This is a genomic window from Desulfitobacterium sp. PCE1 (genome assembly GCF_000384015.1).
GTDB lineage: Bacteria > Bacillota > Desulfitobacteriia > Desulfitobacteriales > Desulfitobacteriaceae > Desulfitobacterium > Desulfitobacterium dehalogenans.
The window spans coordinates 3258459-3373801 of record NZ_KB913023.1 but is presented as its reverse complement, the minus strand read 5'-3'; the positions used below and the strand labels follow the sequence as shown (position 1 = coordinate 3373801).

The 115343-nt window shown below is 47.9% G+C and carries 104 protein-coding genes, 2 riboswitches and 1 other annotated feature (2 of these 107 cut by a window edge); of the genes, 99 read left to right on the top strand and 5 right to left on the bottom strand.

From position 1 onward, the window contains the following. The 72 genes from murD to DESPCE1_RS0116495 all read left to right on the top strand — a co-directional run. Positions 1–1251, top strand: partial view of a UDP-N-acetylmuramoyl-L-alanine--D-glutamate ligase gene (murD, locus tag DESPCE1_RS0116875; protein ID WP_014795209.1) — the 3' portion only. The gene continues 114 nt to the left of window position 1, outside the view; the window shows 1251 of its 1365 coding nt (coding positions 115–1365); its start codon lies beyond the left edge, outside the window; the stop codon is at positions 1249–1251. 23 nt (positions 1252–1274) lie between these two features. Further along, positions 1275–2369: a stage V sporulation protein E gene (gene spoVE, locus DESPCE1_RS0116870; protein WP_014795208.1), complete on the top strand. Its 1095-nt coding sequence runs from the start codon at positions 1275–1277 to the stop codon at positions 2367–2369. A 1276-nt stretch (positions 2370–3645) separates the two neighbouring features. Beyond that, on the top strand, positions 3646–4755 hold the full coding sequence (murG, locus tag DESPCE1_RS0116865) for an undecaprenyldiphospho-muramoylpentapeptide beta-N-acetylglucosaminyltransferase (protein ID WP_019851104.1): 1110 nt from the start codon (positions 3646–3648) through the stop codon (positions 4753–4755). Between the two features lie 72 nt (positions 4756–4827). Beyond that, entirely contained in the window at positions 4828–5652 is an 825-nt protein-coding gene (locus tag DESPCE1_RS0116860; RefSeq protein WP_014795206.1) for a hypothetical protein, read from the top strand. After that, the gene (gene murB / locus DESPCE1_RS0116855; protein ID WP_014795205.1) at positions 5582–6448 is read left to right on the top strand and encodes a UDP-N-acetylmuramate dehydrogenase; all 867 of its coding nucleotides are present in this window, start codon (positions 5582–5584) and stop codon (positions 6446–6448) included. Before DESPCE1_RS0116860 ends, murB begins: the two co-directional genes overlap by 71 nt. A 16-nt stretch (positions 6449–6464) precedes the next feature. Further along, positions 6465–7724 (top strand): UDP-N-acetylglucosamine 1-carboxyvinyltransferase, encoded by a 1260-nt coding sequence (gene murA, locus DESPCE1_RS0116850; protein ID WP_019851102.1) that lies wholly within the window; start codon positions 6465–6467, stop codon positions 7722–7724. An 83-nt stretch (positions 7725–7807) separates the two neighbouring features. Next, on the top strand, positions 7808–8533 hold the full coding sequence (locus DESPCE1_RS0116845; RefSeq protein WP_014795203.1) for a cell division protein FtsQ/DivIB: 726 nt from the start codon (positions 7808–7810) through the stop codon (positions 8531–8533). An 18-nt stretch (positions 8534–8551) separates the two neighbouring features. Next, positions 8552–8881 carry a small basic family protein gene (locus DESPCE1_RS0116840; protein ID WP_014795202.1) on the top strand — a complete coding sequence of 110 codons (330 nt, stop codon included), beginning with the start codon at positions 8552–8554 and terminating at the stop codon, positions 8879–8881. A 208-nt stretch (positions 8882–9089) separates the two neighbouring features. Then, positions 9090–10151, top strand: a complete 1062-nt coding sequence (gene ftsZ / locus DESPCE1_RS0116835; protein ID WP_014795201.1) for a cell division protein FtsZ — start codon at positions 9090–9092, stop codon at positions 10149–10151. Between the two features lie 463 nt (positions 10152–10614). Beyond that, positions 10615–10803, top strand: a complete 189-nt coding sequence (locus DESPCE1_RS23060; protein WP_156831330.1) for a hypothetical protein — start codon at positions 10615–10617, stop codon at positions 10801–10803. A 303-nt stretch (positions 10804–11106) separates the two neighbouring features. Next, the gene (locus DESPCE1_RS0116825; RefSeq protein WP_014795199.1) at positions 11107–11880 is read left to right on the top strand and encodes a type II toxin-antitoxin system Phd/YefM family antitoxin; all 774 of its coding nucleotides are present in this window, start codon (positions 11107–11109) and stop codon (positions 11878–11880) included. 406 nt (positions 11881–12286) lie between these two features. Further along, positions 12287–13876, top strand: a complete 1590-nt coding sequence (locus tag DESPCE1_RS0116820) for a sensor histidine kinase (protein ID WP_019851101.1) — start codon at positions 12287–12289, stop codon at positions 13874–13876. 46 nt (positions 13877–13922) lie between these two features. Next, positions 13923–14618, top strand: coding sequence for a response regulator (locus tag DESPCE1_RS0116815; protein ID WP_019851100.1), 696 nt, complete (start codon positions 13923–13925; stop codon positions 14616–14618). Between the two features lie 128 nt (positions 14619–14746). Further along, the gene (locus DESPCE1_RS0116810) at positions 14747–15781 is read left to right on the top strand and encodes a DctP family TRAP transporter solute-binding subunit (RefSeq protein WP_019851099.1); all 1035 of its coding nucleotides are present in this window, start codon (positions 14747–14749) and stop codon (positions 15779–15781) included. Positions 15782–15911: 130 nt separating this feature from the next. Continuing rightward, positions 15912–17138, top strand: a complete 1227-nt coding sequence (locus tag DESPCE1_RS0116805; protein ID WP_014795195.1) for an ABC transporter substrate-binding protein — start codon at positions 15912–15914, stop codon at positions 17136–17138. A gap of 111 nt (positions 17139–17249) precedes the next feature. Beyond that, positions 17250–18125, top strand: a complete 876-nt coding sequence (locus DESPCE1_RS0116800; protein WP_014795194.1) for a branched-chain amino acid ABC transporter permease — start codon at positions 17250–17252, stop codon at positions 18123–18125. A 7-nt stretch (positions 18126–18132) separates the two neighbouring features. Continuing rightward, positions 18133–19095, top strand: a complete 963-nt coding sequence (locus DESPCE1_RS0116795; protein WP_014795193.1) for a branched-chain amino acid ABC transporter permease — start codon at positions 18133–18135, stop codon at positions 19093–19095. After that, positions 19082–19801: an ABC transporter ATP-binding protein gene (locus DESPCE1_RS0116790; protein ID WP_014795192.1), complete on the top strand. Its 720-nt coding sequence runs from the start codon at positions 19082–19084 to the stop codon at positions 19799–19801. Before DESPCE1_RS0116795 ends, DESPCE1_RS0116790 begins: the two co-directional genes overlap by 14 nt. After that, positions 19794–20498, top strand: a complete 705-nt coding sequence (locus DESPCE1_RS0116785; protein ID WP_014795191.1) for an ABC transporter ATP-binding protein — start codon at positions 19794–19796, stop codon at positions 20496–20498. The genes DESPCE1_RS0116790 and DESPCE1_RS0116785 overlap by 8 nt, the downstream gene beginning before the upstream one ends. A 330-nt stretch (positions 20499–20828) precedes the next feature. Further along, a complete protein-coding gene (locus DESPCE1_RS0116780; RefSeq protein WP_028305611.1) occupies positions 20829–21731 on the top strand; it encodes a sigma-E processing peptidase SpoIIGA in 903 nt (300 codons plus the stop codon). Beyond that, the gene (gene sigE / locus DESPCE1_RS0116775) at positions 21731–22459 is read left to right on the top strand and encodes an RNA polymerase sporulation sigma factor SigE (RefSeq protein ID WP_014795189.1); all 729 of its coding nucleotides are present in this window, start codon (positions 21731–21733) and stop codon (positions 22457–22459) included. Before DESPCE1_RS0116780 ends, sigE begins: the two co-directional genes overlap by 1 nt. A 125-nt stretch (positions 22460–22584) precedes the next feature. After that, positions 22585–23358 (top strand): RNA polymerase sporulation sigma factor SigG, encoded by a 774-nt coding sequence (gene sigG, locus DESPCE1_RS0116770; protein ID WP_014795188.1) that lies wholly within the window; start codon positions 22585–22587, stop codon positions 23356–23358. A 188-nt stretch (positions 23359–23546) separates the two neighbouring features. Continuing rightward, entirely contained in the window at positions 23547–23819 is a 273-nt protein-coding gene (locus tag DESPCE1_RS0116765) for a YlmC/YmxH family sporulation protein (protein WP_005811353.1), read from the top strand. Between the two features lie 154 nt (positions 23820–23973). Further along, positions 23974–24792 (top strand): peptidoglycan editing factor PgeF, encoded by an 819-nt coding sequence (gene pgeF / locus DESPCE1_RS0116755; protein ID WP_014795186.1) that lies wholly within the window; start codon positions 23974–23976, stop codon positions 24790–24792. Positions 24793–24794: 2 nt separating this feature from the next. Beyond that, positions 24795–25478, top strand: coding sequence for a response regulator (locus DESPCE1_RS0116750; RefSeq protein ID WP_014795185.1), 684 nt, complete (start codon positions 24795–24797; stop codon positions 25476–25478). A 3-nt stretch (positions 25479–25481) separates the two neighbouring features. Continuing rightward, positions 25482–26885 carry a cell wall metabolism sensor histidine kinase WalK gene (locus tag DESPCE1_RS0116745; RefSeq protein ID WP_014795184.1) on the top strand — a complete coding sequence of 468 codons (1404 nt, stop codon included), beginning with the start codon at positions 25482–25484 and terminating at the stop codon, positions 26883–26885. Continuing rightward, the gene (locus DESPCE1_RS0116740; protein WP_014795183.1) at positions 26854–27840 is read left to right on the top strand and encodes an HlyD family efflux transporter periplasmic adaptor subunit; all 987 of its coding nucleotides are present in this window, start codon (positions 26854–26856) and stop codon (positions 27838–27840) included. Before DESPCE1_RS0116745 ends, DESPCE1_RS0116740 begins: the two co-directional genes overlap by 32 nt. A gap of 69 nt (positions 27841–27909) precedes the next feature. After that, on the top strand, positions 27910–28629 hold the full coding sequence (locus DESPCE1_RS0116735) for a YggS family pyridoxal phosphate-dependent enzyme (RefSeq protein ID WP_014795182.1): 720 nt from the start codon (positions 27910–27912) through the stop codon (positions 28627–28629). A 3-nt stretch (positions 28630–28632) separates the two neighbouring features. Then, the gene (locus DESPCE1_RS0116730; protein WP_014795181.1) at positions 28633–29082 is read left to right on the top strand and encodes a cell division protein SepF; all 450 of its coding nucleotides are present in this window, start codon (positions 28633–28635) and stop codon (positions 29080–29082) included. Positions 29083–29085: 3 nt separating this feature from the next. Continuing rightward, entirely contained in the window at positions 29086–29373 is a 288-nt protein-coding gene (locus tag DESPCE1_RS0116725) for a YggT family protein (protein WP_019851096.1), read from the top strand. A gap of 13 nt (positions 29374–29386) precedes the next feature. Then, the gene (locus DESPCE1_RS0116720) at positions 29387–30184 is read left to right on the top strand and encodes an RNA-binding protein (protein ID WP_014795179.1); all 798 of its coding nucleotides are present in this window, start codon (positions 29387–29389) and stop codon (positions 30182–30184) included. A gap of 13 nt (positions 30185–30197) precedes the next feature. After that, a complete protein-coding gene (locus tag DESPCE1_RS0116715) occupies positions 30198–30656 on the top strand; it encodes a DivIVA domain-containing protein (RefSeq protein ID WP_014795178.1) in 459 nt (152 codons plus the stop codon). Positions 30657–30803: 147 nt separating this feature from the next. Continuing rightward, positions 30804–31271 (top strand): hypothetical protein, encoded by a 468-nt coding sequence (locus DESPCE1_RS0116710; protein ID WP_014795177.1) that lies wholly within the window; start codon positions 30804–30806, stop codon positions 31269–31271. A 66-nt stretch (positions 31272–31337) separates the two neighbouring features. Beyond that, positions 31338–31546, top strand: a binding site (T-box leader). A gap of 160 nt (positions 31547–31706) precedes the next feature. Then, entirely contained in the window at positions 31707–34475 is a 2769-nt protein-coding gene (gene ileS, locus DESPCE1_RS0116700) for an isoleucine--tRNA ligase (RefSeq protein WP_014795176.1), read from the top strand. A gap of 301 nt (positions 34476–34776) precedes the next feature. Further along, a complete protein-coding gene (locus DESPCE1_RS0116695) occupies positions 34777–35634 on the top strand; it encodes a sugar diacid recognition domain-containing protein (RefSeq protein ID WP_014795175.1) in 858 nt (285 codons plus the stop codon). A 106-nt stretch (positions 35635–35740) separates the two neighbouring features. Further along, positions 35741–35848: riboswitch (glycine riboswitch) on the top strand. Between the two features lie 214 nt (positions 35849–36062). Beyond that, positions 36063–37154 (top strand): glycine cleavage system aminomethyltransferase GcvT, encoded by a 1092-nt coding sequence (gcvT, locus tag DESPCE1_RS0116685; protein WP_014795174.1) that lies wholly within the window; start codon positions 36063–36065, stop codon positions 37152–37154. 93 nt (positions 37155–37247) lie between these two features. Next, the gene (gene gcvH, locus DESPCE1_RS0116680) at positions 37248–37634 is read left to right on the top strand and encodes a glycine cleavage system protein GcvH (protein WP_014795173.1); all 387 of its coding nucleotides are present in this window, start codon (positions 37248–37250) and stop codon (positions 37632–37634) included. Next, positions 37635–38975 carry an aminomethyl-transferring glycine dehydrogenase subunit GcvPA gene (gcvPA, locus tag DESPCE1_RS0116675; RefSeq protein ID WP_014795172.1) on the top strand — a complete coding sequence of 447 codons (1341 nt, stop codon included), beginning with the start codon at positions 37635–37637 and terminating at the stop codon, positions 38973–38975. It abuts the gene before it with no gap. After that, a complete protein-coding gene (gene gcvPB / locus DESPCE1_RS0116670; protein WP_014795171.1) occupies positions 38972–40435 on the top strand; it encodes an aminomethyl-transferring glycine dehydrogenase subunit GcvPB in 1464 nt (487 codons plus the stop codon). Before gcvPA ends, gcvPB begins: the two co-directional genes overlap by 4 nt. Positions 40436–40779: 344 nt before the next feature. Then, positions 40780–50091: a DNRLRE domain-containing protein gene (locus DESPCE1_RS0116665; protein ID WP_019851093.1), complete on the top strand. Its 9312-nt coding sequence runs from the start codon at positions 40780–40782 to the stop codon at positions 50089–50091. Positions 50092–50096: 5 nt separating this feature from the next. Next, positions 50097–50519 carry a hypothetical protein gene (locus tag DESPCE1_RS0116660; RefSeq protein ID WP_014795164.1) on the top strand — a complete coding sequence of 141 codons (423 nt, stop codon included), beginning with the start codon at positions 50097–50099 and terminating at the stop codon, positions 50517–50519. Positions 50520–51450: 931 nt separating this feature from the next. Then, entirely contained in the window at positions 51451–52221 is a 771-nt protein-coding gene (locus tag DESPCE1_RS23875) for a transposase (protein WP_345787848.1), read from the top strand. Continuing rightward, positions 52218–52538 carry a transposase gene (locus tag DESPCE1_RS23870; RefSeq protein ID WP_345787847.1) on the top strand — a complete coding sequence of 107 codons (321 nt, stop codon included), beginning with the start codon at positions 52218–52220 and terminating at the stop codon, positions 52536–52538. Before DESPCE1_RS23875 ends, DESPCE1_RS23870 begins: the two co-directional genes overlap by 4 nt. Positions 52539–52769: 231 nt before the next feature. Beyond that, a complete protein-coding gene (locus DESPCE1_RS24215; RefSeq protein ID WP_158309877.1) occupies positions 52770–53036 on the top strand; it encodes a TNT domain-containing protein in 267 nt (88 codons plus the stop codon). A gap of 1 nt (position 53037) precedes the next feature. Beyond that, positions 53038–53271 carry a hypothetical protein gene (locus DESPCE1_RS0116645; RefSeq protein ID WP_014795163.1) on the top strand — a complete coding sequence of 78 codons (234 nt, stop codon included), beginning with the start codon at positions 53038–53040 and terminating at the stop codon, positions 53269–53271. Positions 53272–53619: 348 nt separating this feature from the next. Continuing rightward, a complete protein-coding gene (pduL, locus tag DESPCE1_RS0116635) occupies positions 53620–54198 on the top strand; it encodes a phosphate propanoyltransferase (protein WP_014795162.1) in 579 nt (192 codons plus the stop codon). Positions 54199–54437: 239 nt separating this feature from the next. After that, the gene (locus DESPCE1_RS0116630; protein WP_014795161.1) at positions 54438–55682 is read left to right on the top strand and encodes an NAD(P)/FAD-dependent oxidoreductase; all 1245 of its coding nucleotides are present in this window, start codon (positions 54438–54440) and stop codon (positions 55680–55682) included. Positions 55683–55701: 19 nt separating this feature from the next. Continuing rightward, positions 55702–56343, top strand: a complete 642-nt coding sequence (locus tag DESPCE1_RS0116625) for a hypothetical protein (protein WP_019851089.1) — start codon at positions 55702–55704, stop codon at positions 56341–56343. A 135-nt stretch (positions 56344–56478) separates the two neighbouring features. After that, positions 56479–57402 (top strand): 1,4-dihydroxy-2-naphthoate polyprenyltransferase, encoded by a 924-nt coding sequence (locus tag DESPCE1_RS0116620; RefSeq protein WP_019851088.1) that lies wholly within the window; start codon positions 56479–56481, stop codon positions 57400–57402. Positions 57403–57563: 161 nt separating this feature from the next. Continuing rightward, positions 57564–58412: a sugar phosphate isomerase/epimerase gene (locus DESPCE1_RS0116615; protein WP_014795158.1), complete on the top strand. Its 849-nt coding sequence runs from the start codon at positions 57564–57566 to the stop codon at positions 58410–58412. Positions 58413–58454: 42 nt separating this feature from the next. Next, positions 58455–59291, top strand: a complete 837-nt coding sequence (locus DESPCE1_RS0116610; protein WP_019851087.1) for a pirin family protein — start codon at positions 58455–58457, stop codon at positions 59289–59291. 201 nt (positions 59292–59492) lie between these two features. After that, positions 59493–59870, top strand: coding sequence for a DUF5665 domain-containing protein (locus tag DESPCE1_RS0116605; RefSeq protein WP_014795156.1), 378 nt, complete (start codon positions 59493–59495; stop codon positions 59868–59870). A gap of 18 nt (positions 59871–59888) precedes the next feature. Then, complete coding sequence (locus DESPCE1_RS0116600) at positions 59889–60557, top strand: TraR/DksA C4-type zinc finger protein (RefSeq protein ID WP_019851086.1); 669 nt, start codon at positions 59889–59891, stop codon at positions 60555–60557. A gap of 78 nt (positions 60558–60635) precedes the next feature. After that, positions 60636–61091, top strand: coding sequence for a signal peptidase II (gene lspA, locus DESPCE1_RS0116595; RefSeq protein WP_019851085.1), 456 nt, complete (start codon positions 60636–60638; stop codon positions 61089–61091). Between the two features lie 33 nt (positions 61092–61124). Further along, complete coding sequence (locus DESPCE1_RS0116590) at positions 61125–62126, top strand: RluA family pseudouridine synthase (protein ID WP_028305610.1); 1002 nt, start codon at positions 61125–61127, stop codon at positions 62124–62126. Between the two features lie 336 nt (positions 62127–62462). Continuing rightward, positions 62463–63014 (top strand): bifunctional pyr operon transcriptional regulator/uracil phosphoribosyltransferase PyrR, encoded by a 552-nt coding sequence (gene pyrR / locus DESPCE1_RS0116585; RefSeq protein ID WP_014795152.1) that lies wholly within the window; start codon positions 62463–62465, stop codon positions 63012–63014. Between the two features lie 211 nt (positions 63015–63225). Beyond that, positions 63226–64164, top strand: a complete 939-nt coding sequence (locus DESPCE1_RS0116580) for an aspartate carbamoyltransferase catalytic subunit (RefSeq protein WP_014795151.1) — start codon at positions 63226–63228, stop codon at positions 64162–64164. Beyond that, on the top strand, positions 64151–65455 hold the full coding sequence (locus DESPCE1_RS0116575; protein ID WP_019851083.1) for a dihydroorotase: 1305 nt from the start codon (positions 64151–64153) through the stop codon (positions 65453–65455). Before DESPCE1_RS0116580 ends, DESPCE1_RS0116575 begins: the two co-directional genes overlap by 14 nt. Positions 65456–65486: 31 nt before the next feature. Then, a complete protein-coding gene (gene carA, locus DESPCE1_RS0116570) occupies positions 65487–66578 on the top strand; it encodes a glutamine-hydrolyzing carbamoyl-phosphate synthase small subunit (RefSeq protein WP_019851082.1) in 1092 nt (363 codons plus the stop codon). A 37-nt stretch (positions 66579–66615) separates the two neighbouring features. Then, positions 66616–69792 carry a carbamoyl-phosphate synthase large subunit gene (gene carB, locus DESPCE1_RS0116565; RefSeq protein WP_019851081.1) on the top strand — a complete coding sequence of 1059 codons (3177 nt, stop codon included), beginning with the start codon at positions 66616–66618 and terminating at the stop codon, positions 69790–69792. Positions 69793–70416: 624 nt separating this feature from the next. Further along, the gene (locus DESPCE1_RS0116555) at positions 70417–71238 is read left to right on the top strand and encodes a dihydroorotate dehydrogenase electron transfer subunit (RefSeq protein WP_019851079.1); all 822 of its coding nucleotides are present in this window, start codon (positions 70417–70419) and stop codon (positions 71236–71238) included. Next, a complete protein-coding gene (locus DESPCE1_RS0116550; RefSeq protein ID WP_019851078.1) occupies positions 71225–72154 on the top strand; it encodes a dihydroorotate dehydrogenase in 930 nt (309 codons plus the stop codon). The genes DESPCE1_RS0116555 and DESPCE1_RS0116550 overlap by 14 nt, the downstream gene beginning before the upstream one ends. Positions 72155–72227: 73 nt before the next feature. Continuing rightward, a complete protein-coding gene (gene pyrF / locus DESPCE1_RS0116545; RefSeq protein WP_028305608.1) occupies positions 72228–72956 on the top strand; it encodes an orotidine-5'-phosphate decarboxylase in 729 nt (242 codons plus the stop codon). A 51-nt stretch (positions 72957–73007) separates the two neighbouring features. Then, entirely contained in the window at positions 73008–73613 is a 606-nt protein-coding gene (gene pyrE, locus DESPCE1_RS0116540; RefSeq protein WP_019851076.1) for an orotate phosphoribosyltransferase, read from the top strand. Positions 73614–73824: 211 nt separating this feature from the next. Beyond that, the gene (gene cas6, locus DESPCE1_RS0116535; RefSeq protein WP_019851075.1) at positions 73825–74565 is read left to right on the top strand and encodes a CRISPR-associated endoribonuclease Cas6; all 741 of its coding nucleotides are present in this window, start codon (positions 73825–73827) and stop codon (positions 74563–74565) included. Between the two features lie 430 nt (positions 74566–74995). Then, positions 74996–75499 carry an NUDIX hydrolase gene (locus DESPCE1_RS0116530; RefSeq protein WP_014795142.1) on the top strand — a complete coding sequence of 168 codons (504 nt, stop codon included), beginning with the start codon at positions 74996–74998 and terminating at the stop codon, positions 75497–75499. A gap of 282 nt (positions 75500–75781) precedes the next feature. Then, positions 75782–76072, top strand: a complete 291-nt coding sequence (locus DESPCE1_RS0116525; RefSeq protein WP_014795141.1) for a nucleotidyltransferase family protein — start codon at positions 75782–75784, stop codon at positions 76070–76072. Continuing rightward, the gene (locus tag DESPCE1_RS21975; protein WP_014795140.1) at positions 76069–76323 is read left to right on the top strand and encodes a DUF86 domain-containing protein; all 255 of its coding nucleotides are present in this window, start codon (positions 76069–76071) and stop codon (positions 76321–76323) included. Before DESPCE1_RS0116525 ends, DESPCE1_RS21975 begins: the two co-directional genes overlap by 4 nt. A 678-nt stretch (positions 76324–77001) precedes the next feature. Next, a complete protein-coding gene (locus DESPCE1_RS0116510; RefSeq protein WP_014795138.1) occupies positions 77002–77727 on the top strand; it encodes a DUF3658 domain-containing protein in 726 nt (241 codons plus the stop codon). A 1357-nt stretch (positions 77728–79084) separates the two neighbouring features. Beyond that, the gene (locus tag DESPCE1_RS0116505) at positions 79085–79594 is read left to right on the top strand and encodes a GyrI-like domain-containing protein (protein WP_019851074.1); all 510 of its coding nucleotides are present in this window, start codon (positions 79085–79087) and stop codon (positions 79592–79594) included. A gap of 134 nt (positions 79595–79728) precedes the next feature. Then, entirely contained in the window at positions 79729–80643 is a 915-nt protein-coding gene (locus tag DESPCE1_RS0116500) for a GNAT family N-acetyltransferase (RefSeq protein WP_014795136.1), read from the top strand. 32 nt (positions 80644–80675) lie between these two features. Beyond that, positions 80676–81122 (top strand): aminoacyl-tRNA deacylase, encoded by a 447-nt coding sequence (locus DESPCE1_RS0116495; protein WP_014795135.1) that lies wholly within the window; start codon positions 80676–80678, stop codon positions 81120–81122. A gap of 144 nt (positions 81123–81266) precedes the next feature. Here DESPCE1_RS0116495 and DESPCE1_RS0116490 read toward each other — a convergent pair whose 3' ends face one another. Then, positions 81267–81752, bottom strand: coding sequence for a DUF2127 domain-containing protein (locus tag DESPCE1_RS0116490; protein ID WP_019851073.1), 486 nt, complete (start codon positions 81750–81752; stop codon positions 81267–81269). A 246-nt stretch (positions 81753–81998) separates the two neighbouring features. Between DESPCE1_RS0116490 and DESPCE1_RS0116485 the strand changes: the two genes are divergently transcribed. Then, the gene (locus DESPCE1_RS0116485; protein ID WP_014795134.1) at positions 81999–82589 is read left to right on the top strand and encodes a TetR/AcrR family transcriptional regulator; all 591 of its coding nucleotides are present in this window, start codon (positions 81999–82001) and stop codon (positions 82587–82589) included. Between the two features lie 117 nt (positions 82590–82706). Continuing rightward, a complete protein-coding gene (locus DESPCE1_RS0116480; protein ID WP_014795133.1) occupies positions 82707–82961 on the top strand; it encodes a zinc ribbon domain-containing protein in 255 nt (84 codons plus the stop codon). Positions 82962–83302: 341 nt separating this feature from the next. On the opposite strand, the gene DESPCE1_RS0116475 is transcribed toward DESPCE1_RS0116480, so the two are convergent. Further along, positions 83303–84157: a MerR family transcriptional regulator gene (locus DESPCE1_RS0116475; protein WP_014795132.1), complete on the bottom strand. Its 855-nt coding sequence runs from the start codon at positions 84155–84157 to the stop codon at positions 83303–83305. A 102-nt stretch (positions 84158–84259) separates the two neighbouring features. Here DESPCE1_RS0116475 and DESPCE1_RS0116470 point away from each other — a divergent pair, with 102 nt between their 5' ends. Then, a complete protein-coding gene (locus tag DESPCE1_RS0116470) occupies positions 84260–85987 on the top strand; it encodes an FAD-binding protein (RefSeq protein WP_014795131.1) in 1728 nt (575 codons plus the stop codon). A 105-nt stretch (positions 85988–86092) separates the two neighbouring features. On the opposite strand, the gene DESPCE1_RS23410 is transcribed toward DESPCE1_RS0116470, so the two are convergent. Continuing rightward, entirely contained in the window at positions 86093–86263 is a 171-nt protein-coding gene (locus tag DESPCE1_RS23410) for a hypothetical protein (RefSeq protein WP_014795130.1), read from the bottom strand. A gap of 104 nt (positions 86264–86367) precedes the next feature. Between DESPCE1_RS23410 and DESPCE1_RS0116460 the strand changes: the two genes are divergently transcribed. The 4 genes from DESPCE1_RS0116460 (at position 86368) to DESPCE1_RS0116445 (ending at position 91228) form a co-directional block, all read left to right on the top strand. After that, positions 86368–86601: a helix-turn-helix domain-containing protein gene (locus DESPCE1_RS0116460; RefSeq protein ID WP_014795129.1), complete on the top strand. Its 234-nt coding sequence runs from the start codon at positions 86368–86370 to the stop codon at positions 86599–86601. 354 nt (positions 86602–86955) lie between these two features. Next, positions 86956–89004, top strand: coding sequence for a UvrD-helicase domain-containing protein (locus DESPCE1_RS0116455; protein ID WP_014795128.1), 2049 nt, complete (start codon positions 86956–86958; stop codon positions 89002–89004). Between the two features lie 248 nt (positions 89005–89252). After that, positions 89253–90164 (top strand): hypothetical protein, encoded by a 912-nt coding sequence (locus DESPCE1_RS0116450; protein WP_172637627.1) that lies wholly within the window; start codon positions 89253–89255, stop codon positions 90162–90164. A gap of 32 nt (positions 90165–90196) precedes the next feature. Continuing rightward, a complete protein-coding gene (locus tag DESPCE1_RS0116445; protein WP_014795126.1) occupies positions 90197–91228 on the top strand; it encodes a peptidase U32 family protein in 1032 nt (343 codons plus the stop codon). A gap of 118 nt (positions 91229–91346) precedes the next feature. Here DESPCE1_RS0116445 and DESPCE1_RS0116440 read toward each other — a convergent pair whose 3' ends face one another. Beyond that, positions 91347–91871 carry a hypothetical protein gene (locus DESPCE1_RS0116440; RefSeq protein WP_014795125.1) on the bottom strand — a complete coding sequence of 175 codons (525 nt, stop codon included), beginning with the start codon at positions 91869–91871 and terminating at the stop codon, positions 91347–91349. Positions 91872–92188: 317 nt separating this feature from the next. Here DESPCE1_RS0116440 and DESPCE1_RS0116435 point away from each other — a divergent pair, with 317 nt between their 5' ends. The 4 genes from DESPCE1_RS0116435 (at position 92189) to DESPCE1_RS0116420 (ending at position 98566) form a co-directional block, all read left to right on the top strand. Continuing rightward, positions 92189–94828: a YhgE/Pip domain-containing protein gene (locus DESPCE1_RS0116435; RefSeq protein WP_014795124.1), complete on the top strand. Its 2640-nt coding sequence runs from the start codon at positions 92189–92191 to the stop codon at positions 94826–94828. Positions 94829–94840: 12 nt separating this feature from the next. Further along, positions 94841–97060, top strand: a complete 2220-nt coding sequence (locus tag DESPCE1_RS0116430) for a YhgE/Pip domain-containing protein (protein WP_019851071.1) — start codon at positions 94841–94843, stop codon at positions 97058–97060. Positions 97061–97215: 155 nt separating this feature from the next. Then, positions 97216–97851 (top strand): cytochrome c3 family protein, encoded by a 636-nt coding sequence (locus tag DESPCE1_RS0116425; RefSeq protein ID WP_014795122.1) that lies wholly within the window; start codon positions 97216–97218, stop codon positions 97849–97851. 4 nt (positions 97852–97855) lie between these two features. Next, a complete protein-coding gene (locus DESPCE1_RS0116420; RefSeq protein ID WP_014795121.1) occupies positions 97856–98566 on the top strand; it encodes a formate dehydrogenase subunit gamma in 711 nt (236 codons plus the stop codon). A 196-nt stretch (positions 98567–98762) separates the two neighbouring features. Here DESPCE1_RS0116420 and DESPCE1_RS0116410 read toward each other — a convergent pair whose 3' ends face one another. Continuing rightward, on the bottom strand, positions 98763–100676 hold the full coding sequence (locus tag DESPCE1_RS0116410) for an NFACT family protein (RefSeq protein ID WP_019851070.1): 1914 nt from the start codon (positions 100674–100676) through the stop codon (positions 98763–98765). A 139-nt stretch (positions 100677–100815) separates the two neighbouring features. Between DESPCE1_RS0116410 and DESPCE1_RS0116405 the strand changes: the two genes are divergently transcribed. From DESPCE1_RS0116405 to DESPCE1_RS0116320, 16 genes are all read left to right on the top strand, one after another. Continuing rightward, complete coding sequence (locus tag DESPCE1_RS0116405; RefSeq protein ID WP_014795118.1) at positions 100816–103557, top strand: calcium-transporting P-type ATPase, PMR1-type; 2742 nt, start codon at positions 100816–100818, stop codon at positions 103555–103557. Positions 103558–103811: 254 nt separating this feature from the next. Further along, a complete protein-coding gene (locus DESPCE1_RS0116400; RefSeq protein WP_014795117.1) occupies positions 103812–104966 on the top strand; it encodes a double-cubane-cluster-containing anaerobic reductase in 1155 nt (384 codons plus the stop codon). Further along, entirely contained in the window at positions 104963–105760 is a 798-nt protein-coding gene (locus tag DESPCE1_RS0116395; protein ID WP_014795116.1) for an acyl-CoA dehydratase activase, read from the top strand. Before DESPCE1_RS0116400 ends, DESPCE1_RS0116395 begins: the two co-directional genes overlap by 4 nt. Next, complete coding sequence (locus DESPCE1_RS0116390) at positions 105757–106893, top strand: aminotransferase class V-fold PLP-dependent enzyme (protein WP_248283098.1); 1137 nt, start codon at positions 105757–105759, stop codon at positions 106891–106893. Before DESPCE1_RS0116395 ends, DESPCE1_RS0116390 begins: the two co-directional genes overlap by 4 nt. Further along, complete coding sequence (locus DESPCE1_RS0116385; RefSeq protein WP_014795114.1) at positions 106886–107158, top strand: DUF3343 domain-containing protein; 273 nt, start codon at positions 106886–106888, stop codon at positions 107156–107158. The genes DESPCE1_RS0116390 and DESPCE1_RS0116385 overlap by 8 nt, the downstream gene beginning before the upstream one ends. A 253-nt stretch (positions 107159–107411) precedes the next feature. Then, positions 107412–107609: a hypothetical protein gene (locus DESPCE1_RS0116380; RefSeq protein WP_014795113.1), complete on the top strand. Its 198-nt coding sequence runs from the start codon at positions 107412–107414 to the stop codon at positions 107607–107609. 43 nt (positions 107610–107652) lie between these two features. After that, the gene (dapF, locus tag DESPCE1_RS0116375) at positions 107653–108504 is read left to right on the top strand and encodes a diaminopimelate epimerase (RefSeq protein WP_019851069.1); all 852 of its coding nucleotides are present in this window, start codon (positions 107653–107655) and stop codon (positions 108502–108504) included. A 238-nt stretch (positions 108505–108742) separates the two neighbouring features. Continuing rightward, entirely contained in the window at positions 108743–109624 is an 882-nt protein-coding gene (locus DESPCE1_RS0116370; RefSeq protein ID WP_014795111.1) for a YicC/YloC family endoribonuclease, read from the top strand. Between the two features lie 15 nt (positions 109625–109639). Further along, positions 109640–109915, top strand: coding sequence for an extracellular matrix/biofilm regulator RemA (gene remA / locus DESPCE1_RS0116365; protein ID WP_005811866.1), 276 nt, complete (start codon positions 109640–109642; stop codon positions 109913–109915). 11 nt (positions 109916–109926) lie between these two features. Then, entirely contained in the window at positions 109927–110529 is a 603-nt protein-coding gene (gene gmk, locus DESPCE1_RS0116360; RefSeq protein ID WP_014795110.1) for a guanylate kinase, read from the top strand. 2 nt (positions 110530–110531) lie between these two features. Then, complete coding sequence (gene rpoZ, locus DESPCE1_RS0116355; RefSeq protein WP_014795109.1) at positions 110532–110738, top strand: DNA-directed RNA polymerase subunit omega; 207 nt, start codon at positions 110532–110534, stop codon at positions 110736–110738. After that, on the top strand, positions 110738–111940 hold the full coding sequence (coaBC, locus tag DESPCE1_RS0116350) for a bifunctional phosphopantothenoylcysteine decarboxylase/phosphopantothenate--cysteine ligase CoaBC (protein ID WP_014795108.1): 1203 nt from the start codon (positions 110738–110740) through the stop codon (positions 111938–111940). The genes rpoZ and coaBC overlap by 1 nt, the downstream gene beginning before the upstream one ends. A 5-nt stretch (positions 111941–111945) precedes the next feature. Beyond that, positions 111946–113136 (top strand): methionine adenosyltransferase, encoded by a 1191-nt coding sequence (gene metK, locus DESPCE1_RS0116345; protein ID WP_014795107.1) that lies wholly within the window; start codon positions 111946–111948, stop codon positions 113134–113136. A gap of 308 nt (positions 113137–113444) precedes the next feature. Further along, positions 113445–113627, top strand: a riboswitch (cobalamin riboswitch). Positions 113628–113736: 109 nt separating this feature from the next. Continuing rightward, the gene (locus DESPCE1_RS0116330) at positions 113737–114510 is read left to right on the top strand and encodes an AIR synthase related protein (protein WP_014795105.1); all 774 of its coding nucleotides are present in this window, start codon (positions 113737–113739) and stop codon (positions 114508–114510) included. A 63-nt stretch (positions 114511–114573) separates the two neighbouring features. Beyond that, complete coding sequence (locus tag DESPCE1_RS0116325; protein WP_014795104.1) at positions 114574–115086, top strand: ECF transporter S component; 513 nt, start codon at positions 114574–114576, stop codon at positions 115084–115086. Positions 115087–115098: 12 nt separating this feature from the next. Then, a protein-coding gene (locus DESPCE1_RS0116320; RefSeq protein WP_014795103.1) for an ABC transporter ATP-binding protein crosses the window boundary here: on the top strand, positions 115099–115343 show its 5' portion. It continues 1534 nt past the right edge of the window; 245 of the gene's 1779 nt are visible here — the first part of the coding sequence; its start codon is at positions 115099–115101; its stop codon lies beyond the right edge, outside the window.

Below are 115343 nucleotides of genomic sequence, written 5' to 3'. Positions count from 1 at the left end.
CCGGGCCAACTCAGCGGCATCTCAGAATTGGGCTTGCAGGATGGACAACTTGTTTTGGGTCATATCCCTCAATGGCATGAAGTAGAAGCTGAAGTGATTGTCCTCTCACCAGGAGTGTCCCCAAAACTTCCTTTTATTCAAGAAGGGATTGCTCAAGGTGCTTTGATTTGGAGTGAAGTGGAGCTTGCCCTGAGGGATCACCCGGCTTTCAAGATCGGGGTGACGGGAACCAATGGGAAAACCACCACCACGACATTGATTGGAGAACTGGCCAAACGGACTGGAAAACCCACTCTGGTCGCCGGCAATATCGGTGTTGCCTTAAGCGATCAGGTAGAGGAACTAGGTGAGGAAGGTATTATTGTTGCTGAACTTTCCAGTTTTCAGTTGGAACTGGTGGACAGTCTGCGTATGAACGTGGGGATTCTCCTCAATGTTACCCCTGACCATTTGGATCGCCATGGAACCTTAGAGAATTATCTGGCAGCCAAAACCCGGATATTTGAGAATCAGAGACAATCAGATTGTGCCATTTTAAATTGGGATGATGACAAGGTTCGTGAACTGGCTCCTCATTTAAAAGCCAGGGTGGTCTTCTTTAGTCCCACTTCCCTTTTGGAAGAGGGATATGGAGTTCGAGGGGATGAGATCGTTCTCGCCGAAGGGGGGGGAATCACTCCCATCATCAGTCGGGGTGAACTTCAGTTAAGGGGTAATCATAATTTGGAAAATATTATGGCTTCTATCGCTGCTGTAAGGGAGCTGGGACTTTCTTGGGAGGAAATCTCTGAAGGTTTACGGGAGTTTAAAGGGGTTGAGCACCGCCAGGAAGTGGTAGGGACCTATGAGGGGATACTTTTTATTAACGACTCGAAAGGAACCAATCCTGACGCAGCGGAGAAGGCCTTATATGCCTTTGAGGAACCGATCATTCTCATTGCCGGGGGTAAAAACAAAGGCCTGGATTTCCATGATTTTATGAGAACGGTTAAGAAACAGGTGAAAAGCCTTGTACTTGTCGGATCGGCGGCGGTAGAGATGGAGGAAGCGGCCAAAGATGTAGGAATTCAGGATTACATACGGGCTAAGACCTTTGAAGAGGCTGTGGAGCTTGCTATTGCTGAAGGGGAGCCTGGGGATGTGGTTCTCCTCTCGCCGGCTTGTACAAGTTGGGATATGTTTAAGAGTTATGAAGAAAGAGGGGAATTCTTTAAGGAGTTAGTGCGTAGGCATTATAGGGAACCCATTTAAATTTTCAAAGGGGGAACTAGACAATGCCAAGACGCCGTCGCCCTGATCTGGTCTTACTCGGAGCAATCCTGGCGCTCCTTACGATAGGAATCGTAATGGTGTACAGTTCCAGCGCCGTTAAAGGATATGTGATGTATGACGATCCCTATCACTTTCTGAAAATGGAGGTGATGTGGGTTGTCTTCGGATTAGTGGCGATGGTTCTGGCCATGAACCTGGATTTGAACCTTTTGCGCCGCTGGGCAAAGCCTGCCCTTCTTATCGCCATTGTCTTATTGATTATGGTTAAAATTCCCGGGATCGGGCGTAGAGTAAATGGTGCTGACCGCTGGATTGGTCTTGGACCTTTATCCATTCAGCCTTCTGAAGTGATTAAACTGGCCATGGTTTTGGTCATGGCCAGCATATTAGCCATTGATCCTCATAAGATTAAGTCCTTTCGGCGTGGTCTACTTCCCGTGTTGGGGCTTTTAGGCCTTGTAGCGGGGCTGATTATGCTCCAGCCTGATTTGGGAACAACCCTTGTTATCGCCGGGACGACTTTCTTTATGCTCATTGCCGCAGGTGCCAGAGCAAGCCATATTATTGCTTTAGGATGCTCTGGTGTGGGTTTGGTTGTTGCCGCTATTGCAGCGGAACCCTATCGGATGAATCGCATCTTCGCCTTTCTGGATCCTTGGGTGGACCCCTCGGGAAAGGGATATCAAACGATTCAGGCCTTGCTCGCTCTGGGGCCGGGTGGGCTTTTTGGCTTAGGTCTTGGGCAAAGCAAGCAGAAATTTCTCTATCTCCCGGAGAATCACACGGATTTTATCTTCGCTATGATCGGGGAGGAACTGGGCTTTGTAGGAGCCACCATCGTGATTCTGCTTTTTTTTCTACTGGCCTGGCGAGGCTTCCGAGTGGCTATGGGGGCGCCGGATGCCTTCACTGGCTTTCTGGCGGTGGGGCTTACGGGGATGGTGTGCATACAGGCTATGATTAATATGGGTGTTGTCAGCGGAGTGCTTCCTGTTACGGGAATAACCCTACCCTTCCTGAGCTATGGAGGGACGTCCCTGGTCTTTACCATGCTGGGGGTGGGGGTGCTTTTGAATATTTCGCGGGAGTCGCGGTAGGGTCGCTTTGGGCAGGTTTGCAGAGTTTGTGCAAGAGGAGCTTCGCAGGAAGTTGTGCAAGAGAGTTGCGTTACAGACGCTCAGTAATTACGTTCGCAGAGCAAACTAAGGGCTAAGCTGCTTTCCGCAAGTGGCGGGATGCCGCCCTAAATCGCTCCTGCTCAATAGGGCGCGGGTCACGTCCGTGTGACCCGTCCTGCTGTCTGGGGTGCAGTTTAGCCCAAGTTTGCTGACTGCTCCCGTAAAAACCTCGCTTACTGTAATCGCAACTCGCTTCGCAGGATAAGGTGGCTGGGGAGTGGGGTCTTGCTGGGTAGGGCTTCGCTGGAAGTTGTGCAAGGGAGTTGCGTTACAGACGCTCGGGGTTACGGTCGCAGAGCAAACCAAGGGCTCAACTGCTTTTTGCATGTAGCGGGATGCCCGCCTAAATCGCTCCTGCTCTGTAGGCGGCGGGTCACGTCCCTGTGACCCGTCCCGCAGTCTGGGGTGCAGTTCAGCCCAAGTTTGCTGACTGCTCCCGTAAAAACCTCGCTTACTGTAATCGCAACTCGCTTCGCAGGATAAGGTGGCTGGGAGTGGGTCTTGCTGGGTAGGGCTTCGCAAGAAATTGTGCAAGGGAGTTGCGTTACAGACGCTCGGGGGTTACGGTCGCAGAGCAAACCAAGGGCTCAACTGCTTTTTGCATGTAGCGGGATGCCCGCCTAAATCGCTCCTGCTCTGTAGGCGGCGGGTCACGTCCCTGTGACCCGTCCCGCAGTCTGGGGTGTAGTTCAGCCCAAGTTTGCTGACTGCTCCCGTAAAAACCTCGCTTACCGTAATCGCAACTCGCTTCGCAGATGAGACCGGCTGGGGAGAGTCTCAAGAAGCACGCCTACACATATACTTATAAGTGAGACCCAAGGATTTTGCTAGACACAGGGAACGCCTTCAAAGCAAGCGGAAACCAATCTTCGCGAAAAGACTGCAGCGGAGTCGGGTTGGAAACAGGACGTTTCCAACCAGCCATTGAGAACAAGTGCGAAAGCAGTGCTTTCGAGGAGCGAATTGGCTGGGCACCCGACGGAGCGGAGGTCTTGAGCGATTAGATTGGTCCGCGCAGCTTATAGAGTGACCGCGTAAAGCAAAATCCTGGAGACCATCACTTCAAAGCAATGCCTGAAAAACGAAAGAAATGCCTGAAATACGAAAGTAATACCCAAAACAGGCTAATAAAACACCGCGAAAAACACTTAAGCAATCCAGATAAACTCACCAAAGACGAAGGGAGCTGAATTCCATGCGCGTGATTGTAACAGGTGGAGGAACGGGGGGCCATATCTATCCGGCTCTTGCCATCGCCAAGGGGATTCTCGCCCACCAACCGGATGCTGAAATTCTTTACATAGGTACTCGGGAAGGGATGGAAGCGCGCCTGGTTCCTGAAGCCGGGATTGAATTTGCAGGGGTTTCCGGACAAGGGCTCCCCCGCAAACTCAGCCTGGAGACCCTCAAGGTCGGGGGAAAGAGCTTCAAAGCTCTGTGGGAGACCAAACAAATTCTCAAAAAGTTCAAACCGGATCTTGTGGTAGGAACGGGGGGATATGTATCGGGGCCGGTGGTTTTGACAGCGGCCTTATTTGGGATTCCGACATTGCTTCATGAGCAGAACGCCCTTCCAGGAATTACCAACAAGATTCTTACCCGTTTTGTGCGTAAAGTCATGGTAACCTTTCCGGAGAGCATTGCTCATTTTGGCGTAGGCCAGAAGTTGATTTTGACGGGCTTGCCGGTTCGTCCTGAGATAGGGAGACTATCCCGGAAGAAGGGGGCGGAATGTTTAGGATTGCGCTCTGATTGTTTGACTCTCCTTGTAACAGGGGGAAGCCGGGGTGCCCGCAGTATCAATCAAGCCATGCCTACAGTGCTTAAGCATTTGGCAGGCAGAAGAGATGTCCAAGTAATTTGGGCCACCGGCAAGGCTACCTATCAGGAAACCCTGGAGAGTTTAAAGGCCCAGGGGATTCAGTGGCAAAGAGAAAATTGGCGGGTGCTTGAATACCTGAAAGATATGCCTGAAGCGTTGGCTTGTGCCGATCTGTTTGTGGGGCGAGCCGGTGCAACGACCTTAGCTGAGATCATGGTGGCGGGTAAACCGGGGCTTCTTATACCTTATCCTTTTGCAGCTGAAAACCATCAGGAGTTTAATGCCCGGGCTTTAGAGAAAGAGGGCGCCGCCCGTGTTATTCTGGATAAAGATTTAACCGGTGATAAGCTCTGGGCGTTGGTAAAAGAACTTACTGAAAAGCCTGAAAAGCTGCAAAAGATGGCTCAGGCTGCACAGGGTCTGGGCCAGCCTGATGCACTCAATAAGATCGTCAAAGTCTGCATGGATACGGCATGGAAATAATCCTCTCCCTTTCACACCTTCTGACTGGGCTGCATAACATATGACAGTCAGAAAGAAGGGAGTGGGTTTGCTTTGTGGCCAAAGCGGAAAATATTACTTCTCGTTCCCCAAAATAGGGATGGATGGCAAGGAATTCTTTCTCTGTTGAATGTCCTACATAGAGATGTTATAGTCAGAGAAACATCACCTGAAGCCATAGTTGATTGGGCAGATAGAACAATCCCGGGTCTGGAGGAGGAACTGTATGATGTATCCGATGTGGGACCCACAGAAATTTTCTATTGGCCTGGTATCCCTCAGGAGGATCCTTACCGACAATGGGGCCTCTCCCGGGGACTTATCCAAACGGAGCTTACAGAATTCCTACATAGGTATTGGGAAGAAGAAATTGTACTTCCGGTGAATCCAAAGTTAGGTGATAATGAACCTTTTTTGTGGAGAATATTAGACTGTGCCGGGTTTGAGCCTTCATTATTGTGGCAGACCAAGGAAGGTCAATGGGAGGCTCGCATCAATAACGGCCTTCATTGGATCATCCCTGAAAGCTGGTTTACAGAGTGTTGGGGCCATGAGATGTTTGGGCGCCGCCCGAAGCTGGTTCTAGCCGAAAGCTGTTGGGTTCGTCAGGGGGATCAGGTGGAGTTCTATTCCGATAAAGACCGATTCGAGTATCTGGGGGAAATTACCCCTTGTGCGGATAAAGCTCTGGATGATGCTGTGTATACAGTAATGCTTCAAGCACTCCAACTCGGGGTTCCCTGGAGAAGTATTCGGCGTGCCTATGATATGATGAACATAAGGTGGTATACCAATGATATGGCAAGGGATGAGTGGACAGGTCGAGCACCGGTACCCTCTGAAGAAATTGAATACCTGGCGGATAGGGGGGTTGGCTGAAACCGTCTGTTGGCCGGAAAATGAGGAAGAGCTCAGGGAGATTTGGCTTAAATGTCAGGAACAAGGAATACCTTTTCGTTTATTTGGCCGGGGCTCCAATGTTCTGTTTCCGGATGAAGGATTAACCGGGGTAACAGTGATTAGCACGGGCCTAGCTCAGTCCGCATGGGACTCTGAACGAGTCAGAGTGGGGGCGGGATACTCTTTGGCCCGGCTATCTCAAGAAGCTGCGGATCGCGGCTTGACCGGATTGGAGTTTGCCCGGGGAATTCCGGGCACAGTGGGTGGAGCTGTCGTTATGAATGCAGGAGCTCATGGAGGAAGCATCCAGGATATCCTGGAGGAGGTCAAAATTCTCACTCCACAGGGAGAATTGCAGCGACTTGCTAAACAAGAGATACAGTTCGGCTATAGAGAGTGTTCCTTACGGGACCAGGTCATCATCCTGGAGGGGATTTTTTGCCTAAAATCCGGAGATCCGGATGTGATTCAGGCAACTATGAGTGAGAACCTGGCTAAGCGAAAAGCTGCCCAGCCCTTAGAACTGCCCAATGCAGGAAGTGTGTTTCGGAATCCTCCCGGAGATTCGGCTGGACGTTTAATCGAGAAAGCCGGTTGGAAGGGAAAGAGATTAGGTGGGGCTCAGGTATCCTTAAAGCATGGGAATTTTATAGTGAACCAAGGAGATGCTACAGCCCACGATGTATTAGCCTTGATACGAGAGATTCAAAAGGATGTTCATCATCAATTCGGCGTTGAGTTAAAGACTGAGGTGCGGTATATCCCACCCAGCTAAGAGGGAGGAATCTTTCATGGCGATGGATCGGTATGTCATTACCGGAAAACAACAGTTGGAAGGTAGACTGCGCAATAGTGGAGCTAAAAACGCATCCTTACCTTTATTGGCAGCTTCTTTGCTGGTTTCGGGAAAGACCACTTTATTGGACATTCCCCATTTAGCAGATATCGGGAATATGATCGAAGTGCTTGAATACCTAGGTGCTCGTGTGGATGCTCAGCAAGAAGCCTTACTTGTAGATGCTTCAGACCTGGCCCGCTGTGAAGTGGATGAAGGGCTTATGCGTCAAATGAGAGCCTCCAATCTCATCCTAGGTCCCATCCTGGCTCGTAATGGCCGGGTGCGGATATCCAAACCGGGTGGATGTGCCATTGGCTCACGGCCCATGGATCAACATATCAAAGGACTGCAGGAATTGGGTGTCAAGGTCAAGGAAAAGCATGGCTATATCGAGGCTTGGGCGGATCAGCTCAAAGGGGCTAAAATCTATTTGGATCTCCCCAGTGTAGGAGCCACAGAAAATCTCATGATGACAGCTGTCCTTGCCAAAGGAACCACCACCATCTATAATGCAGCCAGGGAACCGGAGATTATCGATCTTCAGAATTTCCTTAACAAGATGGGGGCGAAAATCCGCGGTGCAGGAATGGATGTCCTGCGCATCGAGGGAGTGAGCAAGCTCTATCCTGTGGAGCATACGGTGATACCCGACCGGATCGAAGCGGGAACCCATATGGTAGCCGCTGTCATGACCCAAGGGGATATTGAAATCAGCAATGTGATTCCTGAGCATTTGGAACCTGTGACGGCTAAACTCCTTCAAGCAGGAGCGGAGATCATCATTGGGGATGACACTATTCGGGTCAAGGGCAATAGGAGAATTAAGGGAGTGGATTGCAAAACCATGCCTCATCCCGGTTTTCCAACGGATATGCAGCCTCAATTCATGGCGCTGCTCTCTACGGCTGAGGGAACCAGCGTTATTACTGAAACCATCTTTGAAAACCGTTTTCAGCATGTGGATGAACTTCGCCGCATGGGAGCCCAAATTACTGTGGAGGGGAGAACGGCTATTATCCGCGGTGTGGAAAGTCTGGAGGGCGCTTTTGTTGAGGCTACGGACCTGCGGGCGGGAGCTGCTCTTTTCCTGGCGGCCTTAGCTGCGGAAGAAGCAACTGTGCTGGAAAAAGTAGGGCATATAGATCGTGGCTACGATAATCTGGAGGAAAAATACCGCAGTGTGGGTGCCAAGCTAAAGCGGGTTAAATCCTAGAGTGTTGAAATCAAGGGCTTTTGAAAAGAAAGACATGACAGAGAGGATGGTATTCGATATACTGAGAGCTGGGGGGCGTGACCATGGAGCCTAGGAAATCGACTACATCCTTTCTCTATATTTCAATACTTCTTATACTATCCGTTGTAGGGATAAGCTTTTTTTTACAGTCCAGCTATTTTAACATTGAAGCAATAAGCATTGAGGGGCTAAAAGAAATCCCTCTCAATGAAATTGAACGTTTGACTACGGATGTAACAGGACAAAATCTTATTATGTTGGATCAAAGACAGCTTGAACAAAAGGTTCTGCTTCACCCTCTGGTGGAGTCGGTAGAATTTAAAAAGAAGTTCCCCAACCGCTTGGTTCTGGAGGTCAAGGAGCGTACTCCTGTAGCTCTGGTGCTTGTCAACTCAGGGGTAGTTGAGGTGGATGGCAAAGGGATTTATCTCCGTCGTCTGGAGGGATGGCCAGAGCAAAGCTATCCGGTTATCAATGGGGTGGCCCTTCCTGATACAGCAGGTCCCGGGCAGGAATTGGATCTCCCCGGACTTAGGGCGGCCCTTACTTTGCTAGGACAAGCTCCTCAGGAGTTAGAGCCTTGGATCGGAGAAATCTACGTTAATCCTATCCAACAGATGATCCTTTTTTTGACGGATGGAGTGGAAGTCCGTTTAGGCAAGGCCGATGCCTGGACAGAAAAACTTAAGTCCCTTTATACCCTGATCAATGATGAGGGGTATAAGTCCTTTAAGAATGGGGTAAGGTATATCGACTTTACAGCTGCTAAGCCTGTTATCGGCCGTTGATGAGGAGGAATTTCTTACATGTGGTTACCGTTTTTAGGTCTGATTCTTGGACTGGCTATCGGCTGGTTCAGCCCGTTTTCCGTGCCGGTTGAGTACTCAAAGTACCTCTCAGTGGCTATTTTAGCGGCTCTGGACTCTGTATTGGGGGGTATTCGTGCTAACCAGGAAAACCATTTTGACTCTGTCGTTTTTCTTTCGGGTTTCTTTACCAACATTTTGCTGGCCGGAATCCTTGCTTATGTGGGAGACCGAATTGGGGTGGACCTATTTCTGGCAGCTGTGGTGGCGTTTGGAGTCCGATTGTTTAATAACTTAGCTATTATTCGCAGGCATTTGATTAAAAGATAGAGATTGAGAACGATAAAAGGATTTCTTGGCGATAATCTGTGAACATTTGGGTTTATGGATAATATTTCATGTTAAAAAAATTAAAGTGAAAAGAAGGATAATATGCCTGTCCATAGAATTTATCACTGGTATGAGACTGTTTTGAACTGCGGGGTTGTATATGAGGGATAAAAGGTTTTTTAATATAAGCGAGGGGGTCGTCAGCTAAATGCTTGAATTCGATATGGACTTTAATCAATTCGCTCAGATTAAGGTGATTGGGGTCGGCGGCGGGGGAAACAACGCTGTCAACCGCATGATTACGGCAGGTTTAAAAGGTGTGGATTTTGTAGCGGTGAATACCGATGCTCAGGCGATCAACCTCTCGCGGGCCGGACAGAAGGTCCAAATTGGCAATAAATTAACTAAAGGCCTTGGTGCAGGAGCTAATCCTGAAGTCGGCTCAAAAGCGGCTGAAGAAAGCCGGGAAGAATTAATTAGTGTCCTGAAAGGTGCCGATATGGTCTTTGTCACTGCCGGAATGGGCGGAGGTACTGGAACCGGGGCGGCCCCTATTGTAGCTGAAATCGCTAAGGAATTAGGTGCTCTGACGGTTGGAGTGGTGACACGTCCCTTTTCTTTTGAGGGCAGAAAGCGGGCCATGCAGGCTGAAAAAGGGATCGCTGAGCTCAAAAGCAAAGTCGATACCTTGATCACGATTCCCAACGATCGCTTGCTTCAAGTCGTGGACAAACATACCGCTCTTCATGAAGCCTTCCGGATCGCCGATGATGTATTGCGTCAAGGGGTTCAGGGGATTTCGGATTTGATTGCCGTTCCCGGACTGATTAATTTGGATTTTGCCGATGTGAAGACCATTATGCGCAACACCGGTTCAGCCTTGATGGGAATCGGCGGGGCGACGGGTGAGAATAGAGCGGCGGATGCGGCGCGGAAAGCTATTTCCAGTCCTTTGCTTGAGACCTCCATTGAAGGGGCTCAAGGGGTTCTGCTGAATATCACCGGAGGTCAGAATCTGACCTTGTTTGAAGTCAATGAGGCCTCTGAGATCATTGCTGAAGCCGCAGATCCTGAAGCTAATATTATTTTTGGTGCAGTGATCGATGAAAGCCTGAAGGAAGAGATTCGGGTGACGGTCATTGCTACCGGATTTGACCAACAAAAGTCCGCTACCAGTACCTTAAGAGGAAGTGCCAATGAAGCGATTCGCCCTGTAGCGGCAACATCTGAGGATCTTGATATTCCGGAGTTCTTACGTCGCAGACGTTAATTAATTTAATGAAATACATTGAAGCCAGGCTTTGATTGCTTAATGAGTATGCAAAGCCTGGCCTTTTATTATTGGCTCTCCAGGTCTTTTTCGGGGCAGGGTCGGCCTCCATGCCGTGCAGTAGCACATTTGCCGCAGCACAAGAAAAGGATGAAAAGTTTTTGCTCGGGTTGTGTAGCTTTACGCACAACGCGAACTCCATAGCTCCGGGGCTGGTTAACTCGCTTTCTTAACAGCTCCGCCAAACCTCCAGGTAATACTTGATGTGAACCGGTGGCTCCGCAACGTTAAGAAAGCCTCGTTAACCTGACCGCCCCTCCGCTTAAAGAAAGCTTGGCTTATGGTGAGTGAAGCGAAGCAGAAGCCTTAGCTGCCTTATACACAGTGAAATCCGTCCGCTTTTGTGCGTAAAGCTACGCTTGCGGGTCCCTTTTCAGCATTTTTTTTGGGGTCCTGGGGCCTTTTGCGAGGATTTTCCGGGGTTATCTTCAGGCATTTTCCCAGAGTAGCCGACTATGCCGCTCAAGCGGCGGTAAAGACGGAAAAAGCGGCTCGGGGCAGGCAACTTGCCCAGCATTTCTCACAACGCCCCGCCTGCTCAAACTCGAAAAACAGCCCAGGGATTTTGATTTACAGCAGAGAACGGATTTAAGCGAGCGGAAACAAAATTTCGCGAAAAGCACGCAGCGGAGAAAGGTTGGAAACAGGATGTTTCCAACCCGCCATTGAGCAGGAGCGATTTGGCGGGGCACCTTTCGGAGTGGAGGGCTTAAGCGTTAGTTTTGTCCGCGCAGCTTATGGAGCGAACGGTGTAAATCAAAATCCTGGAGAATCAGCTTTCAGAGCTTTCCGGAGTTTTTTCGGAGCAGGCTGCACTGTAAGTGGTTATCTTGCGTGCGAACAGTTGATAAAAATCGTACGATGATATACAATTATCGTACGAGGTGAGAATAAAATGGACGATAAGAAAGAAGGAAATACGAAAAAGGCGAGCGACGCGATTACAGCCACGGAGCTTAAAAGCAATCTGGGAATGTACTTGGATTATGTTATGAACGAAAATGAGGAAGTGGTGATCACCAAAAACGGCAAAAAAGCTGTGCGTCTTACCCCTTACATCACAGATGCCGACCGTTATTTCCTCATGAAAGAAAAGGCCCTGGACTACCAGTACGGCGGCAAAAAGGTCTCCTATGATGAATTTATGGAGATTTATGAGAAAAGCGAGCTGCGCATGGAATTTATCAATGGGGAAATCGTGCTGTTAAGTTCGCCAAGCACCCTTCATCAGGAAATCTCGGGAAACTTGCATGTTGAGTTTAAAGGGTATCTTAAAGGGAAACCCTGCAAGGTGTTCTATGCCCCTTTCGATGTGCATTTCCGCAAAGAGGGGTTCAAAGATCCCGATGTGATGCAGCCGGACTTGTTCATTGCCTGCGATGTGGCTGAGACCACCAATGAAAAAGGGCGCTATATGGGCACGCCGGTTCTGGTGGTGGAGATTCTCTCCCCCAGCACCCGTTCCAGGGATATGGTGGATAAGCTGAACACCTTTATGATTTCCGGGGTCCGGGAGTTCTGGATTGTCGATCCTGTCCAGGAAATTGTTCTGGTTTATGGCTTTAAAGACTTGGATATTGATCATTTTATGACCTACCGGAAACAGGACGCGGTTCGGTCCTGCTGGTTTCCTGATCTGGAGATTGTGGGGACTGAAATCTTCCCTTAAACCCTTGAAACGAACTTTGGCAACAGCGTGTTCTCCAATGAGATGGTCTGAAGCGACCGATTGGAGGGCATGCTGTTTTTGTCCATGGGCATGATTCTTGAAAGGGAGATGGACTGATTAGGACGATATTATCATAAAAGGCTTGCCGAAGAGCACAAGATCGTCATAGTACTCTTTGTTTAGAGCAAATTAACGCTTTTATTATATTTGGAAAATTCAAATAATTCTTTGACACTAACACTATTCGGCGTTATGATGATAATGTCGTGTGCTCCTTTTTCCCTCCATAGTGGACATAGACAGCAAAGGACATAATTTCTGCGCAATTGGTCGGCAGCAATATTATGAAATAAAGAATCAAGCCAATGAATCAAATTGATTCATCAGCCGGAGGGGGAGTAAGCGGTTGAAAATCCTCCACCTAAAATTAGGGACTAAAATCGCAATGCTCTCATTCCTGCTCGTTCTTTTATCCGTTTTTCTGGCAGGAGTGATTATTGTCAACCAAATTTCGGATAAGATGGAGAAAGAAATAGGACATCGAGCGATGGCTATTGCCCGAACGGTTGCCCAGTTAAGTGAGGTACAAGAAAATCTTAGCAAGTCTGAGGGTTCGAAAGTAATTCAACCTCTTGCCGAACGGATCCGTCTGGCCACAGGGGTTGAATATATCGTAATTTTTAATATGGAAAAGACAAGATATTCTCATCCTTATTTAGATCGCATTGGCACTGTCTTTAACGATGGAGATGAAGAGCTTTCTTTACAAAGAAAGGAATATCTCTCCCAAGCTGTAGGAGTACTGGGACCGTCGATTCGTGCTTTTGTACCTGTCCTGGCTGATGAAGGGACCCGTCAGGTAGGGGTTGTTGCGGTTGGAATTCTTGTACCTACCATCCGGGAAATCATCAGTACCATCAAAACTGAACTCTATTCTTCGATTCTGATAGGGTTAATTCTGGGGGGACTGGGTTCATTTTATTTGGCCAGCAATATTAAGAAGAATATGTTTTCCCTTGAACCCAACGAGATCGCGCGGATGCTGGAAGAAAGAGTGGCAATTTTCCAGGCTATGGATGATGGGGTTGTAGCCCTTGATATAGAGAACCGCATTACTGTAATTAATGAAAAAGCGTGCCGGATTGTAGGAATTTCTGAAAAGGAGGTAGGATGCCGCTTAAAAGAACTTCCTGCCTTTAATGCCTTAAACGATTTATTGGTGGCAAATGATCCTACGGAGACCACAGAGCTTATCTTAAATAATACTTGGGTTTTCGTGGATTTTTTGCCGGTCAGAGTCAAGGAGCAGATAGTTGGAAGGGTCATCACCCTTAAAGAAAAAACTGAAGTACGCAAAATGGCGGAGGAATTAACTGGAGTAAAAACCTTTATTGAAGCGCTGAGGGTACAGAATCATGAATCCCTGAATAAATTGCATACCATTGCCGGGTTGATACAGTTAGGGAAAGCTGATCAAGCCATGGATTATATTTATAGAGTGACTGAGGAGCAACAGGAGGTTACAAGATTCCTGAGCAGTAAGATTAGGTACCCTAACGTTGCAGGCTTGCTCTTAGGAAAGTATAATCGCGGCAAAGAGCTGAAAGTCGATGTTTTATTTGATCCGGACTCGAATTTGAGTGAATTGCCGGAGGGCTTTGACAGCAGCACGTTGACCATTATTCTGGGAAATTTACTGGAGAATGCCATGGAAGCGGTGGTGGGAAGTAAGTTAAGCGAAGTGCACTGTCGGATTAAGTATGAACACCATGAATTGGTATTGAGTGTAGAGGATACCGGGCCGGGGATTTCCTCAGAAAATCAAGCAAAAATTTATCAATGGGGATTTTCAACCAAAGGGAATGGCAATAGGGGAATTGGCCTATCACTGGTTAAGCAGACAGTAGATTTGTTAGGTGGGACCATAGAGCTGGAGTCGGGTAAATGGGGGACACGTTTTGGGGTTAGAATTCCATTGAATAAAATTCAAGCGTGATCACACTGAGGTCTTTTAGGAGAGGTTCAAAAGGAGGCCATAATCAATGAATCTGATTGACTTGATCCTAGTTGAAGACGATCCGATGGTAATGGAAGTAAATGAAGGGTTTATAAAGAGAATTGGAGGGTTTCGAATTTGTGGTAAAGCCAGAACCGGAAAAAAAGCGTTGGAAATTATTCGGAATTTGAGACCGCGTTTAGTAATTCTCGATATCTATTTACCGGACCTCAACGGAATTCAAATCCTTAAAGAGATCCGCCAACTGGGTATACCTACCGATATCATCCTGATTACAGCGGCCCAGGACGTGGCAACGGTCCAGGCTGGGCTGCGCTTCGGTGTGGTGGATTACATTATCAAACCTTTTAAATATGAGCGAATCCATACTGCACTCAACAATTATTACTCCTACGCAGAGCAGCTGCAAGATCGCTGGGAGATAAATCAGGAGGATTTGGACCGTTTGATCAAAATTTATCCCCATCAGGATACCCTTGCCAATAGAAGTCGGGAAGAGTTACCCAAAGGCTTGCGCGAAATTACCTTGCAGCAAGTTTATAATTTTCTTAAAGAAACCCCGATCGGACTATCGGCAGAGGAAGTGGCGGAAGGGGTTGGGCTGGCGCGGGTAACAGCCCGCAGATACCTGGAATATCTTGAAAAAATGGACCGGGTATTATTGGAAACTCAATATGGGGCAGTGGGCAGGCCCATCAACAAATATAAAATTGTACTTTAGGGTGCATTTTTTTATTTTTACAGACCAATAAGACCATAAATATCAAAAGGACCAAAAGGTTGTTAATTATCAGAAAATATAATAAATTAACAATATTCAGATAAAATGGATCAACAGAGGTACAATGTATGGCTAGAAATAGCTGGCTCTTTATTTTAAGTATGGTTGTTCTTTTATTGGCCGGATGTGGTACCAGAGTTATTGATGGTCAGCAAGTGGATAAAAAGGATAAGATCATCATCAAGTTTTCTCACGTCGTTGAGGAGAACACTCCCAAAGGTTTAGCCGCCATACGTTTTGCCAATCTGGTCAGGGAACGATCTAAGGGCTCTATTGAAGTTCAGGTATTTCCAAATTCTCAATTGTTTAAAGATGGTGAAGAATTTGAGGCCTTGAGCAGAGGGGATGTGCAGATGATCGCTCCCACCACTTCAAAAGTTGCCCAATTATTTCCCCAGTGGCAAATCTGGGATCTTCCCTATCTGTTTGATGATCTAGACAGTGTTCATCAAATAATGGATGGGCCTTTGGGCAGGACCTTGCTTGAACAATTACGCCAGAAAAGTATGAAGGGACTGGCTATGTGGGATAACGGCTTCAAACAATTGACCAATAACGATCATCCTATCACTAAGCCCAGTGATTTACAAGGGTTATGTTTTCGGATCATGTCTCAGGGAATCCTGGAAGAACAATTTCATTACTTTGGCGCCGACACCCTCTATCTACCCTTCAATGATGTTTATCACTCTTTGGAAGAAGGGCGGGCTCAAGGCCAGGAAAATACGATCTCTAATATTTATACGAAGAACTTTGACCAGGTACAGAGTTATTTAACCCTCAGTCAACACGGCTTTATGGGGTATGCGGTCATAGTCAATGAAGAATTCTGGAATCAGCTGCCATCTCAGGCTCGGGAACTCCTGGAGACAACCTTGGCTGAAGTGACACTGTGGGAAAGAGATATCGCCAAAAAGTTGAACGATGAACAATTAAGTGAACTGCAAAAACGCAATAAAATCAAGATATACACCTTGGATAGTCAGGAGAAAAGGTTTTGGAAAGAGGATTTTGCTTTGGTTTATGCAAAATTTGTCCAAGAAAACGGCGCAGACTTTCTTAATGATGTGAAACAATCCATTGACTTGGCTGGGAATAGGTAAACGATGAGGTTTAAGGAGGTGGGACCGGATTGGGATGAAGTTACAATTTTAAAAATAAGGCAAGGGGGTGAAACTTCTATCTTCGAGGGGTTAATGTCTACAAACTAGATTAGATGAGGAGAGGGTTTAAATGAGAAAACCAATTTGGCGGTCATTAATGGCTTTTGTTTTAATTCTTGGACTTTTAGTCACCCTCGGTGGTTGTGGAAGTCAGAATGCCGCAGGATCAGCGGATGTGATTAAAGTGGGGATTATTCTGCCCTTAACCGGTAGTGAGGCCACTTTCGGCAATATGGAAAAGAATGCTTTTGAAATGGCATATGAAGAACTAAAAGCTGCGGGTAAAACAACGATAGGCGGTAAGGACATTCAGCTCTTGTTTGAAGATGATCAGGGAAAGCAGGATATGGCCAAGTCTGCAACGGAGAAACTTGTCAACCAGGACAAAGTCGTAATGATAAGCGGTGCTTACAGCAGTGCTTCTACTAACGTTATTGCCGGCGCGGCCCAGTCGATGAACATACCTTTACTTGTCACTACGGGATCAGCGGATGACATCACCAAAAAGGGCTGGGAATGGGTTTTCAGGGGTGCTGCCGCTCCAGCCAGTAAATACACGGTTGCTCTTTGGGAGATGCTTGATCAGGTCATAAAGCCAAAGACGGCTGCTATTATTTACGAAAGCACAGATTTCGGTAAGTCATCTGCCACAGGCTTCAGGGCCGAAGCAGAAAAAAGAGGGATAGAAATCGTCTATGATCAACCCTATGAGGCTGGAGCGATAGATTTTAAGCCCATGCTGGCTAAGGTTAAAACGACTAACCCCGATATGGTTTTTGCGGTCTCCTATCTGATGGATGCTTCCATGATCGTCAAACAATCCAAGGAACTGGATTTTAACACGAAATTGGTAGTAGGGGGCGGTGCTGGCTATACCCTGCCTGAATTCAGGGAAAATGCGGGTGAGGCTTCGGAATATATTGCCTCCAGCACTCTGTGGGTACCTAGTGTAACCTGGCCGGGAGCAAAGGAATTCTTTGATAACTATGTGAAGAAATATGGAAAAGAACCTGATTATCATGGCGCACAGGCTTATGCAACCATGCATATCATTGTGGATGCTCTTAACAGGGCTCAAGAGCTTAGCAATACAGGGATTCAAAAAGCTCTTAAAGAAACGGATCTGATGACAGTTATGGGTCCAATCAAGTTTGAAGACTGGGAAGGCTATACCAATCAAAACAGACCCTATACTTATGTAGTGCAATGGCAGAAGGGCAAGTTGGAAGTAATCTGGCCCGAAGATGTTAAATCGGCTCCCCTTGTCTATCCGGTGCCTAACTGGGGAGAGAGGTAATAATTCTTTAGTATAGTATAGTAATGGAGCAAATAGAAGAAGTCTGATCTTCTTCTATTTGCCCCCTTGGATCAACGCAGAATATCTCGCATTGTATTGGGGGTAGTTATAATGGTTTTATTCGGCCAATCCGTTATCTCCGGTGTCCTGCTAGGGTCTATGTATGCTTTGATTGCGCTGGGAATGACTTTAATTATGGGAGTCATGAAAATAATCAACCTTGCTCACGGAGCTATTGTCATGGTAGGGATGTACGTTACCTATGTTTGTTTTCATCAATTTGGTCTTGATCCTTATCTGGGGATGTTCGCGGCAATGATCGTAGCATTTTTGTTAGGCTGCATCATCCAGAAGTATATGATTAATATCTTGGTTAAGGTTGAATCGATCCTTCCCCAGAATCAGGTTTTACTAACCATTGGGATAATGCTGGTTTTAACCGAAATTGCCCGGCTCATCTTTACATCAGACTATCGGTCAATAGCCACAGGCTATTCATCAAAAACCGTTTTTATAGCGGATATGTCAATCAGTGTGCCAATGCTCATTGGATTTTTTATTGCTATAGCGTTTACCACACTCCTACATCTGTTTTTGACTAAAACAGATTTGGGTAAATCTATCAGAGCCACGGCTCAGGACCGGGATGCTGCGGTCTACATGGGAGTCAACTCTTCAAAGATTACAGTAATTACCTTTGGTATTGGCTCGGCTTTGGCGGCAGCTGGGGGGTCCTTGTTATTACCGATCTTTTATTTATATCCGGATGTGGGGCAGCTGTTTAATGCCAAGTCTTTTATAATAACCATTTTGGGAGGAATGGGCAGTACCATGGGTGCCATAGTTGGAGCTATAATCCTCGGTACTGCGGAATCATTGGGTGCAACGTATATTTCTATGGGGTACAAAGATTTAGTCGGCCTGATCATGTTTATTCTAGTTCTGTTATTTTTGCCAGGTGGCTTAAAAAGCTTTATCAGGAGGTGAGCGGGATATGAAAAACAAAAAGTTGCTATTGACAATTATAGCTCTTATCGCAGCGCTGGCGGTTCCATTGATTATTAAAGCCCCTTACCAATTGCATATGGTGATTTTAATCCTTATTTGGGCGACGATTGGTACAGCCTGGAATTTGCTCGGTGGATATGGGGGGCAGGTTTCCTTTGGCCACGCGGCATTCTTTGGGATAGGTGCTTATTCCGCAGGAATGCTGAACCTCTATTTGGAGGTATCCCCTTGGTGGGGTCTGCTGTTGGGACCTATCGCGGCTACCATGATCGCTTATCCAATTGGCTTGATTTGTTTCCGGCTGAGAGGCCCTTACTTTGCACTGGCCATGCTGGCCTTGGGTGAAATCTTTAGAATTCTATTTACTAACCTGTCGGTAACCAACGGTGCTCAAGGGATACTGATTATGCCGGAAATTACTTCAAAAGTTTTCTATTATTACATAGGCTTAGCAATTTTGGCTTTAACGATTATGACCACTTACAAGATTGTTAACTCTAAAATAGGCTATTATCTGGTTTCCATAAGGGAAGACCAGGATGCAGCAACTTCTCTGGGAATTCCGACGACGACCTATAAAATAATTGCCCTCCTACCCAGTGCCTTTTTTACAGGATTGGTTGGAGCGTTTTATATGAATTATGTATCTTTTATAGATCCGAAAATTGCGTTTAATTTAGTCAACGTCTCAATTATGATAATTCTGGTTGTTATGCTGGGGGGGCCTGCCACAACCTGGGGACCTACTATTGGCGCAGCAATTTATATAATTTTGGGAGAACTGTTTCGCGCAACCCTTGGAGCGGCTAATGTTCTGGTCTTTGGAATGCTTGTGTGCATAATCATCATGTTTATGCCTAATGGGATTATCGGGGCACTCACCAACCTTGGGCGACTATTGAGGCAAAAGAAGGGCTGGCCGGGAGGGACTAAACATGAGTCTATTTGAAGCAAAAAACATTGTTAAGCGATTTGGGGGCGTAGCCGCCGTTAATAACCTGAGTTTCACGGTTGAAAAGGGAGAAATCTTAGGGATTATTGGTCCTAATGGTGCCGGCAAAACAACCGTCTTCAATCTTATCAGTTGTTTTTTTCCCCCTTCTTCAGGAGAAATATACTTCAAAGAGAAAAGGATTGACCAGGTGCCGGCCCATGATATATGCGACCTAGGAATAGGGAGAACATTTCAAGTTGTTAAACCCTTAAAACGGATGACCGTGCAGGAAAATGTTATGGTAGGAGCATTTCTACGCACCAATAGCACGGCAAAAGCAAAAAGCAAGGCTGAGGAGATCGTGGATTTCTGTGGACTGACTAAGTTTAAAGATTATGAAGCGAAAAGCTTGCCCTTAGCACTGCGCAAAAGGCTGGAAATTGCCAGGGCCCTGGCCACGGAACCGGAATTGCTTATGCTTGATGAAACCTGTGCAGGCCTAAATCCGAGGGAGTCAGAAGAGGCAATAGCCATCATCAAAAAGATCCGAGATTCGGGAATGACAATAATCATCATCGAACACATCATGAAGGTGATGATGGGTATCTCTGACCGCATTTTGGCTATAAACTTCGGCAGCCAAATCACGATTGGAAAACCGCAGGAGGTAGCGAGTCATCCTGAGGTAATTAAAGCATATTTAGGTGATGATCATGCTTAAAGTAAAGAGCCTTAATGCATCCTACAAAGATCTGCAGGTTTTATGGGATGTTTCCTTTGAAGTCAGAAAAGGGGAGTTTGTGGTACTTCTTGGTGCCAATGGAGCTGGTAAAACAACCATTTTAAACACAATCTCGGGAATCGTAACCAATAAAAGCGGAGTTATAGAGTTTATGGGCACAGATATTGCCAAATTGCCTGGCTACAAAGTTGCTGCTCAAGGAATTATTCATGTCCCTGAAGGACGGCGTCTTTTTCCGGAAATGACCGTAAAAGAGAATTTGGAAATGGGATCGCTATTTCCTGAGGCTAAAGCCAAACGTAAAGAGACCATAAAAAAAGTCTTTGACTTATTTCCAATTTTACAGGAAAAGCAAAACCAGGAAGCGGGGAATCTCAGCGGTGGCCAGCAACAGATGCTTGCTATAGGCAGAGGATTAATGGCTTTGCCGAATTTACTTATCCTGGATGAACCCTCCCTTGGGCTTTCGCCGGTGTTGGTAAGCCAGATTTTCGATATAGTAAAAGAAATCAATCAACAGGGTGTCACTGTTCTGCTGGTCGAGCAGAATGTGGCCAAGACTTTAAGCATGTGCGACCGGGCCTATGTTTTGGAGAACGGCAGGGTAATCATGGAAGGTCAGGGTCAGGAACTATTGAACAATGAACATATCAAAGAAGCATATTTAGGAATATAACAAGTCATTTGTTTAAGGTAAGGTCGTGTTGGACTAATCTGAGGATTGTATTATGGTATGGCTTTGGGGGTGGAACATTGAGTTGCCTGGCAATTCAATGTTCCACCCCTTTTAGCAATTTTGGCGTCTGTCGATTATCCTCAAGCCCCTATGTCGCTATTGCAGCACCATCGGATGATGGAAATTATTAACCTGCTGAAGTTTGCTTAACCGCGATTATGCGTCACCAGTCGCAATAGTTTTCCTAAATATTCCCACCTATTACGACAGCTTTTATTCACCATCTTCGGTATAATTTGGGAGAGATGGTTGAAAGGGCTGCAATGAGTCATGGAGAGGTATTTGGATCTTGATCTTTTAGTGAATGGGAGTATGGATGCCTTGCTCTTAATCCTCGCTGCCCGACTATCGAATCTTCCCTTTCGAGGCAAGAGAATTGCGGCGGGAGTAATCGCTGGAGAAATTCCGGTCATTCTATCTGCCTATGTTCCAGCCTCGTTGCTTTTTGATTTGAGCAAATATTTTATTCCTTGGCTGATGGTTTGGCTGGCCTATCCCTATCGGGGATTTAGGCTATATTTCAAGACTCTCCTGATATTTTGGGTCTTATCAGCCGGACTGGGTGGGCTTGTCTACGCCTTATGGGGCTGGATCAGCTTCGACGGCAGGATAGGGGGTTCTTTGCGGATTGGGCTGAAGAATCTTTGGATTTTGCCCTTGGTTGCAGGATTATGGTGGTTTACTCAAAAAGCGTGGCATCAAATTCTAGGTTCAGCGGCCCGGCAACAATCCTTTATCTATGACCTTGAGATTGATATGGGTAAAGGGAATTCCTTCAGGGTGAAAGCCTTGCTGGATACGGGGAATCAATTGCGGGATCCTTTGACCGGGTACCCAGTAATTTTAGTCGAAGAGGAAGCAGCGGTCGCCGGGATGCCGGAAGAGCTGCTCCCGGTTTTGCAAGGAGCCTGGCGGGATCTGGACGATCCCTGGCCTTGGCTTTGGCAGTCCGATTCTTTGTGGATTAAACAATGTGCCTTTATCCCTTACCAGGGAGTAGGGCATAGAAGCTGGCTTCTGGGTATCCGGCCCCAAAGGGTGGTTTGTACATCCTTGCCGGAACCGAAAGAAATGAAAGCAACCTTAGCTTTCGTGCAGCAGGTTCTTAGTCCGGATAGAGCCTATCAGGCCTTGCTGCACTCAGAGCATGTTCGAGGAGCGGAGGAAAGCTGATGAGAAGGATAGTAGAACGTTTCAAATTATGGGTATTGAAAATTAAATCAATGATTATAGCCAAGTTTACCGATTGGCGGGAAATCTATTATGTAGGGAGCAGTGAAGCCCTGCCTCCCCCCCTGAGCACGGATGAAGAGGGGGAATTATTAGAACGCCTTGAACGGGGGGATGTGAGTGTCCGAGATATCCTCATCGAAAGAAACCTGCGTTTGGTGGTGTATATTGCCCGCAAATTCGAGAATACGGGGGTAGGTATAGAGGATCTGGTCTCCATTGGAACCATTGGGCTGATCAAAGCGGTCAACACCTTTGATCCTCAGAAAAAAATTAAGCTGGCTACCTATGCTTCACGCTGCATCGAAAATGAAATCCTTATGCATTTGCGCCGCAATAACAAGACGAGAACCGAGGTATCCTTTGATGAGCCTTTAAATATTGATTGGGACGGCAATGAGCTCTTACTTTCTGATGTATTGGGGACGGAAAACGATATTATTTCCCGTCCGCTGGAAGAGAAGGTGGACCGTCAGCTTTTGCATTTGGCTATGGCCAGACTGACGGATCGGGAAAAACTGATTATGGAATTGCGCTTTGGTTTGGACAATGGTGAGGAAAAAACCCAGAAGGAAGTTGCCGATCGGCTGGGGATATCCCAATCCTATATTTCTCGGCTGGAAAAACGGATTATTCGTCGCTTGAGGAAAGAATTTATCCGTTTGGAATAAGTTTCAACTCCATCGGGCATACTCTTCCAAGAATAAAGGAAACTTGCTTCAGTGGAGTTTTAGACTCTATCTGAGCTTAGTTGACTTATCCTCACAGAGGAGAAATCGGCTTGGAGGGTGCTCAAATGGCTTTAAACAAAGTAGAAATCTGTGGAGTGAACACCTCAAAATTGCCTGTTCTTAGTAGCGCAAAAATGAAGGAATTGTTTGTTGCCTATCAAAGCGGGGAAAAAGAAGCTCGGGAGAAGTTGATTTATGGTAATTTAAGATTGGTTCTCAGTGTGATTCAGAGATTCACCAATCGCGGAGAGTATGTGGATGATCTCTTTCAGGTAGGTTGTATCGGTTTGATGAAGGCTATTGATAATTTTGATCTAAGCCAGAATGTCAAGTTCTCGACCTACGCTGTCCCGATGATTATCGGAGAGATTCGCAGGTATTTAAGGGACAATAACCCGATTCGGGTCAGCCGCTCCCTTAGGGATATCGCTTATAAGGCGCTCCAAGTCCGGGATCAGCTGGTTAATGAGTGTTCCCGGGAACCAACGGTGTCGGAAATTGCGGCTAAACTCACTCTTCCCCGGGAAGAAGTGATTTTTGCTCTGGATGCTATTCAGGAACCCATCTCTCTGTTCGAGCCCATCTATCATGATGGGGGAGATCCCATTTTCGTGATGGACCAGATCGGGGATGAGAAGCACTCCGATAACAGTTGGCTGGAGGGAATTGCCGTACGGGAAGCCCTGCGGCGTCTGAGTGAACGGGAGAAACTTATTTTGTCTCTGCGCTTTTTCCATGGCAAGACTCAGATGGAAGTAGCCGATGAGATCGGGATATCTCAAGCCCAGGTTTCCCGTTTGGAGAAGGCGGCTCTGGGGCATATGCGCAAGTATGTCTGAAGGGGCGCCGGCACCAGCAGGGGGTGAAACGTACCTGCATTGAGGCAAACGGAGTCCTGAAAAAGACTCGAAAATAGTGGCCTAATGACCTGACCTGAGCAATATATGTTAATTTTAAGGAAGAATAGCAGCCATAGTATAAACCCTCTTTCCATGGAATATATATGGAGAGAGGGGAGGTATAGTGGATGCGGATCTCTGAGCTGCGCTTACTGGATATAGTTAATATTAAAGACGGTCGCCGGTTAGGTCCTATTAAAGACCTGGATCTGGACCTTGAACGCGGTTCCATTAAAGGGATCGTAGTGCAGGGCGCCTCCCGGAGCTGGGGTTTCTTTGGGGGACGGACGGAGGATATCCTTGTTCCCTGGGAGCGGGTTAAAAAAATCGGGGTGGATGTCATTTTAGTGGATGCGACGGATTTGCCGGAGTTCAATTCCCTGGTGGACGACCGTCGGTAATGGCAATAGACATCTGTAGAGATAGAGAAAGCCTTCTGAAGGGCAATGCAGCCTTCAGAAGGCTTAAATCGTATAAAGATAGGACTTTTGGGGAGTACATCCCCCCGGAACTTTATGGTATAGTTAAAATTGAGAATCGTATGGGGGTAATTCGATGACTTGGAGTTGGCGTCAGGGAAAAGGCCTAACCTATCTTACCATTCCCTGCTGGGAAGCGGAGGGGATTCAGATTGGGTTTTCTACACGCTGGGGAGGGGTAAGCTTATCACCCTATGCCAGCCTGAACCTGGGGCTCCATGTTGGGGATGCTCCCGATAAAGTACAGATCAATCGTGATTTATGGTTTAAGGAATGGGATGTTCATCCATCCCAGGTTGCTGTTGGGGAACAAGTCCATGGAACAAGGATTCACCAGGTTAAAGAAGAGGACGGGGGACGAGGAAGCGAGTCCCTGGATAGCGCGATTGTCGGGGTCGATGGATTGTACACGATGTGCCATACCGGCCTGATGGCCTTTTTTGCGGACTGCGTTCCTGTGTTCTTTTACCATCCCCGCCTTCAATCTGTAGGAATTGCTCATGCCGGATGGAAAGGAACTTCGAGGAAGATCGTTGGTCAGATCCTGGAGGAATTTCAACGCCTGGGAGGGGAACCCGATGAGACTTGGGCAGCTATCGGACCAAGTATTGGGCCCTGCTGTTATGAAGTGGATGAACGGGTTATTGACGAGTTTGCCAAAAACTTTACCCAGATGCCTTTTATAAGACCAGGCAGAAGTGGACATGCACTACTGGACATAAAGGCTGCCAATGAGATGGTGTTGAGGGAAGCGGGGATACCCCGGGAAAGGCTATGGATAGCCCGGGAGTGTACAGCATGTCATACGGACTCTTTCTTTTCTCATCGCCTTGAGGGTCCACATACAGGACGGATGGCAGGTTGGATTCGCCGGTTACCGAAAAGGGAGGAATAATTGTGGCCGTAATTTTGGTGGTTGATGATGAAGAACCAATTCAAGAACTACTTAAATTTAACCTTGAAAAAGAAGGCTACCAGGTATTGATCGCTTCGGACGGTTCTGAAGCATTACATATCCTTGAGGAGAAACAACCGGAGCTTTTAGTCCTTGATATTATGCTTCCTGGCATAAGCGGTCTTGAGGTATTGAATCAAATCCGCAAGATGCCCAGATTTGCCGATCTGCCGGTCATTATGCTGACAGCAAAAGGGGAAGAGATAGATAAAGTATTGGGGCTGGAGATCGGAGCCGATGATTATATTACGAAACCCTTTAGCCCGCGGGAGCTCGTGGCAAGAATCCGGGCAAGGCTGCGGCGGATAAAGCCTTCCGAAGAGAACAACGATATCGTTCGGCAGGATCTGCATATTGATTTGGACCGTTTTCGAGTATCCGTTCGAGGACAGCACATAGAATTAACTCCGAAAGAATTTGAATTACTGCGTGTCCTGGCGGCCTATCCTGGGAAAGTCTACACCCGGGATGAGCTTCTTGAACGAATTTGGGGATATGAATATGCTGGAGATACGCGAACAGTGGATGTCCATGTGCGGCATCTCAGACTAAAAATCGAAAAAGACCCTTCTAATCCTGAATATATCGAAACATTGCGCGGTATTGGGTATCGTTTGAAAGGATAGAACATGAAGATTAAGTGGCTTGTGTTAGGTCTTTATCTGTTGGTTAATTCCCTTTCAATACTGCTTTTCTGGCTGGGTGCTCAAGTACAAACAGGGATTCGTATGGATATCGATGTTTTGGCGATAGTTTTGGCGATTCTTCTCCCCGGGGGAATAATTTTCTTCTTTGCTTCCCAATTTGAAAGGCGAATCCGAAAAATTAATGATGCGATTGCAGGGATTCTTCAAGAGGAGTTTCGGCCAGCCCATCATCCAGAGGATTCCGATGAATTAGGAACCCTATCGAGAGCGATTACTAACTTGGGTCAGCAAGTCAATCTCAGCATGTTGAACAATCGACAAGAAGCTCAGAAGATCCAGGCCATTCTTGCCGGTATGCAGGAAGGAGTTATTTCCCTGGACCATGTGGGACGTATTGTATTGCTCAATCGTGCGGCCGAAAGGCTTTTCGGCAGAGAGCAGGAGGCTGTCCGGGATAAACACTTTAGTGAATTATACGGGTTTGAGGAGCTGGAAGACCTTGTGACTCAAGCTTTGGAAAAGGGTATCTCCGGCCAAATCGAGCTGGTTACCGATTCCAAGCTTATTATTCGGGCACAGGTCAGTCCTATAACCGGAGAGAAGGTCCGCTCTCAGGGGGCAGTGATTGTGTGCTATGACATTACGGAAATTCGCCGCCTGGAGCTGCTTCGGACGGAGTTTGTCGGTAATGTATCCCATGAGCTGAGAACCCCTTTAACCTCGATTAAGGGCTTTGTAGAAACTCTGCTGGATGGGGCGTCGGACGTGCCTCACTTGCGGGAGCGTTTTTTAAATATCATCCATAAGGAGACGTTGCGCTTACAGCGATTGGTGGATGAGTTGCTCACTCTTTCCCGAATCGAAAATCAACGACAGGACTCGGGTCAGGGCATGAGCAAAGTCCAAGAGGCTTATGAGAAGATACGTCCGGTGATTGAGCCTTATGCTGAGGCCAAAAAAATCGAGCTGGAAATTAAAATCCCCAGAGATCTGCCGGAAGTTGGTATAGGAATAGATTTATTAAGCCAGGTACTTCTCAACCTTATGGAAAATGCTGTAAAATATACAGTGAAAGGAAAAGTGTGGTTACATGCTTTTCATGATGACGGAAAGATTTTATTAGAATTCGGCGATACAGGATGTGGGATTCCAGAAGGGGACCTGCCCCGGATCTTTGAACGCTTTTACCGAGTGGATAAGGCCCGCTCCCGGGAACAAGGGGGAACAGGGCTGGGCTTAAGTATCGTCAAGCATATCGTCGAAGGAGTCAAAGGAAAAATTACGGTGGCCTCTGAACTGGGGTCAGGCTCGGTATTTATCTGCGAATTACCAACGGGAAATGGAGAGAAAAAGAATGAAGAGGAGTCCAAGGAGGGGAATTTATAAGGTTATTCGAGTGTTTGGCGTAGGAGTTTTTCTTCTTCTTCTCCTAGGTTCTCTAGGATGGGTTTACCGTTCCAGCTTCCTAACGGGATCACTTAAGGTTGATATAGCAAGGCAGGGGAGTATTGAACATCTCCAGACCGTTTCAGCAGTTTTTGCTAATGAAGAGGTCTTGCTTAAAGCGCCTGGTGCAGGAACACCGGAGTTTTTGGTTAAGGAAGGGGAAAGAGTACGCAAGGGGGACCTTATCGCCAGAATTCAGTCCGGAGGGCTGGCATTGGGACAGGAGACCTCTCCTTCGGCTCATCCCATCTATGCACCCAGTGGTGGGATTGTATTTTCCGTGATTGATGGCTTGGAAACTTATTTGACACCGGAAAATCTGTTGGCTATGGATGTGGGTAAAATTCTTCAACCAACCCAGGATTTATCCACAGCTCAGGAAGACCAGGAGGTACAACCCCCTCAGAACAGCGGCAACGTTGCAGCAGGGAGAGTCATCGGTAAGATCGTCAATAATCTCAAGCCTACAGTGGCGGTGATTAAGGTTGATCCAGATGAGTATGAGGTGGGGAAGAGCATTAAGTTGATCATCAATGATCAGAGCTACAATGCTAAGATTTTGCGGCTCTTGGATGAACCCCATGGTTTGGTTGTCCAATTTAACCAATATATCAATGGGACCAGCCGACAGAGGCTTCAGGATATTTCCCTTGTACAAAGGCCCCCAGTCAGCGGAGTGCTTATTCCTAAGAGCAGTTTATGGATTAAAGGGGAAGAGCAAGGGGTCTATATCGTTAAGGAAGGGGCAATTCAGTACCGTAAGGTAAAAATCCTGGACCAAAACGACCAGGTCATTTGTGTTGAGAACTTGCCCCATGGAATTCCCGTCATCACCAATCCCCGGATGGGGATAGACGGGTTAATCATGAATCTAAAAAATGTTTCTCAATCCTGACCTATATTATAAAATAGGCAGGAAACAAGCCTTCTTTGTAGAATTGAAACAAGATGGACGGTGTAAGAAATGGATATATTTGGAAATCTATCTGCTGTACAGCAGAGGATTCATCAGGCTGCCGTGAAAAGCGGCCGGGATCCATCCGCAATAAAACTACTGGCAGTAAGTAAAACGATGAGCGTCGGGACAGTTGAAAAGGCGTATGAAGCAGGACAGCGGTTTTTCGCCGAGAACAGAGTTCAAGAGTGGCAGGATAAGGTAATACAACTTCCGAAGGATTGTGAATGGCATTTAATCGGACGTTTGCAAACCAATAAGGTAAAGTATCTTGACGAGAGGGTCACCCTTATTCACTCCCTGGACAGGCTTAGCCTGTTAGAAACTCTGGAAAGTCAAGGAGCTCAGCGGAATATTGTCTGGCCCACACTTGTCCAGGTTAATATTGCCCGGGACTCCCAAAAGGCAGGATTGCTGGAAGAGGAAGTGGAGGATTTCCTGACGGAGGCAGCAGGCTATAAGCATATTCGGGTGTATGGATTGATGACCATCGGGGCATTAAATGCTTCACCTGAGGACACTCAAGGCTTTTTCCGGCAACTTCGTCTGCTCAAGGAGCGGCTGGAGAAGAAGACCCTGCCTCATGTGAACCTCAAAGAACTATCCATGGGGATGAGTCAGGATTTTGAGTGGGCCATTCAAGAAGGGTCCACTATAATCCGGGTAGGAAGACAAATCTTTGGAGAACGAATAGATACCACCAATGAGTATATTAAAGGAGGTCGATGAACAATGGCTAAGTTATTTGACAAAGTTATTGGTATTATGGGTTTCGCGGATGAAGACTATGAGGACGATTATTTCGAAGAAGAAGAGGAGAAGGAAGAGATTCGCGAAGAGACCAGAGGGAGCGGCAGCCGCAAAGGAGCCCAGGTGGTCAGTATTCATACTCAAAAACAAATCAAAGTGGTGGTCATAGAACCTCAGGCTTTTGAAGACTCTCAAAACATCGCCGATCAATTAAAGAACCGCCGTCCAGTTATCGTCAACCTGGAAAATGCCGAGCGCAATTTGGCCAAGCGGATTGTGGATTTTGTCAGCGGTGCTACTTATGCTTTAGGTGGTAATATGCAAAAAGTCGGCAATGGCATCTTTCTCTTTGTGCCCAACAATGTGGATATCTCCGGAGAGATGAAAGATGATTTTAAAGAGAAGGGCTTCTTCTGGTCTCTCACAAAATAAGGAGTGATTATTATACTTTTCGTTTATCAAGTCACGGATACGGTTCTGATGATCCTTATGTACGCTATTATTCTGCGTGCTTTGTTATCCTGGATTCCCAATTTGCCCTATAATGCTTTTGTGCGTATGCTCTACGATATTACGGAGCCGCTGTTAAAGCCCTTTCGGCGTTTTCAGTTCGGGGGGGGAGGCTTCTCCATCGATATTTCGCCGATTCTTGCCTATTTTGCGATCATGATTATTCGCTCCGCTCTGCTGCCGGGATTATTCAGACTTTTAATGATGAGGTAGGGGTGGTTATCCTATGGGATATGGTATTGATCGCAGTGTCCTGAGTTTTTGGACAGAAAAGGAGAAAAAACTGGAAGGGGCTCATTTGCTGGATTTGTGTAATGAGGCTCTGAAAAAGGCAAAGCCGGTATGGACTCCTTTTCTCGGACAGGCTTTGGGCAATTGGCTGGAGGGGATTCTGCGGCGGGAAGGTCTTGCTTTTCGACCGGAGGGTGGCTTTCCCGATTCAGAAAGAGTGCGGTTTCTCATCGGAGAGGATGCTGATGTCCTGGATAACATCCCCAGTGAGATCCGAACTTTGCGGGCGACCCCGGTTGATCCCCGGGGCAAGCTTGAACATCGGCAGGTTTTAGGTTCATTAATAGGTTTGGGCCTGAAACGGGAAGTTGTCGGGGATATACGTTTCACTGAACACAGTTGCCTTGTTGCCGTTGCCCAAGATATTTCCGATTTTCTTCTTAGCCAATGGGATAAGGCGGGAAGGGAACGGATTCGTGTGGAGGCCGTGGAGGGAGATGTAGAGGTTTCGGTGGAACAGGGGAAAGAGCGGCGTATTACAGCCGCATCTTCTCGTATTGATGCGGTGGCTTCTAGCGGTTTTAATGTTTCCCGCACTGTGCTTCAGGAGCTTATTCAACAGGGGAAAGTTAAACGGAATGATCTGCTGGTTTCCAAAGCTGATATGGAAGTGAAGCCTGGGGATATTCTATCCTGCCGCGGTTATGGCCGTATGCGTTTAATCGAGTTTCAAGAGACCCGCAAGGGGAGAATTGCATGGAACATCATACTTTATACACCTCATAAGCACTAAGAGGAGGATAATTATGGCATTAACTCCCATCGATATTCAAAATAAAGAGTTCCGCAAAGGGGTTCGCGGCTATAACACCGAGGAAGTGAATAAGTTCTTAGAAAGCGTCAGTAAAGAATTCGAGGGAGTCTATGCTGAGAATTTTGAGCTGAGAGACAAAGTTCAGCGTCTGGAAGCGGAGTTAAAGCAGTATAGGCAGTTGGAGTCCACTTTGCAGCAAACCATGGTGTTGGCTCAACAGACTGCCGATGATGTGAAGCAAGCGGCACGGCATGAGGCTGAGCTCCTCGTGAAGGAAGCTGAACAAGAGAAAGCTAAGCGCATGAACGAGGCTCAGAAGAAGCTTGATCAAGTGAACGAGGAGATTGAAGGGCTACAAAAGCGCCGGGAAATGATACGCACCCAATTGAAATCCTTTTTGCTCGCCCAACTTGACTTAGCGGAAGCTTTTGAAAAAGATCGTGTTTCTTGAATGCTTGCGAAACAATGAGTGATTGTGCTAGAATTAAATCTAGACATTTTTTGCACTTAAAAAGTATAAGTGCAACTAAGGCTTTTGCCTGCGCCTATGCAGGCTTGGCACAAGCCAAGTTTTCTTTAAAGGGGAAGAAGATTTCGCATGAAGTGCATTTTGTATTCGGAGCTTGGCTCCGACTTTCTTGTGCAGGGATTAGGATTACATGAAGAGGAGCAAGGTTCTTTCACAGGGAAGTTAGGTCGCCACGAAATAGAGATAACCTCTTCGCCGGACTCTTTGAAGAATCAAGAGGAAGTACAGGTCATCTATATTGGTAAAGCGGAACCTGGTCCTTATCGAGACGGAGACATCCTCATGGCTGGGAGCGATGACTTATTGGACCGTGCCTTTCATGCTTTGGATGAAATGGAGCAGCGTGGTGTGGTCGTCGGTTTATCCTCTGAGGCAGACTCCTATCAACTAAACTTAAACAGGGATGATCTCAATCAAACAACCCTGGCTTGGAAAGAGAAGAAAGTTCCCGTTCTTTGCCTGTTTATGAGAGAGCCAGTTGATTTGGAAGGTCAGGCCAAACTTGTAACCATCATTCGTAAGGTGTTAAATGATTAAGCACCCATCCTTTTTGGGCATTATATTCTATAAGTATCATTCATAAACTCTAAACAATTTTCATATAGAACAGCGTTGATAAGGACTGTCCTTGCTGGAACCTCTAAAGCGAGCAGGAAATGGTGAAAGCCTGTGAGGAAAATCAAGGAGTATCCCCTTAGAGTGAAGTGCTGAAATAAGAGTAAGCTTTCCGCCTAGTCCCCGTTAAAGGACCTCCGAGTGGCCATGGAATATGGCAACAAGGGTGGTACCGCGAGTGATATCCCGTCCCTTTTTTGGGTGCGGGATTTTTTATATCCACCGGATTCCCATGGCTTATGGATGCGGTGGGGTGGCGCCGGCAGAGGATGAAAGGTAAAGCTGCTGGGGTGAACGTACACCTCTAAGGCCGCGTATAGCAAGGAACAAAGACTAAGATTGGGAGGAATTTTGATTATGGATTACCGGAATACACTGAATTTGCCTGAGACAGACTTCCCCATGCGGGGAAACCTGCCTCAGCGGGAACCGGAAATTTTGCAGAAATGGGAAGAGGAAGATATCTATGCAACGGTGCAAAAAGCCCGGGCAGGACGGCCGAAGTTTGTTCTTCACGATGGCCCTCCTTACGCCAATGGTGATATTCACCTTGGCCATGCTTTGAATAAAGTGATTAAAGATATTATTGTCAAATACAAAACCATGGCGGGTTTCGATGCCCCCTATGTTCCAGGTTGGGATACTCATGGTCTGCCTATCGAGCAGCAGGTGATTAAGAAATTAGGTGTTAATCGCCATTCTGTTTCTGTCGTGGAATTTCGCCGGATGTGTAAAGAGTATGCCAAAAAATACATCGGTATTCAGAGGGAGCAGTTCAAACGGCTAGGTGTCCGGGGAGATTGGAAAAATCCATATATAACTCTGGAAAAAGAGTATGAAGCTGCACAAATCGGAGTCTTTGGCAAAATGGCGCGCAAGAAGTACATCTATAAAGGATTAAAACCGGTGTATTGGTGCCCCTCTTGTGAGACGGCTCTGGCAGAAGCGGAGATCGAATACGCTGAGAAGACTTCCGATGCCATCTATGTCAAGTTCCCTGTTAAGGAAGGGAAAGGGGTCCTTACGGATGAAAACACTTTTGTCATCATCTGGACCACTACTCCTTGGACTTTGCCCGCTAACCTGGCCATCACCTTGCATGGGGAGTTCAGTTATGCTCAGGTTCAAGTGGAGAAGGAGCATTGGATCGTCGCGGAAGGGATGCTGGAGAGCTTGCGTTCCCTTTGGCAGCTTGAGCTCCCTGTGGAAAAGCGTTTCGTAGGCAAAGAGCTGGAAGGTGTTATCTGTAAGCATCCTTTCATTGAGCGGGATTCTGTACTCATTCTGGGTGAACATGTTACCCTGGAAGCAGGAACAGGCTGCGTTCACACCGCTCCCGGACATGGGGAAGATGACTTTAATGTCGGTAAAGAATATGGGCTTCCCGTACTTTGCCCTGTGGATCATCAAGGGAAGTTCACCGCTGAAGGCGGGGCCTATGCGGGCATGAAGGTGGACAAAGCGAACCCGGTTATTATCGAAGATCTAAGAAGTCTCAATGCCTTGGTTCATGAGGATAAAATAAAGCATAGCTATGCCCATTGCTGGCGTTGTAATAACCCCATTATCTATCGGGCCACAGAACAATGGTTTGCTTCCATCGACGGATTCCGCAAAGCGGCCCTCGAGGAAATCGACAAGGTTCAGTGGATTCCTTCCTGGGGCAAGGACCGTATCTATAACATGGTAGCTGACCGGGGAGACTGGTGTATCTCCCGGCAACGGACCTGGGGTGTTCCCATTCCCATTTTCTACTGTGAAGATTGCGGGAAAGAGATCATTACCGATGAGACCATTGCTAAGGTTCAGGATATCTTCCGTGAGGAAGGGTCCGACGCCTGGTTTGCCCGTCCCGCTGCAGAGCTTTTGCCTGAAGGATTCACCTGTCCCTGCGGAGGTAAAACCTTCCGCAAAGAGACAGATATCATGGATGTTTGGTTCGACTCCGGAACCAGCCATACCAGCGTCTTGATGGAACGGAAGGAGCTCACCTGGCCCGCCGACCTGTATATGGAAGGCTCGGACCAACACCGGGGCTGGTTTAATTCTTCCTTGTCCACAGCGGTAGCCGCTTATGGAAAAGCTCCTTATAAGGCAGTTCTAACCCATGGCTTCCTGGTGGACGAAAAAGGACGCAAAATGTCCAAGTCCCTGGGCAATGGAGTGGACCCACTGCAGGTAACTAAGGAGATGGGGGCGGATATCTTAAGACTCTGGGTGTGCGCCGCCGATTATAAGAACGATGTAGCGGTATCACCACGGATTATGAAACAGATGTCCGAAGCCTACCGCAAGATTCGCAACACCTTAAGATTTTTGCTGAGCAACCTTAATGATTTCGATCCGACCAAGGACCGGGTGGATTATAAGGATTTGCCGGAGATTGACCGCTGGGCCTTGCTGCAGCTGGGTAAAGTTACCGAGCGGGTGCTGCAGGGGTATGAAAAATACGAATTCCACTGGGTTTACCATACGGTGCATAACTTCTGTGCCGTAGAACTAAGTGCCATTTATCTGGATATCGTTAAAGACCGTCTTTATGTGGAAGGAAAGAATTCTACCCTGCGCCGTGCTTCCCAGACCGTACTCTATGACGTTCTGAATGCTCTGGTACGCTTGATTGCACCGGTGCTGACCTATACGGCGGATGAGATCTGGTCTTATGTTCCAGGGGTGCCCGCCGGTTCCCCTATTCAAACTGAGGAAATGCCAAAGGTTGATCCTCAGTGGATGGATGAAGCGCTGGAGCAAAAATGGGAAACCCTGTTGGCGGTTCGCTCAGAAGTAACGAAGGCCTTGGAAAAAGCCCGTCAGGATAAATTGATCAACCATCCTTTGACAGCTCAAGTAGATCTGTATCCCAATGCTAAACTGGAAGGATTCTTAAGAGATATTCCCAATCTGTCGGAAATCTTCATCGTATCAGCAGTTCAAATCCATAGCGGAGGAGAAGATAAACCTGAGGGTGTCATCATGGCAGAAGACTTGGAGGATTTCGGTATAGCTGTGAATTCAGCAGCAGGGGAAAAGTGTGAACGCTGCTGGATTTACGATACGGGTGTTGGAGAGAATCAAGAACATCCTAGTCTATGCCCCCGCTGTGCTTCCGTTGTAAGCCATCTCTAATAATAGCCTTTCTTTAATATTTCTACTTTTAAGACTTGGGCGGTACAATCCGCTCAAGTCTTATCTATGCTATCGGAACTTTCGTGGCACCGGTCGAGTTTTGTTTAATGTATCTAAAAGGATAACGTTTATTATTAAGGTAAAATCCATGGACAATAGTTTGAATACTTAGTATTATATTTAGTAATGAAAAGCAATGGGTTTATTTACATAATTTTTAGGATCAGGTACTAAATTTCACTTGATGTTTTCTTCTAAAATTTTGAAAAATTATTGACCTGCAGAGGTGGGAGTGAAGAGAATGAGACTTACAGAGAATCTGGCCAACCGGATCGTCGACTTGATTTATTCTGAGAGTGGGTTTCATGGAATTGTCTGTGACACGTCAGGGACCATTATTGCAGATTCAGCTAAACAACGGGTAGGCGTTGCCCATGCAGGTGCAAGGCGGATCATGACGACTTCTATCCAAGAAATCAGAATTACTGCGGAAGATGAAATTAATTCTCAAGGAAAACAGCGGGAAGGCTTGAATATTGCCATTTTACTCGATGATGAAAAGCTGGGGACCTTTGGAGTGGCCGGACCCTTGGAGATTGTTAGTCCTGTGGCGAAGGTTGCAGCTGCGATGATTGCTTTTTTACTTCGGGATGAAGAGCTGAAAGAAATTCTCAAGGATCATGTGGAGCGGATGGGAGAGGCCCTGGAACAGGCGGCTGGGGCCATACAGGAAATGGCGGCCTCTTCTCAAGAGGTGGCAAGTGTGAGTCAGACTGTAGCCACGGTAGCTCAGAATGCCAAGCAGCATGTCAAGGCCACAGAAGGTGTCACCGAATTTATTCGCCGGGTGTCGAAGCAGACCAATCTCTTAGGGCTTAATGCGGCTATTGAAGCGGCCCGCGCGGGAGAACAAGGAAAAGGATTCTCCGTGGTCGCCGGTGAAGTGCGCAAGCTTGCAGATGAAAGCAATCGCTCAGCTAATGAAATCAATGATTTGCTGATGACCTTTCAGGATACCATGGAAGAGATTGTCGATGGTGTGTTTCAAAACAATGTTATAGCTCAAGAACAGGCAAAAGCCACTCAGGAGATTGCTCAGATGGTGGAGGAGCTGCAACAGGTCGGCACTGAATTAAACGATCTCGCCCACAGGCTGTAAGGGATTAATTTGTACCTTTTATTATTTTGTGGAAATGGAATATTTGTGTAGACGAAAATCGGTTTGCTGACTATAATAAAAGCAGGTAAAAATACATAAGGTTCGAATGATCCCAGTAGGAGAGACTCAGTATCATGAGCGCCGAAGGAGAAACTTCCTGAATGTCGCCTGTTCAGAAGGGGAAACTCTCAGGCAAAAGTACTGCTGGAAGACGGAACTCTGGAGAGCTTCTCAGAAGAGAACACCAAAGGGGTAGCCCTAAACAAAGGGTAAATCTCTCAGGTCAAAGGACAGAGGTAGCGCGACGTGCTATTCCTCTGTTTTTTTATTTTGCACTATCAGAATGAACAGCCAAGTTTTCTTTATCTATGTTTCATTAATGTTTTTTCCGGTTTTGGTTAATACTCAATTCTAGGGAGGTGTCCTAAGTGACGAATCTAAAAAGAACACCACTGTATGAAAAGCATCAGCAACTAGGAGCAAAGCTCATCGATTTTGGCGGCTGGGAAATGCCGGTCCAATACGCCGGAGTCCTTGAGGAGCACAAGACGGTGCGCAGTAAAGCGGGGCTTTTTGATGTCTCTCACATGGGTGAGGTGGAGTTAAAGGGAAAGGATAGCCTTGCTTTCTTGCAGTACATACTTACCAACGATGTCTCACGGATTCAGGATAACCAAATTCAATATTCTCCTATGTGCGCTCCAGATGGGGGTGTCGTGGATGATTTACTGGTGTACCGCTATAGTCAGGAACATTTTTTAATTGTGGTCAATGCCTCCAACACGGATAAGGATTTTGCTTGGATGCAGGATAAAGCTCAGGGCTTTGAGATACATCTGGAAAATCGCTCTGAGGATTTTGCCCAGCTGGCATTGCAAGGCCCCTTGGCGGAGAAAATCCTCCAAAAGCTTACGAGGTTGGATTTATCTCAAATAAAGTACTATTGGTTTACACATGGGGAAGTGGATGGAGTCCTTTGCCTGATCTCCAGAACAGGGTATACCGGGGAAGACGGCTTTGAAGTTTACCTCCCTCCTGATCATGCTCCCCGGATGTGGGATAGAATCCTCGCAGTCGGGGCAGAGGAGGGAGTTCAACCCATCGGTCTTGGCGCCCGGGATACTCTTCGTTTTGAAGCCCGGCTGCCCTTATATGGAAATGAGCTCGGCTCGGATATTACACCGTTGGAGGCTGGACTGGGATTTTTTGTTAGGTTGGAAAAGGAACATTTTGTTGGCAAGGAGGCATTATCAGCGCAAAAGGAGAAGGGAATTCCGAGAAAGTTGGTAGGTCTGGAAATGATCGAACGTGGAATAGCCCGCTCCCATTATCCCCTTCAGAAAGTAGGAAAAGAAATCGGCTTTATTACCTCAGGCTCTTTTTCACCGACTCTAAACAAAAACATTGCCCTTGGGCTGATTCCCCCGGAGTATGCTCAAATCGGGGAAACCTTGGATGTCATCATCCGTGGGAAAGCCGTCAAAGCCCGGATTATTCCCTCTCAGTTCTACAAGCGGTAGGGTCAAGGGGAGTACCTTGGGAATTTCTATAAAACAATCAAATGGGGTTAAGAGACCTGTTCCTTTTCCCCGCAAAATAAGGAGGATGATAGTATGAATCCAGTAGAATTAAAGTACAGCAAATCTCATGAGTGGGCTAAGGTGGAAGGGAATACCGTGACTTTGGGGATTACGGCCCATGCCCAGGACAGCTTAGGTGATGTGGTCTTTGTAGAACTGCCTGATAACGATACCACTGTGGTGGCCGGAGAGGCTTTTGGAACCGTTGAATCCGTTAAAGCAGTGTCCGATCTTATTGCCCCGATTGGTGGCAGGGTTGTTGAATATAATGAAGAGGTTCTGGATTCTCCTGAACTCTTGAATAATGATCCTTATGGCGAGGGATGGCTGGTCAAAGTGGAAGTGGATGATCTGAAAGTATTGGAGCAGTTATTATCTGCCGCAGAATATGAGGCGTTTCTAGCGGAGGAGGGCCAATAAATGAATTATGTGCCGAACACGGTGGACCAGCAGGAACAAATCCTCACCCGGATTGGAGTAGGCTCCCTTGAAGAGCTTTTTGCGGATATCCCGGAAAGCGTTCGGCGCCAAGCTCAATTGAAGATTCGGGAGGGACTATCGGAGCTTGAACTGGTAAAATACTTCAGCAAGCTGGCTGCGGAGAATAAAACCGTAGAAGAGTATACCTCTTACTTGGGTGCGGGGGCTTATGAGCACTTTATCCCCAGCTATGTGGATCAGCTCTTACTGCGCTCGGAGTTCTATACGGCCTATACCCCTTATCAGCCGGAGATCAGTCAAGGGACCTTGCAGGCTATCTATGAGTTCCAGACTCTTGTCTGTGAGCTGACGGGTATGGACGGTGCCAATGCTTCCATGTATGACGGGGCGTCGGCCCTTGCTGAAGCAGCTTTAATGAGCTGTGATGCCACCCGAAGAAAGAAAGTCCTGGTACCCCAAACGATTCACCCGGAATACCGGGAGGTACTCCAGACCTATCTTCTTCCCCGAGGGGTAGAAATCCTTGAGGTCCCTTATGGGGAGGGGGCCGTGGATCTTGAAGCTTTAGAAAAAGTACTGAATACTGAGGTGGCGGCTGTCCTTCTCCAAAGTCCTAATTTCTTTGGTACCATAGAAAAGGCCCAAGAGATTGGCGAAATGGCACATGCCAAGGGGGCGCTTTTTGTCATGGTGGTTAACCCCGTGTCTTTGGGATTGCTTAAATCTCCAGGGGAGCTGGGGGCGGATATTGTGGTCGGTGAGGGTCAGCCCTTTGGCAATCCCCTGAATTTCGGCGGCCCTTATCTGGGGTTCCTGGCTTGTCGGGAAAAATATGTACGCCGGATGCCCGGGCGGATCGTAGGTGCCACCAAAGACAAAAACGGCAAGAAGGGCTATGTCCTCACTCTGCAAGCCCGGGAACAGCATATCCGCCGGGAAAAGGCGGCATCCAACATCTGTTCCAACGAGGCTCTTTGTGCCTTGGCCTTTACCATCCATCTCTCAGGATTGGGAAAACAGGGATTAAAAGAAATGGCAAGACTTAATCTGCAGAAGGCCCATTATGGGGCCCGGGAGATTAGCAAGCTCCCCGGTATGAGCCTTGCTTTCCAGAGTCCTTTTTTTCATGAGTTTGTGGTCAAGACTGAGATCAGTCCCCGGAAAATCAATGAAGTGCTTTTAAGCCATAAGATCATTGGCGGTCTTGAACTTTCCCGCTTCTACCCCGAACTGGATCATCATCTTCTCTTCTGTGTAACAGAAACAAAGGCTAAAGAAGATATCGACAGGCTTGTGGCCAGAATGGGGGAGATAAAATGAGAGCCTTAGAACCGCTGATCTTTGAACTAAGCAGGGAAGGGCGGACGGGAGTAAGCCTGCCCTCCTGTGATGTGCCGGAAATTCCTCTGGAGGATTTGATTCCTCAAGAGTTTTTAAGAGATAAGGAACCTGAACTGCCGGAGATCTCTGAGGTGGATGTGGTCCGCCATTTCACCCGGCTGTCTTCCTTCAATCATGGGGTGGATACAGGGTTTTATCCTTTAGGTTCCTGCACCATGAAATACAATCCCAAGGTGAATGAGAAACTGGCCCGATTGCCGGGCTTTAGTCAGATTCATCCCTATCAGCCGGAAGAATTGACCCAAGGTGCCTTGGGCTTAATGGTCGAACTCCAGGAGGAACTTGCCGAGATTACAGGCATGGATGCCTTTACCTTGCAGCCTGCTGCAGGGGCCCATGGGGAGATGACTGGAATTCTCATCATCAAAGCCTACCATGAGCATCGTCAGGATGTTAAACGCAAAAAAGTCATTGTTCCCGATTCCGCTCATGGGACCAACCCGGCAACAGCGGCCATGGCCGGATATGAAATCGTTCAGGTGCCCAGCAATAAGCGGGGAGGAGTGGACATCGAGGCTTTACGCCAGGTCGCCAACGATGAAGTGGCCGCCTTGATGCTGACCAACCCCAATACCCTGGGATTATTTGATGAAAACATCCTGGAAATCGCCCAAATCATCCACGATGTGGGGGGCCTGATCTATTATGACGGAGCCAATGCCAACGCCATCATGGGGATAGCCCGTCCTGGCGATATGGGTTTTGATGTGGTTCATCTTAACCTGCACAAGACCTTTTCCACTCCCCATGGCGGAGGGGGACCAGGAGCAGGGCCGGTGGGGGTGAAGGAATTTCTCGCTCCCTATCTGCCCAAACCTGTGGTGGCTCGGACGCCTGGGGGCCAATATACCTTGGATGCCCACCGTCCTCTCTCCATTGGCCGGGTAAGAGCTTTCCAGGCTAATTTCGGAGTATTGGTGAGAGCCTATGCCTATATCCGGGCTCTGGGCGGGGAGGGGCTGACTGCTGCATCCCACAATGCTGTCCTCAATGCCAACTTCCTTATGAGCATTTTGAAGGAGCATTATCACCTACCCTATGATCGGGTGTGCATGCATGAGTTTATTATCACCCCCAAAAATCTGAAGGATTATGGAATCCATACCTTGGATATTGCCAAGCGGCTTCTGGATTATGGTTATCATCCCCCTACGATTTACTTCCCCCTCATTGTGGAAGAGGCGATGATGATTGAGCCCACAGAGACGGAGAGCATGGAGACTCTGGAGGAATTTGCCAGGGTGATGATCCAAATCGCTGAAGAAGTGAAGCAAGATGCGGAAAAGGTGAAAAATGCTCCCTACGATACCCTGGTGACCCGTTTGGATGAAACGGGAGCTGCCCGCAAGCCTGATTTGCGCTGGCGGAAGTCCCAGTAAGGAATTCGTGAGCAATAAAAAAACTATTGTGTTGATGAAGAAGATCTCCCTGCCGTTTTTCGGCGGGAGATCTTTTTTGGTAAATGGCCCTTTTCTTTTTAACAGGACGGGTGCTTGAATAAAGAGCGAGGTAGGTCATTAGTCCTGCTTCGTTTAGGTCCCTAGGGAAAATCTAACATCTTCACATAATGTGACAAAATTAGCCAAAAACAAGATGCTATACTGGCTTAAACTACATAGAGAACCCCATTCCAACAGTCTGGGCACAAGTGGGTTGGGTTTAAGGCCTTTTTTTATCAGAATCGACACATTGTTGTCACGATAAACGTGGAGGAGGAAGAGAAATGCGTACAAGAACCACAAAGAAAATCCTCAGCTTAGTGATTGCCATCATCTTTTTCATCAACGGTATCTTCACCGATGTTGCCCTAGCCCAAAGCGGCAGCGAAGGAAACAAAAAAGGAAACTACTATGGCCGTACCTTACCGGCCAAAGAAAAAATCAAAAACATACCGCCTCAGAAAGGAAAGACGAAAAAGCCCTTTAAAGAACCAAAAGAACTGAAACAGGATCCCCCCTATGAGCACCGTTTCAGCAAGGAGCAAGAGAAAATCAGCCGCAGAACAGCCAACAGCAAAACATTCAACGATCAGCAAGGGGAGGCCACCACCTTTGTCTTCATGGACAAAATCCATTTTCTCAATGAATCAGGCACCTATCAGGATGTGGACAACACCCTCGTGCCTGCAGACCAAAACAAAAAAGGGAGCAAAGGAAAACCGGCGGGTGTGAACGACTCTCCCGCAAACCAGAGCTATGAAAACAAAGCCAATGACTTCAAAGCCTCCTTTCCCGCGAGGCTTAGCAAAGGACACCCCCTCAACGTCAGCTCCGCCGGGGCCTCCCTCGAGCTGATCCCGCTGGAAGGGGACTTCCAAAACAGCACCATTCAAGGCAATACCATCCTCTATCACGATGTCTACGATGGCATAGACTACCGCTATACCGTTCTGAACACCAGGATCAAAGAAGATATTATCTTCAACAACTATGTGGATAAAACTACATTCAGCATGTCCGTAAAAACAGAAGGCCTTACCCTTAGAGAAGAAAATGGTGCTATCTACGGCTATGAAAAAGGGAGCCACGACGCCTCTTGGGTGTTCCCGGCTCCCTATTTAATTGATGCCTCCGGCACCATCTCGACCAACGTCCAGATGCACCTGGAGAAAAAGCTCTTTACCAGCGACCAAATCATCATTACGATGGATCAAGATTGGCTCGCCGCCCCGGAGAGGGCCTATCCGGTAATCCTTGACCCGACCCTCACTATCGGCGCGGCAGCCATCCAAGATACCTGCGTTGAAGAAGGCTCTCCGGCACTCTATACCGATAATAGCTTTTCCTACATCGGTTTCGATGACGGAATCACCAGCGGCAACATAGCTAACCATCAAAGTGCTCATTTAAGAACAAGAACCTTTCTTAAATTTAACCTCCCCACCCTAGACGAAGACCAAACGATCACCTCCGCCCAATTCAATATATATAAATACACCGCTTGGAGTGACGAACCCCGCACTGTAGAACTGCATCAAGTCAAAGAACCCTTTTCGATCACCGGTCTCACCTGGCTTAATCAGCCCCAAGAGACCGCATGGGCCGCAGAGACCACCATCACCGGCACGACCGGCTACTACCAATGGGATATAACCGGACTTCTTAACACGTGGTACAGCGGTACACCCAACGAGGGCATCGTTCTCCGCTACACCGAAGAAATGAAGCAGGCTGAAGTATTCTATTCAGCCGATGCCGCAGGCAACCCCACCCCTTACCTTGAATTCACCTATGAAGACCAAGGCAGCATCGATCCGAATCTCCCCTTAGAAAAACCATCCATCCAGCTCAGACCCTTTACCGCAGCCAATAACAATGGCTTGCTTCAGTTTGTCGGTCTGACTGCCGACGGAATGGCCCAACCAGACGCTACCGTCGATTATTACACCGTCGGGAGCGGTGGGGGATTATCCGGCAGCGCCCAAGCCGCCAAGGACTACCTTTATCCTAATTTTAGGCCCGAAACCCTCGCCGAACTCCAAGCCCTGATCGCCCAGGGCGGCTCATATAACCACTACCCAGGCCAAGAGAGCAACTGGCAAACCAGCTTTTGGCGACTCCCTGAACAGGACACACTCTACCATATTGAAGCCACCTTCACCGACAAAGAAGGAAAGATCAGCGGGGTGGGCATCAGTGACCCCTTCCAGATCTATCAGGCCAAAGCCAAAGATCTGCTGCCCCGCGTCGCCCACTTTTATGGTGTGGAAAAACGTCAGCTCATGCAAGATAACAACATGAAAGACGACCTGCTCACCGAGAACAACCTCATCTTCATCCGCGCCCCAAAGCAAAACCAAGGGAAACCCTATACCCCGAAAGACCTTACCGATGCTGATAAAAGGCGCATCGACGACCTCCTCGCCGGACGGGCCAAGAATTGTGAATTCGGCTTTGAACCGATCAACCTCCTCACCGGCAACTTTTACTATAGCGCCACAGATGTCAGTATCCCCGATTTCGGCGGCCCCTTCCAGATCAGCCGAGACTATAACTCAAAAATGATGACCCGGCGCGGCCCCTTCGGCCAAGGCTGGACCTCCATCCTCAGCCAAGCCATCGCAACTCTGGCTGACGGCTCCCTCGCTTACCTGCGCAGCGACGGCAGTGCCATCACCTTCAGCAAAAAAAACGATGGGACTTACAAAGCCCCGCCCGGTGAAATCTACACCTTAGAGAAAACCGAAACCGGCTTTCGCCTCAAACAAAAAGATCAAACCACCTTCTCCTTTGCCCGCTCCGGCCTTCTCACCGGCATCGAAGACCCGCGGGGCAATAAGACCTTCCTCACCTATGATGAGGAAGATTTCCTCACCCTGATCACCTCCCCATCCGGCAAAGATTTCCCAGTCAGCATGGACTCCGAAGGACGCATCACCTCCATCACCCTCCCCAACCGGAGCACCCTTTCCTACACCTATGACCCAGCCGGCAACCTGGTCACTTTCCAAGATGCTGATGGCGAACAGACCCACTACCACTATGATGAGCAAGGGCGGATGCTCTCCTTTACCGATCCCAATGGTAACCCAGTAATCCACAACAGCTATGACGAAGACAACCGCATCACCGCCCAAACCGACGCCAACGGCCAGAAAAGCCGGATCATCTACCATGAGGGCTATAACGAAACCATTGACAATAACGGCAACAAAACCACCTACACTTATGACGAACACTACCGCACCAGCCAAATCATGAAACCGGATGGAACAAGGGAAGCTTACACCTATGATGAGGACAACAACCTCAAAACCTACCAAGATCCCCTTGGCCGGATCACTACCTACAGCTATAATCAGCGGGGTAACCGCGTCGAGGAAAGACGCTGGGACGGCTTAAGGCAATTCTACCGCTATGATGCTCAGAACAATCTCACCTCACTCACCGATTTTAACGGCTACACCACTGAGTTTGCCTATGACGCTCAGGGCGACCTCCTAAAGCGCACCACTCCGGACGGCAGCTTGACGGAGTATACATACAACGCCCAAGGTCAAATCACGAGCATCAAAGATCCTGAAGGCTACATCACCCGCTATGACTACCGCGGTGCCGATCTCAGCCAAGTGATCGATCCCTTGGGCCATACCTACCAGTACTGGTATAACCCCCTCGGTCAACCCGTCACCCTCATCGATCCGGAAAGCAACCTCACCCGGTTCGCCTATGATCCCAGAGGAAAACTTCTCAATACCCTGCTCCCTGACCAGAGTATCCATCGCTACAGCTATGATCCTAATGGCAACAACACCGCCATGACCGACCCTAACCAAAATGTAGTCCTTTTCAGCTATGACAACATGGGCCGTTTAACGACTGTCCAAGATCCTTTAGGTAATCTCACCGAATATACCTATGACCGTAATGGCAACAAAATCAAGGAAACCGATCCGTTAGGCTACATAATAAGGTACACCTATGACTCCCTCAATCGCCTGATCACAATCACCGACCAGGACCACGGCGTGACCCATTTCGAGCGCGATGCTCTCGGACGCCTCCTCGCGGTCACCGATCCGCGGGGTTACCGCAGCACCATTGCTTATGACGACCGAGTGGACAAACCGCAAACCATCACCACCCCCCTCGGACAAACCTCCAGCTATACCTACGATGCCCTTGGCAATCTTCTCCAAACCACCCACCCCGATGGCACCTCCCAGCATTATCGCTATGACTCCCTGCGGCGGCCCATCGAAATCACGGACATCAGCGGTGTCAAAACCAGTCTCCATTATGATCGCCTGGGCCGGGTTACGAGTGTCGAGGACAGCCTCGGCAGGGATTACCACTACAGCTATGATCCGAATGGCAACCTGCTCCAAAGCACGGATCCCTTAGGCTATAGGGTCAATTATACCTACAATGCCCAAGGTCTGCCCTTAAGCCGCACCAATGAGGAAGGTCAGACCACCGCCTATCGGTATACCAGCCTGAATGCTGTGGCCGAACTCATCGAACCAGGCGGCGCTAAACACTCCTTCATTTACGATCCCAGCGGCAACTTACGTACCCACACCGATGCCTTAGGTCACACCACCACCTACATCTATGACCCCCTCAATCGCCTCGCAGCAATCCAGGATCCCCTGGCCAATATAACCCAATTTCAGTATGATCCCGCCGGCAATCTCCACGCCCGGATCGATGCCCTTGGCAACACCACCACCTATGCCTACAACGGGCGCGGCCTCGCCATCAAGGCCACCGATGCCCTCGGCAATGTGAGCCAATTCCACTACGATGCTAGCGGCAACCGTACCGAACAGATCGACCCGGCAGAGGGCCGCTATGAGTGGACTTATGACGCCATGAACCGTCTCACCGGCACCACCGATCCCCTGGGACTCCACACAGTTTTCGACTATGATAAGATGAACCGTCTTGTGCGCCAGGAAGACAACGGCGGCAACCTGAGGCACCTCGCCTATGATCCCTTCGGCCGCCCCCGTGAGGAGCAAGATGTTCTTGGCCGCAGCACCACCTACGGTTATGACCTGGCCGGCAACCTCACCACCCTTACTGAAGTGGATGGCAATACCACCATCTTGGACTATGACCCGAAAGGCCGTCTGAGAACCGTCACCGACCCGGAAGGGAAAGTCACCTCCCTCACCTATGATGGGTTGGACCGGATCACAGGCAAACTGGAACCAGGAGGTAGGAATACTCTCTACCGCTATGACCCGGCCGGTAACCTGATCGAGGAGCAAAACCCCCTCGGGGCTCTTCAGCGCTATAGCTATGACCTCAACCATAACTTAATCGAATCCCAAAACGCCAGGGGATTCAGCGAGACCTATACCTACGACCCCCTGGACCGGCCCATCACCTCCACTGATGAACGCGGAAACCAGGCCAGCTTTGCCTATGATCCAAACCATAACCTGATCCGGCACACCGATGCCTTAGGCAACATCACCCAGTATGCCTATGACCCCCTGGACCGCCCCATCATGGAGGTCGATGCCCTCGGCTTTGACAGTCATTACGACTACGACAGACTGGGACAACTCATCACCTTTACCGATGCCCGGGATAACCAGACCCATTACGAGTACAACCGGCATGGCATGCTCACTAATACCCTCGACGCCCTTCAGGGCGTGACGGCTTACCAGTATGATCTGAACGACAATCTCCTCGCCTTCATCGATCCCCTGGGAGCCGAGACCCGATTCACCTATGATCCTGTCCACCGTTTAACCTCAGTTACTGATCCGGAGCACTATAGCCGTTATTTCAGCTACGATGCCAAGGGGAACCTGGAGCAGGAATTCGACTCCGCCGGTAACATCAGAACCTCTACCTATGACATCATGCACCGGCAGCTCAGCGCCCGGAATACCGCCGGGCATCTCACCGACTACAGCTATGACACCCTAGGCAACCTACAAGCGGTGACCTTGCCTAACGGCAATACCACCACCTATGACTACGATCTGCTGGGCCGACTTACCCAGGTCACCGACCCGGAAGAGAAAGTCACTCAACTGAGTTATGACATCCTCGGCAACACCGAACGCATTGTCCATCCCGGGAATCAGGAGGTTCACTATACCTATGACCCGGCCAATAACCTGGACAGCACAACCAATCCCTTAGGGGAAACCACCCGCTACGGCTACAACAAGAACAACCTGCCCGAATCCAGCACCGATCCCTTGGGGCACCAAACGAGTTACCGCTATAACCCTCTCAACTTACTCCAGGAGGTCGCAGATCCCCTCGGGAATACGACCAGCTTTGCCTATGACCCCAATACCAACCTCGCAGCCCTCACCGATCCTAACGGACATACCACCGGCTATGGCTATGACCCCTTAAACCGGCTGACCCAAGTGACGAGTCCGCTCGGCCATAGCACCCGCTACGGCTATGACCCGGCCGACAATCTCATCTCGGCCACCGATGGGAATGACCACACCAATAATTATACCTACAATCTTAGGCATGAACTCACCTCCCTGACCAATCCTCTGGGGGAACAGGACAGCTACACCTATAACCCGGTGGGGACCCTGCAAAGCCATACCGATCCCAAGGGCACCACCACGAACTATAGCTATGACATCCTTAACCGTTTAATAGGCAAGACCTATACAAAACCCCACCCCCCGGAAGGTATCCCAGCCGAGAGTGAAACACCCCCTGCCGGCGGCACGGGGGAGGGCAGCGAAAGCACCGCTGATGAAGACGCAGCTGAAGACAGTGAAGATGTTGAGTATGAGTACAACCTTATGGGCAGCCGGGTCAGCCTGTTTGGTCCAGAGGGAGTCACTGACTACGAGTATGACTTCATGGAGCGCTTAATCTATGTCAGCTCTCCCGCCGCCGAAGAAGTGAGCTATGACTATGATGAACTGGGCCGTAAGGCCAGGGTCATCTATCCGGACGGTGAGGCTGTCGAGTACCGCTATGATCTGCTGAACCGTATGGTCTCCGTCACCGACTGGCAGGGGCAGGAAACCACCACTACCTATGATGCCGACGGCAGGCGTACGGAAACCAAACTTCCGAACGGTATCCAAGTCCGTTATACCTATGATGCCGCCCACAGGCTGCTCAAGCTGGAAAATATCGGTGCCCAGGGCAAATTGATCTCCAGCTTCACTTACACCTATGACCCGAAAGGGAACATTCTCACCGAAACCCAAAACCAATCCGGGTCGGTATATAAGCGCACCTACACCTATGACGCCTCGGATCAAGTCATCGCTTTCAGTGAAGAAAAAGACCATGAACGAAGGCTCTACACCTATAGTTATGACCGGGCCGGCAACCGCCTGAGTCAGGAGATCCAAGGGGGAAATGACAGCAAACGCTTTGCCTACCAGTACAATGAGGCGGATGAACTGATCACGAAAACCCAAGGGGATGGGGGCAACCGGATCCGTTATACCTATGACCCTAATGGGAACCTGATCCAGGCGACCACTCAGGGGAACCAAAGCACCACTTATTTCTATGACAGTGAAAACCGGCTGATTCAGATCACTGAACACCAGGGCAAAATCCAGACCTTTGGCTATGACAGCGATGGAAACAGGCTCTACAAAACGGTAGGCGTAGAGTATGAAGGCTATGAGGCCGGGAGCTATGAAGCTGAAAGCGAAGAGGAGAAGATCAGTTCTCTGATGCCGCCTTTAGCCGCCAATTTTGGCCTGTTCGGGCTGCAGAAATTCATTGCGGCGAATGATAAGGGCAACAATGGCAACAACGGCAATAGCGGTAACAACGGTAACAACGGTAACAAAGACAATAACGGAAACAGCAGCAACAGTGGCAACAGCGGAGACAAAAGCAATAACGGAAGCAACGGCAATAGTGGGAACAAAGGAAACGGTGGCAATACCAAAGTCCATGATGATGGCAGTGATAAAGTCAAGGGTGGGGACAGCGGAAAGCATCTCGGGTGGTATAAAACCAAGCAGGATGCTAAAGAAAAGCCGGGCAACCCAGGATTACACCTGAGTTGGTACAAACAAGCGGAAAAACCCAAGGGACCTAAAGATCCGAATCACCCGAATAACCCCAATAATCCCAAAGATCCCGATGATCCGACCGATCCCGATAATCCCGACAACCCAAACCCAGATAAACCCTTGAACAAGCCCGATGCCTATGAGGTCATTAACTATTTCAACGACCTCTCTGTGGAACACACTCAAGTCTTAATGACGACGGATAAAGAAGGGGTGTACAGAGGAGTTTACACCTATGGTCTCGAAAGAATAGCAGAACGTGATCTGGCAGCGGTGGAAGGAGTGGTCAATGATCCCCTCTATTACCTGTATGACGGATGGGGCAGTGTGACCCAGCTCATTAATTATGCCGGACACGTGCGGGATAAATACCGCTATGACGCTTATGGCATGCCGATGCCCGGCGGAAAAGTGGGTCCGAACACCCGGCTGTTCAACAATCCTTACGGTTATAATGGTGAAGCCCATGAACAGGAGTCCGGCTTCCAGTACTTAAGGGCCAGGTATTATGACCCTGATGTGGGCCGCTTCATGAGCAGGGACAGCTATCTGGGGAATGTGATGGAGCCGTTGACCTTGAACCGCTATGCCTATGTAAGCAATAATCCAGTGATGTATGCTGATCCAAGTGGTCATATGCGTGAAGCAGGGGATAGCAGCGGGGTCATCGCGATAAAGCAGGGCAAATATAAGCCCCTTGAGTATACTGTAACGCCAGGGGATACCTTAGGAGCGATAGCGCCTAAACATGGCACAACGGTTAATACATTGGTTCGGATGAACAACATTGCTGACCCCAATAGGATCTATGTTGGGCAGAAGATAAAGATCCCAGATCCTAGTGCAGGGAGTCGCGGGGAATATGTCGAAGAAAAGACTGCCGGGAGGCAGGATTATAACAAGGTAGAGTGTCTTGAAATTGAAATTCCTGGTCCTCAGGGGACGGGTAATAGTAAAATTGATTTAAATCCAATGCCGGAAATTACTCATTCAAAAGTGAATGCAGAAAAATATATTGGTAATATTGACTGGAATAAAATAATTGGACTTGATTTGTTTACAAAGATTTATAGTCCTGATGAAATTAGTAAATTTCCAAAAGAAATAACCTATAAAAGTGGTGATTATTCATATACGTATGTACTTACTTTAAGCCATCCAACTGTAGGTCTTTTGGGTGGCATGGAAATGGAGGAAGTAGACCAATATAGTTATCAGCTTGCTTTAACTAATGAACCTCAAGTGAAGATAGGGATTATTGATGTAACTGGATTTGGTAAAGGGGGGAAGTTAACTGGTAAGGGCGCGGGCAGTACGGGTCGTACAGTGGCTAATAATCTTAATGAGCAATTAGTTATGAAACAAGTAAAGTCCAATCCACTGAATGGAGCGACAAAAGTACCAATTGAGTTAAAGGATACTCGATGGCCAGCTACTGATGGATGGGTTAAAATGCAGAATGTAGTAGAAACTTCTGAAGGAAAAATTACTATACATTTTAATTACAATACAAATACTGGTGCAACAGCGGATTTTAAATTTAAATAAAGTAGGTGATTATTATAGCTGTTCTTTCAATTGAACGAATATGGGAGGATGTTGACTTCTTTGAAATTGAGGTCATAGCGCAATCAGAAATTATTAGCGCAAGTGTCAGAAGCTATACAACAGTAGCATCAATCAATGAACTTGCTTTGCGGTTGGCAACTTTCCCCCAAAAAATTGATGACAGATACATTTGGGAAAATGGCGATAAAGGAGATGACTCGACACCATATGTATCTCTTGAGTTTTGGTGCGAAGACAAACTCGGTCACATTGTTATTGAGGTCTATATGGAATTAGATGACGGGGCTTCATATAACAAGCATAATTGTTGTTTCTTTGTCAAGACTGAGGCAGGATTATTAAATAGTTTTGGTAAATCTCTTGTCCTTCTAAATGAACAGGGAATCGGCCAAAAAATAACTCTTTAATTATGGGTAAAGGGTTTAATGGAACTATTCTATTTCACACATAATATTGACTGATTAGAGTTACAATTAAGCCATAGGGGTCAGGGATGACCCCTATGTGAACCTTAATAAATGCGGATTTACGCAAACTATAACCCCTATTGTGACCCCAACGCCGTAATTCCGATCCCGAATAAAATCCTTCCTCCGACCCGCATTGCGGGGCGGTGTGGGCCGGAGCGGGGGCGCTCTGCGACCCCGCTCCTTTAACCTGCTTGGTTTTCGACCCCTAGGTCCACCATGGTTCAGGCTGATTATTTGGGCTTTTGTTTCTCCCGCAAAAGGCGGCCAAATTCGTTTTCAAAGTGCCGAAGGTAAGTTAATCCTACCCCTGCTGTCAGAAGCGGACACAGGGGCATACAATCGCTCACGTTGCTGACATATAGATTGCAGTTGCTGATGCATCAGATATAAACGACAAATACGCAGCCTCAATAGATTGCTGGTAACGAACATATACACTGGATTGTATCCCATGGTTCATGGTGAACCATGGATTTACAGGAAATCTACTCTATGGTAAAATTTGCGTCAGTGGGGGGTATAAGGGGGGACGAAAATCCTCCGTTTTTTCTTTTCTGCATTTGATGCTTTTCACCTTACCGGAGAAATGACTTGCAATAGCTTTCAGACAGAGTTAACATCACACACCAAAGCAAATAACCTGTTTGAAACTGTGAGTCTTGTGGTAGATAGGCTGTCGCGCCCTTGCCCGTTCTGAGAACGAAGGCTATCATCTGAGGTTGCCGGTACTCGGACTTTATGTGGATGGCAGGACAAAAGAAGGGATGATATGCAGAGAAGGGAAAATTACCTCTATGTCGGTATGGACTTGCATAAGGACACCCATACCGCTGTTCTGGTGAATTGCTAGAACGAAAAATTAGATGTAATTGTCATCGAAAACAAGCCCAGCGAGTTTAATAAGCTAGTAAAACGAGTAAATAAAACTGCTGTAAAACTAGGCTTGGCTCCGATCTACGGTTTGGAAAACGCCTATGGCTATGGCAGGAGCCTTGCTGTTTGGCTCATTGAAAAAGGCTATATGATGAAGGATGTTAATCCGTCCCTGGCTTATGATCAACGCAAAAGCGCGCCCATGATGAAGAAAAATGATGAGCACGACGCTTACTGTGTGGCAACGGTGCTGATTAACCAGCTTCACACCCTGCCTGACGCAAAGCCGGAGGACAATCATTGGACACTGTCCCAGCTGGTTAATTGCCAGGACACCCTTGTCAAAGATGGCATTCGGCTGAAAAATGGTTTACATGAGCAGGTTTCTGTTGCTTATCCAAGCTACCATAGATTTTTTTGTGATATTGACCGGAAGACGGCGCTGTATTTTTGGAAACACTATCCGTCACCCATCTATCTGCAGAATAAACCCGTTGATGAACTGTTTGAAGAATTTAAAGCGATTGCTTCCAATACAATGAAACGTAAGATTGAATTAATATTTGAATGTGTCCATCATGATGGTGATACGATACGGGAATACCAGGAATCAAGGGATTTTATCACCCAAAGCCTTGCCCGTTGTCTTGAGCAGCAAAAGGAAGAAATAGCCCTGGTCGATTGTGAAATCGAAAAGATGCTGAGGGATTTTGACTATCAACTGACAACCATACCGGGTGTCAGCATTGCCACACAAGCAAGCTGATTGCCGAAATCGGTGACATACGCCGTTTTGCAAATGTTGATAAACTGGCTCGTTATGCAGGAATTGCACCCATCAAGTATAGTTCCGCCGGCAAAGGCAAGGAGCAAAGCTCAAAACAAGGTAACCGTGAGCTGCACGGATTATTTTACTTTCTGGCGGTATCCATGGTCACGGTTCCCAAGACAGGAAAACCAAATCAGCCTATATTTTACTCCTATTATCAGCGTAAAATCAGCGAAGGTAAGACGAAACCCCAGGCGTTGGTCTGTATTATGCGCCGATTAGTAAACATTGTTTATGGCATGATGAAAAACTAGACGGGGTATCGTCCCCTTTGTGGTTGAGGATCATGTTGTAGAAGAACAATAATGATCGTTATAGCACAGCATTGAAATTATGCCATAATTTTTAAATTGAATACGGATTCCCAGCCTTAATCTGAGATATAGATTCTTCCACCTGAGGGTGCGGGTAAGAGTGAAACTAAAGCATTACAGACATACTATCCACCAAATAACGGCTTCTTAAAAGATCCAGTAAAGACCACATTGAGTCCTGGCACGAAAATTGATAGATATGGCTATCCGTCTGGATATTATGCATCGCCAGTAGGAACCCCTGCAGAGATGCGTGCTCTGGTACCGGGCTCCTTAGAAAAACCATATACGGTTTATGAAGTAATCAAACCGGTTGATACTTTATCTGGTCAAGCAATGCCATGGTTCGGTCAACCAGGGTTAGGAACTCAGTATAAATTTACCCAATCCATTGAAAACATGCTCAAGCAGGACATAATAAAGGAGGTGGGTAAATAACATGACAAAAAAAGAATTAATTAAACTTTTAGAAAAAGATAATATTCCTAAAAACAGCTACAGCTTAGATGGAGGACTTCCAAATGATAGATTGTGCTTAGATAAGACTCATTCGGGATGGGTGGTCTACTATACTGAGATGGGTGAAAAATACGAAGAAATTGGTTTCGCTTCCGAAGAAGATGCGTGTGAATATTTTTATAGACGTATAAGAGAAATGACCGGACGAAAATGACAGAATAAACAAATACCAAAGGACCTTCGAAGTTCATCTTCGGAGGCCCTTTTTCTCGTAAAGGATCTGACCCCCTCATAATTCGACAAAACTCGAAAGAATAGCAGAACGTGTCTGGCAGCAGTTGAAGGAGTTCTCAATACTTGATTTTTTGCAAGATAGATTTGAGCAAAATCGGTTTTGTTTTCGTACAGCATGTAATGTCCCAAGAAACTTTGGGAAATGCTAAGAAAAACCCTTAAGCTAAAGTAGCAATTTTCAGATACAGATTTTTGCCGAATTGTGGAGTATAATTAATCAATGTGTAGATGAGGAGACTCGTAAAATTTAAGCCAGGAGGTTATTATAATGCAAACCTTTAAAGTTCCCGTAGGAATTTCCAATCGACATGTTCATCTTTCAGAAGAACATATCGAAATTTTATTTGGTGCCGGACATCAATTGACTCGGACCAAGGATTTATCCCAGCCCGGTCAGTTTGCCAGTGAAGAAATGGTGACCTTGGTCGGTCCTAAGGGCTCCATGCCCAATGTGCGGGTGCTTGGACCGGCACGCAAAGCGACTCAAGTGGAGCTGGCGGCTACGGACACCTTTAAGCTTGGCGTCAAACCCCCGGTGCGGGATTCGGGAGATCTTTCAGGAACCCCTGGGCTGGAGCTGGTAGGCCCTGCCGGAAAAGTGCAGATTGAAGCCGGAACCATTATTGCAGCTCGTCATATTCATATGACTCCGGAAGATGCTGAGAAATACGGTTTAAAAGATGGGGACCATGTCAAGGTCCAGGTCAATGGACCACGGGCTGGTGTTTTTGAACGAGTATTGATTCGAGTTAACCCCAATTATGCCTTGGACATGCATGTGGATACAGATGAGGGTAATGCCTTTGGTTTAAAAAACGGGGATTTGCTGGACGCTATTATTGAATAAGAGAGTATTTATCTTAAAAGGGCTGCAGTGGGTATCACACTGCGGTCTTTTTTTACCCTATCAGAAAGCATAAAGGTTTAGGACAGTAAGTACGAGAGTAGTGCTTTCGCGGTGCCTGCCGAGTTTTGTTTAATGATGAGGTCGGAAAGGGAAGATTGGTTTAGGTTAAGAAAATAGTGTATTATAGTATATTAAGAGATTTAAGAAGACGAAGGATCTAGGGATAAGGGGGGATTGTCATGCCTGAAGGGGTAAAACTCAAGGTCGCCGTGGTGGGAGGGGGTGCCGCCGGCTTGTTGGCAGCGGTAATCGCTGGGCAGGAAGGGGCCGAGGTCTCCATACTGGAAAGGAACCAAAGAGTAGGCAAGAAAATCCTGACCACGGGCAATGGGCGTTGTAACTTAACCAATATGGATTTGCATAGTTCACATTATCATGGCCAAAATCCAAAATTTGCTTATAGTGCTTTACAAAGCTTCGATAATCACCGAGCCATAGATTTCTTTGAGCGATTGGGTATTGCTCATAAGGTTGAGGAGGAGGGGAAGGTCTTTCCTTTTTCCAATCAAGCCTCCAGCGTTTTGGATGTTTTGCGCTATGAAGTGGAACGCTTGGGGATCGAGACGATTACCGAATCCGAAGTGAAAGAGATTCACAAGGTGAGCCAAGGCTTTGAATTGGTCCTCAAGGAGGGAAAGAGGCATTTTGCTCATCGGGTTATCCTGGCTGCCGGAGGTAAGGCTGCTCCCAATCTAGGCTCCAATGGCAGTGGCTATGCTTTGGCCGAGAAGCTGGGGCATCGTGTTGTGGAACCTTTTCCCGCTTTAGTCCAACTTAAACTGGAGTCCCCTTTCCTCAAGCAGATTAAAGGGATTAAATTTGATGGAGAGGCGGAAGTGCTGGTCAAGGGGAAAACTTTGGCCAAAGCCCAGGGGGAAATCTTATTTACGGAATATGGGATTTCCGGGCCCCCGATTTTCCAATTAAGTCGGACGGCTGCCGAAAAACTCAGGATGAAGAATGAAGTCTGGCTTAAAGTGGTGCTCCTCCCCGCTTGGTCCAGGGAAAGGCTTGACCAGTATCTGCGCAAGCGGTGGGAGGATTCTCCGGAAAAGAGCGTGCATTTCAGCTTTGTCGGCTTCATCAATAAGCAGTTGGTCCCCGTGGTCCTCAAACAGGTTGGCATTGAAGATATAAATAAGCCGGTGTCTGCTTTGACCTCCCGGGAAAAGGAAGGTATTTTGCACCTGCTTCAAGACTGGCGTTTTCAGGTCACCGGCACCAACAGTTGGACGGCTGCCCAGGTCACTGCCGGGGGTGTTGATGTTCGTGATATCAACCCCGGGACCATGGAATCCAAACTTGTGCCAGGGCTTTATTTTGCCGGAGAGATCCTGGATATTGATGGAGACTGTGGGGGCTATAACCTGCAATGGGCTTGGTCCTCCGGCTATGTGGCGGGGAAGAATGCAGCCGGCGGATGATGGAAGGTGGTGCGGGAAGATGATGATAAAATCCATTGCCAACCCGGAGATTTTTAAATTCATGGATACAGATCAAAAGCAATTCTATTATGGTGCATGTCAGCGCTGGTATCCTACGACTTGGCAGCGCCTTTCCGGCTGTGGTCCTTGCACTGCGTCCAATATCATGTATTATCTTACCCACACCGGGCCTTCTCCTCAGGAGGGTTTTCAGAGCCGCAATGAATGGGTGGCTCTGATGCAGGAGTTGTGGAAGTATGTTACCCCTTCCCTCAAAGGGGTGAATAAAATGAGTATGCTTTATGAGCCTTCGGTGGCATTTGCTCAGACCAAGGGGATTTCTCTTGAAGTGAAGCGCTGTGAGGTGCCTGAGGAGATGCAGCGCCGACCATCACTGGCAGAGGTGGTGGATTTTTTGGCTGAAGCCTTGGACCAGGACGCTCCGGTTGCTTTTCTCAACTGGTGCAATGGCGAGGTGAAAAACCTGGACCGCTGGCACTGGGTCAATATAATTCAACTGGAGTTCGATGAGGAAAAGAAGAAAGTCTATGGAACGCTTTTGGACGAAGGCCGAATAAAGAAGATTGATCTCGCTTTGTGGTTGGAAACCAGCACATTGGGTGGGGGATTTGTTTATTTTAGGAAAGCAGGGAGCCTTTAGGCTCCTTTTTTCACTGATTTCTTTCTTTATGCCTGCTTAAGAAATGGATATAATAATGCTGTTGGGTTGTCTCTTTTATGGTAAGATGAGAGGGCATCAGTAAGAAAAATTGAGAAATTCAATGAGGAGAGAGCTATGAGTAGTGATTTCAGTTCCCGTTCAACCCAAAAGCGAAATTGGAAGATATGGTGGGAATTAATTCGCCCCCATACCTTGACCGCCGCTACAGTTCCGGTTCTGCTGGGATCGGTTCTGGCCTTGCTTGAGGGGAAGACTCATCTCCTGCTTTTTGCAGCCATGATGATTGCCAGTCTGCTCATTCAAGCAGCGACGAATCTTTTTAACGAATACTACGATTATAAACGGGGATTGGATACGGAGAAATCTGTAGGCATTGGCGGGGGTATCGTACGCCATGGTATGGCTCCCGGCCTGATTATGACCCTTGCTCTAAGTATGTATGGAATCTCGGTGCTGCTGGGAGTCTATATCTGTGCTTCCACCTCCTGGTGGCTGGCGGCGGTGGGGTCCGTATGTATGCTAATGGGTTATCTTTATACAGGGGGTCCTTATCCTATTTCTTATACTCCTTTGGGGGAGTTGTTTTCCGGTTTATTTATGGGCTTTTTGATTATTCTGATTGCCTTTTTCATCCAGACCGGTTATGTCTCAAGTACTGCTGCTTTAGTGGCGGTTCCCAGCGGTATTTTAGTGGGCCTTATTAATCTGAGCAATAATCTGAGGGACCGGGATGGGGATAAGGCCAATGGACGCAGAACCATTCCTGTCCTATTGGGACCGGAAAAGACTATCGTATTTATGGGGATTATGTTTGCTGTTGCTTATCTCTGGATAGTGGGGCTTGTGGCAGTCCGGCTTATTACCCCGTGGGCTCTTTTGGCTTTACTGAGTATTCCTAAAGCGGCGCAAACGGCGAAAGGATTTGTAGGGAAGGTGGAACCGATTACCATGATGCCTGCTATGAAAGCCAGCGGACAGACCAATACCTTTTTTGGTTTGCTCTTGGCGCTGGGGTTATTGGTGGGGTATTTTCTCTAAGATTAAACTGACTTTTAATGAAGATACTGCCCGCCTAAGGCGGGTTTTCTTTCACTATTTTTTACGGAGCAATGGGCTGGAAGGTTTGGTAAAACCTTGGCGTATATTGATTTTGTGCTCAGCGTTAAGTGAGGGATAGAAAAGAGAGGAGGGGAAAGATTATGAAGGTGCTGGATCAAAAAATAGGTATTTTCTCCTGGTTTGGGTTCGTCCTTCCCTTTGAGGAAAGAATCGCTCTGATACAAGAAACGGGTTTTACAGGAACCTCTCTCTGGTGGGAGGATGAGGAGGAGCCCTTTCCTATGCCCAAGGAACGGATGCCGGCCTTAGTACGGGAAAGGGGATTAATCCTGGAGAATATTCATGTACCCTGGTGTGATGCCAATGCCCTATGGTCCGATGATAAAGCTTTGCGCAGGGCGATCATAACCAAGCATAAGCAATGGCTAGAGGATTGTGCACGGTTTGAGATTCCTTTGCTGGTTATGCATTTATGCGATGGGGAAAATCCGCCGGAGCCCAATGAGTATGGGTTGGAAAGTATGGGAGAGCTGGCAAAGGCTGCGGAGGAACAAGGAGTCCGGATTGCCGTGGAAAATACCCGCCGTAGGGATAGTGTAGAGTATGTTCTTCGGCATATTTCGTCCCGGGCTCTGGGTTTTTGTTTTGACAGCTCTCATCATAGGCTGACGGATCAGGAGGATTTTCATCTTCTCAGATCCTTCGGAGACCGCCTCCTGACCACTCATCTGTCCGACAATGATGGATTAAAGGATCGCCATTGGCTGCCCGGCCATGGAGTGATTGATTGGGTTAAAGTCGCCGGGGCCTTCCCGAGGGGGTATAAGGATTTTCTGACCTTGGAGGTATACCCTACTCCTTGGGAAGTACAAGAGACACCCGAGGAGTTTCTGGTGAGGGCTTATGAGAGAATTGCGGGAGTCAGAACTTTGCTTGAAAAGAATTCAAAACCTATCATGAGTGGTCCCGTTGCACTGCTTGATATATAGATGCTGCGGCTATAACCGTGATGAAAGGAAGGGGAAAATGATATGAAGAAACGTGACATTAAAAAAATGGTCCGCGGACAGAGAGAAACAGACGGCGCAGGCGTCCGTCTCATCCGTGTGCTGGGGAGCCGGGATGTGGAAGATTTTGATCCATTTCTTATGCTGGATTCCTTTGACTCGACGGACCCCTTGGATTATATAGCGGGGTTCCCTACCCATCCCCACAGGGGGATGGAGACCATCACCTATCTGATTTCAGGGGAAATCGAGCATGAAGACAGTCTGGGCAACAAGGACACCATTCATGCCGGTGAAAGTCAGTGGATGACAGCCGGCAGCGGCATTATGCATCAGGAAATGCCCAGGGAAGCCGGCAGAATGCTGGGATTACAGCTGTGGCTGAACCTGCCCCGGGGGGAAAAAATGGCTCCGCCCGCCTATTTGTCCATCACACAGGATATGATGGGCAAGGTACAAAAAGACGGGGCGGAGATCCGCGTCCTGTCGGGTCGCTTTGGAGAAGCCGTCGGAGTGACACCAAACCATATTCCGGCTTCTATCTATGATGTTTCTCTTGCTAAAGGGGGAGAGATTGAAATTCCCACGAACCTGGAGGAAACAGTGTTTATCTTTCTGATTGAGGGAGATGCCTCCATTAACGGAGAGTCGGTTTTATCCAAAACGGCCCTTCTGTTCGGGGAGGGGGACTATATTTCAGTATCCGCTCCTCCGGAATCTGAGCTGAGGTTCATTTTCTTTTCGGCCAAACCCCTGCGTGAGCCCATCGCCTGGGGTGGCCCTATTGTGATGAATACCCGGGAGGAACTGGAGCATGCTTTTGTGGAGCTGCGTAACGGGTCTTTTATAAAACATAACTAAAGGAATTTGCAGTATCCACATCCAGTTTATTCACGAAAGGCAAAAGCCGGTAAACCTCAGAGTTTGCCGGCTTTTCTCGTATCCGGATATTCAGCTTCATAGCAGCAAAAGTTAAAGAGAATTCCTTTTATAAGCAGAATTCAGTGTAATTTATTTTCACCTGGGGAACACTGATTTTGAAACCATGTGAGGTGAAGAAAGTTGACGGCCTCCGAAGAGGAAATGAGACATTCAAAAGAAGAAGCAGAGCGCGTTGATGAAGCTCTGGATGAAGCCCGGGCGCGAAATGCTGAGCCAACCGATTGGGAGGATCTGCGGGATAAGGTAACGGAGCTTTACTTGGTTCTGGAAAGGATCAATCTCACAGACTATATCGCCTATCTCAACAATCCCCGCAGACTTCTTTGGCTTAATTTTGGGGTCGGGCTAGTTAAAGGCTTAGGAGGTGCGATTGGGGCCACCCTCTTACTGGGCCTGTTAGTGATGTTTTTAAAGCGTCTGGTTCTACTCAATATTCCCGTTATCGGGGGAGTCATCGGCGAGATTGTCAAGATCGTCAATGCTCATAATGGATCTTAGACAAGGAGGAGACTTAGCATGGATACCACGAAGTACGCGCAGCTTATTGAACAACTGAAAAAGGATAAACAAGAAGCCATGGAAACAGCTCAGGAAGTGATTACGGGAGATATGAGAGAATCCATAGCCGAACTCTCCTTAATCGACAACCATCCGGCGGATATTGCCACTGAGGTTTATGAGCGCTCAAGAGATGTGGCCATCCGTGACCGTCTCCACCACCGCATCCAGGCTATTGATTCTGCTCTTCAGCGTTATGAGGAGGGGAAGTATGGCCTGTGTGAGCATTGTCAGAAAGAGATTCCCATGGGAAGGCTTGAAGCTTTGCCCTTTACTACGGTCTGTACTGAATGCAGCCGTCTTGAGGAAAAAGAAGAACAGCACTCCCTGCATCGGGACCCTGTGGAAGATGAATATCTCAACATGCCCTTCTCCAGGACGTTTAATGATGGCACGGATCGGGTGGGCTTTGATGGGGAAGATTCCTGGCAGGCCGTGGCCCGCTTTGGCACCTCGGATTCCCCGCAGGATTTGGGAACCAATCGGGATTTGAGTGATCCCAATACATTTTATGAAGATGGGGATGAAGTCATCGGTGCCGTACAGGCTGTGGAAACTCTCGATGTAGAACTGGAGCCCGGGTATGCCAATACAGTGTATTATGGGAAAAAGCACGGCCGGACATAGTCCTTATCATGATTGCCCCATCCTGCCCTCCTATGATAATATAGACTGAGCAAATAGAAGTTCTGGGAGGGTAATCGCTTGCTGATATGGATAACGATTGGGGTTGTTTGGTTTATTGACCGTGTGTTAAAGGTTTTAATTCAAGGGAATTTTACCCTCGGCGAATCGGTGGTTGTTATCCCTGACTTTTTTCATTTGACGTATGTCTTAAATCCGGGAGCCGCTTTCGGATTACTGCCGGGCCGGACCTGGATTTTTATCCCAACAGCCATTATTGTATGCATCGGGATTGTTTATGCCCAATTTAAGATACCCCGGCAAGAATGGCTGATGCGTTTGACCTTAGGGTTAATTGGAGGAGGTGCTCTGGGTAATCTCTATGACCGCTTGTTTATTGGCAAGGTCGTGGATTATCTTGATTTCCAAATCTGGCCCTTCGTGTTTAACTTTGCCGACAGTGCCATCGTCGTCGGTGTGGGGTTATTGATGATTAAGATGTTTCTTGAGGAACAAAAGGTACATAAAAGGACCTAATTGAAAAAAATGGGGATAGAACAGGGGATAACTATGGAGTGGGAAGGGTTAAATACTGGATTGGACGCTGAAGAACTGGAACTGGAGTTAGAGATCCAGGATAGGGATGACCAGGAATCGGAACCAAAGATGGAGTTTGAGCTTGCCGAAGGAACCCGCTTGGATGTGGGGGTTACGGAAGTGGTGGGTAAAAGCCGCTCTTTTATCCAGGGATTAATCGAGGATGGCCATGTCTTGGTCAACGGGGCCTCCAAAAAGTCCAATTATAAGGTGCGGACAAAGGATAAGATTACGGTGATCCTTCCTCCTCCCAAAGAATTGCAGGTGGAAGCAGAGGATATTCCTCTGGAAATCCTCTATGAAGATGAGGATGTATTGGTCGTGAACAAACCCCAGGGGATGGTGGTTCATCCGGCGCCGGGGGCATGGACCAAGACCTTGGTGAATGCCCTGCTTTACCATTGCCGGAATCTCTCCGGAATCAATGGAGTATTGCGCCCTGGGATTGTCCATCGTATTGACAAGGATACCTCTGGGCTTTTGGTCGTGGCAAAAAATGACTTGGCCCATCAAGGATTAGCTGAGCAGATCAAAGCCCACAGTATGGCCCGCCGGTATCTGGCCATTGTTCACGGAGTCGTGTTCGAGCCCTCGGGAACGGTGGAAGCTCCCATCGGCAGAGATCCTGCCGATCGCAAAAAGATGGCGGTGGTTTTTCAGAATGCCAAAGAGGCTGTGACCCATTATAAAGTCCTGGAGAGGTTCCGGGATTTTACCCTGATTGAAGCCCGGCTGGAAACAGGGAGGACCCACCAGATTCGGGTTCATATGGCCTATCTTAAGCATCCCGTTCTGGGAGATCCTCTTTACGGGCCCCGGAAGAACCCTTTTGGCTTACAGGGTCAGATGCTCCATGCCCAACTTTTAGGGTTTCAGCATCCGCGAACCGGGGAATATATGGAGTTCAGTGCTCCTCCTTCCGAGCTGCTCCAAAAGGTTTTGGAGGGGATTCGCAGGGATGGCCTTATTTCTTGATCAGGCTAAGATGCGGGAAAAAGGGTTTATTGACTAAAATGGCTTAATTGCTTAGAATATTATGCCAATTTATTCGGACATTGACAGGGGACAAAATCTAATATAGACTAAATTCAATGAAGCCTTTAAAAAGGTCCCGTGAGACACAGAAGGCAGGAAGAAGTAGGGTAAACTGTCTGCTGTGGTGGGCAGTTTTTTTGCACTGTCAGAAAGTATAAGCTTGCGCTATATACTTTCTAAGCATAAGTGCAACCAGCGACTTCGCTTCCGGGACGCGTGAATTTGAAGTTGGCGAAGTTGGGTTTTCTTTATATATGCCGAAAGGAGTGCAACCCTTTGGAAGGAATCACAAAGAGCAAGATCCTTGATGTGGATGGAATTCGTAGGGCAATCACCCGGATAGCTCATGAAATCGTCGAGAAAAATAAAGGAACCGACGGGGTGGTCCTGGTGGGGATTCGCCGCCGGGGTGTACCTCTGGCCGAGCGGATTCAGCAGAAGATCGAGGAATTTGAAGGGGTTAAGCTTCCTTTAGGAATCCTGGATATCACCTTATATCGGGATGATTTGAGCCGGATCGATGTTCAGCCTGTGGTTCATCAGACCGAGGTACCCTTTACCATTGAAGGGAAAACGGTCATCCTGGTGGATGATGTTCTCTATACCGGGCGCACGGCCCGAGCGGCCCTGGATGCCACCATGGATTTAGGACGAGCGGAAAAAATACAACTAGCCGTCCTCGTGGACCGGGGACATCGGGAACTCCCGATCCGTGCGGATTATGTGGGGAAAAATCTTCCCACTTCAAGCCGTGAGATTGTCTCCGTCTGCATTAAGGAGATCGATGAGACGGAAGAGGTCCTTTTGCTGGAGCGTGTGGATAAATAAAATCCATAGAAGCTGTCCTTTAAGAGCATGAAGCTCAAACTTCATAGACACCCTTTAAGAGCTTTCCAGAGAGTGAGCCAAGGGTAGAGAATGCTGGATACGTGTATCCTTATATCCTCTTGCCTTTGGCAAGGGGATTTTTTGTAACTATGAAGGGTATAAGAACCACGGATTCGTTCAAGGTAATAAAAAGGATAAGGGGAGAAAGAATATGGGCTGGTCACGTAAAGATTTACTGCATATTGAAGATTTAAAACCTGAGGAAATTCAACTCATTCTCAATACTGCCAAACCCATGAAAGACATCATGTCCCGGGCGGTAAAAAAATTGCCTACCTTCCGGGGGAAATCGGTCTACAATCTGTTTTTTGAATCCTCAACCCGCACCCGGACTTCTTTCGAGACAGCGGCGAAGATTCTCGGCGCCGATACCACCAGTCTGGCGGTGGCTCAAAGCAGTCTGAATAAAGGGGAGACCTTGCTGGATACGGTGAGAACCTTGCAGGCCATGAAACCGGATATCGTGGTCATCCGTCACTCCAGTTCCGGGGCGGCCCAGTTTCTGGCGAAAGAGCTCAAGGCCGGTGTAATCAATGCCGGGGATGGACAGCATGAGCACCCCACCCAAGCCCTGCTGGATGTGTATACTATGCAGGAGCGCCTGGGCAGTGTGGAAGGGCGCAAGATTCTCCTTGTGGGGGATATTCTGCACTCCCGGGTGGCCCGCAGCAATGTCTGGGCTTTGCGGAATTTAGGGGCGGAAGTGGTTCTGGTGGGACCGCCCACCTTGCTCCCCCCTGAGATCCACTCCTGGGGAGTGAAGACAACCTTTAATCTGGATGAGGAACTGCCCGGAACCGATGTGATCATGGCCTTGCGCCTGCAGCTGGAGCGCCAGCAATCAGGACTGCTCCCCAGCTTAAGAGAATACTCACAGCTCTATGGAATTACGGCGGAACGGGTCAAAAAGACGGACAAACAGACCTTGATCATGCATCCCGGTCCGGTGAACCGCGGGGTAGAGATCGAGAGCAGTATCGTCAATTCCAGCCAATCGGTGATTGAGGAGCAGGTGACCAACGGCGTCGCGGTCAGAATGGCTATTATGTACTTATTGATGGGAGGGGGAACCGGTTATGTGGTGGATTAAAAATGCTCAGGTTATTGATCCTGCTCAGAACATTTCCGATATCCGGGATGTCTTGATCGGAGAGGGGAAGATTCTCGAGCTTAAACAAGGAATCACCGAGGCCGAAGCCAAAGCAAAATCCGGAGGAACAGAGTGGCAGGAGATTGAGGCCGGGGGATGCTATCTTTTTCCCGGATTGATCGATGTTCACACTCATTTGCGGGAACCGGGCAGAGAGGACAAGGAAGATATCGCCAGCGGCTCCCGGGCAGCCGTCCGGGGAGGATTCACCACCATATTGGCGATGCCCAATACCACTCCGGTACTGGATCAAAAAGCCCTTATCGAATATGTGGTGAACCAAGGAAAAAAAGTTGGTTTAGCCAGGATTCATCCCATCGCAGCCATAACCAAGGGCCAGGAGGGGAAAGAACTGGTGGAGATGGTGGAGTTGGCCGCTGCGGGGGCGGTGGGCTTTTCCGACGATGGAAGAGGAGTTCAGCGGGGGGAAATGATGCGCCTGGCTCTGGAGTATGCCAAACTGACGTCCTGTCCAGTCATCAGTCATTGCGAAGATGAGAGCCTGGCCCATAAGGGAGTGATGCACCGGGGAATAGTCAGTACCCGTCTGGGCTTAAGAGGAATTCCCAGCAGCTCGGAAAGCGTCATGGTGGCCCGGGATCTTCTCCTTGCTGAGGAAAGCAGAGGGAAGCTCCACTTGGCCCATATCTCTGCTAAGGAGAGCGTGGACCTTATTCGTGAAGCCAAAAAGAGGGGGGTGGATGTAAGTGCTGAGGTCAATCCTCATCATTTACTCTATACCGATGAAGCCATTGCCCGGACCCCCTATAGCACATCCTATAAAGTCAATCCTCCCCTGCGCACGGAAGAGGATCGGCAGGCACTCATCGAAGGCTTGCTGGATGGGACGATTGATATGCTGGCTACGGACCATGCCCCCCACACTTGGGAAGAGAAGACCAATCCCTTTGATGAGGCTCCTTTCGGAATTTCCGGTTTAGAGACTGCTTTGGCCGCAATTTGGCAAGAGCTGGTGATCACCGGCATTCTTCCGCAAGAACTCCTGATTAAAGCCTGGAGCATGAATCCTGCTCAGCGTTTCAATCTGTCGGGGGGAACCTTAAAAGTCGGCGCACCGGCGGATCTCATTCTTTTTGACCCTGAGCACACAGAGCTCATCGATACGGATTATCTGGCCTCAAAAGGTAAGAACACTCCTTTCCTGGGGCAGAGACTGAAAGGATTCCCCATCAAGGTCTGGGTGGACGGATGCTTGGTTCATGAAATCTAGGGAACCGAAGGGAGAAAAAGGAGGACTTAGAATGGCGTTTCTTGTATTGCAAGATGGTACTACTTTTGAAGGTGAAGGATTCGGAGCCTGGCCGACAGATAATACTATGGAGACCCAAGCAGGGGAAGTGGTGTTTAACACCTCCATGTCAGGGTATCAGGAAATGATCACGGATCTTTCCTGTACAGGTCAGATTCTTGTCCTGACTCATCCTCAGATCGGGAATTACGGATGGCATGATGAAGAAAATGAAGCAGATAAAATTCTCCTTAAAGGGTTGGTGGTTCGGGAGCTCTCCCAGGGAGAGGGCAGCGGACATAAGGATCGTTCCCTGGAAGAGTTTTGTAGACTGCATAAGATCTGGGGACTAAAAGGAATCGATACCCGGGCCTTGACCCGCCATATCCGCAACCAGGGCACCCTCCCGGGTGTCTTTGCCCAGACCCGGGAGCAAGGAATGAACTATTGGGGGGAGTATGCCGACAACCTCCAACATAGGGAGAAGGAGCCCCATTGGGTTTATCAGGCCACCATCAAAGAAAGTTATGAGATTCCGGGGAGTGGTCCCTATGTAGCGGTTCTCGATTGCGGGGGAAAGCGCAATATTCTCCGCACCCTGCAGCAGAGAGGATTAAGAATTCGTGTCTTTCCCGCCTGGAGCAGTGCGGAGGAGATTTTAGCCACCTCCCCCAAGGGAGTATTTATAAGCAATGGACCAGGAGACCCCAGCGGACTGTCCGAGATCATTCAGACTGCCCGAGCACTGCTTCCTGAGCTGCCGATGATGGGGATCTGCCTTGGTCATCAGATTCTAGCCTTAGCTGCCGGGGGAAAAACCTATAAACTGCCCTTTGGGCACCGGGGAGGGAATCATCCCGTCCAGGATCTGCGCACAGGCAAAACCACTATGACGGCTCAGAATCACGGCTATGCCATTGCAGAGGATTCTTTGGCAGGGACAGGGTTCCAAGTCATTCTGCGCAATTTGAATGATGGAACGGTAGAAGGGATGGAGCATACCCGGTATCCCATTTTCTCCGTTCAGTATCACCCGGAGGGAGCACCGGGGCCGGAAGAGAACAAAGAACTTTTTGAACGCTTTTTTGCCGCTGTCGGAGCTTGAACCGATATCTGAAGGACTTGGGAAAGGGGAGGAACGTATGAAGAATAAAAAATGGAATAAAGTGCTGGTGATCGGTTCCGGTCCTATCGTCATTGGGCAAGCCGCCGAATTTGATTATGCAGGAACCCAGGCTTGCCGGGCTTTGCAGGAAGAAGGGGTGGAGGTGGTTCTGGTGAATTCCAATCCGGCCACCATCATGACGGACCAGGAAGTGGCGGACCGGATCTATATCGAACCCCTGACCAGCGAATTTTTGGAGAGGATTATTGAAAGAGAACGACCTGACGGCATCATTCCCACCATGGGGGGCCAAACCGGTCTGAATCTGGCCTTCCAGCTGGCGGAAAAAGGGATTCTACAGCGCTGCGGAGTTCAGCTGATGGGAACCTCCCTGGAAAGCATCACGAAGGCAGAGGATCGGGAACATTTCCGCAGTCTGATGAGGGAGCTCGGGGAACCGGTTCCTCCCAGTGTCATCGTATCCGACCTGGAGGGAGCCCTTAGTTTTGCCGAGGAGATCGGGTATCCCGTGATCGTCCGCCCTGCTTATACTCTGGGAGGGACTGGGGGGGGCATTGCCCATCATCGGGAGGAGCTCAGGGAAATCTCCAAAAGCGGTTTGCAGGCCAGTCTCATTGGTCAGATTCTTGTGGAAAAAAGCGTGGCAGGCTGGAAAGAAATTGAATATGAAGTGTTAAGAGATGGGCAAGGGAATTGCATCACCATCTGCAATATGGAGAATATGGACCCGGTAGGGGTGCATACGGGGGACAGCATCGTTGTAGCTCCCTGTCAAACCCTTACAGACCGGGAGATTCAAGCCTTGCGCACTTCTGCCCGTAGAATCGTGGAAGCTTTGGGGATTGAAGGGGGATGCAATGTCCAATATGCCTTGCATCCGGAACGGTTGGAGTATGTGGTCATTGAAGTAAATCCCCGGCTGAGCCGCTCCAGTGCCCTGGCTTCCAAGGCGACGGGCTACCCCATTGCCAAAGTGGCCGCCAAGATCGCTCTGGGATATACCCTTCCGGAGCTGACCAATGCCGTCACCGGCAAAACCACCGCCTGCTTTGAACCGGCTTTGGATTATGTCGTGGTCAAAATCCCCCGCTGGCCTTTTGATAAATTCTCCGATGCCGACCGCCGTCTGGGAACCCAGATGAAAGCCACGGGTGAGGTCATGGGCCTGGGTCGGAATCTGGAGACCGCCCTGCAAAAGGCTGTCCGTTCTTTGGAGATCAAAGCCTTTGGCCTCCTTCTCCCGGAATTCCAGGAGCTCTCCGATGAAGAGATACTGGAGCGCTGCCGGAAGCCTGATGATCAATTGCTGTTTATTCTGGCGGAAGGGTTGAGAAGAGGGCTAAGCCTTGAACAGATCCAGCAGGCCAGCCGTTGGAATCTTTACTTCCTCACAGCCATTCAACGGATTGTCAGGATGAGTAAAACTCTGCAGTCCTCCCCTTGGGATGAGGATCTTTTGTTGAAAGCAAAGAGAATGGGCTTTGCGGATCGGGAGCTTGCTCGTCTCTGGCAGACCACGGAAAAAGAGATTTATGCCTACCGGCAGGAAAAAGGCCTGCACCCGGTCTTTAAAATGGTGGATACCTGTGCCGGTGAATTTGAGGCGTTAACACCCTACTTCTACTCCAGCTATGACCAGGAAAACGAGGGGATACCCTCCAGGAACCGCAAGGTGGTGGTCTTAGGCTCCGGCCCCATTCGAATCGGGCAAGGGATTGAATTCGATTATTGCTCCGTTCACTCCGTCCTGGCCCTGAAAAAAGCCGGTGTGGAGACCATTATCATCAATAACAATCCGGAGACTGTCTCTACGGATTTTGATACAGCGGACCGTCTTTATTTTGAACCTTTAACCTTGGAGGATGTCTCAGCCGTCCTGGACCGGGAGCAGCCGGAGGGAGTCATCGTCCAATTCGGCGGCCAAACGGCTATCGGCCTGGCGAAGCCCTTAGCAGAGAGGGGATATAAGATCCTGGGCACCGGCATTGAAGATATCGATCGGGCTGAAGAGCGGGGGCAATTCGATGAGGTGCTCCATACCATCGGCGCCAAGCGGCCGAAAGGGGGCCAGGCTTCTTCCTTGGCAGAGGCCAGAAAAGTGGCGGCCCGCATCGGCTATCCCCTGATGGTTCGCCCCTCCTTCGTCCTGGGAGGCCGGGCCATGGAGATTGTCTACTCCTCTTCCGAACTGGAAAAGGTAGTGAACCGGGCCATGGCGGATTTTCCCGGTCAGGAGTTATGGATGGACCAGTACCTGGTGGGGACGGAGGTCGAGGTGGATGCCATCTCCGACGGAAACAATGTCAGCCTGCCCGGAATTATGGAGCATCTGGAACGGGCCGGGGTTCACTCCGGGGACTCCATCGCCGTCTACCCTCCTTTGACTTTATCCGAATCTTTGATCGAGCGGATTACCCTGCTGACTACTGAAATCGCACGGGCCTTGAATGTTGTAGGCCTTCTCAATATTCAATACGTTATCTTCCAGGATGAAGTGTATGTGATTGAGGTCAACCCCCGCTCCAGCCGTACGGTTCCCTTTATCAGCAAAGTGACCGGACTGCCCATTGTGGATTATGCCACCGATGTCATCCTTGGGAAGACTCTGACGAAATTAAAGCTGCCCTTGGGGTTGTGGCCTGTCCCGGAACGGGTGGCGGTAAAAGTCCCCGTGTTTTCCTTCTCCAAGCTGCAACGGGTGGAACCTTCCCTGGGCCCGGAGATGAAGTCCACCGGGGAAGTGATGGGAGTGGACCGGACCTATGAAAAAGCTCTCTACAAGGCCCTCTTGGCGGGAGGATTCAATATGTCCGCTCATGGCAGCTTACTGGTGACCTTAGCGGATCGGGATAAGCAGGAGGGCATTCCCTTAGTCAAGAAGTTTGCCGACCTGGGCTTCCGCATCTTAGCCACGGAAGGAACAGCGAACATCCTCCGGGAAGAGGGGATTCAGGTTGCTCCGGTGGCCAAGCTCCATCAAGGCTCCACGGAAATTACCGATGCCATCCGGCAGGGTGTGATTCAATGTGTCCTCAATACCACCACCCACAATAAAAAGCAGGAAAGCGATGGCTTTGCCATACGCCGTACGGCGGTGGAGCAAGGAATTCCCTGCTTTACCAGCCTGGATACGGCTTCAGCCTGGGTTCATGTACTGAGGTCCTTTCTGCCTAGTTTGATGTCACTTAAGTAAGGGTGGGGGGAGCTGGGGCAGTAAGGGTATGAAAAGCGTTGTCCGGGGCGGGTAGCTTTACGCACAACGCTCTCTCCATAGCTCCGGGGCTGGTCAACTGGCTTTCTTAACAGCTTCGCCAAACCTCTGGGTAATACCTGATGTGAACCGGTGGCTGCGCAACGTTAAGAAAGCGGCTTTGACCCGACCGCCCCTCCGCTAAATCCGTTCGCTTTTGTGCGTAAAGCTACGCTTGCGGGTCCCTTTTAGCTTTTGCTTTGGGTCTTTCTCAGAGTTCTGAAAAGATACTTGAAAAACCACCCAAGGATTTTGCTTTAAGGCAGAGAACGGATTCTAAGCGAGCAGGTAAGCAATCTTCGCGAAAAGACTGCAGCGGAGTCGGGTTGGAAACAGGACGTTTCCAACCGCCCATTGAGCAGGAGCGATTTGGGCGGGAACCCGACGCAGCGGAGGTCTTGAGCGATTAGATTGCTCCGCGCAGCTTACGGAGTGAACGCCGAAAGCAAAATCCTGGAGAGATTTAGCTTTCAATGCTTGCGGACCTTTTTCAAGAAAATAGTTTTAGATAATAAAAATGGAAAACTGGATTCGGATGAGTAAAATGCCGGAAAGGACGGGATAGAAATGCTGGATAAGGCTCAAGTCGTTTCTCACCAAATCATGGGTGATCCTCGCTATAAGATCATGAAACTGGTTCTTCGGACCGACATTGCCCGGGAAGGGCAGCCGGGACAATTCATTCACGTACAGGTTTCTACAGGATTGGATCCTCTTTTGCGCCGCCCCATCAGTATTGCCGATATTGACAGGGAAGCTCGGGAACTGACCCTGCTCTATCGGATTAAGGGGAAGGGCACGGAGTTATTAGCCCAGGCAAGGGTGGGGGAAAGCTTAAGTCTGATGGGCCCTCTGGGTCATGGCTTTACCCTGCCTGAGCAAGGAGCGCTTATCCTGGTTGCCGGCGGGATCGGAGTCTTTCCTCTTCTCCCGTTAGCCAAAGCGGCCCGGAAGAGGAATATTCCTGTGCGTTTGTATTGGGGCGGGGAAGATGAAGGTTTCTTTGCCGGTGCTGGGCTTGGGCTTTGGCAGGATGCCGGCGTCCCGGTTTTCCTGAGTTCGATGGACGGAAGTGTCGGCGCTAAGGGCAATGTTTTGGACCTCATCCGTAAGGACTCCGCAGGTTCGGGAACTGGCCAAGGGTCTGAGACTTCAGTGGCTGCCTGTGGTCCCCAGGTGATGATGAAGGCTGTCAGCGAGTACTTTTTGCATAGCGGAGCCGCTGTGGAAGTTTCTCTGGAAGAACGGATGGGCTGTGCGGTAGGAGCTTGCTTGGGCTGTGTGTGCACCTTAAAGGATGAGATCAGCGGCAGGATTCGCAGAGGAAAGGTATGTCAGGATGGACCGGTTTTCCAAGGGAAGGAGGTGCTCTGGGATGATGAACAATGAGATGGCAAAGGTTAATTTGGAAGTGAACTTAGGACCTTTAACCTTGAGAAATCCTGTGCTCACCTGTTCAGGAACTTATGGCTTCGGGGAAGAATATGCTCCCTATTGTCCCGTTGACAAATTGGGTGGAATTACTCTCAAGGGGCTTACCCCGGAGCCTCGTTTAGGGAATCCTTTACCGCGATTGGCGGAGACCCCGGCAGGAATGCTCAATTCGGTGGGTCTGGAAAACCCCGGCCTCAAAGAATTTCTCCACTCCTACCTTCCTAAAGTGCGGAAGCTGCCCACGACGGTCATTGCCAATATTTCTGGATTTTCCTTACAGGACTATGAAATGATGGCCGGTGCTTTTCAATCCGGTTCGGGAATCGATGCCCTGGAGGTCAATATCTCCTGCCCCAATGTGAAGCATGGGGGAATGCATTTCGGCACCCACCCGGAGAGTGCTGAAGAAGTGATTGCATTGGTCAAAGGGAAGACGGATCTCCCTGTCATTGCCAAGCTGTCTCCTAATGTGACGGATATTGTGGAGATGGCCAAAGCAGTGGAACGAGGGGGTGCAGATATCATCTCTATGATCAATACTCTGCTGGGAATGAGCATTGATATTGAACGCCGCCGCCCTCTCCTAGCCAATAAGGTGGGCGGACTGTCGGGGCCGGCCATTCGCCCGGTGGCTGTGAGGATGGTGTGGCAGGTGGCTCAGGCTGTGGATATTCCCATCATCGGCATGGGAGGAATACTCACCTGGCAGGATGCGGTGGAATTTATGCTGGCAGGGGCCAAGGCAGTCAGCATCGGCACAGGGAATTTTGTGAATCCCCTCGCTCCCTTGGAAGTCATAGAGGGGATCGAGGAGTATTGCCGCCGTCTGGGCTTTGCTTCGGTGGAAGAAATAGTGGGGCTGGCTCTATAGTTTGGAGGGGGCGAATATAGCCCTTTCAGGTCGTGATGCAGGCAACTCTCAGATAAGAGAAAGGAAGATGGAAATGATGCTGGAAAGAACGGTGTCGGAGAACAATAAGAAGGTCATGGTGGCCATGGATGTGGATAGCTGGGAAAAGGCTTTAGCCCTGGCCGACCAACTTCAGGGGAGCGGCTGCTGGCTTAAAGTGGGGATGGAGCTCTATAATGCTGCAGGAGCCGGCATTATCCGGGAGCTGAAGGAGAAAGGCTTCCCCATCTTCTTGGACCTGAAGCTTCATGATATCCCCAATACCGTGGAAAGCGCCGTGCGGGTTCTGGCCGGGTATGGTGCCGACATGCTTACCATCCACTGCAGCGGTGGTTATGATATGATGGCCCGGGCGGTCCAGGTCACCCATGAAGTCAAGGAGCAAAGGAACGCCGAGGAACGGATGAAGATTATCGGCATTACGGTCTTGACCAGTCTTGATGAAGGGAGACTGCAGAAGGACTTGGGAGTGGGCAGAGCCTTGCAGGATCAGGTAGTCGCTCTTGCCGAACTGGGGCAAAAGGCAGGTATTGACGGGGTGGTGGCCTCAGCTCAAGAAAGCTTAATCCTTCGCCAACATTTAGGGCCGGATTTCTTGGTCATTACTCCGGGGATTCGCCCCAAAGGCAGTGAAACTCATGATCAGGCCCGTACCCTTACCCCCAAGGAAGCTCTGGAGGCCGGAAGCTCCTATCTGGTGGTGGGCAGACCCATCACCCAGGCGCCGAATCCGCGGCAGGCTTTGGAGCAGCTTTGGGATTAAGGCTTTATAATAGAAATATAAGTTCATTGGCTGGAAAGGAGTTTATGATCTATGACAGTATCGAATACATCCCTATCCCCGGAAGAGGTTTTAAACCTATTCAAAGAAAGTGAAGCCTTATTGGAAGGGCATTTTCGACTGACCTCAGGGAGACATAGCCGTCAATATATGCAATGCGCCAAAGTTCTGCAATATCCTCATCATGCAGCCCGCTTGGGAGAAGCGTTAGCGGAGTCCTTCCGGGACCAGGGGATTGACCTGGTGATCGGGCCGGCAATGGGAGGGATTTTGGTCGCTCATGAAGTAGGCAAAGCTTTAGGAACCATGGCCATTTTTACCGAACGGGAGAATGGAGAAATGAAACTGCGGCGGGGATTTGAACTCCAACCGGGTATGAAGGTCCTCGTGGTGGAAGATGTGATCACTACCGGAGGATCGGTCCGGGAGGTTATAGAGGTGGTCAAATCCTATGGGGCAGAACCCGTGGGAGTAGGGGTGCTTGTGAATCGGAGCGGTGGAAAAGCTGACTTCGGAGTACCCTTGGCCTCCTTGCTGGAGATTGAAATTGAATCCTTCGACCCTGAAAACTGTCCTCTTTGTGCCCAGGGGGTTCCGGCTATCAAACCGGGAAGCCGGGCTGTGCCGACGGGGAAATAAGAGCTTTTCCATTGGATTAGCTGAGATTTTTAATACACTATAAATGCTCTCCCTGAGGCAGCAGGTTTTTTATGACCTGTCTACCTAAGGAGAGCATACTTATTTAAGGCGGTCTTCCCGAAAAGAGGAGTGAGGGCTCCGGTGTCAAATAGTATACATAGAGGTTTTACAATCAGGGCGATACTGAAGAAGCATGGGAAAAGGAAGGAAAATGAATTTAGAGATTTATTTTAAACCTTTGCGGGAACCGGTTGTGTTGCCAATTCATTATAATTATTTGGTACAAGCAGCGTTATACAATTCCATTGACCAGGAGCTAGCGGCCTTTTTGCATGAAAAAGGCTATAGCGACGGAACCCGCGCATTTAAGCTGTTTTGTTTTTCTTTAATACAAGGCACGTACCAAATGGATAGGGTGAAAAAAACCATTGCCTTTGAAGGAGAGATAAAGCTTACAGTATCATCTCCTTTACAAGATTTTTGTCAGTCATTGGTCAATGTCTTGCTTACCAAAGGGGTTATGCGTTTAGGTGCGCAGGAACTGGAGATTGATAGGATAAATGTTCGCCAATATGAGGTGCGGCAAAATAAAGTAATGGTTAGAACACTTTCCCCGGTAGTATTATACAGTACGCTCCTTAGACCGGATGGCAGAAAATATACGGTGTATTTCCAACCGGGGGAGACGGATTATACCCGTTTATTCAATGAAAATCTTCGCAAGAAATATCGGGCTCTTTACGGAACTGGAGAACCGGAAGGGGAGGTGGAGATCAGACCTATTGGAACGCAAAGGATGAAGATTATTAATTATAAGAACACGGTAATTAAAGGTTACGCCGGTAAGCTGCTTTTAATTGGGCCAAAAGAGTTGCTTCAGCTGGCCGTTGATGGAGGAATAGGAAGTAAGAACAGTCAGGGGTTCGGATGTGTGGTGGTTCTAGACGGTTAATAAAAATGTCGTCGATGTGCAATAAGGTAAAAAAGCCTGGAGAGCGACGACAGGAGATAGGGCTTAATAAGCGGCCTGAGGTAAAAATGCTAATTTATAGAACTTTAGACGCTTGCCGTAATTGCTGATTTTATGCGGGTAAAATGGGTTTTTAGCTTACCTATGAGGAATTGAAACAATCGATATTTTTCAACATCCGTTACTCTATATTGGTTTTTAGCTTACCTATAAGGAATGAAACATGGAGTATCATAGTAACACCATCCAAAGCTTTTTATTTACTGATAGAGGTAGGATTACCGTAATGCCTGCGGTAATCCCTCCGGGGTGGAAAAAATGGCGCATGGATATTGCGGTAAAAAGGTGTTCTACGACAGGCTAAGATTAATATTAGGATTTTGAGCAAAGATTTGGGGTATGGGGGATTCTTATGGAGTTATTGGCTAAACCAGGTGTTGGTGGAATCATTGAGCACACTTTGAATGAAGTTCATTATATTTTACTTCAAGAGCGATATAAAGATGATGCCCCATTAGAATCAGGCATGATAGAAATCCCGGCTGGCAAGATTCGCGAATTCGAAAATATCTTTGATTGCTTAAGACGTGAAATATTTGAAGAGACCGGCCTTGAGGTAACGGAAATTGAAGGGGAACATGAATCAATTATCATAGAAATGAATGGCTATAAAGTAGTGACCTATACACCTTTTGCGTGTTCTCAAAATATTAAGGGTGATTACCCGATAATGGTAGAGACATTTATATGCAGAGTGCAAGGAAATATTATTACTCAAAGTAATGAAACAAAGAATGTTCGCTGGGTTTCGCTTGAAACTTTGAAAGAAATGATGTTGAAACACGAGGGCTGTTTTTATCCTATGCATATAACAACTTTAAAGAGATACATAATTTACAGGGAATCGCGGAGATAGTTTATTACTGTGAAAAGGAATAACTAAATTCTTATGTATTGTGTTACCGCCCGTCGTATAACACGAGGATTCCCGCGAGGGTGCGGTTAAGAGAGTTTATCGGGTGAGCCGCACCACATGTCCTCTGTTACAAGACTTGCAGTTTGGGGTTGTTAAGGAGAAGCAAGTCTTGCGCCAGCCCTGCGGGACGGACACGTCGGGAATCCCGGGGACGTTATACGATAGCCCAAAGGGTTTATTGTTATGGAAAAATACGGTATAATATGCTTGGGGGTGATAATAATGCAAGTGATTAACTATATTATGGCGAAGCGTGACCAAATTGTATCAATCGCATCTCACTACAAATTTTCTAATGTTAGACTATTTGGCTCAGTACTTAGAGAAGAAGAGAAGGCAGAAAGTGATATAGACTTTTTGGTTGAGTGTAGCGATGATTGTTCTTTATTTGATCTTATTTCACTTAAATATGATCTTGAGGAGATCCTAGGAAGAAAGATAGATGTTGTCACTCAGGATTCTATTCATTGGACATTAAAAGACAAGATTTTTCAGGAGGCTAGGCCTATATGAAAGATGACAAGGTCTTTCTTCACAATATTCTGGAGAGCATCATAAAGATTGAAACATATACGAACTCTGGAAAAGACAAATTCATGACATCAGGAATTATCCAGGATGCGGTTATTCGAAATCTTGAAATTATTGGGGAAGCGACAAAAAGAATTTCGCAAGAACTTAAAGAACAAACCCCTGAAATCCCATGGAGACAAATGGCTGGCCTTCGTGATGTATTAATACATGACTACATGGGGATTGCCTAAAAATTGTATGGAATGTGGTACAAAATGAGTTGCCACAGATCAAAATAAATATTATAGAACTACTGGATTAAGCACTGGACAACTTTGTTCAGTGCATGTTCGCATTTAGGGCTGGGCAATCGTATAACAGCGAATTCCCTAAAGCTGAGAGGATATGAATGTAGTAACCAGACTTCGGGAATTCACGAAACGTAGGTGAAATCACAATACACTAATACTCAAGACTACAAAGGATTCTTTGCCTAAATATGTCAGGTGACCGAGCTTATGTAGATCTCGATGACGTTGCATGTATTTTAGATGCAAGAAGGTTAAGTCAGCCGGGGCAAAAAAGTTGAAAAAATAATATTTACGGAGGTTCGGGAAAGGCAATATGTACCCTGAAAGATTAACCTAAGTGCACTGGGAAAACTAAATAAAGTTGTTGCAGCCCTGGAGTAAAGCATGATTAAGTTCTCTGAGTATTTCCTTGGGATTAGCTTTAACATAGATAAGGAGGATTTTATGATTGAGCTCGCTTTTAGTCAAAGTTCTGCCGGCGGGCTAAAAATAGCAAAATAAATGAAACAGGAAGATCATATAAGCAACGCGTCCTTCGTTCTTGGTGCCACCGGGAAAGAACGGCAAGAAGCAAGGAAGACACATAATTGCGCTGGCATAGCTATAGAAGGCAGTCCGATGGATATAGAGGCGCTGACCCTTGCTTTGGATATTGGCGATATTTCGGATATGGATACTGGCGTGAACGTGCACCAAAAGCTGCTTGACGAGCTGTTTGCAGAGTTCCCCGGAGTGCCTGACGGAATAGGGGAAACCAATAAGCATGCTTTGGTACGGCTTCAGGAAGTGAAAGCGACGCAGGAGCCTATCCGTATGTGGGTCTGTGCCAGTAATCCGGAGGAATTATGCGGGTTGTATTATGCCTGTCATTTGTTGGTCGATGCCCTGGCCCCTCTTTCTGTTGTGCGTGTACCGGAGCAAATTGAAAAAGATAATGGTATTATCAGCTATCACAGCACAAGAGATATAGTCCCGGAAGCATTCGGTGCTTACACTGCCTGTGAGGAACCTATAAGCGAATTACGCCGCAGGGTCTATGCAAATACCTGGGTGGGCTTGGTCCATGAAAATGCCCCGCTGCGTGCTGTAATTAACGGAAGCCTCATGGGTCTACCTAAAGATTTTTATGATTTTGCGTTGCGGGCTAACATGCCTGACGGAAAATTCAAGGTTGCCCAGTTAATTGGTAAAACATTAGGGCAAATTCCGGGTGTCGGAGACAGGTGGCTATTCCTACGGGTAAAAGCTATGCTGGAATCAGGGGAATTAATTAGGGTTTCAGCGGCAACAGAAGATTATCCCTATTCAGAAGTTGTAAAACGAAACTTTGCATATCGGCAATAACATATCTACTGACAAAGAAACCACCGCCTATTCGATGACTTTCGGTTTCATCAGAGATTGATCGCGGTTGTGACTGCGTTAAAAAGTGCGAAATACATCTTTTATAGTCGCCATGATGCTCACCTCACCTTATGGTTACCCTCTATAGTTAGTTAAATATGCTCCGGAATCGGAACAAAGAAAGGTATAATGTTGCGGGGACAAAATAGACGTAGACTTTTTTGGGATTTCTGAACTCAAACCCGGCTTTATCTATCGATCATAAGATTAAAATGGAATAGAATAGGTGCCAGAGGATGATTCAGTTGTTATAAATATGTTATTATATGTTAAGAACGGCACGCTACTTGGAGTAGAAAACAATAGGGTCGGAGAAAGGGAGAAACTCTAATCATTTAAAATTGTCGTCGATGTGCAGTAAGGTAAAAATACCCGGGGACCGACGACAAGGGATATGGCTTAACCAAGCGTTTTGTGGAGAAATAACTTTTTTTGGATTTGTTGTGCCTAGCCATGACTACTGATTTTGTGCGGGTGAAATGGGTTCTTAGCTTACCTATAAGGAATTGAAACGTAAATCAACATGTTTTATGGACTTAGTATCAATGGTTCTTAGCTTACCTATAAGGAATTAAAACTCCAGTTGCCGCTTTAATCGGCCATTTGTGACATGTTGAAATCATATAACGAAGTAAGAAAGCCTATTGATCTGCTGCTAGAACATTTGGTAGCCATGGCATCCAAACTAAATAGCTAAAGAGAATTCCTCTACTTAATGTTCCGCTTGACAATTACATACTGGAATCTTAGGCTGTTTCTAACCAGCGATCTAAAAAGGACGTAGTAAGCCGACGCCGTAAACCCACAGGACGTTAGCTGAGATGGCTAAGTAAAATTTTGGAGTGCGATATATTGCGAATAATGAAAGCAGTCATTGATTGCATACTCTGATGAGTCAGGAAATACTGGGTTAAATATCTTCGATTTAGCTTAACCCTTTTTCTGGACAGGAACAATTCTATCGGAAGTAGATATTGACTCACAAAATAAACAGTTTTTTGAAGAATGTAGTAATGCTTTAGGAGGTTGTTGGGGCATGGTTTAGTCTTCAATATCCTAAGTATTGGCCCATCAGTAAAAAAATGTACATTTACTGAGATAACGGGACTTAGTTTTGAAGAATGAGTTAAAACAAGAACACTATTTTTAAATATCTGGGACTAATAATGATTTGGTAAGTCTTAGCCCAACTCAAGTAATTAGTAGGGCTTGGTACAGGACCATGAAGTAGAGTTATAACTCGCTATACAACCCTTTATCAATTGAGCAGTGATTTCATAACAATGGAGGACAAAAAATGGCTGGTAAGAAAGGCATTCCGATTTTGATCGAAAAAGAGGGACAATTAATGGCGGTCGTTAGTACAAAGGGGGATCCCAACGAGGTAATGGAAAAGGCCATGCAAGCACTATTTGGTTCGGTCTACGGGTTGAAGTTTCAACTGAAGAAACAAGGGATTGAGTTTAAAGTAGGGAAGTTAATTGGCCGGTGGCCAGATGCTCATTTGGTGCCTAAAGACCAGTGGACTGGAATATGGGGACTGCCGGTTCCTCAAGGAACAACAGAATTGCCCCAAAAAAGTGCGGAGTTCCCAGTTCGATTGGAACATTGGGATTATGGTACAGTAGCCGAGATTCTACATATTGGTCCATACACAGAGGAAGGGCCTACTATACAAACATTACACACCTTTATTGAAGAAAGCGGATACGAAATTGTCGGTGTTCATGAGGAGGAGTACCTAACAAAACCGACCTCAAAAGTGGTGAAAACGGTAATTCGTTATCCGGTTAAGCAAAAATCTTAAGCGGCTGGGCATTTTATAATTTGACAATCCATAATGCGGCATTCACGAAACCAGAGGAAGATGCATGTTGCTAGGATGCTTCGTGAATACCTAGAACGTAGTTTGAAATCACTTAGATGAACAGGAGTTGTACTATGAGTGAGATAATTATCAGAAACCTAAGCGAGGAATCGATGGAAGAAACAGTGAAATTTATCTCATCCTGTCAGACTGTTGATGAGAGTTTTATTGCATGGCTTGGCTATTCACCTGAAGAAATCAAATCACAACTAATGAACATTACTCCATCGTTTACAGAAAGTTGTTTGATAGCCATAGACAGAGGCGTAATCTGTGGTTTCTTAGGAATTTATGTATCGGAAGAACAGTCTGTCCTTAGATTATTGGGGCCGTATGTTTCCACGCAAAAAAGCTGGACTGAGATTGCTTTAAAGCTGTTATCTGTCTTTAAGGCTAAAATACCAAAAAATATTAATCTGGCAAAGGTAGCTTTTTATGATGCAAATGTGAACTGCAAACGAGTGTATGAAGCAAACTATTTTAATGTATATAATGCAGAAAAGACTTTGATAATGGATAAAAAAAGTTTGATTAGTGCATTAGAAGTGAGCAGTCAGAAGATAAATGTTCGTTATTATAAATCAAGTGATTTTGACGATTTTATTAAACTCCATCCTAGAACCGCCTATTTTACCGGGCCAGAGGTAATTAGTAGGTTAAACCAGTATAATCAGTTGATTGTAGCTGAGGCGGACAATCATGTAATTGGATATGTTTATTTCGAAATGCTTATATCGGATGGATATGCAGAAATCTGTTTCTTAAATGTTTCTTCTGAATTTAGAAGCAGGGGAATCGGTTCACAATTAATTAACCGAGTGATCATAGAAGCATTTAAATATGATTGGGTTAACCACATTCAGATATCAGTTCGTGTGAACAACAAAGAGGCAGAGCGACTCTATACTAGAATAGGTTTTGAAGAGAAAAACGTAATAATAGCCTTACAAAGGGATTTGAAAGTATACCCTTGGGGCGATTTTACATAATAGAGTATTCCCGACAAAGGAGGGAGTGACTGGTGGAAAATTTGCAGGCACTACTTAAAGAAACTAACGTTCCATTTGAATTGATCAATCATGATATAGAAATCCGTACTGCCCAGGAAGGGGCTGCATATTTCAAAATTAACGTTGGACAAACTGCACCAACACTAATACTCAAGACCGACAAAGGCTTCTTTGCCTTAATTATGTCAGGTGACCGAGCTCATGTAGATCTCGATGAAGTTGCGAGGATTTTAGGATGCAAGAAGGTCAAGTTAGCCGGGGCAAGAGAAGTTGAAAAAGTAACTGGTTGTACCGTAGGAAGTGTCTCAATGGTGGGACATAATTTACCTTGTATCATTGATAAGCGATTATTTCAATACTCCAACATTTACGGAGGTTCAGGAAAGGCAACATGTACCTTGAAAATTAACCCAAATGCACTGGGAAAGCTAAATAAAATTGTTGCAACCCTGGAGTAAAGCATGATTAAGTTCACAGAATAGTTCTGGAAAGTAGTCGGCGATTTAGATTACAGATTTGAGACTATCAGACGCATGAATAATCATGATCTGAAGCATTACCCGGAAGATGAAGTCCGGAGGGGCTTATTGCTCTTCCGGACTTCATCTTGCTGACTTGATTCTTTTATATTCAAAATAAGTTAAGACAATCATGATAGCATCAAAAAGAGAAAGCAGTATGAGAAAAATAGACTGAGTAAACGTATAACGGTATATCTGATAAGCTATAAAAAGAATTAGAGAGGTGATAGTAAGCGGATACGCCCACAACTTTCTACGCCACAGCAAAAAAACCAGAATGCACTTTATAAGCCCATGAGACATCAAGTAAAACACAGTAAAATGCTGCGCACTTACCGAAAAATTGTTACTTAAGCTAAGCAGAAAATTAGCTACCCTATCCCTTGGATCTTCCAATAACTCATGCTTAGTCAAAAAATGCGCTAAGAAATTCAGTCTACCCGGTGTGAGAAATAACATGAACACTCCACCAATGATCTCCGCCAATCCATGAATGCCTTTTAGAAGCAGCCCGATTTCAAAGCTTACATGAACTATATCTTTTTGCCTGTAAACATGGTTTTTCATTGATACCTCCATTTTGGTGGTAGTATTTGCCGTAAAGTACTTATTTATAACGGAACCTTTCCTGTATTAATTCGATTCCGTTCACAAATAAATAGCATCCCTGTAGGATTTAGAGGCGCTTATGAAATCCTGCTATGCTAATTACATCGGGATAGACAAACGAATTTCTGTCATGCCTAATATTGACAGGTAAAAAGGCAAGGAATATAATGACTTTAGAATCAATGACTTTGGAGTCAATAAAATATGAAAAAAAGCAACCGTCAACTGCAAAAAGAGCAGACGAAAGAGACCCTTTTAAACGCGGCGTACCAGCTATTCTCCAAGCAGGGCATCATGAATACCCGTATGTCCGACATTGCCCAGGCGGCAGGAGTATCTCACGGTACGGTATTCGCTCATTTTCAGACCCAGGAAATGCTGATCACGGAAGTGATCGAAACCTATGGAGAGAAAATTGCCCTGCATACTCATGAGGCGGCAAGTACCTGTGAGCATATGGAAGAACTCCTGGCAGCACATTTGACCGGAATTGGGGAATTCGAACTCTTTTATACCAGGCTGGTAATCGAAAACCGATTGTTGCCGCCTGGGGCAAGGGATGTTTGGATTTCCATTCAGTCCGCTATCTCTTTTCACTTCAGTCAGGTTGCTCAGCGGGAAATAGGGACGGGTCAAAGTATCGACCTTCCCCTTTACTTCCTCTTCAATACCTGGATAGGGTTGGTCCATCATTATTTGGCCAACGGAGATTTGTTTGCCCCGGAAGGCAATGTGGTCGGCCGTTACGGTGATACTTTGGTGGATAATTATGTGAAGATGATTCGCAGGGGATAAGGGTGAGGAAGGCGGGTGGGGCCTTGTACGATCTCATTCAGGTCGTGCCCACCCCTCGGTTCCCGCTTTGGAAGCAATAAATGTTTAACTGAGGAAGTTGAGTAAGGAGGATTGACGATGAAAACCTGTATTGCCTGCGGTATGCCCATGACGAAAGCCGCCGACTATGCTTTAGGAGACGAGAACAAAGAGTACTGCCTCTATTGCGCAAGGCCCGACGGCTCGATGCAGTCTTATCCGGAGAAAGTGGAGGGGATGACTGATTTTCTTACCCGCACTCAAGGTCTGGACAAAGAAGCGGCCCGGCAGATGGCTATCCGTACCCTGGCCAAACTCCCAGCATGGAAAGATCGGGAAATAACCTCTTGTTAGACCGGATGGGCTTGCAAGGACATTCCAAACCCCGTGTTTTAGACAGACACGGGGTTTGGTGTGCAAGACGGTAGAAAAAGAATTTCATCGTTTCATTCTCTTACGCGTAGCTTTGATCAAAAAATCATCCAATTTGCTTATATACCCGGCATGCACATGAGGATCGGGTTTCTCTTTTTGTGGAGGTTTAAGGTAAAGGATTATGTGAAAAAAATTAAAAAAATAAGTCAGATTAACTTTTCAAATAATAATGTTTGAACGAAGCAAAACATGACGCCAAAGAAAATTTGTTAATAAACAGACTAAATAAAGATCTCTCTGTACTCAATACTCCTATGGCTTCAGGCCTGGGCTAGTGTTTCCTCCAGTTTACCTGCCTCCGCCAGCGGGTTGCTTTTGGGATCCACGCGCACCCATACCAGCAAGTAGAAAAGGGGTCCCTTTTCGGTGCGGTCAATATACAGCAGCCGCCCACCCGTGCAGCTTGCAAAGACATACCCCTGCGCCTCCGCGTATTCCAGCAGAGGGGAGATGTCCTGCGGGCTCAGCGAGAAGAGGTCCCGCGTGGTGATACAGGTGCGGATGAAGCGGCCTCCGGGCTGGTAGTAGGAGCGGCCGCCCAGAGGAAGCTGGAATTTTTCTACATAATGGATGAGTGCGCCCAAGCCAATCTGGATGTCGTAAAGATCTAGCCCTTTTCTGCTGTTCAGTTCCTCCAGCGGTATGGTCGCGGACACATAGGTAAAGGGAAACTGCTTCACCCACTGCTCCATTCCGCGGTTCGGGAGAAAGCCCTCTTTTCGGTTAATCGTGGCCACCGCCCAGGTTGGCGGACCTTCGAATTCCTCCACCTTATTCAGAATCCGCACGCCGCAGCTTGCGTAGATCCGGGTTTCATGCATGCGTGAAAGTTCAAGACGAATCATCTCCATATCACGCTTCAACTCCGCTTCCCGGTCTGCCAAAAGCTTGTTGTACTCGCCGATGCTGTCGTAGGAATCCCGTATGGATTCAAGCTGCATACCATAGGTGCGCATTTCCCTGGTCAGCAGCGCCGTAAGTGCATCGTTTACAGTGTAGTCGTAATATCCGTTTTCCCTCACCTTCGGATTCAGCAGTCCGATCTCCCGGTAATGCCGGATGGTTTCCGGCGTTACGCCAATGCAATCCGCAAATTTTCGAATGGTGACTTTCATGAATATTTTCACCTCCGGGTATTGACTCTGTGGTCGCCCCATAGTATACCATGAATTTCACAAAGTCGTATAGTATATACGGCTAAAATTAGGAGGTAGAAGATGAAAAAGACAAAGGTTATCTCAATTCTATCGGTTTTCCTGTGCTTGACGCTGGGGCTGTCGGGTTGTACCGCCGCTCCTGCCGGTGCGGGAAGCTCGGCCCAGGGGGGGATCGTCCCCGGCGACTACCTAGGCGTGGGCAACGGTCGTAACGGCCCGATCGTGGTTAAGGTCACACTCGGGAAGGACAGCATCGACGCCATTAAAGTTGTAAGTGAAAAAGAGACACACAACACCGGTTCCGTACCCATCAAGCAGTACCCTGATCTGATCGTGCAGAATCAGACTTTGGATCTCGATATTGTAAGCGGGGCGACAGTCAGTAGCGCTGCCTTCCTGAACGCTGTCAGGAATGCGATCACCCAGGCGGGTGGCGATCCTGCCCAGTTCACTGGTAAAGTTATCGCCGATGTGCCCCATGAAGACACCACTGCGGATGTGGTGGTGGTTGGAGCCGGTGGCGCCGGCATGACCGCCGCGATAAGCGCGGCGAATGAGGGAAAGAAAGTCATCCTGCTGGAGAAGCTTGGCCTTGTGGGCGGTACCTCTAATTACTCCGTTGAGAGCTTCGGCGCGGTGGGAGATAAAACCCATATCGCGTTGGGCAGCGATGTGACCGCAGAGGAACAAGCGGCAATATTAACAAAGCAAAACCCCAACGGAACGGCGGAGGCCTTCAGCGTACTGACCCATAACAATGGTGCGGCGGCAGACTGGCTGCGCAGTATCGGCGCACAATTGACGGTGGCAAGCGGTCAGGTCAGCTCCACTTCGGCCCGCGAGGTGGGCGAATTTGGCAACACGATTGTATCGGCGCTCAAGGCAGAATGTGAAAAGACCGGCGTGGACGTGCGGGTCAACAGCAAAGCCACTGAGCTGGTTATGAAGGATGGCGTCGTGGACGGCGTCAAGGTTTCCACTAAGCAGGGTGACTACACCATTTCCGCTAAGGCGGTGGTCATCGCTTCCGGTGGATTTGCAGCCAACAACGACATGGTTGCCGAATATGCCCCCACTTTGAAGGGTTATAAGAGTTCCCCTTCCCCCGGAGGTACAGGAGACGGTCATCTGATGGCTCAAGCTGCGGGCGCGGACCTGAAGAACATGGATTATATTCGCGTTAACTTCACCTATACCACGGCAGAGAACGGCTACTACTATTATATGGGCAGCCTGTTCAACACCGGTGCGATTTTCGTGAACAAGGACGGCCAGCGTTTTGTGAACGACCAGGGTGCGTATGGAGTAGGTCCTCAGGTCGTTCAACAGGGTGGCAGTGGTTGGGCGATCTTCGACAATTCCCTTGTCGAGGGTGTTAAGGATGTGCGCGAGTACGAGAAGCTGGGCCTCTTCGTAAGTGCGAACACGATTGAAGAACTTGCGGACAAAATCGGTGTGAACAAGGAGAACCTCGTGAAGACGATCAACAATTACAAGGGTTATGTGGCTAACGGCAAGGACGAGGAGTTTGGCCGCGCTATGCTGAACATGACCTTTGATGAAGCACCGTTCTATGCTGCTCCCATGACCTGCCGCATACAGGGTACATTTGGAGGAATTAACACGGATGTGAATACACAGGTGCTTAAAACAGATGGAAACGCTATTCCCGGATTGTTCGCCGCAGGTGAATGCGCTAACGATGGGACTTGGGGCGCCAACCCGGCCGCCGTCAACGTCGTGTTTGGCCGTATTGCGGGCCAGAACGCCGCTGCGTACGTCAAATAACACCGGAATCACCTGATTTCATTTTGCAACGCAAAAAAGTACAGGGCAAGTCCAGCGTATGGCTAGGCTTGCCCTGTGACTTTAGCATTATATCGGCGCCACCGTTTACTCGGTGGCTTTTGGTTTTTCATCAGCAGAAATGGGCAAAATAGTTAAAGAACTATCCTGGGTTTCAATATACTCACTTTCCCCATCGCGTTGTGCATCCTGAAGATGATTAATCGCAGTTGTAACTGCGTTAAAAAGTGCGAAATACATTTTTTTATAATCCGCCATGGTGATCCCCTTTTGCTCCGTTATCGGAGCAATTATAACATAGGTTACCCTCTATAATCAAGGTAAATATGCTCCGAAATTGGAACAAGGAAAGGTTTAGAGCTATGGGACAAAACATCAAAGCGGATAAAAGTATTGGCGATAATATTCGCAAATGGAGAAACGCCAAGGGTATGACTCAGGAAGAGCTTTCAGCCCAATTACAGATACATGGCTGTGATATTTCCCGGGGAACACTGGCGAAAATCGAGGCCGGTATCAGGCATATTTCTTTGGATGAGTTACATGCCATAAAGACAATTTTGGAGATTACTTACGACGATTTTTTTATGAGGTAAAAAAAGATGGAATAGGTATGTGATCTATTAATTAATACCTAACAGAGATGAGAAGGTGAAAAAGATAAAAGAATACCAGCTATCGAATGGAATTAAGAACCCTTGCCATGGGATAACGGCCCATGTCGCCATCGTTTTCATAATAAAAAACTATAGCCTTTCCAATACAAACGATTGGAGAGGCTATATTATATAAATAAACCTAAAAATATCGAGAAATGGAATTTTTTATCATTTTCTTTAGGGGCAATACTTAATCTAAATGATACCGCATTGAAAATTATAAGTCTAGTATTTTTTGAATTTCCTTCTATACTTTAGATTGTAAATTCAAAGGGATAAAGGAGATTAATTATGTTTAATCAAAAGGAAAGTGATGAAAGAGAGTATTTAGGTGAAGTACAGAGAAAGCTCAAAACAGCGCTGGAACACATGAAAGAAACAATAGACCATTACTCCAGAGAAATATTAGAGACTAAGCGGTATATCTATGAAAATCAACTTGACCTTGCTGAAAAAGCGGCGAATAGAATCGCTGTTCATGATAGCGTTACCTTCGGAGAAAAAGCTATCAAAGAAAGAGGGAAGCTTCAAAAATTAATACAATCTCCCTATTTTGGAAGAATTGATTTTGCTGAGACAAAAGAAGGTAAAGGAGATCCATTCTATATTGGAGTGCATGCTTTTGCTGATCCCGCGACATCTCACAACATCATTTTCGACTGGCGAGCACCTATCTCAAGTATGTTTTATGATTTTGAGATTGGCCCGGCTTTTTATGTGGCTCCTGTTGGAAAAATTGATGGAGTGCTGACCCTAAAGCGGCAATACAGAATCAGACAAACTCAAATGGAGTATATGATTGAAAGCTCTCTGAATATTGGCGACGAAATTTTGCAAAAGGAATTAAGCCAGAATTCCGATGACAAAATGAAAAACATTGTAGCAACCATCCAAAGGGAGCAAAACGCTATCATTAGAAATGACAGTGCAAAAGTCCTGATCCTACAGGGGGCAGCAGGTTCCGGAAAGACCTCTATAGCATTGCATCGGGTCGCGTTTTTACTGTATCGCTACAAAGAGACTTTAACATCAAAGGATCTCCTGATTATTTCTCCTAATAAAGTATTCGGCAACTACATCTCCAATGTTTTGCCGGAATTAGGAGAAGAGAATATGGCAGAAATAAGTTTTGATGATATTGCCACGAGCATGCTTGGAAAGTATCACTATCAGAGTTTTTCTGAACAAGTAGAAAGCTTATTAGCGGATGAGGATGCCGAAGCAATTGCCAGAATTGAGTTTAAGGCGACAAACCTCTTTGTAGAGCAGCTCCAATCGTATTTGGAATATGCTGACGAAAACTATTTTGTTCCCACCGATCTGGCCCTCGGAAGTTTTTTTGTTTCCAAAGAAACCCTGCTTTCTAACTATCATGCTCTGAAAAGGCTGCCTATGAAGAAGCGGTTGCGTAAAATAGCAGACGATTTAATAGAAAAATACAAGAGACATACGAATAAAAAGATGGACGCCGCAATTTCCCGCCAAATAAGAGACAGCATACAAAAAATGTTTCAATTTACCGATACGCTTTTGCTGTATCAAAATTTTTACCGCTACCTCGGTCGGGATGATTTGTTCCGTTTTATCCGTAAAAATACGTTGGAGTTTTGCGATGTCTATCCCTTCATTTATGTGAAAATGTATTTTGAAGGAGAAGAACAGGATTACAAAAGTATACAGCACTTGTTGGTTGATGAAATGCAGGATTATACGCCTATCCAATATGCCGTTTTAGCGAAACTATTTTCCTGTAAAATGACCATTTTGGGCGACAGCTATCAAAGCGTAAATCCTTACAGTTCATCCTCCGCGGAAAAGATTCAGCCGTACTTTGCCGGATGTGATTGTATGGAATTGTGCAGGAGCTACCGTTCAACCATTGAAATTACCGGATTTACCCAAAAAATTTTAGAAAACAAAAAACTAATTCCCATTGAACGGCATGGTGACAAACCAACAATAACAGTATGTCAAACTCAGAAGGAACAGTTGGGCAAGATACGGCATTTGATTGAGCAATTCAGACAATCCGCACAGGCCTCCTTGGGTATTATCTGCAAATCACAGAAACAGGCAAGGCTGCTTTTTGAACAACTTCATACCGCTTATGACACTATGATTCTATTGAGTTTTGGCAGCAGCGAATTTCAAGATGGCATCGTCATCACTTCTGTACACATGTCGAAAGGACTTGAATTTGATCAGGTGATCGTGCCCGATGTTTCCGATGATCTTTATAAAACACAATTAGACCGGAGTCTATTATATATTGCCTGCACAAGAGCCATGCACAAATTAGATTTAACTTGTTGTGGCAAAAAAACGAAGTTTTTGAACTAAAACTGGTCTGCTACCTTCTGGCATTATCAATAGAATAAAGCCTTCGTTAAAGCGGGACAGCCGCCTAAGTTCGTAGGTATGGATGTTGTTCCATCATCCCCCCGCCGCAGCCTGGCTGGATTCGAAAGTGCATTCGAATCCAGGACAGGCTGTTTCATATTAAAGGAACAATTCTAAAGGCGAATGGGCTCAGATTACCACCGAAAATCATACTATAGTAGAGTATTAATCAAGTAACTCTAAAGGAGGTGAGTGACGTGGAATGGGTCTTGGCTATTCCACATGAACAGGCGTTCAAAAGAATAGAGGAACCTTGGGGCGGAGCAAAAACAAGTTACCTAACAGGGGTAAAAGAGATTCTGGAAGCAAAATACGGCCCGATAAGCTTTACGAGGCTTTATTTCGGTGAGGAATTCTGCGAAAGGGCGTTATCGACAGGGAAGGCTTTGGAAAAGGCGATTAGTACGGCTGAAGAACGTGGATGGGGATTTACTTACGTCACCCCCTATGTGACAGAGACTGGGCTGACTAAAGTCCAGCAGCTGCTGGACATCCTAGCGCAAACAAAACCTGAGGCTGAGGTTGTGATTAATGACTGGGGTGTGCTTGATTGGGTGACGGAGCATCATCCCACCCTTACTCCTGTTTTAGGCCGACTGATGAATAAAATTATCCGGGACCCCCGGATGCCGGATTCCTTGCGAAATTCGCCGGATCAAACTGTGATTCACAAGTTCCAGACCAGCTACCTGGCAGGAGGAGAGATGAAGGGCTTGCTTGATCAGTATCAGGTAGGACGGGTGGAACTGGATTATCCCCCTCAGGGGCTGGACCCAAATCTGCCGACTTGGGGTTATGACATCTCTTTATATATCCCTTATGGCGTGATTATGACAGGCCGGATTTGCCTGATGCAATCGTGGGGATTGGATGCCAAGGAAAAGTTCAAGACGACCGGGTCGTGTCCGCAGAAATGCAGGTTAGGTTGGCTGGAAATGTCCGACCTCAGTGGTCGGGTTAAGAAAGATAAGGACTGGCAAATTATGCAGAAGGGAAACACCGTTTTTTATCGTCAGAACAAAGGATTCCTGGCTGAAATCCTGACTGAGGCGGAAAAGATCGGGGTCAACCGGATGATTTTCCAGCCGGAGCCAATCTAATCGGAGTCATTAATCGATCAGGGAGGTGTACGATGAACATCCTGGCACCGGTAAGTTCCGTAAAGGAAGCGGAACGATTAATTGCACATGGCGCCGACGAACTTTATTGTGGAATAGGGCTTGGGGCATTGAAGAATAAGCCGGGGAACACCCAGCGGGAAATCTGGATCAATCGCCGCGAATCGGGTAACGCCAACATCCCCGACCTGGAAAGCTTGTCTCTGCTGGTTGACTTCGCCCATGCCCAAGGGAAAAAGGTATACCTGACGTTGAATCAACCGGGCTATGCCCAAGATCTCTATGAGGAGATTCTGGCTTTCGCAAGAGAGATCAAGAGGAGCTGCAAGGTGGATGCTTTTATTGTTGCGGATCCGGGGCTGATCCGGATGCTGATCGAGAAGGAACCGGATATCGTGATTCATGTCAGCAGCCTGGCCGGCGTTTTAAACAGCTCCGCGGTCCTGTTCTTTAAGAAGCTGGGTGTCAAACGAATCGTTTTTCCCCGTTATCTGGAGGCGAAGACACTTAAGAAGATCATTGACAGGGCGGGGGAAGATCTGGAATATGAAGTTTTTATCCTCAACGACGGTTGTATGTTTGAGGAATCCCACTGCCATGTCAGTCATCAATTTGGCGGCGCCTTCTGTCATAATCCGGCCTGGCGGTATAAGCTGATCCCGCCGGAAGAGGGCGGGGCTTTAGAGACATGGAAGTTAAGGAGCTTAAAAATTTCCGGGGAGACCTTTGAGCGCAATGTGGGTGATTTGAAAAGGTGGCAATGGATCGGGATTAGGAACAGCGGTGGGTATTTCGGAGTAAAATATCCGCTGGGCATGTGCGGTCTGTGCACCTTGCCCGAATATCGGGACATGGGGATAACCTCCTTGAAAATTGTGGGCAGGGAGGCCTCCCTGCGCAAGAAAGTCAAGAGCGTCGAACTGTTAAAGAAAGTATTGGCCTATCAAAGCGAAGGGCATATGCCCGATGAAGTGCGCGATTATGCCAGGACGAATAAGGGAGCCAGGATACTTTGCGAGAGCGGGTATATGTGTTATGAGCGTTAACTATCCTCATCTTCGCGGCAGACCAGATACTATTTATCCTGGCGAGAAAATTAGGGTCAGATAAGAATTATAAAAACAGCCCTCACTGTTTGAGTGAGGGCTGATTTACTATATTGGTTTATTGAAAACTCTGACCGATATCCGAGCTTTGTCCAGATTGTTGAGAACTCTGTCCTGTCTGCATTGAGCTTTGACCCATCTGCATTGAACCTTGTGCTCCTTGTTGTGATGACTGAGAGGTTTGAGGGTTTTGCGAGATATTTTGAAGTTGAGATTGAGCTTGCTCGATAAAGGATGCCATTTGATCTAGAGCATTCATCGATTGGATGGATTGACTAGCTTGATTTAAAGCTTGCGAAGCTGACTGAACAGATTGTTGAAGCTTGCTTAGATTTTGCTGTTGTTCCTGTTTTGATTGATTTTTAAATTGATTCATTTCATCAAATAACTGCGTTAATTGCTGCTGTCCTTGCCCTTGGGCTGAAGATGTATTTTGAGACCCCATGCCAGACTGTAAGCTAGAAATAGACTGCTGCATTTTACTAAACTGATCTTTTAAAGCACTTAGCTCCTCTGCAATTTCCATCTCCACTTTTACCCCAGTAAGACTTTCTAACCCTGTCATCTGCTTTTTAGTGCTCATTTTTACCCTCCTAAGTAATTGTTTTTCAATCTTCAATTATCATGTCCTAAAAATAAAAATATATGTTGAACAAACTTATTACCTCAACTTTTTTATCATAATTGTCACCTACCTATAGGTTGTGACATAAATATTCCCTGGAGATTGGATGATTATTAAACCACAAATATCCAATCCCAGGGCTTATTTTTATTGGCCTTATAGAAATTTTGTCATCACCCACTTTCGTCCATTGACAATGGTGATAGAATTGTAGTATTGACGCTTTATTCGACGGATAGTGGGCGTTTTGACTACACTTTAGCGGAGGACTACCTATGAAGTTCAGAAACATGAGGAAAATCTGGCAACAGGATTGGCGAAGAATTTCGCGCAACCCTGTTGCTATTATTATCGTCGCCGGAATATGCCTGCTTCCCTCCTTATACGCCTGGGTCAACATACAGGCTTCCTGGAACATCTACGAAAATACCGGTTCGATTCCGGTCGCCATTGTCAACAATGACCAGGCCACCACCTTTCGGGACAAGGAAATCCACATTGGCAGAGATGTGGTGGAGGAGCTGAAAGGAAACGACAAAATCGACTGGCAGTTTGTTAACGAACGGCAGGCCGATTTGGGCCTGGCGGACGGTACTTATTTTGCCGCCATTATCTTTCCGGAGGATTTCTCCGCAAAATTCACGACCATGTTTTCCGGCAACCCGGAAAAGCCGAAAATCCTTTATAAAGTCGATACTAAGATCAATCCCGTTGCAGGAAAAATAACGGAATCCGCCAAAAATACACTGGTGGAAGAAATCACCCAGAATTTTGTATTCACCCTTAACGAATCGATTTTTGCCATTCTCAATCCAGTGGGAAAAGATGCCGATACCAATTTACAGGACATTATAAAAATGAAGGATGCCATCGTAGGGCTGAACAACCACCTGCCCCTTGTGACCACGACGATGAACGCCCTGCACGACAATTCCGGCAACCTAAACCAGCTCCTGACCAGTATGAACGCAGCCTGGCCCCTGGTCGAAAGCGGACTGAACACAGTCAGCCAAACCGCTGTCAGCCAGCAGGAGCTTTCCCGCTCCACACAGCAGCGGCTGAACAGCTCCCTGGATTATATGGATACCAATCTGGCCTACATCCATACCTCCAGCCAGCGTGCCCACGCCCTGTTCCTGGAGTTGAACCTTGCGGTTTCGGAAGGAAATACCACAAAGATGAACACCGCATTCTACGATTTGGACGCCTTACTGCGTTCCATGGAAGACTCCGTGGGCGCGACCTCCACTTATCTGAGCCGTTACCAAAGAATCGACTGGAGCTCCGATACGAAAAATGCGGTGGCCAGGCTGACCTCCCTGAAAACCTCTCTGACCAACATGAAACAACAATTGATTGAGGTACAAAAAAATCTAAAGCAGTTTTCTGCTGATTCCGAAGAGCTTTCCGAATATCTGGACCGCACTTTTCCTCAGCTGGAGGAGCAAATCAACACCATCGATTCCTCCATCAGCAGCGCCATCGCAGCTCTGGAATCTGTGAACCAGTCCCTTTCCTCCGAGCAAATCACCGCCTTGATTGAAAGCCTTCGCGCCTTGCAGAACTCCGGCCTTAAGGATGGGGTTCTTGACTCCCTGGAGTCCCTGCAAGCCATTCAGAAAAACACAGGCGCGGCCCTTGAATCGGCCAATAAAGCCATCGATTCGGTGATTCAGTCCATCGATACCGTCCTGCCCAAAATGGATGCCGCCATAAACGTTTTGAACACCACCCAAAAGGCAGACGACATCAAAAAGCAAGAGCTGAGTCGGATGATCAACACCTTGAACCAGATCGATGCCAACCTGGGTGATATCCGGCAAAAGCTATCCGATATCCAGAACGAAGCCGGTGAAGCCGCGGCTCTCATCAAAGAAAAGGCCGACACCCTCCAGAATGATCTCTATCAGATCGAAAGCCGGACCAACGAAGCCCTGACCGATTATCATAACAGCATCCGCGGGGATTTGAACACCATCGGCACCCGCCTGGTCACCTCCGCCGACAACGCTGCCGCCCTGGCCCTATCCGCCCAGAAGCTGGGAGGGGAAATTGGGAGCATGATGCAAACCGCCCAGGAGGGCGCCCAGCTCACCTCGGAAATAAGCGGCAAGCTGCAGAACAAGCTTGTGGAATTCCGGGGCGTCATCGCAAGCCTGGGCGGCAAGCTGGAGTTGGTCAATAACAATGACATCGTCCAAATCATTTCCATTCTGCAAAGCAACCCGGAATTTATGGGCAGCTTTCTTTCCTCACCCTTCGAGCAGAAAACCGAATCCATTTATCCCATTCCCAACTACGGGTCCAGTATGACTCCAATCTATACCACCCTGGCCCTTTGGGTGGGGTGTCTGATTCTGAATTCCCTCCTCAGGACAGAGGTTGCTCCCTTTGAGGGCTCCGAAACCCTGACCCTGCGGGAAAAGCATTTTGGCAAAATGATGACCTTTTGCTCCATGGCGGTCATTCAAGGCCTGATTGTCGCCCTGGGCGACATCCTGCTCTTAAAAGTCCATGTGGTCAACGCCTTTCTCTTTGTCTGTGTGGCCGTCTTCTCTTCCGTAGTGTTCTGCATCATTACCTATACCCTATTTTCCACCTTAGGCAACGGCGGCAAAGCCCTGGCCATTATCTATATGATCTTTCAGCTGGCCGGCAGCGGAGGGAGCTATCCTATACAGGTCGACCCCGCCATTTTCAGGGTGTTTCAGCCCCTTTTCCCCTTTGCCTATACAGTGGGCGGCTTCCGGGAAGCCATCGCCGGCCCCCTGGTCAATGCCGTAATGCTGGATTTTGTGGTGCTGGGCCTATTTGCCTTTGTCTTTTTAATCAGCGGCTATTATCTTATCAATCTGCTTCATCCCCGGGTCCACCGTTTTGAGAAAAAATTCGAAAGCTCTGGTTTAGGAGAGTAAGGAGGGCGAACAATGAAGGGATCCAAAGGAACATTCTTTCAGAAAGTCGGGCATACCCTGCAGCATATCGCCCGGCATAGAATCCACCCCGTCTTTCTGATTTTTCGCAGGGATATCAAGACAATTAAAAACAACCGGGCCGCACTGGCGATTATTGTGCTCCTGTGCCTGCTGCCCTCTTTATACGCCTGGGTGAATATTTACGCCTGCTGGGACCCCTATGCCAATACCGGAAATCTGCCGGTGGCCATTGTCAACAACGATGAAGGGACGGTAATGAACGGGGAAATTATCAATGTAGGCGAAAAGGTGATGGAGGAGCTCAAGGAAAATCGATCCATCGGCTGGCAGTTCGTGGACGAATGGCAGGCCAACTATGGCCTGAATGAAGGCCAGTACTATGCGATGATTGAAATTCCCCGCAACTTTTCCGAACGCCTGACGAGCCTGGCCACCCCCACTCCCCAAAAGCCCGTGGTCACGTACCGGGTCAATGAAAAGCTCAATGCCATTGCCGCCAAAATCACTAATGTGGCAAAAGATCGCCTGATGGAGAGCATAGAGAGCAGCTTTACCAAAACAGTGAATGAAAAAGCTATGGAAATGATCAAAACAGGGACCGACAATCACGAGATCAGCCGCTCCGTACTCCAGGATCTGCAAAGCACTTTGCAAGAAGCGGACGGGGACATCGCCGCGGCCAAGCAACATATCGACAAAGCAGGGGAAAACGCCGCCAGCTTTCAAAACTATTTATTAGAAGCTGCGGCCTTTTCGCCCACCTTGACCGACCAAATCAACAGCTTACAGCAAATCACTGCCGCAGGCGGGTCCCTGGCCCAAAAGACCGACCGCACCATGCAGACCATCGCTAACAACATCAGCAGCGATTTAAGCCGGGTCCAGGAGCTGAATCGGCAGAATCAGGAGCTGATCGGCAGGCTGAAGAACATCAACGACACGACCCTCGATGAAAACACCAAAAGCCTTCTCCAGCAAAATATCGTGCTCTGTTCTTCACTGCATATCCTGATTCAGGCGGATATCTCCTCCTTAAGCGATCTGAACGCCACCTATCATTTAAACGCCCTGACCCTGCTGATCGATTCCCTGCGTTATGCAGACCGTTTGGTTGCCGCGCAACAAACAGCTATGATACAGATCCTGGATGGGCAAAACAGCACGGCCAAGGAAGCTGCCGCCCAGGCACTGGAGACCCTTTCCCAGCTCAGCGCCGAACTGAATCAGCTCGCCCAGAATCTGTCCGCCTCCTATGCCGCCCAGGGACTGCCCCTCTTACAGGGTCTGGGGGATAAAGTCGCCCAATCCCTGGACAATACCAGCGGGCTGGTGGGTTCCGCTCTGGCTATCGTTCCCCAACTGGACGCCTTGTCCGTCTTTGCCGCAGCGTCCAGCGGACTGGCCGCCCAGCAAAGTGCCCAGATGATGAACCGGCTCACCGATCTCCAGGAGGATCTTGATACCATCCTGGCGGAAATCAACAGCATTTCCTCAGAGGATCTCGACGCCCTGGACAACATCATCCAGAACCATTCCTCAGAAATCGCCGAGTTCGTCTCCTCCCCCCTGGACGTTGAACAGGTGGAAATCTATCAGGGCGGGACCTTTGGCGAAGGCCTTACCCCCTTTTATACCGTATTGGCGATCTGGGTAGGGGTCCTGCTGCTTTGTGCCTTTTTAACCGTTCACTGCAATGATCTGGAGAACCACAAGCTGAACCTGAAACAAAAGCATTTTGGAAAAATGACCCTGTTTTTGATCTTATCCCTCATTCAGTCCACCATCATCACCTTGGGAGATGTCTTCATCCTGGGGGTCAAACCGGCCGACTTTGGCTTGATGATGTTTTTCAGTATTTTGTGCTCCATCACCTTTGTAGTCATCATCTTTACCCTGGTTTCCTTATTCGGCAATGTGGGCAAAGCCATTGTGGTCATCATTATGGTCTTTCAGATTGCCGGCGCAGGCGGAATTTACCCCATCCAGACCAACCCCCGCATCTTTGGGCTCCTCCATCCCCTGTGGCCCTTTACTTACGGCATCAACGGCTTTCGTGAAGCCATTGCAGGTTCCAATTGGGCAAGCGTGCGCTTGAATGCCTCCGCTCTGCTGGGCTTCATTCTCGTCTTTTTGCCCCTGGCCGCTTTAAAAAAGCCCTTCCATAAGATCGGTGAATTTCTGGAGAAAAAATATAAAGAAGCCGGAATTTAAACAATCCGCCGCGTCCCAACAGGATGCGGCGGATCGTTTTTTATCGTCATAAGTGCATAGAGCCGGATTATTTGAGACACACTAGCAATGCTGTGGGTTATAACCCTCCCTATAGGGGAACCCCTCGATAAAACCCAGAATATGAGGTAGGGACGATGACAAAGAAAAAGCAATGGGTATTAAATGGAATTATTTTTACTCTTTTCTTTAGTTTTTGGTTGCTTTCCGATGGGGCGGTGGTCCTTGCTCAAACCAATTGCAATCAATGCCATGCCAATGTCGCCAATGATCTAAAAAGCTCCGTCCACAGCTCCTTGAGCTGCACAAGCTGTCACAGCGATGTAACGGCTTACCCTCACCCGTCAGGAGTACATGTGGACAAAAAGAAAAGCGTTGAATTATGCACCACCTGTCATACCGGGCGGGTAGCGGACAGTTATCAGCATAGTTTCCATGGCAAAGGGGTGTTCCTGGGAAGCCAACGGTCCGCCAGCTGTGTGGACTGCCACAGTGCTCATGAAGTTCTGGGTCAGGATAATCCTAATTCTCAAGTGGCCAAGGAGAATATTCCCCAGACCTGTGCCCGATGTCATAAAAATCCTTCCCCAGGCTTTACAGAAGGAGCGGAGCATTTCCAGCTTACGGCCATGGGCCCCGGAAAACCCATGTATTATACGGCTAAGTTTTTTGTTTGGCTGACTATAATTGCGATGACCTTACTGGTGATTCACATTGAAATGCAGTTGTACCGAGAATTACGAATCATCCTACAAAATCGCAAGAGGAGGTAATCCCGTGGGCCATGAACAAGTTTACCAGCGCTTTGATATTCACCAGCGCATCCAGCATATAGGAATGTTCACCAGTTTTATGATCCTCACTATAACCGGCTTGCCTATAAAATTCGAACAAAGCAAACTATCTCAGGGAGTAGTCTCCTTATTTGGCGGCTTTGACACGATGTTTTATGTCCATCTGCTGGGAGGAGCGCTGATGATCGTGGTAAGCATTTACCACTTGATTTACCTTGTATTAGTACCATTAGGCGGGAAAAAGAAATCCTGGGCTATTATGCCCAACTGGAAAGACTTCAGGGATTTGGCCCATAATCTTTCCTATTTCTTAGGGTTCAGAAAGAACCCCGCCCGCTTTGACCGCTATTCCTATAAAGAAAAATTCGACTACTGGGCAGTATTTTGGGGGATGCTCATCATGGGAGGATCCGGTTTGATGATGTGGTACCCTCAATTCTTCACTTTATTTTTGCCTCGTTGGGTCATTGATTCATCACGTTATGCCCATACGGATGAAGCCATCTTAGCCATTAGTGCTATTTTCATCTGGCATTTTTACAATGTCCATTTTAACAATAGATCCTTCCCCATGAGCAAGGTCTGGTATGTAGGCAATCTCACCCGGGAGGAGATGGAGGAGGATCATCCTGTGGAGCTGGAAAGAATTGAAAGAGAACGGGATGTACTGGATAAGGGTCAATCTAAGGAGTGAATGCAGTGGGAGAGTCAAAATTTAAAAACAGCATTACCTTGATAGTTGTTGAAATGATTGTTTATGCGGCGGCCCTTGCCGTGATTCTTAATTGGGCATTTCATTCCGCTATTTAGCAAGGTATGGCAAAAAGCCCGCAGGTTCCATTTGGATCCTGCGGGCTTTTACGTTCTTACTCGTTCTTGTTGAAGGTAGCTTAAGGCATTTCCTCCCCTTCGCTGGCCAGCAAACGTTCCACAATCTCCTCTTGCGGAGTCAAATAAAGAGTCCAATTCTTATCATAGATGACCATACCGGGTTTAGCGGCATTGGGTTTTTTTATGTTCTTAACATGAGTATAATCCACCGGAACCAAAGTGGAGCCCTTGGCCTGACTGAAATGGATGGCCAGGGCGGCCGCTTCCTCTAAAGTAGCATCATCGGGGAACTCTTCACCCTCCTCAAGGGGAATCAGCACATGAGAGCCAGGGATGTTTTTGGTATGGAGCCAGAGGTCTTGGGGGCGGCCTTTTTTAAGGGTCAGCCAATCATTTTGACGATTATTTTTACCCACAAGGATGGGGCGGTTTTGACTGGATAGATAGATTTTGGGCTGAGGGGATTCTGCTTTAGGGTCCTGTTTATTCCCCTTGGCATTCTTGCTGCTTTGTCCCTTACTATGTTTAGAATTCTTGCCGTTCTTCTTGTTTTTGCCGGGATTATTTTTTTCTTCCCCGGCCAAGGATTTGCCATGGTGTTTGCCGGACAAGTAATTCTCATCGATCAGTTCCTTATGAACCTCATCCAGCTCGGAGGGTGCAGAGGCTTGCTCCAGGCTTAAAAGAACGGAATGAAGATAAGTGATCTCCTCCTCGACGGCGTCTTTCAGAGGAGTTGTTTTTTGAATGGTGGCTTTCGCCTTATTGTAAAGCCGGTAATAACGTTGGGAGTTTTCAATGCCCGTGAGCTGAGGGTCCAGTGGAATCGTCACTTGGGGCAGAGATTCCTCATTATAATCCTCCGCCACAATTTCCCTCATCCCCAGTTCAAGACGGTAGAGGTTCGCTGTGAGCAGCTCCCCCCAGCGTTGGTATCTCAACCCCTTGGCTGCCGTGGCCAGGGTATCCTCATAGATGCCCTTTTTCTTGTTCAGATGCTGGAGCTGCTCTTGAAGGATTTTCCGCAGGGAACCCCTTTTGGCCTCTAAAGAATTGTTGGAGGCTTTGCTCTGATAAAAGCTCTCCACGGCCTCAGCCAGAGAGGTGAAGCACTGAGTAGGAAGGCCCTGATACTGCTGGAAAGGCAGAATCGTAAAAGCTGTAGGGAGAGAGTTGGGGCGGGTTGGATTAACTCCCCTCTGATAATAGAGGGTGGGTTCTAAGGGAGGAGTATGAGCTGGGTTAGCTAAAAGGGTATAGGCCTGGAAAATCCGGGATAGATCAATATCACCACATTGATCAAGGGAAATCGTCTGTTCCAATCCGGTCCGAGTTAAGATTTCCCGGGCCAGTTCCGGGCTGATCCCTGCATAGTACCTGACCAGCAAATCTATAACCTTTTCGCCAAGACCATCCTGGAAGAGGATATTTCGCCAATCTTCTTCTGTCCCCAGGGGATCCGCCTTTCCTTGAGAAGGAGGAGCAATATATAGGCGCCCGGGCAGAACCTCGCGATGACGGCTTAGGGCATGGGAATAGCGTTTTAGCCCGTCGAGGATAGCCCCGCTTTGAGGATCCACTAAAATAAGATTGCTATGCTTGCCCATGATCTCGAGATAAAGATAAAAGGTTGCTAAATCTCCATACTCGTTATAGTTTTGCACAGTGAGGAGTACGATCCGTTCCAACCCCAACTGCTCCAGAGCAAGGATTTTACCCCCCTCGATGTGTTTGCGCAGGATCATGCAGAACATGGGGGGAGAAGGAGGGTTTTTCTTGTTTTTTTGGGAAAGATGAAGCCGGGCTCCTGTGGCTGAGATGTTCAGCAGGAGTCGGTAGGACTGGCCCTGGCTGCGCAGTTGAAGATGGATTTCCTCTTTCTCCGGTTGGGTGATTTTATCTATTCGGGCCCCCTCCAGTTTGGGAGCTAATTCATGAACTAAATGATGTAAGGTAATGCCATCTAAGGCCATAGTTGTCTCCTCTCTATAGCGAAAAGTTCTATTTAAAGTTGTCCATAGTATAACACAAATCTTGGGTATTTTTCCTTCTCCTCCTGAATAAGCATGTACAAAAAGGTTGGACAACAGTCCAAAGGAGGACGATAGAGAAATGCGGCAGCAAGCATGGCATGTTTTGCCCTGGCTGGATGTGGTTAAGGCCTTGGAGGTGCATCCTGGGAAAGGATTGAACCTTAAGGAGGTTAACCGGCGGCTGGGCGAAGTGGGAAGGAATATTCTGGAGACCAAAAAAGGGGTTCATCCTGTCTTTCTCTTTCTCGGACAATTCAAGGATTTTATGGTGCTGGTTCTTTTGGCTGCGACCATTGTCTCCGCTCTCTTAGGGGAAATCGCCGATGCAGTGACGATTATGGCCATCCTGGTACTCAATGCAGTTCTGGGATTTATCCAGGAATTTCGGGCAGAGCGCTCTATTGAATCCTTAAAATCCTTAACGGCTCCGGAAGCCCGGGTCTTGCGGGATGGCCTGGAAAGCAGGATTCCTGCGGCGGATCTTGTTCCCGGGGATATCGTTCTCTTGGAGGCTGGGGATCGGATTCCCGCCGATATCCGCTGGATTCAGGCAGTGAATGTGGAAGTAGAAGAGTCCGCCCTAACCGGAGAATCCCATCCGGTGGCCAAGCGGGTGGCTCCCTTGACCGATGAACTGACCCCCATGGCTGATCGGGTGAATATGGGTTATATGGGTACCTCCTTAGTCAGCGGCCGGGGGGCCGGCGTCGTGGTCGCCACAGGAATGGAGACGGAAATGGGCGTCATCGCCGGGATGATCCAGAGTGTAGAAGAGGAAGAAACTCCTCTGCAAAAACGTCTGGCTCAGCTGGGCAAATATTTAGTCGTCATCAGTATTATCGTCTGTGGTATTGTGGTTCTGACCGGAGTCCTGCGGGGGGAAGGCTTCTATAAGATGTTTTTGGCCGGAGTCTCCCTGGCTGTAGCAGCCATCCCGGAAGGGTTGCCTGCTATTGTAACCGTGGCCCTGGCCATTGGGGTACAAAGGATGGTTAAACGCAAGGCCATTATCCGCAAGCTGCCTGCCGTGGAGACTCTGGGTTGTGCTACGGTCATCTGTTCCGATAAAACCGGGACCCTCACTCAAAATGAGATGACCGTCCGCCAAATCTATACGGATCGGAAAATGATCTCGGTAACCGGACAGGGCTATGATCCCAAAGGGGACTTTCATGGGGCGGATCCCGCCAAGGAAAAAAGCCCCCTGCAGGTCGCCCTGAAGATCGCCTCCTTATGCAATAATTCCTCCCTGAACCGTAAGGGGGTTCAGGTGGCAGGAATGTTCCGGGCAGCGGGCAAGGAGTCCCCCTGGGGAATTGAAGGAGACCCTACGGAAGGCGCTCTGCTGGTTGCCGCAGCCAAGGCGGGGATCTGGAGGGAAACCCTGGAACGTAAGGAAGAACGGGTTGGGGAGATTCCCTTTGACTCGGATCGCAAGCGCATGAGCGTCATCTATAAGGGGAAACGGGAAAAGAAGGCCTATGTCAAGGGCGCTCCCGATGAGATCCTGAGGCGCTGCCGGAGTGAGCTGACTTCCGAGGGCATTGTGGAATTAAATGAGATCAGAAGAAGGGCTATCCTCAAAGCCAATGATGAGATGGCCAAAAAAGCCTTAAGAGTACTGGCCTTAGCCGAGAAGCCCTTGCAGGAAAACGAACGGATCGATGAGCGGGTAGAGGAAGATCTGATTTTCGTGGGATTGATGGGGATGATTGATCCTCCGCGGGCAAGTGCGGCCAAAGCCATCAAAGTATGCCGCAAAGCCGGAATTAAGCCGGTCATGATTACCGGGGATCACCGTCTTACAGCGGAGGCTGTGGCCAGGGAACTGGGAATTCTCAAAGGAAATGCTGATGTAATACTCACCGGCTCCGATCTGGACCGGATGTCCGATGAAGAGCTGGAAAAGGAAGTCATGAATGTCTCCGTCTACGCCCGTGTCACCCCCAAGGATAAGCTGAGGATTGTCCGGGCTCTTAAAAAGAACGATCAAGTGGTGGCCATGACAGGGGATGGGGTGAATGATGCTCCCGCCGTCAAAGAGGCGGATATCGGGGTCTCCATGGGCAAGACGGGGACCGACGTGACCAAGGAAGCCTCGGCTATGGTCCTGGCAGACGATAATTTCGCTACCATTGTGGCCGCTGTGGAAGAAGGCCGGGCCATCTACGATAATATCCGCAAGTTTATCCGCTATTTGCTCTCCTGCAATATCGGGGAAGTCCTGGTGATGTTCTTAGCGGCTTTAGTGGGGTTGCCTTTACCTTTGCTGGCCATCCAGATTCTCTGGGTCAATCTGGTCACCGATGGGTTGCCGGCCATGGCTTTGGGAGTGGACGGCATGGACAAAGATATTATGAATCGCCGACCAAGAGATCCGGGAGAGAGCATCTTTGCCCGGGGTTTAGCCCGGAAGATATTGATCCGCGGTACAATCATTGGCTTAGGAACACTGCTTGTCTTTGTCATCGCTCTCTTTATGGGTGTGACTATGCTGGCGGCCCGAACCATGGCTTTTACCACTCTGGTCTTCTCCCAGCTCTTCCACGTCTTCGATTGCAAATCCGAGACCCGGGGTATTTTTGAGGTGGGAATCTTCTCCAATCCTTATCTGGTGGCGGCAGTGATCGGCTCGACCCTTATGCAGCTCAGTGTCATCTACATCGCCCCTCTGCAGGCCATTTTTAAAACCACGGCCTTAACGGGTTGGCAATGGGCATTGATCTTGCTGGTAGCCGGCGGCCCCTCGATTTTGATCGGCTTGTATCGCTTAATACGCAATGCGTGGCGGGGCAAAGAGATCATGGTGAGCGGAAAATAGGTGCGAAATAGATATGGGCAATAGTTTTTTGAGTCCGGGTGGAGCATTCTCCTATCCGGCCTCTTTTTTTCTCTAAATACTATACTTTCATCAATTTTTATTATCTATTGATATTTTCTATACATATTCACCCTACTATAGATTTTATAGCGCCATGTTAATAAGTATTGCGTAGGTAAAAGCTCGTCTTTATGATATAAGAAGATAAAGTATTTAAAAAGTATCAGAAAATGTAAGAGAAAGGCGGTTTAAACATGAGTGAAATTCAGCTGCCTAGCCAATTTGAAAGCTTTGCTGAAGCGCGGAAGCAAGGTTTCATTGCGGTCAAGAATTTAAAAGAGCAGGGGAAAAAAGTAGCGGGAGTGTTCTGTACCTATGCGCCGGTGGAAATTGTCCTGGCTGCGGGGGCCGTGCCCGTCGGGCTTTGCGCGTTCAGTGATGAAACCATCCCCGAAGCTGAGAAAGTACTGCCCAGAAACCTCTGTCCTCTGGTCAAGTCCAGCTATGGCTTTGCCATCACCGACAAATGTCCCTATATGTATTTTTCCGATCTGATGATCGGTGAAACTACCTGCGACGGTAAGAAAAAAATGTATGAGCTTTTGGGGGAAATCAAAAACCTCCATGTCATGCAGCTCCCTCAGACGCAAAATGACGAGGCGTCCCAAGAACTGTGGCATAAGGAAGTTCTGCGCCTGAAGGAAAGAATTGAGCAGGATTTTGGAGTGACCATAACCGATGAGGATATCAGAAAGGCCATTAAGATAAAAAATGAGGAGCGCAAGCTCTTAAAGGAATTCTATGAGCTCAGCAAAGCCTGCCCTCCTCCGATCACGGGGGCTGAGCAGCTTAAAGTGCTCTACGGCTCCCAGTTCAAGTTCGATCCGGAAACCAAAAACCGGGAGATCAGGGAAGCCATCGACAAAGTCAAGGCGGATCAGGAACAGGGTGTGGAGAATGTTTCCCCCTCTGCGAAAAGAATCCTGATCACAGGCTGTCCTCTGGCCGGGGTCACCGAGAAAGTGGTTAAAGCCATCGAGGAATCCGGCGGCGTTGTGGTAGGCTATGAAAACTGTATCGGGATCAAGCCCGTTGAGCGCCTGGTTGACGAAACCATCGATCCTTACCAAGCCATTGCCGACCGCTATCTGCAGATCGGGTGCTCCGTCATGACCCCCAACAACAACCGCTTGGAGATGCTAAGCCGGCTGGTCAAAGAATTCAAGGTGGACGGGGTTGTGGAAATGACCCTCCAGGCCTGCCATACCTACAACCTGGAAACCGCTCAGATCCGAAAGCACATGCAAAAAGAAGAGATGCCCTTTATCAGCGTCGAGACCGACTATTCCACTTCAGACGCCGCCCAGCTTAAAACCCGGCTGGCTGCGTTTATCGAGATGCTCTCGTGAAAAAGATCTTTGTAGGTATTGATTCCGGCTCCACCATGTGTAAATCCGTTGTCATGAGCGGGGAGCGGATCATCGATACTCTCGCGGTAAAAACCGGATGGAACCCCCAAACTTCCGCTGAGGAAAGCTTAGCCATCTTACGGGAAAGAAATGGTCTGGACAGCCAGGAAATCTCTGTTGCGGCGACAGGGTATGGCCGGGAAGCGATTGATTTTGCGGACTATACCATGACGGAAATCACCTGCCACGCATTCGGCGGTGTTTATCTTATGCCGGATATTCAGGGCATCATCGATATCGGCGGCCAGGACAGCAAGGTCATTCAGATTCAGGGCGGGAAACCGGTCAACTTTCTGATGAACGATAAATGCGCCGCCGGGACGGGCCGCTTTTTAAAAATGGCTTGTGATATCCTGGAGATTCCCCTGGAACAGATCGATGAATTTACCGATCCCCACCAGGCGGTTCCCATTAACAGCATGTGTACGGTTTTTGCGGAGTCGGAGATTATCGGGCTGCTGGCCATGCAGAAAGACCGGGCCCAAATCATGGCTGGGGTTCTCCAATCCATTGCCCGGAAAATACAGCAGCAGGCAGGGAGAATCGAGTTCACAGCGGATCAGCCCATTCTGATGACCGGCGGGCTGTCCCGCTCCGGGCTGCTCATGGACACTATAGCCCGGCATATTGGCTATGAGGTTAAATCCTGTCCTCATGCTGTGTATGCTGGTGCTATCGGGGCCTGCCTCTCTGCCGCCCAAAAATCCCAAAATTCTAAAACAAGGGGAGGGTGACCGGCTTGATATATTTTGACAATAGTGCGACAACCCTCATCAAGCCGCCGGAAGTGGGTGAAGCAGTAGCTTACGCCATCCATCATTTTGGCAATGCCAGCCGCTCCTTTTACGATGCCGCTATGACAGCCAGCCGGGAAATCTACAGGACCAGAGTGGCCATCGCGGATTTGGTCGGTTCTGAGGAGCCCCTGAATATAGCCTTTACCTCTTCCTCCACCGAGAGCCTTAATCTGGTGATCGGCGGCCTCGTGAAACAGGAGGATGCCGTCATTACCACCGTAACGGAGCATAATTCCGTCTTAAGGCCCCTCTATCTCAAAGGGTGTCGGCTGGATTTCATCGATTGTGATGAGGACGGGGTTTTACAGCTGGATGCCTTTGCGGAGCTGATCCGGCCGGAAACCCGCTTTCTGATCTGCACCCACGGGTCCAATGTTACGGGCAATATTACAGAGGTTAAAAAGCTGTATGACCTCTGCCAGGCTCATGACTTGATCATGATTCTGGATGTTTCCCAGACTATGGGACTGATCCCGGTCACCGGGGAGATGGCCGATGTGCTGTGCTTTACAGGCCACAAGGGTCTGTTCGGACCTCAGGGCACGGGGGGGATCATTGTCAACGGCCGGCTCCCTTTTGAGATTGTCAAGACCGGGGGAGCGGGGGTGCACAGCTTTGAGATGTTCCAGGACAAAGACATGCCCGATCTGTTTGAGGCCGGTACCCTGAACAGTCATAGCCTTTACGGCCTGCAAAAAGGGGTGGAGTTTATTCTCAGTATAGGGATAGATGGGATTCAAAGCAGGGAAAATCGCTTAACTCAATTGTTTGTCGATGGTATCAAGGAGATTAAAGACCTCAGGCTTTACGGGGACTTTTCCGGAAGGGACAGGTTGCCGGTTGTTTCCCTGAATATGGGCAGGATTCCGGCTGACCATCTGGCCGGATTACTTTGGGAAAAATACGGGATCGCCACTCGGGCCGGAAGCCATTGCGCTCCCCTACTCCACCAAAGGTTTGGAACCATGGAAACGGGGATGGTCCGCTTTTCCTTTTCTTACTTCAATACCGAGGAAGAAATTGAAATCGGGTGCAGGGCCCTGAAAACTATTGCGGAAGTGTATGGTTGACAATATGGAATATATCATTACCTTCAAAAACACCAACTGGGCGATAAAATCGGAACACTATCTGCTGGAAGAAAACCTGCAGGTGAAAGTGATGCCGCTGCCGACCCAAATCAGCGCCGGCTGCGGAATCTGCCTGCGGATACCTGCGACGGAAATTCAGACCGCTTTGGATATCCTCTCGGCTAAAGAGGTTGAGGACGTAGGTCTTTATACAAGGGTTGAGAAGGATCGTGGCTATAGCTACGGCGAAGTCACCGACCGATAATGTGCTGAATATCCTGTTCCATGATGACCGATTTTGAGTTTTTGACAGGCCTAAAGGGCCTGTCTGTTTTTTTATATCCCTTTCGAAAAGACAGTTAATTTCTTTGGCATCACTACATTGGTTTAAGGGCTTCACAGTTATGCAGGCGTGCTTTTCTTAAAAAAGGGTTTTTATCCAGAGTGCAGAATACCTAAAAGAAACCACGAATATTAACTATTTTCAGTGGACTATTCAAGGCAAGAGGAGGACCATCATGTTTGAAGTATTGGTAGGAACTGTTTGGGCAGATCATATTGATGCACTATCCTATATCGTAGTGGGGTTATTGGCGATTTTCACGGTGTCCTTAATCATAAAAAAGGTCTTCAAATTAGCCCTCATCTTTACTTTAATTACGATTATGGCTTATTATATGGTACCGGATCTATTTGCTTCCTTTGTCCTTCCCTAAGCAAGAGGACCAAGGATAAGGGATAAGGAGTTGATGTTTAGCTATGGAAATCGTAAAAATGCATGGCCTGGGCAATGATTTTGTGTTTATAGATCACTTTGTGAGCGCCCCTGCAGAAACCCTTGATTATCCGGAGCTGTCCCGTAAGCTTTGTCACCGTCAGTTCGGGGTAGGCGGGGATGGGCTCATTGTCGTCCTCCCTTCGGAAAAGGCTGACGCCAGGATGCGTATCTTTAATTCGGATGGCTCAGAGCCGGAGATGTGCGGCAATGGCATTCGGTGTTTTGCCCGTTATATCTATGATCAAGGTCATGTGACCAAGAACCCCCTCCAGGTGGAGACCTTAGCCGGGATTCTAACGCTGCATCTTACCGTCGAAGGAGATAAAGTCACTGGGGTTCGGGTGGATATGGGCGAGCCGATCCTAAAGCCGGAACAGGTTCCGGTACTCATCCTGGGTGAGTCTGTGGTGGGGGCCAAGCTCAGTATGGATGGGCAGGAATTCGAGTTTACAGCGGTGTCCATGGGAAACCCCCATTGCGTCATTTTTGTCGAAGATTACGAAACCCTTGATTTTGAGCGTATGGGTCCAGCTATTGAAAAACATCCTCTCTTTCCCCGCAAGACCAATGTAGAATTTATCATAGTTAACAGCCCCAAGGAATTAACCATGAAGGTATGGGAGCGGGGATCGGGCCCGACCCTGGCCTGTGGAACGGGAGCCTGTGCTTCTGCCGTAGCCGCCGTCCTCAATGGCAAAACCGAGCGGAGTGTGACGGTTCATTTGCCAGGAGGAGACCTGCAGATCGAATGGGGAGAAGATAACCGGGTGTATATGACCGGACCGGCGGCCTATGTATTTAAAGGGGTCCTGCTTGAGGATGCCCTTAATTAAGAACAAAGACGTTTGTCATTGAATGATAGCAAAAGATGGACTGCTTCCTTGAGATGAGGCGGTCCATCTTTAAGTTGCGGATGATTTTGTCCCCAGTGTTGATTCCGGCTTCTTTTGCTGCACATTATATAAGGAAAGCTACATTACAATTCACTATCAAAAAAGTACCTTAAATTGTTTTTCTGAACTTTAATAGCTATAATAAATTTAAAATGTGAAAAAGAAAGTTGGTCTGGAAATGGCAAACAGCATGACAGGCTTTGGACGCGGGGAAGCTTCCGGTTACGGTTACCAATTTACTATTGAGTTAAAAGCGGTCAATCATCGCTTTTTCGAGACGTCGGTACGAATGCCCCGCCATCTGAATAGTTTGGAAGATAGAATACGGAAAATCCTCCAAAGCAAAATTAACCGCGGACGAATTGATGTCTTTGTTAATGTGAAGGAAACAGAAGAAAAAAAGAGATTGGTGAAGGTTGACAAAGATTTAGCCCTGTCGTATGATAAGACACTGAAGGAACTCGCTTTAGCTCTAAGTACAACCTATGAGACGGATATTTATCGTTTAGCCGCCTTGCCCGAGGTTTTTTCCGTAGAGGATACGGATATTGACCTTGAACTCATTTGGGAACCTTTAGGCCGTGCTGTTACAGAAGCCTTGGATGGATTCGTAGCCATGAGGAAGGTAGAAGGGGAAGGGCTGGCGGAAGATCTTTTGAGTCGTTTACATACCATCATGCTGGCTAAAGATGACATAGCAGGATATTCCGACACCATTGTCATAGATTATCAAACCCGCTTACAGGAAAGGATTGAGGTCCTTCTAGGGGATAAAGTCATCCTTGATGAAGCTCGCCTGGCTAATGAAGTGGCTTTTTTTGCAGATAGAGTATCCATTACCGAAGAGTTGGTTCGTCTGCAGAGCCATATTGACCAATGCCGGGAAGCTCTGAAAAGTTCTGAACCCGTCGGGCGTAAACTGGATTTTCTGGTTCAAGAAATGAATCGGGAAATCAATACCATTGGCTCGAAGGCTAATAATTTAAACATTACTCAGCATGTTGTTCAGATGAAAAGTGAATTAGAGAAGATCAGGGAACAAGTTCAAAATCTAGAATAATTGGAGGGTTAAGTTTTGGACATTAAATTGATTAACATTGGGTTTGGCAATATCGTATCCGCCAATCGCATTATCTCCATTGTCAGCCCAGAGTCGGCTCCTATCAAACGGATTATTCAGGAAGCACGGGATGCGGGAATGCTGATCGATGCCACTTATGGCCGCAGAACCCGGGCCGTGATTATCTGTGACAGCCATCACGTGATTCTATCAGCAGTTCAACCGGAAACCGTAGCCCATCGCCTCTCCGCGAAAGAAGCCAGCAACACTGCCGAAGACCCAGCTGATTAAGGGGGAGCATCGTGGAACAGAATCATGGATTATTGATTGTTCTATCCGGTCCTTCCGGGGCAGGAAAAGGAACCCTTTGCCAGGAGCTGTTAAGACAGATACCTCAGGTGAAGTATTCCGTGTCGGCTACGACACGCCAGCCTCGTCCTGGTGAAGTGGATGGATTGCATTATTATTTTCGAAGCCGGGAAGAATTTCAAACCATGATCGAACAGGATCAACTTTTGGAATGGGCTGAGTTTTGCGGTAATTATTATGGAACCCCGCAATTCGCCGTGGAACAAGCCATTCAAGCTGGGAATGATGTCATTCTGGAGATTGAAATTCAAGGGGCCTTACAAGTTAAGAAACGCTTTCCACAAGGGGTGTTTATTTTCGTCGTGCCGCCGTCCATGGATGAACTTTCTCAGCGTATCCATAAACGCGGTACCGAATCCGAGGAAGTTATCCAAAAACGGCTGCAGACTGCTGCTCGGGAACTGGAATATGTGAGCGAGTATGATTATGTGGTCGTGAATGATGAAATTCCTCTGGCAGTAGATAAACTGAAGAGCATTCTTCTTGCTGAGAAATGTCGTGTCAAAAGAAAACCTTATGTATTTCAGGGGGTGTAACCATGAAACAGCCTTCTCTCGATATTTTGTTGAGCAAAGTGGATAGTAAATATACCTTGGTGCTGGCAGCAGCAAAAAGAGCCCGTACCCTAATGGAAGATCCGGAGTTTGAAGTGAATTACCGTGGAGCTAAGCCGGTAAGTCTTGCTTTTGATGAGATTGCCAAAGGCAAATATCATTTCGAATTGACCCGTGAGGGAATAAAATAATGTTGCGGGGCAAGAAAATCCTTGTGGGGATTACGGGTGGTATTGCATCTTATAAAGCAGCGGATGTGGTGAGCCGTCTCCGTAAGCAGGGCGCAACAGTGTATGTGGCGATGACTAAGGGGGCGACTGAATTTATTGCCCCCTTAACCCTGAGGACCCTTTCCGGTCATCCGGTCTATGTGGAGATGTTCGAAGAGCCCAAGGTGTGGAACGTTGAGCATATCGCTTTGGCGGAAGCCGTCGATGCCGTATTGGTTGCCCCGGCCACGGCTAATCTATTGGCTAAAATGACTGTGGGACTCGCCGATGATTTTCTCTCTACTGTCCTGCTGGCAACTAAGGCCCCTATCTTTGTGGCTCCAGCTATGAATCATAATATGTATCATCATCCCACTACCCAAGAAAACCTGAAGCGGTTGCAGGAACGTTCCGTGCGGATTCTTGGACCGGCAACAGGCTTTCAGGCCTGCGGTACGGATGGAGATGGCCGTATGAGTGAGCCCCAAGATCTTGTGGAGGCTTTGCAGAGCTTTTTTGCCACATCAGGATTATTGGCGGGCAAAAAAGCCCTGGTCACAGCCGGTGGAACCCAGGAACCCCTTGACCCGGTTCGCTATCTGGGCAATCGTTCTTCAGGCAGGATGGGTTTTGCTGTGGCTGAAGCCTTAAGGGAGGCCGGTGCGGAAACCATCCTCGTATCCGCTCCTAACGAATTGCCGACCCCACCGGGAGTGAGGCGAATCGCCGTGATGACAGCTGAAGAAATGCATGCAGCCGTCATGGACGAATTTGCTCATATGGATATTGTCGTCAAAGCGGCGGCCGTTGCCGATTATCGACCCCTAGCCAATGCCGAACAAAAAATTAAAAAAGACGGGTCAAGTCTTACTCTGGAGCTTGTACCCACTCCCGACATTTTGGCGGAATGCGGCAAGAAGAAAGAACGCCAATTTCTTGTGGGCTTTGCCGCTGAGACGGAAAAGCTTTACGAGCACGCTCAAGCCAAAATGCAGCGCAAAAATGTGGACATGCTGGTAGCAAATGACGTAACCAAACCTGGAGCTGGATTTGGCAGCCCTACGAATATCGTGAGCTTGCTTTTCCCGAATGGAAAAAAAATCGATCTGCCCCAAATGAATAAATTAGACGTAGCTCGGCGGCTGGTTCAGGAGATTGCTGAGCGCCTTAGTGAAAAGGAGTGACTTCATTGGTAAGAAAATTATTTACCTCCGAATCGGTCACGGAAGGACATCCTGATAAGATCTGCGACCAGATTTCCGATGCCATCTTGGATGCCATCTTTGCTAAAGACCCCAATGCCCGGGTCGCTTGTGAGACTTCGGTTACCACCGGCCTGGTTTTGGTCAGTGGCGAAATCACGACCAATTGCTATGTGGATATCCCTAGTACGGTAAGACAAGCCATCCGTGAAATCGGTTATACCCGGGCCAAATATGGCTTTGATGCGGATACCTGTGCCGTTCTCACTTCTATCGGGGAGCAGTCCGCCGACATCGCTTTAGGAGTGGACAAGGCTCTGGAAGCGAAAAACGGAGAAATGAGTGAAGAAGAAATCGAAGCCATTGGTGCCGGAGACCAAGGGATGATGTTTGGCTACGCTACCAATGAAACGGAAAGCTATATGCCTCTTCCTATTGACCTGGCTCACCGCCTGGCCCGCCGCTTGAGCGAAGTACGCAAGTCGGATATCCTGGATTATCTGCGTCCTGACGGCAAGACTCAGGTGACGGTAGAGTATGAGGACAATCGTCCCGTCCGTATCGATACCATCGTGATCTCCACCCAGCATCACCCGGAAGCCACCCAGGAGCGGATTCGCCGGGATCTGCTGGAGCATGTGGTATTTCCCGTGGTTCCGGCAGAGTTGCTGGACGAAAACACACGCTATTTTATTAACCCCACAGGCCGTTTTGTCATCGGTGGTCCCCAAGGGGATGCCGGCTTGACCGGTCGCAAGATCATCGTTGATACTTATGGCGGTATGGCTCGCCATGGGGGCGGAGCTTTCTCAGGCAAGGACCCCACAAAAGTTGACCGCTCTGCGGCTTACGCAGCCCGGTATGTAGCGAAAAACGTGGTGGCGGCCGGTCTGGCTGATCGCTGCGAAATCCAGTTGGCTTATGCCATCGGGGTAGCTCATCCCGTATCTGTTCAGGTGGAAACCTTCGGGACAGCTAAGATTGATGAAGAAAAAATCGGGGAATTGGTCAAAGCTAATTTTGACCTCCGTCCCGCTGGGATCATTAAGACCTTGGATCTGCGCCGTCCTATCTATCATCAAACGGCTGCCTATGGCCATTTTGGCCGTACCGATCTGGACCTGCCTTGGGAAAAGACCGATAAGGTAGATGCGCTGCGGGAGCAAGCCGGCTTATAGAGTATAAAGTTCAGAAGCAGATGGATAAGGCCGGAGGATTGTTTCAATTGGAACAATCCTTCGGCCTTGATTAGTTTAGAAGATAGAATAAACTCTTTATTTTTGGAATCTTAATCTTCTGAATAAAAAGATTCCTATGAAAATCAATATAAATAGTAAAGCCAGAATTGAAATTTTCGCTTTCACCAAAATCCCTCCTTCTTAATAGATTATCATGCTGTAAACTTAATGCATCCAGCTTTTTGGAATAGAAAAGATTTTGACTTGACATTATAACATTTTCGGCTAAACTGAATTCAGTAGGTTTTAACAATTTAAGGATTTCAGGTGCCCTTCGCCAAGAAGGGAGAATAGGGAACCGGGTGCAATTCCCGGACGGACCCGCCACTGTAAAGAGGAGTCTCAGCGTTGGATGCCACTGGGTAACTGGGAAGGCAGCAATGAGACAATGACTCGAAGTCAGGAGACCTGCCTGGAGCCGGGAACACATGAAGTTTGGTAAAGTTCATGGTCATTTTGCTTTGTCTGAAAGGAAAAGCGAGGTGGCTATGGACTTTTTATTTTTGCAGAAAAACTATTTGGAGAGGAGAGTTGAATGGATTGGGGTATCAGGGAAGAGATGTTGAGGTGGTTTCTTTGAATGATACGCAATACCTTGTCGCAGCTTGCGACTCATGCGGTGCTATTGGTGAGAAAGAGCTGGATGTGGTCAAAGTTCCCTGGAGGATTACCGGCAGGTTGACGGCCCGGGTAGCCTTAATGGAAGTACTCGCAGTTGGAGCGGTTCCCCAGATGATGAGCATTGCCATTGCCAATGACCCCATACCCGCAGGGGAAGAAATAATGAAGGGGGTGAGAGAAGAGCTAAGGGCTTTGAACCTGATGTCCCTGCCTACGGCTATCAGCACAGAAAAGAATATGCCTACAAAACAAACGGGCTTAGGAATCACGGCCATCGGGCTTTGCGATCAAGATAAACTTCGCATTGGTAGATCCAAGCCGGGCAATAGCCTGTTTTGCCTGGGACTTCCTAAAGTGGGAACTGAGGCGGCTAACCCGGAAGATCCGGACATTCTGCAGGGGGTACATGTCGTTAAATTGCTTAGTGTCCCTGGAGTGTACGACATTATTCCAGTAGGCTCCCAGGGGATAAGGGGTGAAGCCGAAGCCCTTGCCAGGTCTATTGGTGCCCGGTTTATTAAAAATTCCCGATGTGAACTTGATATCCATAAATCAGCAGGACCTTCAACCTGTCTCATTTATACGGCATCAGAGGATATTGAATTAGGGGATTTTGGCAAGATACCCAACCATAAAATTGGCAGATTGGAAGAGGATGGAGGTGGAGGTCTCCAAACAGGAAATGAAGACTAAAATCCAAGAGAAATGTTAGCGGAAAGATTCAAATTAATGAAAGAAATGAAGGAGAGAATAACAATGATTGAGCCGGCAAAGAAAACAACGGTCCAAAAATCAGCTCAAAATATCAGACGAATTGCGATCATGGCGGTCTTTATCGCCTTGAGTGCGGTAGGAGCCTTGATTAAAATTCCCAGCCCACTGGGGACAGTGGCCTTAGATTCTGCTCCGGGTTTTTTCAGCGCTTTAGCCTTTGGCGGTCTCGAAGGCAGTATCGTTATTGCCATAGGCCATCTGCTGACCTCAGCGGTGGTCGGTTTTCCGCTGGGAATTCCTATGCATTTGGTCATCGCCATAGAAATGGCTGTCTTTGCGTTGATTTATCGCCTTGTCAATAAGAAAATCGGTTTGATTCCCGCTGTTATCATAACCTCCCTCCTCAATGGTGTGGTGGCTGCCTTTTCGGTCTTCCCCATAGGCGGTATGGGTGCTGTTTTAGGGTTAATGCCTTTTCTTTTATTGGGATCGGTATTGAATGTTGCGGTATCTGCTTTAGCCTATAAGGCACTTAAAGGAAGCCGACTGATCTAAAGGGGTGTTAGGGTGAAGCCAGTAATTGAATTAAGGGATGTCTCTTATCGCTATCCACGGTCAGAAGTCGAGAGTTTAAAACAAGTCAGCCTGGCAGTGAAAAAAGGAAAATTCATTGCTTTGATGGGTCCCACGGGAGCGGGGAAAACAACCTTAAGCTTGTGTCTGAATGGATTGATTCCCCAATTTCTGCAAGGTGAGATGCGGGGAGAGGTAATCGTTGGGGGTAAAGAGACTGATAAGATTCGGGTGCAGGA

Bases quoted from the DNA above. Each gene is read 5' to 3' on its own strand.
- DESPCE1_RS0116600 (WP_019851086.1), top strand. From the start codon at position 59,889: ATGGATACCACGAAGTACGCGCAGCTTATTGAACAACTGAAAAAGGAT.
- DESPCE1_RS0116405 (WP_014795118.1), top strand. From the start codon at position 100,816: ATGCGGCAGCAAGCATGGCATGTTTTGCCCTGGCTGGATGTGGTTAAG.
- DESPCE1_RS0116765 (WP_005811353.1), top strand. From the start codon at position 23,547: ATGCGGATCTCTGAGCTGCGCTTACTGGATATAGTTAATATTAAAGAC.
- DESPCE1_RS0116550 (WP_019851078.1), top strand. From the start codon at position 71,225: ATGATGAACAATGAGATGGCAAAGGTTAATTTGGAAGTGAACTTAGGA.
- cas6 (WP_019851075.1), top strand. From the start codon at position 73,825: ATGAATTTAGAGATTTATTTTAAACCTTTGCGGGAACCGGTTGTGTTG.
- DESPCE1_RS0116695 (WP_014795175.1), top strand. From the start codon at position 34,777: ATGAGACTTACAGAGAATCTGGCCAACCGGATCGTCGACTTGATTTAT.
- DESPCE1_RS0116730 (WP_014795181.1), top strand. From the start codon at position 28,633: ATGGCTAAGTTATTTGACAAAGTTATTGGTATTATGGGTTTCGCGGAT.
- DESPCE1_RS0116510 (WP_014795138.1), top strand. From the start codon at position 77,002: ATGGATATAGAGGCGCTGACCCTTGCTTTGGATATTGGCGATATTTCG.
- DESPCE1_RS0116380 (WP_014795113.1), top strand. From the start codon at position 107,412: ATGTTTGAAGTATTGGTAGGAACTGTTTGGGCAGATCATATTGATGCA.
- DESPCE1_RS0116410 (WP_019851070.1), bottom strand. From the start codon at position 100,676: ATGGCCTTAGATGGCATTACCTTACATCATTTAGTTCATGAATTAGCT.
- spoVE (WP_014795208.1), top strand. From the start codon at position 1,275: ATGCCAAGACGCCGTCGCCCTGATCTGGTCTTACTCGGAGCAATCCTG.
- DESPCE1_RS0116400 (WP_014795117.1), top strand. From the start codon at position 103,812: ATGAGTGAAATTCAGCTGCCTAGCCAATTTGAAAGCTTTGCTGAAGCG.
- carA (WP_019851082.1), top strand. From the start codon at position 65,487: ATGGCGTTTCTTGTATTGCAAGATGGTACTACTTTTGAAGGTGAAGGA.
- DESPCE1_RS0116525 (WP_014795141.1), top strand. From the start codon at position 75,782: ATGCAAGTGATTAACTATATTATGGCGAAGCGTGACCAAATTGTATCA.
- DESPCE1_RS0116475 (WP_014795132.1), bottom strand. From the start codon at position 84,157: ATGAAAGTCACCATTCGAAAATTTGCGGATTGCATTGGCGTAACGCCG.
- DESPCE1_RS21975 (WP_014795140.1), top strand. From the start codon at position 76,069: ATGAAAGATGACAAGGTCTTTCTTCACAATATTCTGGAGAGCATCATA.
- DESPCE1_RS0116460 (WP_014795129.1), top strand. From the start codon at position 86,368: ATGGGACAAAACATCAAAGCGGATAAAAGTATTGGCGATAATATTCGC.
- murG (WP_019851104.1), top strand. From the start codon at position 3,646: ATGCGCGTGATTGTAACAGGTGGAGGAACGGGGGGCCATATCTATCCG.
- DESPCE1_RS0116590 (WP_028305610.1), top strand. From the start codon at position 61,125: ATGGAGTGGGAAGGGTTAAATACTGGATTGGACGCTGAAGAACTGGAA.
- DESPCE1_RS0116385 (WP_014795114.1), top strand. From the start codon at position 106,886: ATGGTTGACAATATGGAATATATCATTACCTTCAAAAACACCAACTGG.
- DESPCE1_RS23410 (WP_014795130.1), bottom strand. From the start codon at position 86,263: ATGGCGGATTATAAAAAAATGTATTTCGCACTTTTTAACGCAGTTACA.
- DESPCE1_RS0116710 (WP_014795177.1), top strand. From the start codon at position 30,804: ATGAAGTGCATTTTGTATTCGGAGCTTGGCTCCGACTTTCTTGTGCAG.
- ileS (WP_014795176.1), top strand. From the start codon at position 31,707: ATGGATTACCGGAATACACTGAATTTGCCTGAGACAGACTTCCCCATG.
- DESPCE1_RS0116620 (WP_019851088.1), top strand. From the start codon at position 56,479: ATGAGTAGTGATTTCAGTTCCCGTTCAACCCAAAAGCGAAATTGGAAG.
- DESPCE1_RS0116715 (WP_014795178.1), top strand. From the start codon at position 30,198: ATGGCATTAACTCCCATCGATATTCAAAATAAAGAGTTCCGCAAAGGG.
- DESPCE1_RS0116795 (WP_014795193.1), top strand. From the start codon at position 18,133: ATGAAAAACAAAAAGTTGCTATTGACAATTATAGCTCTTATCGCAGCG.
- DESPCE1_RS0116845 (WP_014795203.1), top strand. From the start codon at position 7,808: ATGGAGCCTAGGAAATCGACTACATCCTTTCTCTATATTTCAATACTT.
- DESPCE1_RS0116615 (WP_014795158.1), top strand. From the start codon at position 57,564: ATGAAGGTGCTGGATCAAAAAATAGGTATTTTCTCCTGGTTTGGGTTC.
- DESPCE1_RS0116665 (WP_019851093.1), top strand. From the start codon at position 40,780: ATGCGTACAAGAACCACAAAGAAAATCCTCAGCTTAGTGATTGCCATC.
- pgeF (WP_014795186.1), top strand. From the start codon at position 23,974: ATGACTTGGAGTTGGCGTCAGGGAAAAGGCCTAACCTATCTTACCATT.
- DESPCE1_RS0116785 (WP_014795191.1), top strand. From the start codon at position 19,794: ATGCTTAAAGTAAAGAGCCTTAATGCATCCTACAAAGATCTGCAGGTT.
- DESPCE1_RS0116645 (WP_014795163.1), top strand. From the start codon at position 53,038: ATGACAAAAAAAGAATTAATTAAACTTTTAGAAAAAGATAATATTCCT.
- DESPCE1_RS0116810 (WP_019851099.1), top strand. From the start codon at position 14,747: ATGGCTAGAAATAGCTGGCTCTTTATTTTAAGTATGGTTGTTCTTTTA.
- coaBC (WP_014795108.1), top strand. From the start codon at position 110,738: ATGTTGCGGGGCAAGAAAATCCTTGTGGGGATTACGGGTGGTATTGCA.
- DESPCE1_RS0116735 (WP_014795182.1), top strand. From the start codon at position 27,910: ATGGATATATTTGGAAATCTATCTGCTGTACAGCAGAGGATTCATCAG.
- gcvPB (WP_014795171.1), top strand. From the start codon at position 38,972: ATGAGAGCCTTAGAACCGCTGATCTTTGAACTAAGCAGGGAAGGGCGG.
- sigE (WP_014795189.1), top strand. From the start codon at position 21,731: ATGAGAAGGATAGTAGAACGTTTCAAATTATGGGTATTGAAAATTAAA.
- DESPCE1_RS0116740 (WP_014795183.1), top strand. From the start codon at position 26,854: ATGAAGAGGAGTCCAAGGAGGGGAATTTATAAGGTTATTCGAGTGTTT.
- DESPCE1_RS0116430 (WP_019851071.1), top strand. From the start codon at position 94,841: ATGAAGGGATCCAAAGGAACATTCTTTCAGAAAGTCGGGCATACCCTG.
- DESPCE1_RS0116455 (WP_014795128.1), top strand. From the start codon at position 86,956: ATGTTTAATCAAAAGGAAAGTGATGAAAGAGAGTATTTAGGTGAAGTA.
- DESPCE1_RS0116745 (WP_014795184.1), top strand. From the start codon at position 25,482: ATGAAGATTAAGTGGCTTGTGTTAGGTCTTTATCTGTTGGTTAATTCC.
- DESPCE1_RS0116480 (WP_014795133.1), top strand. From the start codon at position 82,707: ATGAAAACCTGTATTGCCTGCGGTATGCCCATGACGAAAGCCGCCGAC.
- sigG (WP_014795188.1), top strand. From the start codon at position 22,585: ATGGCTTTAAACAAAGTAGAAATCTGTGGAGTGAACACCTCAAAATTG.
- DESPCE1_RS0116435 (WP_014795124.1), top strand. From the start codon at position 92,189: ATGAAGTTCAGAAACATGAGGAAAATCTGGCAACAGGATTGGCGAAGA.
- DESPCE1_RS0116610 (WP_019851087.1), top strand. From the start codon at position 58,455: ATGAAGAAACGTGACATTAAAAAAATGGTCCGCGGACAGAGAGAAACA.
- DESPCE1_RS0116445 (WP_014795126.1), top strand. From the start codon at position 90,197: ATGAACATCCTGGCACCGGTAAGTTCCGTAAAGGAAGCGGAACGATTA.
- DESPCE1_RS0116575 (WP_019851083.1), top strand. From the start codon at position 64,151: ATGTGGTGGATTAAAAATGCTCAGGTTATTGATCCTGCTCAGAACATT.
- gcvPA (WP_014795172.1), top strand. From the start codon at position 37,635: ATGAATTATGTGCCGAACACGGTGGACCAGCAGGAACAAATCCTCACC.
- DESPCE1_RS0116500 (WP_014795136.1), top strand. From the start codon at position 79,729: ATGAGTGAGATAATTATCAGAAACCTAAGCGAGGAATCGATGGAAGAA.
- DESPCE1_RS0116780 (WP_028305611.1), top strand. From the start codon at position 20,829: ATGGAGAGGTATTTGGATCTTGATCTTTTAGTGAATGGGAGTATGGAT.
- murA (WP_019851102.1), top strand. From the start codon at position 6,465: ATGGCGATGGATCGGTATGTCATTACCGGAAAACAACAGTTGGAAGGT.
- DESPCE1_RS0116815 (WP_019851100.1), top strand. From the start codon at position 13,923: ATGAATCTGATTGACTTGATCCTAGTTGAAGACGATCCGATGGTAATG.
- pduL (WP_014795162.1), top strand. From the start codon at position 53,620: ATGCAAACCTTTAAAGTTCCCGTAGGAATTTCCAATCGACATGTTCAT.
- DESPCE1_RS0116555 (WP_019851079.1), top strand. From the start codon at position 70,417: ATGCTGGATAAGGCTCAAGTCGTTTCTCACCAAATCATGGGTGATCCT.
- DESPCE1_RS0116470 (WP_014795131.1), top strand. From the start codon at position 84,260: ATGAAAAAGACAAAGGTTATCTCAATTCTATCGGTTTTCCTGTGCTTG.
- DESPCE1_RS0116370 (WP_014795111.1), top strand. From the start codon at position 108,743: ATGGCAAACAGCATGACAGGCTTTGGACGCGGGGAAGCTTCCGGTTAC.
- DESPCE1_RS0116425 (WP_014795122.1), top strand. From the start codon at position 97,216: ATGACAAAGAAAAAGCAATGGGTATTAAATGGAATTATTTTTACTCTT.
- rpoZ (WP_014795109.1), top strand. From the start codon at position 110,532: ATGAAACAGCCTTCTCTCGATATTTTGTTGAGCAAAGTGGATAGTAAA.
- DESPCE1_RS0116840 (WP_014795202.1), top strand. From the start codon at position 8,552: ATGTGGTTACCGTTTTTAGGTCTGATTCTTGGACTGGCTATCGGCTGG.
- DESPCE1_RS0116720 (WP_014795179.1), top strand. From the start codon at position 29,387: ATGGGATATGGTATTGATCGCAGTGTCCTGAGTTTTTGGACAGAAAAG.
- DESPCE1_RS0116490 (WP_019851073.1), bottom strand. From the start codon at position 81,752: ATGAAAAACCATGTTTACAGGCAAAAAGATATAGTTCATGTAAGCTTT.
- pyrE (WP_019851076.1), top strand. From the start codon at position 73,008: ATGACAGTATCGAATACATCCCTATCCCCGGAAGAGGTTTTAAACCTA.
- DESPCE1_RS0116505 (WP_019851074.1), top strand. From the start codon at position 79,085: ATGGCTGGTAAGAAAGGCATTCCGATTTTGATCGAAAAAGAGGGACAA.
- DESPCE1_RS0116630 (WP_014795161.1), top strand. From the start codon at position 54,438: ATGCCTGAAGGGGTAAAACTCAAGGTCGCCGTGGTGGGAGGGGGTGCC.
- carB (WP_019851081.1), top strand. From the start codon at position 66,616: ATGAAGAATAAAAAATGGAATAAAGTGCTGGTGATCGGTTCCGGTCCT.
- DESPCE1_RS0116530 (WP_014795142.1), top strand. From the start codon at position 74,996: ATGGAGTTATTGGCTAAACCAGGTGTTGGTGGAATCATTGAGCACACT.
- DESPCE1_RS0116485 (WP_014795134.1), top strand. From the start codon at position 81,999: ATGAAAAAAAGCAACCGTCAACTGCAAAAAGAGCAGACGAAAGAGACC.
- DESPCE1_RS0116625 (WP_019851089.1), top strand. From the start codon at position 55,702: ATGATGATAAAATCCATTGCCAACCCGGAGATTTTTAAATTCATGGAT.
- gcvH (WP_014795173.1), top strand. From the start codon at position 37,248: ATGAATCCAGTAGAATTAAAGTACAGCAAATCTCATGAGTGGGCTAAG.
- pyrF (WP_028305608.1), top strand. From the start codon at position 72,228: ATGATGCTGGAAAGAACGGTGTCGGAGAACAATAAGAAGGTCATGGTG.
- ftsZ (WP_014795201.1), top strand. From the start codon at position 9,090: ATGCTTGAATTCGATATGGACTTTAATCAATTCGCTCAGATTAAGGTG.
- DESPCE1_RS0116580 (WP_014795151.1), top strand. From the start codon at position 63,226: ATGGGCTGGTCACGTAAAGATTTACTGCATATTGAAGATTTAAAACCT.
- murB (WP_014795205.1), top strand. From the start codon at position 5,582: ATGAGTGGACAGGTCGAGCACCGGTACCCTCTGAAGAAATTGAATACC.
- DESPCE1_RS0116825 (WP_014795199.1), top strand. From the start codon at position 11,107: ATGGACGATAAGAAAGAAGGAAATACGAAAAAGGCGAGCGACGCGATT.
- dapF (WP_019851069.1), top strand. From the start codon at position 107,653: ATGGAAATCGTAAAAATGCATGGCCTGGGCAATGATTTTGTGTTTATA.
- DESPCE1_RS0116325 (WP_014795104.1), top strand. From the start codon at position 114,574: ATGATTGAGCCGGCAAAGAAAACAACGGTCCAAAAATCAGCTCAAAAT.
- DESPCE1_RS0116440 (WP_014795125.1), bottom strand. From the start codon at position 91,871: ATGAGCACTAAAAAGCAGATGACAGGGTTAGAAAGTCTTACTGGGGTA.
- DESPCE1_RS0116805 (WP_014795195.1), top strand. From the start codon at position 15,912: ATGAGAAAACCAATTTGGCGGTCATTAATGGCTTTTGTTTTAATTCTT.
- DESPCE1_RS0116800 (WP_014795194.1), top strand. From the start codon at position 17,250: ATGGTTTTATTCGGCCAATCCGTTATCTCCGGTGTCCTGCTAGGGTCT.
- DESPCE1_RS0116790 (WP_014795192.1), top strand. From the start codon at position 19,082: ATGAGTCTATTTGAAGCAAAAAACATTGTTAAGCGATTTGGGGGCGTA.